General features: G+C 43.6%; 95 protein-coding genes, 2 tRNA genes, 1 pseudogene and 1 riboswitch (2 of these 99 only partly in view). Of the genes and pseudogenes, 46 read left to right on the forward strand and 52 right to left on the reverse strand.

Annotated elements, in window-relative coordinates:
• Together FCL46_RS07785 and FCL46_RS07790 are read right to left on the reverse strand one after the other, a co-directional pair.
• Positions 1 to 385 carry the 5' portion of an OadG family protein gene (locus FCL46_RS07785; RefSeq protein ID WP_136807104.1) on the reverse strand. It extends 26 nt beyond the left edge of the window, so 385 of the gene's 411 nt are visible here — the first part of the coding sequence; the start codon lies at positions 383 to 385; its stop codon lies off the left edge, out of view.
• Positions 386 to 400: 15 nt separating this feature from the next.
• The gene (locus tag FCL46_RS07790; protein ID WP_136807106.1) at positions 401 to 1,948 is read right to left on the reverse strand and encodes a carboxyl transferase domain-containing protein; all 1,548 of its coding nucleotides are present in this window, start codon (positions 1,946 to 1,948) and stop codon (positions 401 to 403) included.
• Between the two features lie 1,016 nt (positions 1,949 to 2,964).
• Here FCL46_RS07790 and FCL46_RS07795 point away from each other — a divergent pair.
• Positions 2,965 to 3,924: a histone deacetylase family protein gene (locus FCL46_RS07795; protein ID WP_136807108.1), complete on the forward strand. Its 960-nt coding sequence runs from the start codon at positions 2,965 to 2,967 to the stop codon at positions 3,922 to 3,924.
• A gap of 58 nt (positions 3,925 to 3,982) precedes the next feature.
• On the forward strand, positions 3,983 to 4,660 hold the full coding sequence (locus tag FCL46_RS07800; protein WP_136807110.1) for a CBS domain-containing protein: 678 nt from the start codon (positions 3,983 to 3,985) through the stop codon (positions 4,658 to 4,660).
• Between the two features lie 119 nt (positions 4,661 to 4,779).
• Here FCL46_RS07800 and FCL46_RS07805 read toward each other — a convergent pair whose 3' ends face one another.
• Complete coding sequence (locus tag FCL46_RS07805) at positions 4,780 to 5,451, reverse strand: rhomboid family intramembrane serine protease (protein ID WP_136807112.1); 672 nt, start codon at positions 5,449 to 5,451, stop codon at positions 4,780 to 4,782.
• Between the two features lie 36 nt (positions 5,452 to 5,487).
• Positions 5,488 to 7,524 carry a VIT and vWA domain-containing protein gene (locus FCL46_RS07810; protein WP_136807113.1) on the reverse strand — a complete coding sequence of 679 codons (2,037 nt, stop codon included), beginning with the start codon at positions 7,522 to 7,524 and terminating at the stop codon, positions 5,488 to 5,490.
• 375 nt (positions 7,525 to 7,899) lie between these two features.
• Here FCL46_RS07810 and FCL46_RS07815 point away from each other — a divergent pair, with 375 nt between their 5' ends.
• From FCL46_RS07815 to FCL46_RS07835, 5 genes are all read left to right on the forward strand, one after another.
• Complete coding sequence (locus tag FCL46_RS07815) at positions 7,900 to 9,420, forward strand: phospholipase D family protein (RefSeq protein WP_217909582.1); 1,521 nt, start codon at positions 7,900 to 7,902, stop codon at positions 9,418 to 9,420.
• A gap of 189 nt (positions 9,421 to 9,609) precedes the next feature.
• Positions 9,610 to 9,894 carry a hypothetical protein gene (locus FCL46_RS07820; protein ID WP_136807115.1) on the forward strand — a complete coding sequence of 95 codons (285 nt, stop codon included), beginning with the start codon at positions 9,610 to 9,612 and terminating at the stop codon, positions 9,892 to 9,894.
• A 285-nt stretch (positions 9,895 to 10,179) separates the two neighbouring features.
• Entirely contained in the window at positions 10,180 to 10,779 is a 600-nt protein-coding gene (locus tag FCL46_RS07825) for a flavodoxin family protein (RefSeq protein ID WP_228723349.1), read from the forward strand.
• 87 nt (positions 10,780 to 10,866) lie between these two features.
• Positions 10,867 to 12,558 (forward strand): hydantoinase/oxoprolinase family protein, encoded by a 1,692-nt coding sequence (locus FCL46_RS07830; protein WP_136807119.1) that lies wholly within the window; start codon positions 10,867 to 10,869, stop codon positions 12,556 to 12,558.
• A gap of 39 nt (positions 12,559 to 12,597) precedes the next feature.
• Positions 12,598 to 13,908, forward strand: coding sequence for a histone deacetylase family protein (locus FCL46_RS07835; RefSeq protein WP_136807121.1), 1,311 nt, complete (start codon positions 12,598 to 12,600; stop codon positions 13,906 to 13,908).
• A gap of 103 nt (positions 13,909 to 14,011) precedes the next feature.
• On the opposite strand, the gene FCL46_RS07840 is transcribed toward FCL46_RS07835, so the two are convergent.
• The 5 genes from FCL46_RS07840 to FCL46_RS07860 all read right to left on the reverse strand — a co-directional run bounded on the left by FCL46_RS07840 (position 14,012) and on the right by FCL46_RS07860 (position 19,883).
• Positions 14,012 to 15,073, reverse strand: a complete 1,062-nt coding sequence (locus FCL46_RS07840; RefSeq protein ID WP_136807123.1) for a BMP family ABC transporter substrate-binding protein — start codon at positions 15,071 to 15,073, stop codon at positions 14,012 to 14,014.
• Between the two features lie 233 nt (positions 15,074 to 15,306).
• Positions 15,307 to 16,227: an ABC transporter permease gene (locus tag FCL46_RS07845; RefSeq protein ID WP_136807124.1), complete on the reverse strand. Its 921-nt coding sequence runs from the start codon at positions 16,225 to 16,227 to the stop codon at positions 15,307 to 15,309.
• Positions 16,227 to 17,309, reverse strand: coding sequence for an ABC transporter permease (locus FCL46_RS07850; protein ID WP_217909583.1), 1,083 nt, complete (start codon positions 17,307 to 17,309; stop codon positions 16,227 to 16,229). Before FCL46_RS07850 ends, FCL46_RS07845 begins: the two co-directional genes overlap by 1 nt.
• Positions 17,299 to 18,801 (reverse strand): ABC transporter ATP-binding protein, encoded by a 1,503-nt coding sequence (locus FCL46_RS07855; RefSeq protein ID WP_217909584.1) that lies wholly within the window; start codon positions 18,799 to 18,801, stop codon positions 17,299 to 17,301. The genes FCL46_RS07850 and FCL46_RS07855 overlap by 11 nt, the downstream gene beginning before the upstream one ends.
• A 611-nt stretch (positions 18,802 to 19,412) precedes the next feature.
• The gene (locus FCL46_RS07860) at positions 19,413 to 19,883 is read right to left on the reverse strand and encodes a hypothetical protein (protein ID WP_136807127.1); all 471 of its coding nucleotides are present in this window, start codon (positions 19,881 to 19,883) and stop codon (positions 19,413 to 19,415) included.
• A 576-nt stretch (positions 19,884 to 20,459) separates the two neighbouring features.
• On the opposite strand from FCL46_RS07860, the gene FCL46_RS07865 reads away from it, so the two are divergent.
• Positions 20,460 to 20,999: a glycine cleavage system transcriptional repressor gene (locus FCL46_RS07865; RefSeq protein ID WP_167505854.1), complete on the forward strand. Its 540-nt coding sequence runs from the start codon at positions 20,460 to 20,462 to the stop codon at positions 20,997 to 20,999.
• A 75-nt stretch (positions 21,000 to 21,074) separates the two neighbouring features.
• Here the strand turns inward: FCL46_RS07865 and FCL46_RS07870 are convergent, their stop codons facing one another.
• Together FCL46_RS07870 and FCL46_RS07875 are read right to left on the reverse strand one after the other, a co-directional pair.
• A complete protein-coding gene (locus FCL46_RS07870) occupies positions 21,075 to 21,980 on the reverse strand; it encodes a HesA/MoeB/ThiF family protein (protein ID WP_136807131.1) in 906 nt (301 codons plus the stop codon).
• Positions 21,981 to 22,013: 33 nt separating this feature from the next.
• Entirely contained in the window at positions 22,014 to 22,580 is a 567-nt protein-coding gene (locus tag FCL46_RS07875; RefSeq protein ID WP_167505855.1) for a YajG family lipoprotein, read from the reverse strand.
• A 400-nt stretch (positions 22,581 to 22,980) separates the two neighbouring features.
• On the opposite strand from FCL46_RS07875, the gene FCL46_RS07880 reads away from it, so the two are divergent.
• The gene (locus FCL46_RS07880; protein ID WP_136807135.1) at positions 22,981 to 23,949 is read left to right on the forward strand and encodes a DnaJ C-terminal domain-containing protein; all 969 of its coding nucleotides are present in this window, start codon (positions 22,981 to 22,983) and stop codon (positions 23,947 to 23,949) included.
• Between the two features lie 2 nt (positions 23,950 to 23,951).
• Positions 23,952 to 24,254: a chaperone modulator CbpM gene (locus FCL46_RS07885; protein ID WP_136807137.1), complete on the forward strand. Its 303-nt coding sequence runs from the start codon at positions 23,952 to 23,954 to the stop codon at positions 24,252 to 24,254.
• A gap of 310 nt (positions 24,255 to 24,564) precedes the next feature.
• Here FCL46_RS07885 and FCL46_RS07890 read toward each other — a convergent pair whose 3' ends face one another.
• The 3 genes from FCL46_RS07890 to FCL46_RS07900 all read right to left on the reverse strand — a co-directional run bounded on the left by FCL46_RS07890 (position 24,565) and on the right by FCL46_RS07900 (position 28,133).
• Positions 24,565 to 25,926 carry a TIR domain-containing protein gene (locus tag FCL46_RS07890; protein ID WP_136807139.1) on the reverse strand — a complete coding sequence of 454 codons (1,362 nt, stop codon included), beginning with the start codon at positions 25,924 to 25,926 and terminating at the stop codon, positions 24,565 to 24,567.
• A gap of 310 nt (positions 25,927 to 26,236) precedes the next feature.
• Complete coding sequence (locus tag FCL46_RS07895) at positions 26,237 to 26,818, reverse strand: 5-formyltetrahydrofolate cyclo-ligase (RefSeq protein WP_136807141.1); 582 nt, start codon at positions 26,816 to 26,818, stop codon at positions 26,237 to 26,239.
• A gap of 40 nt (positions 26,819 to 26,858) precedes the next feature.
• Positions 26,859 to 28,133, reverse strand: a complete 1,275-nt coding sequence (locus tag FCL46_RS07900) for a radical SAM protein (protein WP_228723350.1) — start codon at positions 28,131 to 28,133, stop codon at positions 26,859 to 26,861.
• A 1,001-nt stretch (positions 28,134 to 29,134) separates the two neighbouring features.
• Here FCL46_RS07900 and FCL46_RS07905 point away from each other — a divergent pair.
• The 6 genes from FCL46_RS07905 (at position 29,135) to FCL46_RS28755 (ending at position 34,882) form a co-directional block, all read left to right on the forward strand.
• Positions 29,135 to 30,877, forward strand: coding sequence for an HD domain-containing phosphohydrolase (locus tag FCL46_RS07905; protein ID WP_136807147.1), 1,743 nt, complete (start codon positions 29,135 to 29,137; stop codon positions 30,875 to 30,877).
• A gap of 615 nt (positions 30,878 to 31,492) precedes the next feature.
• Positions 31,493 to 32,194 (forward strand): hypothetical protein, encoded by a 702-nt coding sequence (locus FCL46_RS07910; protein ID WP_136807149.1) that lies wholly within the window; start codon positions 31,493 to 31,495, stop codon positions 32,192 to 32,194.
• Between the two features lie 247 nt (positions 32,195 to 32,441).
• Positions 32,442 to 32,690 (forward strand): GlsB/YeaQ/YmgE family stress response membrane protein, encoded by a 249-nt coding sequence (locus tag FCL46_RS07915; protein ID WP_136807150.1) that lies wholly within the window; start codon positions 32,442 to 32,444, stop codon positions 32,688 to 32,690.
• 412 nt (positions 32,691 to 33,102) lie between these two features.
• A complete protein-coding gene (locus tag FCL46_RS07920) occupies positions 33,103 to 33,756 on the forward strand; it encodes a flavodoxin family protein (protein ID WP_136807152.1) in 654 nt (217 codons plus the stop codon).
• A 176-nt stretch (positions 33,757 to 33,932) separates the two neighbouring features.
• A complete protein-coding gene (locus FCL46_RS07925) occupies positions 33,933 to 34,580 on the forward strand; it encodes a Crp/Fnr family transcriptional regulator (protein ID WP_228723351.1) in 648 nt (215 codons plus the stop codon).
• 92 nt (positions 34,581 to 34,672) lie between these two features.
• On the forward strand, positions 34,673 to 34,882 hold the full coding sequence (locus FCL46_RS28755; RefSeq protein WP_136807156.1) for an FmdB family zinc ribbon protein: 210 nt from the start codon (positions 34,673 to 34,675) through the stop codon (positions 34,880 to 34,882).
• Between the two features lie 705 nt (positions 34,883 to 35,587).
• Here FCL46_RS28755 and FCL46_RS07935 read toward each other — a convergent pair.
• From FCL46_RS07935 to FCL46_RS07970, 8 genes are all read right to left on the reverse strand, one after another.
• Positions 35,588 to 36,649, reverse strand: a complete 1,062-nt coding sequence (locus FCL46_RS07935; RefSeq protein ID WP_136807158.1) for an alpha/beta hydrolase — start codon at positions 36,647 to 36,649, stop codon at positions 35,588 to 35,590.
• 32 nt (positions 36,650 to 36,681) lie between these two features.
• Entirely contained in the window at positions 36,682 to 37,752 is a 1,071-nt protein-coding gene (locus tag FCL46_RS07940; RefSeq protein WP_217909585.1) for an alpha/beta hydrolase, read from the reverse strand.
• Positions 37,753 to 37,912: 160 nt separating this feature from the next.
• Positions 37,913 to 39,097 carry an aldo/keto reductase gene (locus tag FCL46_RS07945; protein WP_136807160.1) on the reverse strand — a complete coding sequence of 395 codons (1,185 nt, stop codon included), beginning with the start codon at positions 39,095 to 39,097 and terminating at the stop codon, positions 37,913 to 37,915.
• An 84-nt stretch (positions 39,098 to 39,181) separates the two neighbouring features.
• The gene (locus FCL46_RS07950) at positions 39,182 to 39,436 is read right to left on the reverse strand and encodes a hypothetical protein (protein WP_136807162.1); all 255 of its coding nucleotides are present in this window, start codon (positions 39,434 to 39,436) and stop codon (positions 39,182 to 39,184) included.
• A 335-nt stretch (positions 39,437 to 39,771) separates the two neighbouring features.
• Positions 39,772 to 40,449, reverse strand: a complete 678-nt coding sequence (locus FCL46_RS07955) for a hypothetical protein (protein WP_136807164.1) — start codon at positions 40,447 to 40,449, stop codon at positions 39,772 to 39,774.
• 32 nt (positions 40,450 to 40,481) lie between these two features.
• Positions 40,482 to 41,150, reverse strand: coding sequence for a flavodoxin (locus tag FCL46_RS07960; RefSeq protein ID WP_136807166.1), 669 nt, complete (start codon positions 41,148 to 41,150; stop codon positions 40,482 to 40,484).
• Between the two features lie 231 nt (positions 41,151 to 41,381).
• Positions 41,382 to 42,233, reverse strand: a complete 852-nt coding sequence (locus FCL46_RS07965) for an aldo/keto reductase (RefSeq protein WP_136807427.1) — start codon at positions 42,231 to 42,233, stop codon at positions 41,382 to 41,384.
• Positions 42,234 to 42,258: 25 nt separating this feature from the next.
• Positions 42,259 to 43,242, reverse strand: a complete 984-nt coding sequence (locus FCL46_RS07970) for an aldo/keto reductase (protein ID WP_136807167.1) — start codon at positions 43,240 to 43,242, stop codon at positions 42,259 to 42,261.
• A 443-nt stretch (positions 43,243 to 43,685) separates the two neighbouring features.
• On the opposite strand from FCL46_RS07970, the gene FCL46_RS07975 reads away from it, so the two are divergent.
• The 5 genes from FCL46_RS07975 (at position 43,686) to FCL46_RS07995 (ending at position 49,922) form a co-directional block, all read left to right on the forward strand.
• The gene (locus tag FCL46_RS07975) at positions 43,686 to 45,305 is read left to right on the forward strand and encodes a PP2C family protein-serine/threonine phosphatase (protein ID WP_136807169.1); all 1,620 of its coding nucleotides are present in this window, start codon (positions 43,686 to 43,688) and stop codon (positions 45,303 to 45,305) included.
• Between the two features lie 64 nt (positions 45,306 to 45,369).
• Entirely contained in the window at positions 45,370 to 46,299 is a 930-nt protein-coding gene (locus FCL46_RS28170) for an AraC family transcriptional regulator (protein WP_136807171.1), read from the forward strand.
• 588 nt (positions 46,300 to 46,887) lie between these two features.
• Positions 46,888 to 47,739: an isochorismatase family protein gene (locus FCL46_RS07985; protein WP_136807173.1), complete on the forward strand. Its 852-nt coding sequence runs from the start codon at positions 46,888 to 46,890 to the stop codon at positions 47,737 to 47,739.
• A gap of 594 nt (positions 47,740 to 48,333) precedes the next feature.
• Positions 48,334 to 48,543, forward strand: coding sequence for an FmdB family zinc ribbon protein (locus tag FCL46_RS28760; RefSeq protein ID WP_136807175.1), 210 nt, complete (start codon positions 48,334 to 48,336; stop codon positions 48,541 to 48,543).
• A 695-nt stretch (positions 48,544 to 49,238) separates the two neighbouring features.
• Positions 49,239 to 49,922 carry a substrate-binding periplasmic protein gene (locus tag FCL46_RS07995; protein WP_167505856.1) on the forward strand — a complete coding sequence of 228 codons (684 nt, stop codon included), beginning with the start codon at positions 49,239 to 49,241 and terminating at the stop codon, positions 49,920 to 49,922.
• Between the two features lie 180 nt (positions 49,923 to 50,102).
• On the opposite strand, the gene FCL46_RS08000 is transcribed toward FCL46_RS07995, so the two are convergent.
• On the reverse strand, positions 50,103 to 50,879 hold the full coding sequence (locus FCL46_RS08000) for an ADP-ribosylglycohydrolase family protein (protein ID WP_136807179.1): 777 nt from the start codon (positions 50,877 to 50,879) through the stop codon (positions 50,103 to 50,105).
• A gap of 439 nt (positions 50,880 to 51,318) precedes the next feature.
• Here FCL46_RS08000 and FCL46_RS08005 point away from each other — a divergent pair, with 439 nt between their 5' ends.
• Complete coding sequence (locus FCL46_RS08005; RefSeq protein WP_136807181.1) at positions 51,319 to 51,639, forward strand: DUF6763 family protein; 321 nt, start codon at positions 51,319 to 51,321, stop codon at positions 51,637 to 51,639.
• 357 nt (positions 51,640 to 51,996) lie between these two features.
• Here FCL46_RS08005 and FCL46_RS08010 read toward each other — a convergent pair whose 3' ends face one another.
• Complete coding sequence (locus FCL46_RS08010; protein ID WP_136807183.1) at positions 51,997 to 52,470, reverse strand: universal stress protein; 474 nt, start codon at positions 52,468 to 52,470, stop codon at positions 51,997 to 51,999.
• A gap of 873 nt (positions 52,471 to 53,343) precedes the next feature.
• On the opposite strand from FCL46_RS08010, the gene FCL46_RS08015 reads away from it, so the two are divergent.
• A complete protein-coding gene (locus FCL46_RS08015) occupies positions 53,344 to 55,305 on the forward strand; it encodes a RecQ family ATP-dependent DNA helicase (RefSeq protein ID WP_136807185.1) in 1,962 nt (653 codons plus the stop codon).
• Between the two features lie 445 nt (positions 55,306 to 55,750).
• Positions 55,751 to 56,701 (forward strand): alpha/beta hydrolase, encoded by a 951-nt coding sequence (locus tag FCL46_RS08020; protein WP_136807187.1) that lies wholly within the window; start codon positions 55,751 to 55,753, stop codon positions 56,699 to 56,701.
• A 539-nt stretch (positions 56,702 to 57,240) separates the two neighbouring features.
• On the opposite strand, the gene FCL46_RS08025 is transcribed toward FCL46_RS08020, so the two are convergent.
• Complete coding sequence (locus tag FCL46_RS08025) at positions 57,241 to 57,720, reverse strand: Lcl domain-containing protein (protein WP_136807189.1); 480 nt, start codon at positions 57,718 to 57,720, stop codon at positions 57,241 to 57,243.
• A 599-nt stretch (positions 57,721 to 58,319) separates the two neighbouring features.
• Here FCL46_RS08025 and FCL46_RS08030 point away from each other — a divergent pair.
• Both FCL46_RS08030 and FCL46_RS08035 read left to right on the forward strand, forming a co-directional pair.
• Positions 58,320 to 58,404: transfer RNA gene (locus tag FCL46_RS08030), tRNA-Tyr, on the forward strand.
• Positions 58,405 to 58,435: 31 nt separating this feature from the next.
• A tRNA-Thr gene (locus tag FCL46_RS08035) sits at positions 58,436 to 58,511 on the forward strand.
• A 238-nt stretch (positions 58,512 to 58,749) separates the two neighbouring features.
• Here FCL46_RS08035 and FCL46_RS08040 read toward each other — a convergent pair.
• From FCL46_RS08040 to FCL46_RS08050, 3 genes are all read right to left on the reverse strand, one after another.
• On the reverse strand, positions 58,750 to 59,364 hold the full coding sequence (locus tag FCL46_RS08040) for a hypothetical protein (protein WP_136807191.1): 615 nt from the start codon (positions 59,362 to 59,364) through the stop codon (positions 58,750 to 58,752).
• An 89-nt stretch (positions 59,365 to 59,453) separates the two neighbouring features.
• A complete protein-coding gene (locus tag FCL46_RS08045) occupies positions 59,454 to 61,478 on the reverse strand; it encodes a CocE/NonD family hydrolase (RefSeq protein WP_136807193.1) in 2,025 nt (674 codons plus the stop codon).
• Positions 61,475 to 62,773: an ATP-grasp domain-containing protein gene (locus FCL46_RS08050; RefSeq protein ID WP_136807195.1), complete on the reverse strand. Its 1,299-nt coding sequence runs from the start codon at positions 62,771 to 62,773 to the stop codon at positions 61,475 to 61,477. The genes FCL46_RS08045 and FCL46_RS08050 overlap by 4 nt, the downstream gene beginning before the upstream one ends.
• A gap of 1,015 nt (positions 62,774 to 63,788) precedes the next feature.
• A riboswitch (cyclic di-GMP riboswitch) is annotated at positions 63,789 to 63,862 on the forward strand.
• 222 nt (positions 63,863 to 64,084) lie between these two features.
• On the opposite strand from FCL46_RS08050, the gene FCL46_RS08055 reads away from it, so the two are divergent.
• Both FCL46_RS08055 and FCL46_RS08060 read left to right on the forward strand, forming a co-directional pair.
• A complete protein-coding gene (locus FCL46_RS08055; RefSeq protein WP_136807197.1) occupies positions 64,085 to 65,677 on the forward strand; it encodes a hypothetical protein in 1,593 nt (530 codons plus the stop codon).
• 724 nt (positions 65,678 to 66,401) lie between these two features.
• Positions 66,402 to 68,105: a protein adenylyltransferase SelO gene (locus tag FCL46_RS08060; protein ID WP_136807198.1), complete on the forward strand. Its 1,704-nt coding sequence runs from the start codon at positions 66,402 to 66,404 to the stop codon at positions 68,103 to 68,105.
• 499 nt (positions 68,106 to 68,604) lie between these two features.
• Here the strand turns inward: FCL46_RS08060 and FCL46_RS08065 are convergent, their stop codons facing one another.
• On the reverse strand, positions 68,605 to 68,964 hold the full coding sequence (locus FCL46_RS08065; RefSeq protein WP_136807200.1) for a TusE/DsrC/DsvC family sulfur relay protein: 360 nt from the start codon (positions 68,962 to 68,964) through the stop codon (positions 68,605 to 68,607).
• 648 nt (positions 68,965 to 69,612) lie between these two features.
• Between FCL46_RS08065 and FCL46_RS08070 the strand changes: the two genes are divergently transcribed.
• Positions 69,613 to 69,972, forward strand: a complete 360-nt coding sequence (locus FCL46_RS08070) for a hemolysin III family protein (RefSeq protein ID WP_136807202.1) — start codon at positions 69,613 to 69,615, stop codon at positions 69,970 to 69,972.
• Between the two features lie 110 nt (positions 69,973 to 70,082).
• Here the strand turns inward: FCL46_RS08070 and FCL46_RS08075 are convergent, their stop codons facing one another.
• Positions 70,083 to 70,283: a hypothetical protein gene (locus FCL46_RS08075; protein WP_136807204.1), complete on the reverse strand. Its 201-nt coding sequence runs from the start codon at positions 70,281 to 70,283 to the stop codon at positions 70,083 to 70,085.
• A 241-nt stretch (positions 70,284 to 70,524) separates the two neighbouring features.
• Here FCL46_RS08075 and FCL46_RS08080 point away from each other — a divergent pair, with 241 nt between their 5' ends.
• Positions 70,525 to 70,995, forward strand: coding sequence for an Lrp/AsnC family transcriptional regulator (locus tag FCL46_RS08080; RefSeq protein ID WP_136807206.1), 471 nt, complete (start codon positions 70,525 to 70,527; stop codon positions 70,993 to 70,995).
• 217 nt (positions 70,996 to 71,212) lie between these two features.
• Here FCL46_RS08080 and FCL46_RS28435 read toward each other — a convergent pair whose 3' ends face one another.
• Together FCL46_RS28435 and FCL46_RS28765 are read right to left on the reverse strand one after the other, a co-directional pair.
• Positions 71,213 to 71,431, reverse strand: a complete 219-nt coding sequence (locus FCL46_RS28435) for a hypothetical protein (protein ID WP_267313719.1) — start codon at positions 71,429 to 71,431, stop codon at positions 71,213 to 71,215.
• 48 nt (positions 71,432 to 71,479) lie between these two features.
• Positions 71,480 to 71,764 (reverse strand): annotated as a pseudogene (locus FCL46_RS28765) (hypothetical protein); the annotation flags it as partial.
• Between the two features lie 121 nt (positions 71,765 to 71,885).
• Between FCL46_RS28765 and FCL46_RS08090 the strand changes: the two are divergent.
• A complete protein-coding gene (locus FCL46_RS08090) occupies positions 71,886 to 73,289 on the forward strand; it encodes an NfeD family protein (protein ID WP_136807209.1) in 1,404 nt (467 codons plus the stop codon).
• A gap of 1 nt (position 73,290) precedes the next feature.
• Positions 73,291 to 74,070: a slipin family protein gene (locus FCL46_RS08095; protein ID WP_228723354.1), complete on the forward strand. Its 780-nt coding sequence runs from the start codon at positions 73,291 to 73,293 to the stop codon at positions 74,068 to 74,070.
• Between the two features lie 322 nt (positions 74,071 to 74,392).
• Here FCL46_RS08095 and FCL46_RS08100 read toward each other — a convergent pair whose 3' ends face one another.
• Both FCL46_RS08100 and FCL46_RS08105 read right to left on the reverse strand, forming a co-directional pair.
• Positions 74,393 to 75,058, reverse strand: coding sequence for a DUF2459 domain-containing protein (locus tag FCL46_RS08100; RefSeq protein ID WP_136807211.1), 666 nt, complete (start codon positions 75,056 to 75,058; stop codon positions 74,393 to 74,395).
• Between the two features lie 367 nt (positions 75,059 to 75,425).
• Positions 75,426 to 76,187 (reverse strand): GNAT family N-acetyltransferase, encoded by a 762-nt coding sequence (locus FCL46_RS08105; RefSeq protein WP_136807213.1) that lies wholly within the window; start codon positions 76,185 to 76,187, stop codon positions 75,426 to 75,428.
• A 310-nt stretch (positions 76,188 to 76,497) separates the two neighbouring features.
• Here FCL46_RS08105 and FCL46_RS08110 point away from each other — a divergent pair, with 310 nt between their 5' ends.
• Entirely contained in the window at positions 76,498 to 76,656 is a 159-nt protein-coding gene (locus FCL46_RS08110) for a bacterioferritin-associated ferredoxin (protein ID WP_136807215.1), read from the forward strand.
• Between the two features lie 197 nt (positions 76,657 to 76,853).
• On the opposite strand, the gene FCL46_RS08115 is transcribed toward FCL46_RS08110, so the two are convergent.
• From FCL46_RS08115 to FCL46_RS08150, 8 genes are all read right to left on the reverse strand, one after another.
• Entirely contained in the window at positions 76,854 to 77,777 is a 924-nt protein-coding gene (locus tag FCL46_RS08115; RefSeq protein WP_136807217.1) for a DMT family transporter, read from the reverse strand.
• Positions 77,778 to 78,012: 235 nt separating this feature from the next.
• The gene (locus FCL46_RS08120) at positions 78,013 to 79,986 is read right to left on the reverse strand and encodes an NAD(P)(+) transhydrogenase (Re/Si-specific) subunit beta (RefSeq protein ID WP_136807219.1); all 1,974 of its coding nucleotides are present in this window, start codon (positions 79,984 to 79,986) and stop codon (positions 78,013 to 78,015) included.
• A 25-nt stretch (positions 79,987 to 80,011) separates the two neighbouring features.
• A complete protein-coding gene (locus tag FCL46_RS08125; protein ID WP_136807221.1) occupies positions 80,012 to 80,302 on the reverse strand; it encodes a proton-translocating transhydrogenase family protein in 291 nt (96 codons plus the stop codon).
• Positions 80,303 to 80,425: 123 nt separating this feature from the next.
• Positions 80,426 to 81,580 carry an NAD(P) transhydrogenase subunit alpha gene (locus FCL46_RS08130; RefSeq protein WP_136807223.1) on the reverse strand — a complete coding sequence of 385 codons (1,155 nt, stop codon included), beginning with the start codon at positions 81,578 to 81,580 and terminating at the stop codon, positions 80,426 to 80,428.
• Between the two features lie 97 nt (positions 81,581 to 81,677).
• Positions 81,678 to 82,109 carry a hypothetical protein gene (locus FCL46_RS08135; RefSeq protein WP_136807225.1) on the reverse strand — a complete coding sequence of 144 codons (432 nt, stop codon included), beginning with the start codon at positions 82,107 to 82,109 and terminating at the stop codon, positions 81,678 to 81,680.
• Positions 82,110 to 82,417: 308 nt separating this feature from the next.
• The gene (locus tag FCL46_RS08140) at positions 82,418 to 84,241 is read right to left on the reverse strand and encodes a sigma-54 interaction domain-containing protein (protein ID WP_136807227.1); all 1,824 of its coding nucleotides are present in this window, start codon (positions 84,239 to 84,241) and stop codon (positions 82,418 to 82,420) included.
• A gap of 693 nt (positions 84,242 to 84,934) precedes the next feature.
• Positions 84,935 to 85,654, reverse strand: coding sequence for an enoyl-CoA hydratase/isomerase family protein (locus FCL46_RS08145; RefSeq protein ID WP_136807229.1), 720 nt, complete (start codon positions 85,652 to 85,654; stop codon positions 84,935 to 84,937).
• Between the two features lie 455 nt (positions 85,655 to 86,109).
• Positions 86,110 to 86,583, reverse strand: coding sequence for a hypothetical protein (locus FCL46_RS08150; RefSeq protein WP_136807231.1), 474 nt, complete (start codon positions 86,581 to 86,583; stop codon positions 86,110 to 86,112).
• 912 nt (positions 86,584 to 87,495) lie between these two features.
• On the opposite strand from FCL46_RS08150, the gene FCL46_RS08155 reads away from it, so the two are divergent.
• Positions 87,496 to 88,581 carry an MASE3 domain-containing protein gene (locus FCL46_RS08155; RefSeq protein WP_136807233.1) on the forward strand — a complete coding sequence of 362 codons (1,086 nt, stop codon included), beginning with the start codon at positions 87,496 to 87,498 and terminating at the stop codon, positions 88,579 to 88,581.
• 68 nt (positions 88,582 to 88,649) lie between these two features.
• Here the strand turns inward: FCL46_RS08155 and FCL46_RS08160 are convergent, their stop codons facing one another.
• The gene (locus FCL46_RS08160) at positions 88,650 to 89,024 is read right to left on the reverse strand and encodes a response regulator (RefSeq protein ID WP_167505857.1); all 375 of its coding nucleotides are present in this window, start codon (positions 89,022 to 89,024) and stop codon (positions 88,650 to 88,652) included.
• A gap of 762 nt (positions 89,025 to 89,786) precedes the next feature.
• On the opposite strand from FCL46_RS08160, the gene FCL46_RS08165 reads away from it, so the two are divergent.
• Both FCL46_RS08165 and FCL46_RS08170 read left to right on the forward strand, forming a co-directional pair.
• Complete coding sequence (locus FCL46_RS08165) at positions 89,787 to 90,206, forward strand: MarR family winged helix-turn-helix transcriptional regulator (RefSeq protein WP_136807236.1); 420 nt, start codon at positions 89,787 to 89,789, stop codon at positions 90,204 to 90,206.
• 223 nt (positions 90,207 to 90,429) lie between these two features.
• Positions 90,430 to 92,229, forward strand: a complete 1,800-nt coding sequence (locus FCL46_RS08170; RefSeq protein WP_167505858.1) for an AMP-dependent synthetase/ligase — start codon at positions 90,430 to 90,432, stop codon at positions 92,227 to 92,229.
• Between the two features lie 421 nt (positions 92,230 to 92,650).
• On the opposite strand, the gene FCL46_RS08175 is transcribed toward FCL46_RS08170, so the two are convergent.
• Complete coding sequence (locus FCL46_RS08175) at positions 92,651 to 94,186, reverse strand: FIST N-terminal domain-containing protein (RefSeq protein ID WP_136807240.1); 1,536 nt, start codon at positions 94,184 to 94,186, stop codon at positions 92,651 to 92,653.
• Between the two features lie 807 nt (positions 94,187 to 94,993).
• On the opposite strand from FCL46_RS08175, the gene FCL46_RS08180 reads away from it, so the two are divergent.
• Positions 94,994 to 95,353, forward strand: a complete 360-nt coding sequence (locus tag FCL46_RS08180; RefSeq protein WP_136807242.1) for a hypothetical protein — start codon at positions 94,994 to 94,996, stop codon at positions 95,351 to 95,353.
• 385 nt (positions 95,354 to 95,738) lie between these two features.
• On the opposite strand, the gene FCL46_RS08185 is transcribed toward FCL46_RS08180, so the two are convergent.
• Together FCL46_RS08185 and FCL46_RS08190 are read right to left on the reverse strand one after the other, a co-directional pair.
• Complete coding sequence (locus FCL46_RS08185) at positions 95,739 to 96,227, reverse strand: lysophospholipid acyltransferase family protein (protein ID WP_217909586.1); 489 nt, start codon at positions 96,225 to 96,227, stop codon at positions 95,739 to 95,741.
• A 315-nt stretch (positions 96,228 to 96,542) separates the two neighbouring features.
• Complete coding sequence (locus FCL46_RS08190; protein WP_136807246.1) at positions 96,543 to 96,794, reverse strand: hypothetical protein; 252 nt, start codon at positions 96,792 to 96,794, stop codon at positions 96,543 to 96,545.
• Positions 96,795 to 97,049: 255 nt separating this feature from the next.
• On the opposite strand from FCL46_RS08190, the gene FCL46_RS08195 reads away from it, so the two are divergent.
• The 4 genes from FCL46_RS08195 (at position 97,050) to FCL46_RS08210 (ending at position 101,172) form a co-directional block, all read left to right on the forward strand.
• A complete protein-coding gene (locus FCL46_RS08195) occupies positions 97,050 to 97,769 on the forward strand; it encodes a methyltransferase family protein (protein WP_136807248.1) in 720 nt (239 codons plus the stop codon).
• A gap of 230 nt (positions 97,770 to 97,999) precedes the next feature.
• Complete coding sequence (locus FCL46_RS08200; protein WP_136807250.1) at positions 98,000 to 98,515, forward strand: SRPBCC family protein; 516 nt, start codon at positions 98,000 to 98,002, stop codon at positions 98,513 to 98,515.
• Between the two features lie 45 nt (positions 98,516 to 98,560).
• Positions 98,561 to 99,421 carry a class I SAM-dependent methyltransferase gene (locus FCL46_RS08205; protein ID WP_136807252.1) on the forward strand — a complete coding sequence of 287 codons (861 nt, stop codon included), beginning with the start codon at positions 98,561 to 98,563 and terminating at the stop codon, positions 99,419 to 99,421.
• A gap of 95 nt (positions 99,422 to 99,516) precedes the next feature.
• On the forward strand, positions 99,517 to 101,172 hold the full coding sequence (locus FCL46_RS08210) for a sulfatase-like hydrolase/transferase (protein WP_136807254.1): 1,656 nt from the start codon (positions 99,517 to 99,519) through the stop codon (positions 101,170 to 101,172).
• Positions 101,173 to 101,895: 723 nt separating this feature from the next.
• Here the strand turns inward: FCL46_RS08210 and FCL46_RS08215 are convergent.
• The gene (locus tag FCL46_RS08215; RefSeq protein ID WP_136807256.1) at positions 101,896 to 102,618 is read right to left on the reverse strand and encodes an SDR family NAD(P)-dependent oxidoreductase; all 723 of its coding nucleotides are present in this window, start codon (positions 102,616 to 102,618) and stop codon (positions 101,896 to 101,898) included.
• Between the two features lie 166 nt (positions 102,619 to 102,784).
• On the opposite strand from FCL46_RS08215, the gene FCL46_RS08220 reads away from it, so the two are divergent.
• Positions 102,785 to 103,372: a histidine phosphatase family protein gene (locus FCL46_RS08220; protein WP_136807258.1), complete on the forward strand. Its 588-nt coding sequence runs from the start codon at positions 102,785 to 102,787 to the stop codon at positions 103,370 to 103,372.
• Between the two features lie 212 nt (positions 103,373 to 103,584).
• On the opposite strand, the gene FCL46_RS08225 is transcribed toward FCL46_RS08220, so the two are convergent.
• The 4 genes from FCL46_RS08225 to FCL46_RS08240 all read right to left on the reverse strand — a co-directional run bounded on the left by FCL46_RS08225 (position 103,585) and on the right by FCL46_RS08240 (position 108,505).
• The gene (locus FCL46_RS08225) at positions 103,585 to 105,027 is read right to left on the reverse strand and encodes a trimethylamine methyltransferase family protein (protein WP_228723356.1); all 1,443 of its coding nucleotides are present in this window, start codon (positions 105,025 to 105,027) and stop codon (positions 103,585 to 103,587) included.
• Between the two features lie 223 nt (positions 105,028 to 105,250).
• Positions 105,251 to 106,054, reverse strand: a complete 804-nt coding sequence (locus FCL46_RS08230) for an enoyl-CoA hydratase (RefSeq protein ID WP_217909587.1) — start codon at positions 106,052 to 106,054, stop codon at positions 105,251 to 105,253.
• 617 nt (positions 106,055 to 106,671) lie between these two features.
• The gene (locus tag FCL46_RS08235; protein WP_136807264.1) at positions 106,672 to 107,052 is read right to left on the reverse strand and encodes a PH domain-containing protein; all 381 of its coding nucleotides are present in this window, start codon (positions 107,050 to 107,052) and stop codon (positions 106,672 to 106,674) included.
• A gap of 727 nt (positions 107,053 to 107,779) precedes the next feature.
• Positions 107,780 to 108,505: a hypothetical protein gene (locus FCL46_RS08240; protein WP_167505859.1), complete on the reverse strand. Its 726-nt coding sequence runs from the start codon at positions 108,503 to 108,505 to the stop codon at positions 107,780 to 107,782.
• Positions 108,506 to 109,592: 1,087 nt separating this feature from the next.
• Here FCL46_RS08240 and FCL46_RS08245 point away from each other — a divergent pair.
• The 3 genes from FCL46_RS08245 to FCL46_RS08255 all read left to right on the forward strand — a co-directional run bounded on the left by FCL46_RS08245 (position 109,593) and on the right by FCL46_RS08255 (position 113,331).
• A complete protein-coding gene (locus FCL46_RS08245) occupies positions 109,593 to 111,545 on the forward strand; it encodes an alpha-amylase family glycosyl hydrolase (protein ID WP_136807268.1) in 1,953 nt (650 codons plus the stop codon).
• Between the two features lie 632 nt (positions 111,546 to 112,177).
• Entirely contained in the window at positions 112,178 to 112,792 is a 615-nt protein-coding gene (locus tag FCL46_RS08250; RefSeq protein ID WP_167505860.1) for a CBS domain-containing protein, read from the forward strand.
• Between the two features lie 2 nt (positions 112,793 to 112,794).
• Positions 112,795 to 113,331 carry an HPP family protein gene (locus tag FCL46_RS08255; RefSeq protein WP_136807272.1) on the forward strand — a complete coding sequence of 179 codons (537 nt, stop codon included), beginning with the start codon at positions 112,795 to 112,797 and terminating at the stop codon, positions 113,329 to 113,331.
• Between the two features lie 216 nt (positions 113,332 to 113,547).
• Here FCL46_RS08255 and FCL46_RS08260 read toward each other — a convergent pair whose 3' ends face one another.
• The gene (locus FCL46_RS08260) at positions 113,548 to 114,744 is read right to left on the reverse strand and encodes an MFS transporter (RefSeq protein WP_136807273.1); all 1,197 of its coding nucleotides are present in this window, start codon (positions 114,742 to 114,744) and stop codon (positions 113,548 to 113,550) included.
• Between the two features lie 367 nt (positions 114,745 to 115,111).
• On the opposite strand from FCL46_RS08260, the gene guaD reads away from it, so the two are divergent.
• Positions 115,112 to 115,343, forward strand: the beginning of a protein-coding gene (guaD, locus tag FCL46_RS08265; RefSeq protein ID WP_136807275.1) for a guanine deaminase. It continues 1,100 nt past the right edge of the window; the window shows 232 of its 1,332 coding nt (coding positions 1–232); it begins with the start codon at positions 115,112 to 115,114; the stop codon falls past the right edge of the window.

Consider the following 115,343-nt stretch of genomic DNA (forward strand, 5'->3'; position numbering starts at 1 on the left):
TCAGACCAACCTTGTTCCAGACAGGGGAATGATCTTCGACTTTCCTGATATTTCTAATTACAACGTTGCTGGCTGCAGTTTTCAATTGCACGGCAAGCGCAACAGTGATTGCGGCGACGAGTTCTTCGTCTTTTTGTGTATTCGCAGCTGCAGTGACTGCAGCTGTTGGTGCAGGTTCTGGTCCAATCTGTTTTTTGGCGGGTGTCGCTTCTACAGTAAACTTTGCCAATAAAACCATGACGAATTGAAGAATTACCAACGAGACAAATGTGATTCCCATGCCAAGTATTGTGGTTATCAACCCAGCCGTGAGTCTCTGCATGGTGGTCAGATTCTTCAGTGTTTCCGGGTCGGCAAATTTTGCCATTAATTCTATGGTATCCATAATTGCCCCTCTCGGTTACAGCGGCATATTGCCATGTTTTTTAGGCGGACGTTTTTCACGTTTACCTTCGAGCATATTAAAGGCATCAATGATGCGCTGACGAGTAGTGCTAGGCTCAATGACATCATCTACAAAACCGCGTTCGGCTGCTTTATATGGTGTGGCAAATTCAGCTCGGTAATCTTCCAATAGCTTCTTGTGGGTTTCTGCTTTGTTTTCAGCTTTTGTGATTTCGTTACGAAAGATAATGTTAACCGCACCATCCGGCCCCATGACAGCGATCTCTGCAGAAGGCCATGCCAGAACCGTATCGGCACCAAGAGATTTAGAGCACATGGCAACATAAGCTCCGCCATACGCTTTTCTGGTGATAATGGTTACTTTGGGCACAGTTGCTTCACTGTATGCATAGAGAATCTTTGCTCCATGCCTGATTATTCCGCCGTGCTCCTGATTGGTTCCCGGCAGAAAGCCAGGTACATCAACGAATGTGAGCAGGGGGATGTTGTAGGCGTTACATGTGCGAATAAATCGTGCCGCTTTATCTCCTGCATTCATGTCCAGGCAACCAGCCATCATGTTTGGCTGATTTGCGACAATACCAACTGATTTGCCATTTATCCGTGCATAGCCAGTTACGATATTTTTTGCGAAATAGGGTTGGTATTCAAAAAAATCTCCATCATCGATGATCAAAGTAACAACATCCATGAAGTCATACGGCTTATTGGGATTTTCAGGAATGAGTGTATCCAGTTCATCAATCTGCCTGTTAATGTCATCATTAATTTCAAAAACAGGGGCCTTCTCCATATTATTAGAGGGAAGGTAGCTCAGCAGTTTACGAATGGAATCTATGCAGGACTGATCTGTATCAGATAGAAAATGCGCGTTTCCACTGATGCTATTGTGTGTCATGGCGCCGCCAAGTTCTTCGGGGCTTACTTCTTCACCTGTAACGGTTTTAATGACCTGGGGGCCTGTGATGAACATCTGGGCAGATTTGTCGACCATAAAGACAAAGTCTGTAAGCGCTGGCGAATAAACAGCACCACCTGCGCAGGGGCCCATGATTGCAGATATCTGCGGGATTACACCAGAGAATGTGGCATTTCTAAAGAACAGGTCACCGTAACCGGAGAGGGCATCAACCGCTTCCTGAATTCGTGCACCGCCTGAGTCGTTTAAGCCGACTATGGGGGCGCCGACTTTTATTGCGGCATCCATGGCTTTTACAACCTTCGTTGCGTGCATCTCTCCAAGGGCTCCTCCTGTTACCGTGAAATCCTGGGAGAAGGCATAGACCAGTCTACCATCAACCATTCCATATCCGGTGACAACAGACTCACCTTCGAACTCCATTTTGTCCATTCCAAAATTTGTACAACGGTTTCGGATGAACGCATCTAACTCTATAAATGACCCGGGATCGAAAAGGTATTCCAGTCGTTCCCTTGCTGTCATTTTACCTTTGGCATGCTGTTTCTCTATTCGAGCTTTACCGCCGCCAAGAGCGAGTTTTTCTTTCTTTTCCCGCAGCTGTACGATTTTCTCAAAAGACATGGCAGTTACTCCCTTGAATTTTGACAGTTGTTAACCCGGCTGTCGCGACTCGCACCATGCTGTCGCCTAACGGGATGGAAGTTCCATCGATGTCCAGTGGTGCTTCAAATCCGGAATCGGTTGGAAATTTATATTGAGTAACGTCATGAAAGTGCAATTGTGTCGAAGCTGCTGGAATGTAATTTTTAGCTGCTCCGAAAGTTCGAACGGGGTTCGTTTGACGAAGTGTTAATGTTGTCCACGGCATTGTAGAATTGCCGGGAGGTGGTGGCGTAAAATGTCTTGAAGCTATGTTTAACATTGTTACCATAATCGAGTTGCCTTGAAGTTGTGAAGCGAATCTCATTGTGGATTAGTATGCTAAAACAGTAATATGGGTAAAATGCAACCTGTCAAACTAAAGGTTTTGAAAAAACTTTATGAAGCAATGTTACGAGTGTTTAAAACTATTATATTCTCGAAAGTACGTGTTAAAATGCAAAGCTAATAGTTTGTACCTAGTCTGATTAAGAACAATGTTACTCTGACTAACTTTTGTTGTAAATCTTTTTTTCTTTCTTAATGAAAAAAATTTATATAAAAGAAGAAGGCAACATTGAATGCTTGAGTACATGTTGTGAAAAGAAGAGCATCATAATGGTGATTGATGTATACAAATTGATTAAGGTTACTATGCGGTGTTGGTTGGTTATAACGCTGATGGCGCCAGAGTGTGGAGGGAATAGCTTTCTTGCTTATTGGAAACATGGTTTCTGATGCTGGAATGAGTAACGGAGTTGAAGCACCGATTGTGTGGTTTTGATGTTGGTTGAATAATTACAACCAGTATGTAGTTTCCATCCGAAAACGGTGCTTTCCATCTAGCTCTTCGTTGCTCTCAAGATTGTATTCTCGCAGGTAAGCGTAGACTCCGATATCAAGTATGTGGCTGTGGTGAAATGTATCGAGCGCCTTGATTTAGAAGAAAATCCCTCGATTCGGGATGGAAACTATTTATACAAACAGGGAACAAACACATGAAAAAAACCGGGTTTGTATTTGACGAAAAGTATCTGCAGCACAATACCGGAGAGTGGCACCCTGAAACAGCAGACCGGCTCAGAGTGATAGTGGACCGACTTCAAGAATCAGGTTTGTTGGAAAAATTAATCAGGATAGAAGCCGAGCCGGCTAATCAACGATGGATTGAAGCCGTTCATCATGTCAATTACATCATGAGATTCAATGATGCCTGCGCGATGGGCATGCCTGACTTTGATCATCAGGAGAATGCGATTTGCAGGGAGTCGTATGATGCTGCGCTACTTGCAGTTGGAGGGGTGCTGAAAGCAATTGATTACATGATGCAGGGTGATGTCGATACCGCGTTTTGCGCTGTAAGGCCACCGGGACATCATGCTGAAGCGGACAAAGCTATGGGCTTTTGTTATTTTAACAATGTAGCCATCGGAGCACGTTATCTTCAGCGGAAGTGGGGGGTCGAACGGGTTGGCATTATAGATTTTGATGTGCATCACGGAAATGGAACCCAGCATATATTTGAAGCGGATCCTACAGTCTATTATTACTCTATTCATGAACACCCTTCATTTGCGTATCCAGGAACAGGTCGGGAGTTTGATTTAGGCATTGGTGAGGGGGCAGGCTATACTTTAAATACACCTATATTGCCGGGTCGCGGTGATCTTGATTATCGAAAAAAGCTCACTCAGGACCTTATTCCTGCCTTTAAACAGTTTAAGCCTGATGTGTTGCTGATTTCCGCAGGTTTTGATGCTCACGTTAACGATATGATGTCAGGCGTGAATCTGAGCACAGACGGTTATGATTTTGTATCAGAGTTGATTATGAACCTTGCAAATACACTTACAAATGGCAGGGTTGTTTCGGTACTTGAAGGTGGCTACAATTTAGAAATACTACCGCTACTTGTTGAAAATCACATTAAACACCTGGCTGGCATGCGGGGTGTATGACTGTTGTAGATTTGGCAGAAAAAAACGCGTACTAACCACTCATGATTGAGGAGGGATTATGTTCGTCAGTGAAAGGATGTCAACAGACCTGATTACAGCTTCGCCGGATTTACGAATTGCACAGGCGCGCAATATGATGCTTGAAAAACGCATTCGGCATTTACCGGTAATCGATGAAAAAGGCCTGCTGTTAGGCATGGTGTCAGATCGCGATATGAGAAGTGCTATGCCTTCGACACTTCTTGACAAGGCAGACCATGACAGGTCACTTGAGAAAATCATGAATTTTCCTATATCGAAAATCATGACAAAGGAGCCTGTTAAAATATATGGTTACTACACCATGCAGGATGTGCTGCTGATAATGCGGAAATATAAAGTCGGCGCAGTGCCTGTTGTTGATGAGGAAGGGTTTCTTAAGGGAATCCTCTCGACAAGGGATTTGCTATCAGCATTTGTTGATGTAATGGGTATAGACGAGCCTGGTACATTACTTTGCATTCTCTCCGATGAGAAGCAGGGACAGATGAAGAAAATTGTGGATATAATTACTGCGGAAAAAATTTCACTTGGAAGTGTACTTGTTTCTAAGTCACTGGAGCTGAACAGGAAGGCTGTATTTCCGTATCTGTTAACCAATAATGTTGTTCGGGTGAAAGAGCGGATTATTGAAGCCGGGTTTGAGTTAACTGATCCCATGCAATGGTATTTTAAACAGCTGCCTCAAAAGGAATAGCTGTTTAAATAATGCAGATCTGGGAGGTGTGAATTCTCGTGGGCTGCAATCGGTATTATTTGGGGCTGAGAGGGGGGAGGGGCAATCCCGATTGCAGTGATGCATTCGGGATTGTTTTTTTATAGGTGGTTTTGTGGGAATGCTTTTCTGCTGTCTCTGTTGAGTGAGCAGTAGAGAACAAAGGCGATCAATCCACCTAGAACTCCACCAAGATGGGCATGGACGATGGGAGTCCCGAGGTTGTGAGCATGTAGGTTCCCAAAAAGAATTGACCCGCTGAGAACTTCTGCAATGCTTTTAATGCTGCTCACTCCTGCAAGGGTGCATCCGAGTAGCAACGTTGTTCTTTTCAGTTTTTGTTTTCCTGAGTTTCCCGTATTCGCCAGGGCTTGATGAGTCCATAATGCTCCGAGCAGAAACATCAAACCGTGTGCCATGCCAGAGAGTCCGCAAAAACCAACCTCAGTTATACGCGGTGAAAACATGACAGCAACCAGAAGGCTGCACGCGGCGCAGATAGCTGCAGATCCGAATTTTAACACTAGAGACTGGATATTAAGCTCACGCCAGATAATTGCAACAGCTGTGGCGTCGAGCAGTAGGTGGTACCAGCTGACATGTACCAGGAGGTGGCTGAAAATCCGCCACCATTCACCTGATGCGACCGACTTTGTATCATAGATGAGTGCTGAAGGGGCTGTATCTGTAAACAGGTGCTGGTTGCTTAGCAATAACAGGCTGAGAAATGTTATTGGTATTACAAACTTTCTATGGATATGAAGTGGTCGCATGGTTTTCTCGTGTTTTGTGGTATTTCTTATCTGATATTACGATTTACGCCGTACTAACCACCCGCAACCAGCAAGCAGTATAAGCAGCCAAGGTCCAACAGGGCCTGAACCGATCCCGGGTGAAGGGGCACCTTTAAACATTCCACTTGAGTCGTTGTCGGTTCTATAGCTTTTTACTGGTGATGCTTCCCGTTTTTCCTGGGCTGTTCGTTCCTGGCTTACACGTTTACTGTTAGGCCGTTGAATGCCCAGTCGTTCCATTTCCTGTTCATCAAGTACGACCATTGATGTGTAGTCTGTTACCAGCGAGTATTCTGTACCAAGTTGAATCACCTCATTACGGTTCTTTTCGGTTTCTCCATGAAGGCGAATCTCTTCCATGATTTCATCAATTGCCGATAGCGCCCACAGTCGTTCAATTTCCGGGTTGTCGGTATCAGTCTCCGGCAAAATTGCCGTACTGGTCCACTCGTGTTCGGCACCGGAAATTTTTGCTTTCATGGAAATGGTTACAGGGCCGGGTTTTGTGTATTTTCCAAACATAACAAGCTGCTGTCCACGAAAAAGTGTTCCTGGTGATGCAGGTGTTAACTCGTCGATTTTTCCTCCAGAGAAAGTAACTTCAACATCATGAAAAGCCTCATGTAAAACTTTAGATTTTGCCTGGAGAATACGACCATAGATGTCGTCGCCAGGACTGATGTCCATGGCAAATCCGCCCGACGCTTTAGCAAGGTTATCGAGTAGTGGCCTGTTTGAACTGTTACCAATTACAAAGGTGAAGAGTCGAATATCCTGAGCATCAACAAGCTGTAGAAAATCTGCATGCCTTGTAGGGCCGATATTGGCAACACCGTCAGTTACGAGGACCATGGCAGTGGTACGTTCATCATCCATTTTTTTCAGGCCAAGCTTGAGGCCAGCATGAAGAGCAGTGCCTCCACCTGCAGTTATCCCATTAACTGTTGAAAGAGCGTTTTGTACATTCTCCGGTGTTGCTGTAATAAATCCGCGTGTGAGATCGTCGGCACTTTTATTGAAAGTGACTATACGAAATCTGTCTGCCGGGCTCATCTTACCTATTACTTTAGAGACACCTTCAATGAGCGTCTGAATTTTACCACCACCCATAGAGCCTGATTTATCAAGTACAAATACCCAGTCAACACCTTCGGTGATTCTGGCAAGCGAGGCACCGGGAGTTAGCGTCAGCATAAATGATCCTGTTGCTGAGCCTGTATCTTTGTAAGGGATAATTTCAACACGTGCCGGGGCGGTGTCGTCGAGACGATAGTAAAACACAACATCTTCAGAGAGGTTTGCGCCCTCTGTGAAGTCAAGGCGGGCATGGTAAATATCTGTGTTGCCAACTTCTTTTTGATCGATTGCAGAGAGTTGCTCGATCTGAGCTTGCTGAGTGTAGCCAGGCAGTCGCACATCTTTGATCGGCTGGGCGGATTTGAGTGTGAGGTCAAAGGTAAATGATTCTTTTACAGCTGAATCGACAGACCAGAAGGCAATTCGTTCATCGTCAACTCCACCTTCCTGTAGCGGGTACACATAGCGACCGATGTTCATGTCAATGTTAAGAGGTTGATAGTAAACAAGGCGAACACGGGTGTCGGCCTGAGCTTTTACAGGGTAGACGGAGACATTAAAAGTTTTGAAATCGTCTTTTTCAGCGAGTGCTGAACTATTTCCGTTTGCCTTTTGTTCTTCATAGACTGCTTTAGCATGTTGTTTTTCAAAGACTTCACCAATAACTTCCTGATTATTAATCCACAAGCTTACCTCGGAAAGACTTGCCTGGCGCGGCAGAGGAAAGGAGTATATAGCCTCTAGGTCATTGTCGCCGGAGTTAGTGAAAACCTGATCAACTTCGGTTTTTGAAAATCCATTGTTGATGACTACGGATACATCATGAGATTTAATTGCGATGGCTGAACTATCTCCATTTTTAGGTTTTAAGAGTCCTGCGGCTTGAGATTTGCCGAATACTGCCAGAATGAGAAAAAATGCTACCACGGTAATTATTGTGGTAACAAGTGAACTACTGTTTCTATCTGTTTTCATTGGTCATCCTCCATGTAGTAATGTTTTTCCTGCAGATGGGGATGTATTTACATGTTTCATGCCAGAAGATTTTTATAGTTGATAACTATCTATTAATAGGTGGATAAACGTGTTTGTGGTGTAAGGTTTCACAATCGCTTTGTTGGTATGGTGTACATTGATTGACTGTGCTGTGTACACAAAATGTCTGATGTGTGTGGGTGTAAATGTCGTCTTTACAGGAAAACAGAGGGAGAGGATTGGACAGCCAGGATAACTGCCTTGACAGCGAGGCAAGAGGAAAATATATCTGAAGGATGTAAAGCTATTACCTGATATCTATATACGACGAGAAATACATACTATTTGAATTTTTTAACAGAAAGCAGACTTTATATGAACCCATCTGTACAATTTTGCAGGCATAGTAGTCTTGTCGTGCGCGTTTTTATCATTTTGCTGCTATTTGCAGGTGTCGAACTCTCTCAGGTTGATCAGCACGCAGCAGCTATGACTCTTGAACAGGCAAAACTGGAAATAACAGGTAGTAATAATGGAAAAAGCGGAGCCTATATTTTTGAAAAGGGTGAGGAGGCGTTGCTTGCGCGTGCATGGCTGACAGACCACGCTGTTCGAGCTATTGATGTTCAATATTTTATCTGGAGTACAGATAATATCGGCATTCTGGCTGCTGAAGCTTTGCTCAGGGCAGCTGAGCGTGGAGTAAAGGTTCGGGTAATCGTTGATGATCTGTTAATTGATGCCCCTGACTCGTCGATGATTGCCCTTAATGCTCATCCGAATATAGATATACGGATTTATAACCCGAAACATTCTGTCGGGATCTCTACGTTGGATCGTCTTTGGAATCTTGTGTTCAATTTCCGTTCTTCCAATCAGCGTATGCATGATAAGACGTTTACGGTTGATAGCAGTGTTTCAATAACCGGTGGCAGAAATATGGCCGATGAGTATTTCGATTATAACAGGAAATACAATTTTCGGGATCGTGATGTATTGCTGATAGGCTCGGTGGTAGAAGATGTAGAGAACAATTTCACAGCATTCTGGAATTCTACATTTGTTGTACCGATAGATAAATTGCTGGGCAAAGGGATTGCGCCATTATCTGCAGAGGATCAATCGAAGATCTATGATGATTTGCATGCCTATTCCTTAAGCCCTGTAAATTTTGAGCCTGCGGTACGGGAAGCGTTACAACTGTTACCTGAGAAATTTCAGCTGCTTCAGCAGGTAATGACCTGGGGAGACATTGCCTTTACCCATGATATTCCAGGGAAGAACCGTACTGATACATTGGATGGCGGAAGTGATACTTTAGACGGATTGGTAAAGGCACTTTCGGAAGCAAAGAAAAGCGTTGTGATTCAATCTCCCTATCTTATCATGCCGGATGGAGGAATTGAGTTTTTTCGTGAGCTGATAAAACGTGGTGTTACGGTTACAATCAGCACAAATTCTTTGGCTTCAACTGATAATCTCCAGGCATTTAGCGGCTATTCAAAGCAACGGGACGATATTCTCGAAGCAGGAATTGATGTGTTTGAATTTAAACCAAATCCTGAGATTCAGCGGGATCTTATCGAGCGGTATGGAGCTCTGGAAAAGGCTGTTCCGACATTTGCCATACATGCAAAAACGATGGTTATTGATGGTGAAACACTTTTTGTCGGAACATTTAATCTTGATCCGCGTTCTGCACACCTGAATACTGAAGTTGGTGTACTCATAACCGACAAGATACTTGCGACGAAGGTCGGGCGGGCAATTGACAGGGATATGCGACCGGAAAACAGTTGGAACAGTTCTGAAGAAGATCCGGATAGCTATGCTACGTTCGGTAAAAAAATGAAAATGTATTTCTGGAGGTTGTGGCCAATTGATCCCATTTTGTAATGTCAATATCCTGTCGTCATTTTGTACTTACCAGCCAATAGTATATAAAAATATCCGTATCAGGTGAAACTTGACTTACATCATTTTATGCATCGATATAACCGGGTATTTTACTGGAATTACTACGTGCAATGGGTAATGATCCTTAAAGATTATTGTACCCGTAATTCTAAAATATCTGGAGGCTTTATGTCTGGTTGTGGATGTGGTTGTTCAAGTGGTGGTTCCGGTGGTCCTTATTCCCAAGGGAAAGAATTAGTAGAATTCGTGTATAATGCACATGGTGGCGGAGTTCGGGACCAACTCATCACAAGGGGACCTTTGAACGTTGTTTGTCAGGGGTGCAGCAAGCCTTTTGAAATGAAAACATATGTTGATTCATGCCCTGATTGCGGTGGTGTTCATGCCGTTGCTCCTATGAACCCAACCATAGAGAATGTACAATTTGCAGGAAAAGATTTTAAATTACCTTAATATACTATACTATTCGGCTTGATTTATGTTGTAGATGGATTGCTGCGGAATGGTGTGTTCCTTCCGCAGTAGTTGTATTGATTAGATAGTTTTGATCCGAGAACTACCCTTTGGCACAGACTCAGCATTACGCTTGAAGTTTTTATTATAGGAATATCAGTCAAATACCTTCGGTAATAATCTCAAGCGTGTGTCGATATTGAACCAAAAATATATTTTCAGGATGAAAACTATATAAGGAGAAGCATTTTATAAAAAAAATTGTAGTGGTCTGGAGAGTGCATTGTGCAAATTATCGCAATTTATGGCAGTCCCCGTCGTGATGGAAATAGTGCAACCCTCTTAAAGAGGGCTGTTGCAGGTGCCAGGCAGGAAGGGGTACATGTCGAAGAAGTGTTCCTGCGTGACTATAAAATTTCCCCCTGCCTGGAAATTTATAACTGTATCAAAACCGGAGAATGTGCCATTCGGGACGATTTTCCGCAAATTCTCGAAAAGCTTGAAGCCAGTGATGGCATCATGCTTGCCTCCCCGATTTTCTTTTATTCTGTAAGTGCTCACACAAAAATATTCATGGATCGCTGTCAGTCGCTCTGGGTACGGAAATACTGGATTGACAATGAAGTGTTTGGAGAAGCTCCAGAGACCCGTAAAGGTCTATTTATTTCAGTGGGTGCGACTGGCGGTAAAAAGTTATTTGATGGTGCAATTCTCACTGTAAAATATTTCTTTGATGTCCTCAGTGCCGGTTTATGGAAGTCTGTTCTTTGTAGAGATGTTGATCGTAAAGGCGAAATTGATAGTCGCCAGGATTATCTTGATGAAGCCTTCGAAGCAGGTCGTGGTCTGGCTATAGTATTGAAAGAAGAGAAAGGTAGTTCCTGATCCATGTATATGCCTGTAGCTGTCGCAAGTAAGCCTGGTTGAAAGACCTTAAGAACAGATAAAGCGGTACAGAAAAGGTAATGATCAATGATTATCGGACTTGATGTAGGTGGCACACATACGGATGCAGTACTGATCGGTGCAGAGGGCGTGGTTCGTGAGATCAAAGTTTCCACTGATACAGATCGTCTGTTTGAAACCCTTATGGCTACCCTGGAACAGCTGACGGAAAATCTGGATAAAAGCACTATCAAACGATTGGTGTTGAGTACAACGTTGGCCACGAATATGGTTGTCCAGCAGCAGTTACCACCTGTCGCTGTTCTTGTATCAGCCGGGCCAGGAATTGATCCTGAATATTTTCGGGTAGGTGATCATTATCATGTGGTGGATGGTGCACTGGATCATAGCGGCAGAGAGATTGCCTCGCTTGATGAACGACAGATAACGGCGATTGGTGAAGACCTCCAGCAGGAAGGAGTGTTGTACGCTGCGGTGATTTCAAAGTTTTCAGTTCGTAATCCAGCACACGAAAAGCGCATAGCAGAACTTCTCGCACCATATGTTGATCACGTGTTTATGGGACATACCCTGTCCGGTATTCTGAGCTTCCCGAGGCGCATCGCAACTGCGTACTTAAATGGTGCGGTTTGTCCTGTGCATAGCAAATTCTTTGAAGCCGTTCAGCAGTCCTTGAAGGCACATGGGCTCGATGTCCCCATCAGGATCTTAAAACCAGACGGGGGTAATATGAATGTCTCGGCATCGTTGTATTATCCTGCACAAACCATATTAAGCGGGCCTTCTGCGAGTGTCATGGGTGCTATTGCCACAGCGCCTAAAGATAAAACTTGTCTGGTGCTTGATATTGGCGGAACGACAACGGATATGGCTGTTATATTAAACGGTGCTCCGATAATTGCTTCTCAGGGAATAGAGATTGGTTCATATAAAACACTTATACGCGCCTTGTTGACCAAATCTATAGGTATAGGTGGCGATAGTGTGGTTCGTGCACAGGATGGTAAGATAACGATTGGGCCGGATCGTCAGGGGGTAGCTATGGTTTACGGTGGTCGTACGATTACACCAACCGATGCCCTGTGTGCTCTTGGGTTAATTGAAGGTGTCGATAGGTTGAAGGGCGTTGAGACACTGATGGCACTTTCGGAAGAACTGAATAGACCTGTGCCGGAAATTGCCGAAATGATTTTCACCACTGCGTGTCAGAATATACTTAGTGCAGCGCAGGATATGGTCGATCAAATCAACAGCAGACCGGTTTACACCGTCCATGAAATGTTTGAGGGCATGACTGTTACGCCTGATCACATTCAGGTACTTGGCGGGCCGGCAAAACAGTTTGCTGAAAAGCTGGCTACACTATTTGACGGTACTGTTTCAACTGTACCGCATTGGCACGTGGCTAACGCCATTGGCTGTGCTCTTTCACGCACTACCTGTGAAGTGACTGTTTATGTGGATACAGCACGAAATATCATCACCGCTCAGGGGGAAGAGTTGGACAAGGCTGTCAGTCGCGACATGGGGCTGAAAGAAGTGCGCCAGATTGCCTTTGATCTTGTCCGCCAGAAAGCTATCCAACGTGGGGCGATTCCCGAATATCTGCAAATGGAAGTCATAGAAGAGTCTCAGTTTAATATGATTCGCGGGTATAGTTCATCGGGTAAGAATATACGGGTTAGGGCACAGGTTAAGCCGGGATTGATATCCGGTTATGATCCTGAGACCGGAAAGCTGAGCAGAGATGATTTCTGATTATTTATAACTATTCAACAACTTACCTGAAAGAACATTATGCTTCGAGCCAAAAACAAAACCGGTCTAGTATTCTTTCCAGCCTTTGACTGGGCAATTTCTCCAACCCATCCTGAGCGGGAAGAGCGATTACTCTACACCCAGGATCAGGTGTTTGAGGAAGGCCTGCTGGATATAGAGGGAATTGTAGAACTTAAGCCTGACGTAGTTACCCCCGAAGATATTAAGCGGACGCATTTCTGCGTACCAGATCCCCATGGTGTGTGCACGGAGTCACATTTTATTAGTGCAGGAGGGGCCAAAACTATCGGTAAAGCGGTAATGGACAAAACTATCGACAGAGGTTTTGCTCTTGTTCGCCCGCCGGGCCATCATGCAAATCGTGTGGTTCATGGAGCCAGGGGATTTTGTAATATTAATATCGAAGCGATAATGATTGAGTACCTGCGATCTGCGTACGGTGTTGATCGAGTGGCTATCGTAGATACAGATTGCCATCACGGTGATGGTACCCAGGATATTTATTGGCATGACCCCGATACGCTTTTTATCTCAATTCATCAGGATGGTCGCACGCTTTATCCGGGAAGTGGTTTTCTAAAAGAATTCGGTGGACCGAATGCGGTCGGTAGTACCATAAATATACCCTTGCCGCCGGAAACCTCAGATGACGGATTTTTGTATGCAATTGAACATGCAGTCCTACCTATTCTGGATGATTTTAAGCCGGATTTGATTATCAACTCGGCAGGGCAGGATAATCACTATTCTGACCCGATCACCAATATGAATTTTTCAGCCAGAGGCTATGCTCAACTGACAGAAATGTTGAAGGCGGATATCGCTGTGCTTGAAGGCGGATACGCAATAGAAGGTGCGCTTCCATATGTTAACGCTGGGATTATCATGGCAATGGCAGGACTTGATTATGGGAACCTGCGTGAACCTGATTTTGATCCGGATTACCTGCAGCAAACGCCTGAAACTTCCAAAAAAATTACAAGGGTGTGCGAAGATGCCATAAAGCTCTGGCAAAATCGAAATGAACTTAAAGCGGCGTTGCGAAGTAACTCCGGATGTAATGTGCGCAACCGCCAGATCTTCTACGATACAGATAATATTCTTGAAAGGCAGAATGAAGAGATTTGTGTATGTGACGACTGTGCCGGAACATTACGTATAGAGAGCTCTTCAAATTACGGCAAGAGCGTTTTGGCAGTACATATTCCGCGAAAAGCCTGTGCTGCATGCATAAAAAAAGGTGAAGAGTGGTACGAAAAGGCAGATATAATGCAGTTTGATCAGGTTTTTCTGCAGGATCGCCCGAGCGATACGTATCGTGTGAAATAGAATTTTTTCCAATGTTATAGACAAAATATTTCAAACGAAAAAAGCCGCCGTGTCAGCTTGAGCGACACGGCGGCTTTCAATAAAATCTCTGGTCGGAAGGTAATTACTTAGGAATACTTCCCTCAACACCTTCAACATACCAGCTCAAACCAGACAGTTCTTTGTCAGAAACAACTTCACCTTCTTTAACAACCAGTTCGCCCTTCTGATTCTTGATAGGGCCCTGGAATGGGTGAAAAGTTCCATCAACAATAGATTGCTTAACTGCTTCAGCTAGTTCACGAACGTCTGCAGGTACGGCATCTCCGTAAGGTGCCATCTCTACCATTCCCGGCTTGATACCATCCCATGTGTCAGTAGACTTCCAGGTTCCATCCATTACAGCTTTAACGCGAGCAATATAGTAATTGTCCCAGTTATCAACGATAGAGGTCAACTGTGCTTTTGGTGCGAAAGATTTCATGTCAGAAGCCTGACCGAATGCAAATACACCACGCTTCTCGGCAACCTGAAGAGGAGCGGGGGAGTCGGTGTGCTGGGTGATGATGTCTGCACCCTGATCAATGAGGGTTTTAGCTGCATCACTTTCTTTGCCTGGATCAAACCAGGAGTTTACCCAGACAACTTTAACTACGACATCAGGATTAACTTTACGCGCTGCAATGGTGAATGCATCGATGCCGCGAATAACTTCAGGAATTGGGAAAGAACCAATGTATCCAACGATATTGGATTTGGTCATTTTACCAGCGATGGTACCGATAACTGCGCGACCCTCGTAGAATCGTGCAGAGTAGGTGCTGACGTTATCTGCACGCTTATAACCGGTTGCATGCTCAAACTTAACGTTCGGGAACTTTTTCGCTACTTTGAGAGTAGGGTTCATGTAACCGAAAGAAGTGGTGAAAATGATGTCATGTCCGGAGCTGGCAAGCTGACGGATAACACGCTCGGCATCTGCACCCTCTGGTACACTTTCTACATATGATGTTTTAACACCAAGTTCTTTCTCTACTGCAAGACGGCTCTGGTCATGCTGATAGCTCCAGCCATGATCTCCGATCGGTCCTACATATACAAAACCAACCTTGGTCTCTGCTGCTGCGTTTGAGCCGAAAGCAAGGCCCGCTGCCAGCATTAATGACAATAACGACTTTTTTAACATTTCTCTCTCCTCTTTGTATGAATCGTAGCGACTAAAAAACTTTAACGAAACGTGATACTGTCAGCCCATCAATATGGGGGCAGCACCAGAATAACATTTTGCTATAAATGATTATGCACAGATATGAAGGGCTTGCAAACTATCACATTCCTCTTATCGATCACAAGTATAATCAGAAAATCATTTTTTACTGATAAACTATTTAACTCAACTGTCAATCAAATGTTTTGAGTTTATCTGCTTGGATGAAATGGTCGGCCAAGACTTGCAGGGGAATTTAACCGAATTTTTGTCAGATCTCGTGAGATAATAACAAGTACAACGATTGTTGCAAGATAGGGGAGCATGGACATGACCTGGGAAGGTATGCCAATACCCATTGCCTGTGCGTGCAGTTGCAAAATGGAGATTCCACCAAACAGATATGCTCCAAGCAATACGCGCCATGGTCGCCAGGTGGCAAACACGACAAGTGCAAGAGCTATCCATCCTCGGCCTGCGGTCATCTGTTCAACCCAGAGCGGCGAGTATGAAAGCGAAAGATATGCACCACCAAGACCGGCCATTCCGCCGCCAAATAATGTTGCCATGAATCTGATTCTAATAACAGAATATCCCATTGCATGAGCAGCGTCATGTGAGTCGCCGACAGCTCGAAGTATTAGGCCTGCTCGTGTCTTACTGAGAAACAGGTAGACAAGCAGTACCATTACGATGGAGAGATAAACCAGAAAATCATGCTGAAACAAAAGCTTCCCAACAACCGGAATGGATGAGAGTAGTGGTATCGATATTTTAGGTATACCGTTATACGCAATACCGATCATTGACTGCCCGATAAGCGCACTCAGGCCTATACCGAAAATCGTCAGCGCAAGACCTGTCGGAACCTGGCTGGCATGAAATGTAAGGATAAGCAGAGCAAAAAGTGCTGCCATAAGGGCTCCGGCTATTACGCTTGCCAAAACAGCAAGTGTGGCACTACCGGTATAGTGGACGACAACAAAGCCGGTTATGGCTCCCATGACCATCATTCCCTCTACGCCGAGGTTGAGTACGCCGGATTTCTCGGTTATCATCTCGCCGATTGCAGCAAACAAGAGTGGAGTTGCCGCAGTAATAATAGTGAGCAATGCAGGTAAAAGTAACTCCATCAGCTTTTCTCCACAGCCAATGCAGGCTTGCCAAATTGGATACGATAATGAATTAATACATCACAGGCGAGCAGGAAAAACAGCAGTAATCCCTGAAAAACACCTGTTACAGCTACCGGTAGGTTGAGCTGAATCTGGGCAGTTTCACCACCAAGATAGGTTAAGGCCAGCAGTAAACCGGCAAACAGTGAACCTACAGGATGAAGACGTCCCACATAGGCGACGATAATTGCGGTGAATCCATAACCGGGTGAAATATTCGGCAGGAGTTGTCCAATAGGGCCGGAAACCTCAATAATGCCGGCAAGGCCTGCAATAGCCCCACCAGTAAGCAGAGTGATCCAGATAATCCTGGCTCCGCTAAAACCTGCATGAGCACTGGCTGCAGGAGCTGACCCCGCGACTTTTATCTGATATCCGAGTAGCGTCCGTGATAATATGATCCAGCCGATGCCGACAAAAACAAGCGCCATTATCGCGCCAATATGCAACCGTGTACCTTCAATCAGAACTGGCAAGAGAGCTGAGTCGCTGAATAACCGGGACTCCGGAAAGTTGAAACCTTCAGGGTCTTTGAGTGGTCCATGCACCATCAAATTAAGAAACAGGCCTGCAACATAGCTGAGCATGAGGCTGGTCAGAATCTCGTTGGCGTTGAATCGTACCCTTAAGAAGGCGACAATTGCAGCCCAGGCCATACCGCCAAGTACACCTGCCATCAGCATCAGCGGGATAATATGCATCCCTTCCTGATCATAAAAATAGAGTGCAACTGCACCACCGCATAATCCACCCATGGTTAACTGGCCTTCAGCGCCGATATTCCATACCCCGGCTTTAAAGCCGAGAGAAAGAGCAACACCGATGAGGATAAGGGGGGTAGCCTTTACGCCTAACTCAGAGAGGTTGTAGCCATTTGATAGTGGCTCAACAAAAAAGGCATGCAGCGCAGCAAGTGGAGAAACTCCCATCATTATAAACAGGAAAACACCGGCAAGAAGCGAGAGAATAAAAGCAAGGACTGGCGAGAGGTACACCATCTTTTTGGATATCGACTGGCGCTTAACTAAATTAGGCAACATTGTTGTTACCTCCATCTTCAAGCGAAACGCCAGCCATAAGCAAACCGACTTTTTCAATCGTCATCTCTTCTGTGGGGTAAAACTTTGAGAGTTTTCCGCCACAAATAGCACCAATTCGATCTGATATTTCCATTAATTCATCAAGGTCCTGCGAGATTATCAGTAGTGCAGCACCCTTTTCGGCAAGTTCACGCAGGGATCTGTGAATGGTCTGCGCTGCGCCGGCATCAACACCCCAGGTCGGCTGAGATACAATGAGGATGTCGGGTCGTTGAGTAAGTTCTCTGCCAATAATGAATTTCTGTAAATTTCCTCCGGAAAGACTCTCGGCCTGCACGTTAGCGCCAGGAGTTTTTACAGCGAAATCATTAATGACCTGATTAGCAAAGTTACGGGTTTTGGAGTAGTTGATTATTCCTTTAATGAGTAATCCCATCCGATTGAAACCGGTCATAAAGGCATTGTCTATAAGGCTCATGTCAGGTACTGCGCCATGACCAAGTCGTTTTTCAGGAACGCTGGCAAGCCCGGCTTTTCTTCTGGCGTTAGGGCTGAGTTTTCCTGAATGTTTGTCGTCAATGACTACACACTCAGACATTCTGCAGGTTTCTTCACCGTTCAGCGCTTTGAGCAACTCGTCCTGACCGTTTCCTGCGACACCGGCGATCCCGACAATTTCACCCGCGCGTACCTCAAGATTGATGTCTTTAAGAGATATCCCGGTTGCGTCGGCTGCCTCCATGGTGAGATTGTCAACCTTTAGTCGCACTTCGCCAACATTTATGGATCTTCTCGGTTGGTTTTCCTGAAGTTCTTCTCCCATCATCATTGTTGCAAGTGATGATGCGGATTCTCTTGCAACGTCAGCTGTTGCTACAAGTTTGCCTAATCGTAAAATGGTGGCTTTGTGGCAGAGTTCTTTTATTTCATCAAGCTTGTGGCTGATGTATAAAATTGCCAGACCTTCATCTGCAAGACGATTCAGGGTGACGAAGAGTTTGTTAACCTCCTGAGGGGTCAATACCGAGGTTGGTTCATCCATAACGAGCAACTGCGGTTTTTGCAGTAGGCAGCGAATAATTTCAATACGCTGGCGCTCGCCGACAGACAAGGTGTATACATGCCTGTGAGGATCAAGGGGTAAACCGTATTTTTCAGAAAGATCAAGAATTTCAGCAGCCAACGCATTCATATCGACTTTCTCGTCCATGCCAAGTGAGATGTTCTCTACAACAGACAAGGAGTCAAAGAGGGAAAAATGCTGAAAAACCATGGCGATGCCAAGTTCTCGTGCACGGGCCGGGGAGTGAATTTCTACCTGTTCTCCATTATAAAGAATGGTACCTGAATCCGGTTTAAGGATTCCATATATCATCTTTACAAGAGTGGATTTTCCGGCACCATTTTCACCGAGTAGTGCATGCACTTCACCCGGCTTTATTCGAAGGTCGACTGAATCATTTGCCAATACACCGGGAAATGTTTTGGTCATACCCTGAAGCTCAATTAAGTATTTCGTGTTGCTGTTCATCTATCAAGGGCTTAAGTATTCAAACTTTTTTAGGAAATCACGCAAAAAAAACAACGGATTTCCGATGTTAAACATGAGTATTTTTTTAAGCAACCTAGCCTATACACTGTTTTCTCATTTTTTTCACTATACGCATGTGGGTTTGATTTTTCTTGTCGGTGGTAAAAAATATTTCTATTAACTTCGAAATCAGTGTTAACGAAAAGCAATGTAGGGATGGAAGATGTTGACGGGAGGCAAGGCGAATGATCTCTGCTTAACTCATCTTATCTAAATAATAAGAAACCAATTATATAATTCGGCACATAAAGATGATGGTTTTGGTAGAGCACTGTTTTTTTGCCAAAGTGGTAAAAGATTCAACGGAAGTAGCATCCTATGAATATCACCTAAAGGATCTCAGAGGTTCTTAATTGCGATTGCCTCGAAAAAAGTGACGAACTTCGCTATGAACGGTGCCAGTCGTTCATAGCGAGTCTTTGAGAGCTCTTTTGAAATCCTTGTCAGGATATTTTTAATACAGGGGAGGGAGAATCAGAAGATTATCAGATTGTTCAGTAATAGTGTTGATGCTAATTGCACGCAGAGGTGTTCCTGCAATCGTAATCAGCACAATCCTTAAATCCATCTCTATCGTTATCGACATTATCTGAACATGTTCCTGTCGTATTTTCGTAGAAGAGGCAGACCGGGACATTTGTGCAGTTATAATCAGCGCAGTCTTTTTGGCCGTCTTTGTCGTTATCTACTCCGTCTAGGCACGTTTCGTTTGTGTTTTCATAAGTTGCACAAACAGATGCTTCGGCGCAATCGGAATCGTTACAGTCTGAACGCCCATCACCATCATTGTCAATACGATCATTGCAGGTTGCATTAGAATTTTCGTTCAATTCTCCCGATGCGACCCTTAATGCATGGATGGCTTCCGCCAATCCTTCCTGACCATCGCCATCTATATCATGAGCATGAGCTCTGGTAGCAGATAAAGATAGCAGAAAACAAAGAGTCATCGTGCATAAGAGCGTGTTTACTATTTCTTTCATTGTGTCCTCTTTTAATCTCTGGATGAGTTGGTTTGCGAAATATTTACTACCATTTAGATGATATTCAAACAATACAAATAATTGAAATGTGTCAACGTTTTTGATGTTAGGCAAGTGGGGATTTTGTAGGCTTTTGAGTATCGAAATCGGGTTTTGTTCTAGTATTATTGGGAGTGATATTGGATTTTGCGATTTGAGATACACATTTTACGCGGAGTATGGAATTTGATATGTCCATTGAGGAATTACATTGGAAGGTTTTAGCAAATATCCAGTATTTGCAGATAACAGAGAAGTTTGATTTAGCGCATTAGAGGGCGGTTCAAAAAAACTCACAAACCTGCACCTCAATATCTTCTCACTACTGCTTGCAAGAAAGTGTGGCCGTTATAGGGAAGTAAAAAAAGCATTCATAAGCTATTGGATTAAAGATGTATTAGCGAGAAAAGAAAAATTTGCACCATCCGTATATGGCAGAATTGTCAGGCACAGGGTAAATTACTAGCCTTTTAAGAATAGCCCGATTCGGGAATGAGGTTTTGGGCGAACCGTAAATCGTTATTCGGAGATTACCTGATGAACAAGCGTTATATAATGACAGCATTCGGCGTCGATAGAGTAGGTATTGTTGCAGATGTTACCCGTTTGCTTTACGAAAATAGTTGCAATCTGGAAGATACCACGATGAATCTGCTGGTTGATGAGTTTACCCTAAGTATGCTTTTTTCTTCAGCAGATGAAGATGTTATAGATAACCTGTCTCGTGACTGTCGCAGGCTGGAGATGGAAAAGGGGATCTCTGCATTTATTCGCCCTTTATCTGACCGAAATGGGGAAGTAGCACCTAAATATAACAAATGTACCTTACAGATTGAAGGGCTCGATCAGGCTGGAATAGTCTATAAGACCAGCCAATTTCTCACTGACAACAAGCTGAATATTCTCAATCTCAATTCAACATCGAAACCATCACCGCAGAGTGGTTCGACAATTTATAATATGGATATAGAGGTGGAGATGCCTGCCGGGTTATCGATTGCTCAACTGGAAGAGGATCTTGTAACTGTAGCGGATGATTTGCAACTCGATATTCATCTGACAAATCAGGGGCACTAACTATACCGGTATGTCAAACCTCTGAAGTATTGCAGCTTAAGAACCGGCAAGAATGTTTAAAGCAGGATTCTACAGTTATTCGAATGATACCGTTTCTACGCTGTGATACGTAAAGTCCGCTAATAGTAACCGTTTACGTAATTGAGCGGGTTTACCAATGGCAAGAGCCACAACCTCGGCGCATTCCATTGCGGCTATAGCAATTGCCGCATAAGGGAGTGTGCCAAGAGTTGCCTCGATCCCTTTTGTGCGCGCTTTTTCCGGTATTCCATATATGAGCTGGAGGCCGGGGTCCCCTGGGAAGATAACCGTAACTTGTCCTGAGGTTCCGCCAATGGCAGCAGAAACAAGCGGAATGTCCTCAATTCTACAGCCGGTTTCAAGTATAAATCTATGGGATATTGTGTCGAGGCAATCTACAACAATATCAGCATCAGCAAGAATCTCTGCGCTGTTCTCATGATTGAAATATTTCCTGACCGGGATCACTTCTACTGCAGGGTTTAAGGCAGCAACACGGTTTTCTGCTACCTCCGCTTTCATTTTTCCAAGAACGTCTGTGCTACTCAGAAGCTGCCTGTTGAGGTTGCTGTCTTCGAAAAAGTCACCATCAACCAGTGTGAGTTTACCTATACCAATCCTGGAAAGAATTTCTGTAACCGTCCCGCCCAGACCACCAAGACCAATCACTACTACGTGTGAATTAAGAAGTTTTATCTGGTCTTCATTAGAGAGACTGCGCTGATTACGGGCATAGCGTTCGGGTAGTATATTGTTTTGTAAAGCAGTTATCTGGACTACTTTGTGTGATACTCCTGATGATTTTGAAATGATATCTTCATCTTTAAACATGAGCGAGCGATACGTGGTGTCATCCGGCCGTTTTTTTTCGATAGCGACTTGCTGTATTTTCTCAATCAGCGCTGATTGTGCTTTTGATGGAGAAGCAATAGAGACGTGATTATTTACCTGCTCACTCATGAGTTATGTCCGGTTGTTGTTCGTTTATTGTAATTACTTGCTAAGGATAGCAGAACGAATGTCTTCGTCTTCAAGAATCTGCTCTATGATGTCTTTGAGCTGATTGTTAAGCATGTTTTCGAGAGTAGGAATCTTAGGTCGTGTAGCAGATTCTTTACTTGTTTCCCTGTCATATTTTTTTGTAAGTGTTGCACTGCCATTGGTAATTTGCAGGGTTATACGGCTTTTGGCGTCTGCCTGGTAGAGCATTTTGGGTTTTGTAACAGTAACAAGTAATTCCTTAATATTAAGCAGTATGCGAGCTTCAGATGCCGTTGTGAATGTCATACCCTGATCGAGAAATCCATCAGCAAGCTGCTTGGTAATGAGGGCATGGGGAGGAGTAAGGCTCGGGACACGTAAAATCGGATCATCCCCTATCTTGAATTCAACAATCTCCGGGTGCATCCTTGAGTCTTCACCTCTGATTGTCGCTGATGAGCCGGCATAAATTGTTGATGGATTTCTGGCAATGTTAAGGCTGAGTTTCGCCGTTGCCGGGCGTTTGGATTCACAGCCGGCCAGAAGGAGGATACATATGAGCAGGGCTAGTTTTTTCATCGTCATCTCCAGAGATAGTGAAAATTTATCTGACATAAAGATCTTAACCTGACCTCGCACCAGAATAGTATGATTGTGAAAGAAGGCAAGTCTGTATACGTAGGATGTCATCTGGTTAAAATCGTAGTAACAGTTTGAAATATACCATAATACTGGTGTGGGAAGAAAGGTTAATGCGATAGTTTCGGTCTGGAGGGATATGGATTCATTCATTTACATGATGTGTGGAGTAGCATCATGGTCAATTTTCTTACCAGCCTGCACCTTGAGAGAGATGGTGAGATGAACTATAATTAGTTTTAGGGTCTTAGAGAAGGGAGACCTTTTGGGCTAAAAATACAGTTTGGTTTTAATAACAGTATTCTAACACAAAATCCTGTTTCTGTAGTCTGGTGAGCAAATGAATTACAAAGACTATTATAGTATTTTAGGCTTAAAACGAGATGCGACACAGGATGAGGTTAAGCGTGCATATCGCAAGTTAGCACGAAAATATCATCCTGATGTCAACAAAGAAGCTGAGGCTGAAGTACGTTTTAAGGAAGTTGCTGAGGCGTATGAGGTTTTGAAAGATACCGATAAGCGCGCAGCATACGATCAGTTTGGTGAAAACTGGAAGTCTGGTCAAAATTTCAAGTCACCTCCGGGCTGGGAATTCCGGGATTTTACAGGAAGTCATCGCTCTGCTGAAGCATCCGGGCAGGGGTTCAGTGATTTTTTTGAGGCACTTTTTGGTGGTAGCAGAGGTCGTGCTGAGCAGTATTCGAATCGCAATTTCTCCATGTTCGACGGTGGATTTGCTGATCAGGGACTTGATCTGCGGGCGAAAATTGAGATAACCCTTGAAGAAAGTTTTCATGGTAGCAAAAAATCGATTTCACTGAGTAGAAATCAGGCGAATCCGACAGCCGGCTCCTCAGACTCAACATCGTTACAGGTTACAATTCCCAAAGGGATACTTGAAGGCCAGCAGATACGACTGGAAGGGCAGGGCGAGCGAACGTCATCAAACGGTCCGAGAGGCAACCTCTTCCTTGAAGTTGTCTTTGCCAAACATGACACGTTCAAGGTAAAAAAACGAGATGTTACGATGACGCTGCCAGTCACACCCTGGGAGGCAGCACTTGGTGCAACAATAAAGGTGCCGACTCTGGGAGGAGTTGTGGATCTGAAGCTTCCTCCTGGATCGCAATCGGGTAAAAAATTGCGGTTGAAAGGTAAGGGGTTATCCACGTCTTCGATGTCTGGAGATCAGTATATTATACTTTCTGTTTACACCCCGAAAGCGGAGACAAAACAACAAAAAGATCTGTATAAGAAAATGGCAGAAATTATGCCATTTAACCCGAGACGCATGTTTGGAGTGTAGTGATGACATTTAAGAAAACCTGCACAGTCGTTGATGACTCGGTCACCTTTAACCTTGTAGAGTTGTGTAGAGAGTGCAAGGTGAAGGATGAATTGGTTTACGATATGATTAACGAGGGGATTCTGACTCCAACAGGGGAATCGCCAAAAAGCTGGATATTTACCGGGTCATCAATAAAGAAAGTACAGATAACAGTTCGATTGCAGGAGGATCTGCGGGTTAACCTGCCAGGTGCTGCTCTGGCCATTGAATTGCTCGAAAAAATTGAAGTCCTGAGGGCAAAGGTTGAAGATCCAGAGAGCTGAGACAGCAGGAACATCTACTCTTTGATTTGTAAGGTGATGATACTTAGACCCGGAAAAAAGCATGCGCCGTATGGAAGCTTGGGGGCAGCCATACGACGCATCGGGTATGGAAAAGCGTTTCTCACGATTGCGAATATAAGAAGACTCTAAGAAGACTCGCAAGAAGAAGTTACTATCTATATAATTCCTCCCGATACCTGCTCAAAGAATTTTCTCTATTGCTACCAAGAATGACCTTAGCTTACTCATTTTGTCTGATTACGTTTGTTAATCCCTCAGAATGGGTGGCCTAACAGTTGTCAGGTTGTTTTCAGGACTTTTGGGTTGAACCGCTTTTTATGGCAATGCTGTTAAGAATCACAGGGATTTCATGAAACTCATCCACCCAGATCACACTTAAGCCAAGTTCATTGGCGTCCTGTTCCTCCAAAAGCAGAGCGAGCTTATCCATTGTTGCTTCCGATTGTGTATTTGAAGGAGTTTTTTTGATAATAAAATGGTTAAGCGTCTTTTCAGGATTTTTACGTATTGCCACGTCGAGCAGCCTTCGAAGGTTAGGGTCGGTGAGGCTCAGTCCGATAAACAGACAGGTGTTCTGGCCGAGCTTGTTCAGCTGAATGAGGTTTGACCAACTAAATGGATCAATGAACTGGTTGTGATAGGCATCCTCACTAAACACCACTTCCATGTTTTCAGGTATCGGCCCCTTCCTCGGGAGGAAGCCGTGAACATGGTAGACCGGTAATTCATTCGGCGAATTACGAACACCTTCACCATATATAGCCCTGTGGGCAATATTTTGTTTTTCAAGATTTTCTTCAAGTAGGGCATCAAAATTAAAGGTAATGATCGAATCAAGCGGCTTACCGTCGCGTTGCGGCCTGGAGAGGTCAACAATGGCATCGAGCAGGTCGCTTGATTGCGGGTTAGAGCAATAGAGTGCATCACGTAATTCTTTAAGGAAATCATTTCCAAGGTTGATTTTGAGATAGGTGCCAACAACAAGTGAGGAAGGAGAATATCTGGAATGAAACTTGTTGGCATCAGCCCCGCTCATGGGTAGTGCGTGATCGGTAGACATTCTGGTTATCATGGTGCCGAGAAGCTGCAGTAGCAGATCATTCCAGGATGGTACACCCGCATCAACAGTAACACCTGACCCGCTCACCAGGGTAAGCCGACCATCATGCAGGGCTTTAGCCAGTTCAATAATCTTGTTTTCTCGTGTTTTCGCTTGCTGTTCTCTGTGAATTTCTTTGGAGGATTGCTGGGTTACTTCATTGCGATCCTTTTCGAAAAACTCGATGAGTTTTCTGATTCCATGCTCATGATCTGAGTAGAGATCAATATACATGTATTGCGAGAGGTAGCTGGGGATCGCAACTTTGTCGATTAGTACAGGGATAATCCGTTGTTCCTGGCTTGATAAATCATTGAAGGCAATTGCCGAAAATTCGTGCATGACCCACTTGGATTGCTCTGAATTTCTGCTCAGCAGCAATATCAGTGCGTCCGCTGATTTAATTGTCCTTGAGATTTTCTTTATAAGATTATCGCCATGTTTGATGTTCCATGAATCGAATGTTACATCATGACCAGCTTCTTTGAGCTTGTCGGCGATAAGAGCTGCCTGTTCTTTATCAAGATGAGTGTAACTGATATAGATTTTCATCCAAACATCCCATTAATTATATGTGATATTTTAGCTGTATACAGTTATGGCTGGAATTCGGCGCAAAGCTTTGCTATTGGTAAAAATAATCAATGCATGTGTTCGCTATCAGGGAGAGTCTGCCTGAATTACCGTAATGTTCAATGAACATTACCGATAGTAATAGGTTAGCATGAAATGGTAGGAAAAATACACCTGTCAGAGAGTTAAATGTGCCGCGAAGAAATGCGACACATTTAATCCTAAAGAGTGTGTGTGGTCATGGAGATGCAGGCATGCTTATGCGGGATCAACATGTAATGGTATAAAGTTATCGTTTACCGCGAATGATCCTGGTTTCGGTTATTACATAATCAAGTAATTCATCATGATCCTGCAGGGGCGCGAGTTTAACAATCTGCAAATCAAAAGCAAGGCCTATGCGACAGGCTTTAGGGATTTTCGAAACAAATCTGTCATAAAAACCTCCGCCATAGCCGAATCTACCGCAACGCTCGTCAAAGACTGATCCTGGAAGAATTACAGAATCAATTGTCTCGGGCTCAACAATGTTACTGACACGTATACTCTTATCAGGTTCAGGAATATCGCAATAGCCGGGCACCAGTTGATTTTCCGGGTCGGTGATATGGATGGCATCAAGTCGTCTTTCCTTTACATAGGTAATTGGGACAGAGACTGTTTTGCCGGATTCGATGAGCGTTTTGAGTAAACTCATTGTCTCTACTTCGCTTCTAAAGCTTACATAGAGAAAAATCGATTTACTCTTCACTATTTCCGGCAGTTCAAGTAGCCGGTTTCCTATCGCTTTACTTTTTTCCTGAAGCTCTTCCGGGCTGAGGTTGTTGCGTGTTGCAAGAATGTCTTTACGTAACTGATTTGAGTCGCTCATTGTAATTCTCCAGTGTATAAAGTGCTGATATAATAACCATCTATAACCGCTGGATGATATATAAAAACGTGGGAACCCGACTCAATACCTTGAGTCGGTTGAATCCAAATGTTTTAGAACGTGAAGGCTGGCCGAACTTAAGAGGGGAGAGGTAGACGCAGCCTTTGGGCTTAACCCGTGGCAGGCTTTCACGAACCAGTTCTAAAAAAGCTGGCAGGTGAGTTGCCGGCAGATCGTCATCGATAACAAAATTTGCTGTAATCTCGGTTTTGCTGAATCTGTCGTTAATGTCCTGGATTCGCATGAATGCATCTGTAACCATTTGGGTGGTGATTGGTTTTCCGAGCAAATCCAGGGTTGCCTGGTCGGCGGATTCAAGACCGATATTTATATACACCTCAAAAGGCAGCTGTTGAAGATCTTTAAAAAATGTATCAGGAGTGTTCATTAATGAAGTAACTGAACCAAAGAGAAATGCCTTGCAACCGCTGACAAACGACTGGTTGAAATGAAATTGCTCATAAGCTAATGAGAGCGTGTCTACGATGATTTGAGGCCCTGTCTGCAGCGCATCATGTTCACCAAGAAAGACCGCGTTGTAATTGAGCAGATCCTTATCATATATATTTTTTAAACTGCTTATCTGCGATGTGATTTCCTTGTTCGACTTCGCAGCAAAAGGCAGTTTGTTTTTGACCTCGCAGAATCGACATTTATACAGACAACCGGTAGATATCGTAATAGGGATAACGTTGTAATCAACATGACGGGCATCGGGTGGCAGCACAGTAGATCTGCCCCCGCAAATAGAGAAGAGTCTGTCTGCTTTTTGAGAAAGATCCTGTGAAGTGTGGGTAAGAGCGTTAGTGAGAAAGTCTGAGACATGTATCGGCAAATCAGGTGTGTTGTTGAGGATCGCGCTGAGTGTTTCGGGCCAGGACTGAATGAGATTATCTACTGGCTCATTACTGAATGGGTTTCCCCCAAGCATGCCATTAGTTTTATAGGGCAGGTTGGGGAGATAATATTCTCCTGTGGCTTCGAACACCCCGGTATAGCCGCCAGTGGAGTAGTATATCCAGTCGTTACCCATATTACGTTTAAGCCACTCGTGGGGATGCGGCCAGTCTTTGCCTTTACCTTTGGCCCGTATAATCTCGTTATTTAGATTAAAATGAAGAATGTGATTCTTCGTTTCAACTTCAGTAAAGATACCACTGTGGAGCGGGTAGCTCATTCGCGTATACTGTCTGGCCCCATGTTTGTTGATAGTGACACGAACGTCATCAGAGCTGTAACTTGCAGTAGCGTTCATGAGGGGCATTGAGCGGTGGACAGAGGGCCGATGTGAATGTTTACGGCCAGGTGATATTGGATAGCACAACTACAGGTCATTGCTTGAACTCCTTATGCTGTGTGGTATAAATGAATATTGCGGAACTATAGCAAATTATATTCAAAAGCGCAGGGGAATTGTTTATGCCAAAATGTGTTAAACACCCGGATCGGGAAACGCCGTTCTATTGTTCAAAACATGCTGTGGCGCTTTGCGAGGAGTGCCTTCATTGCCAGGATCCGGAGTTGTATTGTAAATTCAGATCAGCATGCACCATTTGGTTTATATACAAGGAAGAACTACGTAAAAAGAGGCGGGATGAAGAGTAGTAAATTCATAGCAAGCAGGAAATAGAATACGTTAGTCATACTATTTGCCATAACGTAAAGTGTAAATGACCAGAAATGTAGGGGCGGTAGTGATGTTGCCTGTGGTGCAAATACAGTTAGCTTCCGTCCTGAAATGACCCTTATGCTCAATGTCAGCGTTGCGGCTCGAATTAATATCCGCAGAATATCAGCTATATGCATGCGGTGAAAATCTGATCCGCACCTCGATCTTGAACAAAATGCTGAGTTATAGGATTAGAACTAGTTAAGTAAAATTTTCCAATTTCAAAATCTTCAATCAGAAAAAATTCTATTCCTCTTTCCCTCTGTTTTTTTCAATAAAATATTAAATGTCATCTGGCAAGGGACTCAGCTTTATGTTGAGGGAAATTTTCCCAAATACGCCACAAGATTGTGCTACGATATATTATAGATTTGGATCTCCTTGGAATTTTACCAGGAGGCTGCTCAAGAATAGACATTTCTTCTCAAATCAAGGGTTTTTGACAATGACAAGCGAGTCATGTAGTTGATATTTCAACATGTATTGTTGTTGTGATGACGGGGATTTGGGAAAGAAGAGCATTCTTTGACAGCCTTCCAGGCAGTAGTACCCCAGGATGAATAACCTGCCAACGTCGTGAGTAAAACATGCAAAAAAGAATCATTTTTCTCTTCTACATACTTGCTCTGCTTCTAATTCTGCCAGTTGCCAGGGGGGATGCGTATGGGCCATCATACAGGATATTTATTTTACACTCCTATTCCATGGACTTCCGATGGACGGAGGGGCTGCATCAGGGGATAACAGAGACCCTTAAAAATACTTATCCATCTTCACAGTTCCGCGTTGAATTTATGGATACAAAAAATTTTTTTGATGAAGCCTTTCTTAAGACCCTTGCCCAGACATATGCCCTTAAATACAAAAAGGTACAATTCGATGGCATTGTTGTGACAGACAACAATGCCCTGGCTTTTATGACAAGCTATGGAAAAGAAGTTTTTCCTGGAGTTCCCGTAGTGGCCTGCGGGATCAACGACGCGAAGTCACCGGAAGAGGGAAGCAACATCAAAAGTATTATTGCGGAGGAATCGGACCATGGAGGAACCATAAGGCAGGCGTTGAAGTACTGGCCGGATGCAAAAAAACTGTTTGTCCTTTACGATGCGACCCCCACAGGTCGATTCATAGCCAGTGAGGTAAAACAGTCTCTCTCCTCAATAAAAGCCTCTCTCAAAGCCGAATTCATCTCCGACAAAAACCTTGAAGAACTGAAACGATTTGTTTCTACCCGCAAGGCAACGGATCTAGCATATATACTTCCTTTTTTCCGCGACATTACCGGGAATGTATTCGCGGAAGGTCAGGTGGCCAGGGAACTTTCTTCCGTTTCAGCAGTCCCTATCCTGGCTTCCTGGTCCTTTCAGTTGGGCACAGGCGTTATTGGTGGACGAGTCATCTCCCCGAATCATCTGGGAGAGTTGGCGATGCGCACCCTCATGGCGATTCTTGACGGACATACTGTGTCGCCTTTGCAGTCGGACATTTCCGTGTTCGAAAACCGCTATGATTATGAAGTGGTTAAACAGTTTGGTATTCACGAAAAACTTCTTCCTGAAGATGCTACATTCATCAATAGGCCATTATCATTCTATGAAAAGCATCGCGACGTACTGCTGCCGGCAGGTATTGTGATTGTCATCCTTTCTGTCATTACAACGCTTCTATTCCTGAATCTGCAGAAACAACGAACAATCAATGTTACCAATGCCCGTCTGACAGCTCTGGACAAAGAGTTAATCACAACCCAACGGGAGTTGGTGAGCACTCTGGGCGAAGTGATTGAAGTCAGATCACAAGAAACGGGTAATCATGTGAAGCGTGTTGCCAAGATATCACGACTGCTTGGAGAAAAAATTGGATTGAGTAATCATGAGCTTGAAATCCTGGAAGCCGCCTCACCAATGCATGACGTTGGAAAGATTGGTGTTCCCGATAGTATCCTACAGAAAGCGGGAAAGCTGACAGATTCCGAATTTGATGTTATCAAGATGCATACAATTATAGGCAAGGACATTCTGGACTCTTCGGGCCGGGAGCTTTTGAGCATCGCTTGTATCATAGCGCACCAACACCATGAACGTTGGGATGGAACCGGATACCCGGCCGGTCTCAGAGGTGAAGAGATCAGCATTTATGCCAGAATTACAATGCTGGCTGATATCTATGACGCCCTTTCGTCAGATCGGTCATATAAAAAGGCATGGTCGGAAAAACGAATCCACGATTATATTATCTCCGAGCGTGAGAAATTCTTTGACCCCTATCTTGTTGACGTTTTCTTTGAGCATATAGACGAGGTAAGGGCAATACGAACTCGATATCTATAATGAGAATTCGCTCGTGCCTTGCAGTGTGAGACTTGGCCTGTGATTATCCTGCTTTTCTTTTCGATAGGATCTTAACACGAGAAAAAATAATATATTGGAGAGTTGGAAGATGTTGAAATAGGCAAAGCGAAGCCAGAAAATAACCAGTAAATATGATTGACTATGGTACGTTCTTCATGAGTTGTTCTCATCAGAAAACTCGTCATGTGGTTCAAGATTGAGGCGTGTATTAGATTGACCCTAGGATAGCAACGCTGAGATTGAGCAAAAGGGCAGTTTTAGGATGAAAAAACACTAAAAAAGTCTCTTGTAGATCTTGACCTGTCTGTTTCTTGATGCTTCTGAGAATCAAGAAAAATCAATGTTCAGGAATAGGATTAATGTGTAGTTTGTTTAAAATTGGCAGGTTTGCCAGAGGACATTTGCTTTGGTTGTGGACAGAACCGATACCATCTCCAATATGCAGTAGAAAACACGTTATTTTCCAGGTGAGATCGATCTATGGATGACATCCATGATATTTATTTGTGTCAGTTGAGTGAAACAGTATCTTGTGGGGCCTGTTGTGGTTTGTATAATTTACCGAATCTATCACGTGAAAAACTTGAGATTTTGTTGTCAAACCGAACTAAGGATTTCGAGTCTGTCCCCAGAACTGAAGACGGGATTTTTGAATTTCAAAGAAGAAACAAAGCACCACATAGGCTGTCACGACCCTTTCCCCAATTTCACCATTGCCCTTTTTTGGGGTTGATCGGTGGTGAAAAATGGTGCGTTGGTTGCCTGCTCCACCCGGCAATGCCGGGTAACAATGGCGTAGATTATCGCTCTCTGAGCTGGTACGGAGAAATGGCATGCCGCACCTATTTTTGCCCCACAACCAAAAAACTCCCTGGCGTTTACCAATCGATACTTATAGTGGTTATTGATAATTGGTATGATTTCGGACTGATTGTGACAGAGCATTCTTTGCTGACAGCCTATTTCAAGGAAGTTGAATCTCGTCTTGGACGGCGTATCGCAGCAAGTGATTATACGCAGAATTTCCTGGCAAAGAGTGCTTTTAAGGAATTTGCCGAACTGAAGTCCAAATGGCCTTATCGACGGCACGATGCCCCCGGTCCCTGTAACTTTTTCTTTGAAAACGGCCTATATCCCAGGCCAGATGTCTTTCGTGCAACTCCGGATATCCGTCTATCCCCGTATGAAAATATCCTGAGAGAGCTAGATTCCGGCTTTTCATCTGCAAAAGAGATTGAGGCAGCAGACCAGTTATTGGACGATCTGTTTCTTAAAGCCGAGAGGGCATTAATGTAATTACACATCCCTGTGAAAAGAAGGGAAGCGTATGCAAGGGGGCATGTGATTAGATAATCTTCTTAAGATTATAGCATGAGTGACTAACGAGGATCAGGAATGACCTCAAATTGCAGTTTTGCATAAGCTGTAGAGATTGCGAAAGGTGATTTCTTGTTATCGGTTAGTTCAGACGGTATTAAAGTCAACCTCTAGTGGAAATATGTTGACTTTCGAATTACCAAAAATCTAACAAAGGAACATGAAAATGGGCATTCTATCTTGGATCGTAATGGGGCTAATCGTAGGTGTGCTTGCAAAATTTATCATGCCAGGCAAAGACCCCGGAGGATTTATCGTTACCACCTTGATCGGAATAGCGGGTGCTTTTGTGGGTGGGTATATTGGGTCCTTTTTAGGACTAGGGGCAGTTACAGGGTTAAATCTTGGGAGTCTCTTGCTTGCTATTGGTGGTGCTATCATCCTTTTGATTCTATATCGTGTAATAAAGAGATAGTTTCCTTTTTAAAACCAGCAAACACACATCGAATAGCAGCAAGAAAAGTTCACAGGTTTCAAAATCCTGTGAACTTTTACTGTTCTTTGGGTCTATATTTCTCATATAGATATCAAGCTTGTGGTTAAAAGGTAGTTTCTGAGCATCGAGAAAAATCTATGCTCAGGAAGTATCTCTTAGGACAGTAAATTTAAATGTATTAGGTATTTGGCCTCTAGAAAACAAGAGATTCACAGTAGTCACCTTGACCTGAGGTATAACGCATTTAACCAGATGTTCGATTTTGCAAAATCAGTTATTTTTCAGAGATTGTAGCAACTGTTACAACATAGATATCACTCCTTCAGTATATTCACAGAAGTTCAGTATACAGACACAAGCATCAAAGGTCACTTTTTCCAAGGAGTAGAAAATGAAACCACAGGTAATTGGAATTTCCGGCAGCCCTATCAATAACTCAAACACAGACCGAGCTGTCCAGGCAGTACTGAAAAGCACAGGTCTTGAAACAGAATTTATCAAGTTGTCTAAATGCAAGGTGCAACCGTGTATTGCCTGCCTCGGCTGTACCAAAGATAATGTGTGTAAAGTAAAAGACGATTTCCCGGAGATTGCTGACAAGGTGAAACATGCAGGTGCGATTGTGGTTGGAGGATATCCCCCCTATGCGACAATTGATGCTTTTACAAAAGCTTTTCTAGAAAGACTCTTTTCTCTTAGACATCAAAATGGCTTTAATCGTGGAAAACTAGCGGTGACTGTAGTTACTGGTATCGGCCGGGGTGCGCCTGGAATAGATGAGGCAAGTAGTCAAGTTGCTCAGGCGCTCACCATGGAAGGAATGGAAATATTGGGTCAGCTTAAAGTAACTGGCAATGCGGAATGTATGGTTTGCGGCTATGGCCAGAGCTGCCCTATGAGCGCTTTACCGTGGGTCTTTGGTGACGACACAGAAGTTACTCCGGAAAAATTCTGTAAGGTAGAAGATCAGAAAGAAACTTGGCAGCAGGCAGAAAACCTTGGTAAGGAAATAGCTAAGAGGCTAAAAAAACTTCAAATGATGTAATCAGTGGTAGGTATTCATTGTGCTAGAGACATTTTCTTCATTTGTATCAATCTTTACGTACACCTTTCGTGCAATACTAAACAGTTACGCAGCAACATCAAGAAGGATAGTGTGTTAACATGACCTGCCTTTGTGAACAGATCGCCGGTGAAGACATAGAGTTATCTCAGGTTTGCTTGGGGAATCTCTGGATTTTCCAAGACCTTAACCCTAGTGATATCGCAGCTCTGAATCAAAAAGCTCTTCGAAAGAAAATGGCCAAAGGTTCGATTTTGTTTCGGCAAGGCGATACGGCTGATGAAATGTTTCTCATAAAAGGTGGTCGTATGAAGTTATCCAAAATTCTTGAGGATGGTAGTGAACTTACACTCGATATTCGTAAAGCTGGTGATTTTGTCGGTGAAAACATGTTCTCCGATGAAGGAAAATACCCGGTAAGTGCTATATGTCTTCAAGACACATTAACTTGCGGCTTCACTCGTAGTCAATTTGAACAACTCATCACGGATAACCCAAAAGTTAGTCTTCAGATAATTAGAAACTTAAGCAATAGAATTTCATGGCTTACAAGTCGGGTGGGTAACCTGGCTATTACAAATATTGAAGACCGACTTTACGGTGTGCTCTGTAGTGTTGCTCAAGAACACGGAACCAAAAGTTCTCAAGGTATTGCAATCCAATTCCCTCTGACTCATGAGGATTTAAGTTTTTTGACTGGCGCTCATAGGGTTAGCATCACTCGTGCGATGAAAACCCTTAAAAATGCTGGAAAAATCATTCATGACGGCAGAAAACTCATCCTGCCAACATTTAAAGTTGCATGAAATATATTCTTGTGTCTATAGGGATTATAACTCATGAAGATTGAAGAGATTCGACGGGTGACGCCGAAAAAGACTTATTAAAGGAAAGCAGGATGCCCATTTATAAAATTATTTGCAAATCATGTGGAAAGGTCTTTGACAAGATCCTTCCTTCTTCAGACTTGTCCTCTGTCACCTGTAGTGCGTGTGGTAGCCCAGAAATAAAAAGAGTCTTTTCTGAGGTCAGCAGTACGAGTAAAGGCGCAACCACTATTCCCGCGGGTGCACTTTCTGGTAGTTCCTGCAAGTCTGGCTTTTCCTGAAGATGACAATATGAGCCCAGGTTGGGTTCACAGGCTAAGTTTTAATAATCTTCAATCCATAAGGCTGAAATCATGAAATCTACTGGCATGCAATTGCAGCCATGGGGAAAAGAGTTGATCTCAGTTGGTCGGCTTATGGATATGGACAAGGAAGAGTAGGAGCAGCTGTTGAAGATGATGATTGATTTGAGGTTTTAATAATTTTACATAATAAGTGCATGCCAACGTTTTTTTTGGAAAACATTCTCATTGAGACCCTTAACTCCGCGTAATAATTTTTAGTAAACCCTACAGAATATAAAGCGCGAATCTCTAATATGTAGAGATGATGCTCAGGAAGAACTGAACCGCTACGCGAAATGGTGCTAGACTGGTCACTCTAGATTTTTAAGAAGTATCTTCTTGTTGAAGGTATACAGGAAAAACCTTCTATCGGAGGAGGTGATCAGACTAGTCATATTCGTACTGGAAATGTTAAGTTCACTGCTCAGTTACTTCACTGCTCAGTTACCGAGTTTAACTGGTCTTTGGTAATCCCTACTTAGCAGTTACTCCATTTCTATAAGATCTCAGAAAACTTGGTGTTTCTAACCTCTTAGGAAGTATAATCGATTAGTTTCACTGGTAATGGCATGATATTACCAGTGAAAATTCAATACTATGTTGAAGCTGTCCAATAGAGCAAAACAACCTCGCTATTTTCCATTAATCAAGATTTTTGCCAAAAAAGTGTTCAAGCTTTCTTATCGCTTCATTGACATATTTGGTTTTCCAATAGGTCTGGATATGGGTTGCACCGTCAAGCAGAAACAATTCTTTATCTTTGGCATTAGTAGCTAGGTTATATGCTTTTTCGGTCATATACAAAGAGTCAGCTTTGCTTCCCGCCATCATTAACAACGGCTGATTAATCAGATCCATGTTGCTTGCAGCATCAAAGCTCATCAGGTCAAGTAGGCTGCTCATAGTGTATCTGAATGTCGAATTCGGATGTACGTGTGTCTTTCCGTAATAAATAAACCCCTCTCGATAGAGTTCGAAAGGCAGTTTGGCTATTTGTTCATCGGTAAGCTTTGCATCTGCAGCATAGATGATCTCGCCACCTGCGGCCTCCTGCGCCCTTGCATCGGAAGCCGCTTTCAACCTTTCCTGTATGGTTGATACCTGGGAATCCACATACCCGTTGCGTCGCACCAGTCCAGAATCGAACATGCTCAACGTGGCAACTGCTATAAAGCGTTTGTCGGTTTGAGCCGCTTTCAATGAATACCCGCCACCACCGCAGATACCAAGCAAGCCTAATCTGTTTGCGTTAACTCCCTGATACTGTGTAAGGTAGTCTGCCATACCACGAATATCTTCAATTCGATTGGCAGGTTTATCAATATTACGGGGTGTTCCACCGCTGGCTCCCTGGTAGGCAGCGTCAGCGGTGATAGTGATATATCCGTTTTCCGCAAGTTTTTGAGCGTATAATCCAGCGACTTGCTCTTTCACTCCACCGTTCGGGTGGGCAACGACAACCGCAGGGTATGTATTGCCAGGATTATAGCCGGCAGGTGTATAGACATTGGCGGCAATTTCAAGGTCATGGAGTTTATAAGTGACAGGGTGGATATTTACTTTACCCTCAAAATTTTCAGTGATAGCATCCTGATACGTCAACGTATATGGGTTCTGTTTATAATCTGCTGCCAGAGCAGCGGTTCCTACTGAATTGATTGTTACAGCAGCCATTAGTGCTGCACCTAAAACACTCTTTTTCATCTTTAAACTTCTCCAAAAGTAATTTATTGATTTTATTTTAAATTGGAATTGTTTATCCAAAACCCGATCGCATCATTCACCCAACCCGCGGCATCAGTACCAACTCCAGTCCCGAAACCATGCCCAGCATGCTTGAACCTGTGATATTCAACTGTGACCCCTGCACGCTTCAGGTTATGAACACGTCTGTCTACGACTGATGCACTGGCGATGGGGTCATCAGCACTCACCGTAATAAATGTCGGTGGAAAGCCTGGAGAATAAATTGAGTGCCCGGTGTAGGCAATGATCGCAGCACCAGGTTTTGGAATATCAAGACCGCCATAATAGGCTGTACCGTTTAATGCGATATCGCCTACCATCCGTGCTCCGGCAGAGCTTCCCCACAGTGAATACCCTTCTGTTGATACGCCTAGCGTGTCTGCATTATCGACAATAAATGAAATCGCTGCAGCCAGGTCTTCAGAAGCTTTCAGCCCACTTCCTGCTCTGTATTTCAGGACAAATGCGTTAAGTCCATTTTTACTGATTTCGACCGCATGTGGAAACCCCTCATGCAATGATCCGACATAGGAGAAACCGCCTCCCGGGCAAATCACCGCAAAAGGTGCCCCCGGATCACCCCTAAAGAAAAAGAGACCGGCGGAATGTTTGGCAGGATCTTGTCTCTTTTGCTGGCCAGTGTAGAAATCGTAAAAGATTTTACGGCCGGAGGCAGCTTCGTCGATCATGTGATTGAGTGCTCTGACGACCACATCGGGATTCACATGGCTATGATACGGGAGAAGTGACCCGACATTGCTCAAGCTTGTATTAAGCTGCTGTGGCCTGTTATCCCAGGGGAGAAGGTATTCACCAAACCCTTTAAACGCAGGATGTTCCACAACAGATCGAACAGAATCTCCGGTGGTGACATGCTGATAGGACGAATGTGTATTCACGCTCGTTGCTCTACTGTTATGTTGATCCTGCACATTCTGGTCTCCGGTTGCATAACTGGAAAAGAATCCAATCGTAAAGGCAGCCGTTAAGAGCAGTGCTATTGCATGACATCCAGTCATTCTCTCTTTTTTCATAGGTTGATTATTTGCAATATTGCTCATTGGTGACATATTCCATCAGGTAACTGTTGAGCTTCTATGCAGCTCGGAAATTGCGACATGAGACATCATGCTGTCAGGTGCAGCACCTTCACGGTGACATTCATTTGCTGAAATCCGTTGGTGATCCTCTATCCACAAATTGAGTGTGCCCTTGGATCTTTCACCTTTTCGGGGGCGCCTCCACACCAGAAAAGGCCAGCACCCTATCGGGCAGACGTTGGCCGCGCACTTCGATGGCCTTCACCGCCGCATTCAGTTCGGCGATCTCACCACGTGTGAATTGAACCTCAGCCGCGCCGATATTTTCGATCATGTGCGCCATCACCGTCGTTCCAGGAATAGGCACTATCCAGTTTTTTTGCGCGATCAGCCAGGCAAGTGCGATCTGAACAGGAGCTGCATGCTTGCGAACTGCCCAGGTCTTTATCAGATCAACTAATTGCATGTTGTGAGCAAGATTTTCCGGCGTGAATCTTGGCGTGATAGCACGGAAATCGCCAGTTGCGAACCTAGTGTTCGCATCGATCCAGCCAGTGAGTAATTGGCAGTCCAGGGGCCACCAGGGCACAAAGCCGATTCCCAACTCTTCGCAGAGTGGTATCACTTCCTTTTCCGGGTCTCGGGTCGCCATCGAATACTCGTTTTGGATCGCGGTCAGCGGCAACACTGCATGAGCGCGACGAATAGTCTGTATGCCCGGCTCGGAAAGCCCCAAATGCAGAACCTTACCTTCATCCATAAGCTCCTTGACCGCTCCGGCGACATCTTCAATTGGCACCTGTGGGTCAACACGGTGTTGATAGAGGAGGTCAATGCGGTCGGTCCGCAACCGTTGGAGCGACCCTTCCACTGCACGCTTGATACTTTCTGGGCGGCTATTGAGTCCGGGGCCGCGCTCGCCTGTCTCCGGGTCGATGTTCCAGCCGAACTTGGATGTGATCCTCACCTTGTCTCGAAACGGCTCGATTGCCTCACCGAGAATCCGCTCGTTTTCGAAAGGCCCATATGCCTCTGCACAGTCGTAGAAGGTGACGCCGCGATCGTAAGCTTCGCGGATGATGTTTATCATTTCCGGACGGTACGGCACCGTGGTCGTGTACTTGCGGTGCATGTTCTGGACGCCGAGACCAATGCTTGACACCTCAAGTGAACCAAGCATACGTTTCCCCGGTTTTGCATAACCCGTGGAGCTCTGTTCTTCGCGTTTTGGTGAAGCGGTAGCAAGACCGGGCAACATTGAGGCTGCTATCACACCTGCCACACTTGCCCCTGCTGCGATAAATGTGCGTCGATCCAGTGCTGTAATGTTGTTCTCTTTAACGGGGTCATTTTGTTTGTTACTCATATCAGTATTCCTTCTTGTTTTAACTAATTTATCGCCTGTCAATGTTCAGGGTGCTAGGAGGCTGTCCGAGAATTAGGGTTTTTGTCAAAATCGAGATATTTTCAAAAAATAAGCACTGCCATGTAGTTGATATTGCGAGCAATGCCTCTTTGTAAGAGGCAGTTGGCGGGCATTTTCCGGGATCTGGTAAAACGTGTAGAGGTAGTCGCCATGGAGGGTTAGCGCTCCTGTTGCAGAGAGATCTTTTGGGTCAAATTGACCTGGACAGGTGATGACCGTTCCACCTGCTGCAAAACTTCCCTGCTCCTTAATTGTAAGTGTTCCATTCTGTGTGCTCACACCGTTCATAGCGCATGAGGACGCAAGCAGATGAGAATCAGGACTTGAGCATAAAGCAACTTGGGTTTGTTTAGTTTCATATCTGCACTCCTGTTAATTCAATGGTTAATTTCATTGTTAATTAGCTGGGAATTGCAGTATTCAGCCAAGTTAGAAATCTCTTTATAATGAACTAATATAGTGCCTGTAGTGCTGACAGCGGTAGATTGATACTATGGAATAATTGCCCAATAATGCGAGCAACGTCACTTTTTTCCTTCTCAAGACTCAATGTCATCATAGTTTTTCGGTATAGATCAAGTTTTCTCTCACTAAGCCATTTGGCTATTGCTGAATCACGATAATCGAAAGAACTGCTCTTTAACCAAACGCATCAGCCAATAGGTCAAAATGGCATAAAGGGAAAAAATCGACAGATTCAGTAGGCAAAAGGTTACCACTGTCTGGTCCGGCAGATAGTAGTTCTCACTTGGCAGCATAAAGAGCTTGGAAGCCATTTCTCGCGAAAAAGATGCATATACCCCACCTCCGACAGGCAATGTTAGCGAAATAGCTATTGTTTTTATATACTTGTCACAGGATATCGTTGGTATCAGGCGACAGAGCCAGTTATGGATACGCTTCCATAACAGGCCAACATGCATGCCTGCCACCACTAGGAGCCAGCAGGAGAGGGTGGCATGGATGAACAATATGCGCTTACTTCCCTCTATGCTGTCAAAGGTAATTACGGTCCGGGAGATAAAAAATGCACACCATAGAACGGCTATAAAGATTCCAGCTAAAGTAAGATTTATAAGAAGATTAAGCCAACGTCTGAAAGAGTAATGCCCTTTAAAAACCGCTAAAAACCAGTGTCGATTAATGCCAATGTGAATGGCAATAAAAAGCAGCATGATGGTTCCATTCCACTCATGAAAACGATTGCCTGTATACAGATTGGCCTGGGAGAGTACAAAAGTGGTAAGCAAAATCAGATCAACAATCAGGCGGGGTACTATTTTATTCCTCATTACAATCTCTAGAGAAGAATTTGATTGACCATCTATGCTTTCTCTTTAACCCAGCGGGTGACTTCTGGAGCAGCCTCAGCCACCACATCCCGGCTGACAGTATACCCATTTCGCACTACCTCTGCCTTTGGCTGTAGATCGGCAATGGTGCGAATGGTGCCGGAGAACCCGCTGCCACCATGAGTGCTGAACGGAATTATTCGCTTGCCAGAGAAATCATATGTTTCCAGAAAGGTATAGAGAATCATTGGCAGATCAGCCCACCAGTTAGGATAGCCGAGGAAAATGGTGTCAAAATCCTGAAAATTTTCCAACGGTTTTGCGATGGCAGGGCGATAATCCCGCATCTGCTCGATTTTGGCCTGGGCTATGAGTAGCTTATGATTCAGGGGCCATGGATTCACTGGTTCGATGCGGAAGAGCTCGGCACCAGTTGCCTTGGCAATCACCATGGCCACATACTGGGTATTCCCCAGCACTTTGCCGTTAATGACTACCGTACTGTTTGCCTCGTCATCGCTCATGTTATGTGGATTCAGGGTCTCAGGCCAGGAGAAGTAGACTACCAGGGTTTTCCCACTGCCGGACATTGCGGCCAATGCATGACTTGCGCTCTCGGGAACAGCACAGGCGGCAATGCCCAGTGCCAGGGTTTTTAGAAAAGTACGACGTGATGGTTGGATGATATGTGTTTCTCTCATAGTATTTGTTTTGCAGGTATTTTAACGATAGAAAGTGAACATGGAGAGCATGTTAAAGGGCGTTCCTGAGGTTCAATCTGTATTATTCAGCTAAGTTAGAAAGCTCTTTATAATGAACTATAATAGTGCCTGTAGTGCTGACAGCGGTAGATTGATACTATGGAATAATTGCCCAATAATGCGAGCAACGTGACTTTTTGCCTTCTCAAGATTCTATGTCATTATAGGTTTTTATAGATCAAGCTTTCTTTCCCCAAGCCATTTGACTATTGCTGGGTCACGGTGATCGAAAAAACTGCTCGTTGCCTGATCAAGTGTTGAAATACGCTCCATATCTTCATCACTCAATTTGAAGTCAAAGACGGAGGCATTTTCGAACATTCGCTCCTTACGAACCGATTTAAAAATAATGACGACACCTCTCTGAATAAGCCAGCGCAGAACAACCTGAGCTATGGATTTTTCATATTTATTGCCGATCGACTGCAACATTTCGTTGGTGAAAAGATTATTCCTGCCCTCGGCAAAAGGCCCCCATGATTCAATCTGGATATTATTTTCTGCCAAGAACTTATGTGCTTTGACCTGCTGGCAGAATGGGTGGGTTTCAATCTGGTTGACAGCAGGAACCACTTCATTGTGAATCATTAAATCCATAACCCTGTCTGGGTGAAAATTGCTAACACCGATTGCTTTAACCCTGCCTTCTCGATAGAGGTCCTCCATTGCCCGCCATGCTCCATACACATCTCCGTATGGTTGATGGATGAGATATAAATCCAGGTAATCCAGTTGCAGTTTGCTTAAGGATTTTTCAAAAGCAATTTTCGTGCTCTCATAGCCTGTATCCTCAAGCCACAACTTAGTGGTAATAAATATTTCTTCTCTGGGAATACCACTCTGTTTAATGCCATTTCCTACAGCGCTCTCATTAAGATAGGATGCCGCTGTGTCAATCATACGATATCCCGTCTCCAGAGCGTCTAAAACAGTTCTTTCACATTCTTTTTTGTCGGTAATCTGAAAAACTCCAAAGCCAAGCATGGGCATTTCAAAACCGTTATTTAAAAGTACTTTTTCCATCATTATCCCTTCATTTACTCCCGTGTTATTTTCCTACTCTTTTTGCATATTCAGCAGGATATCGGTCACCTGCTATATCAATATCGTTAAGTGCTGTATTGATATCACTCAGCTCATCTACTGTCAGTGCAGTGTTCGCCGCACCAAGATTATCCATAAGACGATCGAGCTTCCGGGTTCCAGGAATGGGTACGATCCAAGGTTTTTGAGCCAGTACCCATGCAAGGGCTATTTGAGCTGGGGTTGCGTTTCTGGTGAAGGCGATCTGTTTCACCAGGTCAACCAACACCTGATTGGCGTCAAGATTCTCTGCCGAAAAACGCGGAACAATGCTACGGAAATCAGAGCTGTCAAAAGTCGAATTCCCGTCAAATCTTCCGGTCAGAAATCCCTTGCCAAGGGGGCTGAACGGCACAAAGCCAATGCCCAGTTCTTCAAGAGTCGGTAACAGCTCTTCTTCAGGCTGACGCCACATCATCGAGTATTCGCTTTGAACTGCAGCAACTGGTTGCACCGCGTGACCACGCCTGATGGTTTGTACCCCAGCCTCGGAAAGGCCCCAATGGGTGACCTTACCTTCCCTGATTAAGTCCTGAACTGTTCCTGCCACTTCTTCTATCTCCACATTCGGATCGACACGATGTAGGTAATAAAGATCAATAACATCTAGTTGCAACCTTTTGAGCGATCCCTCAACTGCTTGCCTGATGGTAGCAGGCTTACTGTCTAGAATCTGTTTGCCGTTCTCTATCTGTATTCCGAATTTTGTGGCAATGGTTACTTTGCCTTTGAATGGAGCTAGTGCTTTACCGACCAGATCTTCGTTGGTGTACGGGCCATATACTTCGGCGGTATCAAAAAAAGTGACTCCGTTATCAACAGCTTTAGTGATCAGCTCAATCATTTCTTTTTCATTTGCCGCTGGACCATAACCGTAGCTCATCCCCATGCAACCCAGACCGATGGCTGAGATCTCCAAGGCACTGTTTCCAAGTTTACGCTTCTGCATTTTGTTCTCCTTTTATTTGTCGAGGATTACATCACCAAGGAAATATCCCGTCGATCTGCAACCCTTCCGGCTGATTTCAAGTTGTATACCTGGAGGACTGATGCTGGATACCCTAATGCTTTGCGAACAGGAACCGGTAGATCAATCCTGTTCAATTATTGCCTGATAATATGAAGGAGGCTAAATTTGCCGGTGCACTTAGGAAAACAGGAATGAAAATCTTTGGGGAGCAATGGGGAAACAGCCTGGACAGATAGACGGACAGAAGGGACACTTTAATTTCCACCCTTCGGAGAATCAGGCAATAATGCAAGAGTAATGGTCTATCACTGATTTACGACAAGCCATATATTGGAATAGTAAGAAAAACCGATACCCAGGCTTTTTGTCTGTTGTACGGATTTGAGTAGATACCACTAGAGAGGAAGGACCGTTTAAATTCTATGAAAAGAATACACTTCATACTGGAGATCTTTCGCTTCAGCAAGCTCTCGCTGTCAAGCAGGATTACACTCTATTTCGCAGTTTTCGGCCTGCTGATTTTTTATTTTACTTCTATTGCATGGATTTTCTTATCACAAAAAAACCTTGCGGATTCAATTACCCGTATTGTTCGAACGGAGATTTCGGAAATAAATATCCAAGAATCTGGTGATGTGTGGTGGAATTTGATCGACAAAAAACATCATGAACTGAGAGCCCTGTCACGGACATTGGCAAATCTCACCTCGGGTGCTCACACTATTCTGGATACCTCGATCTATGGACGTGCTGCCAATAATGCGCCCTGGCAGAGATTACATCTCGACAGTGATGATATTGTGCGAGTGATTCCTATCGACCAGGCAAAGGTTAAGGATCTTTCCTCCCATTATGAGAAACGACTTGTTGGCTCGGATTCGAATTTGTTCTTGAGCTCCCACAAAATCGCCTTGTTTATCAACATAACTTCTCCGTCAGACAGGGGAGAATACTTCTATAAAGTGACTATAGATAAGCAGGGCATCTCATGTCTCTTGAGGAATGGGGTTCTAGATTTCATTTTAATCTCGTTGGGAGCATTGACCGTTTTCCGAATAGTCGCACATATTTTTGCCGGCAGGCTTGTCAAGCCTGTAGAGCAACTTTCCCGGGCTGCCACCAGAGTGGCAGAAGGTGATTTCAACTTCCAGGTTCCTCCGGTAGGTGATTCTGAAGTAGGAGAACTCAGGAAAAATTTCAATAAAATGATCATCGGCCTAAGAGATATACAACGAATGAGGCAATTAGAGGTTGATGTTGAAAGGGCCCGGGAGTTTCAACAGAATTTCTTACCCAGGGAAATTCCAAACCTTGCGAACTGGGATATTGCTACCTGTTTTGATCCTGCCAAGAAAGTGTCCGGAGATTTCTACGATCTATTTGAGCTGCCGGGGAAAAGGTTGGGACTTGTCATAGCAGATGTGGCAGACAAAGGTGTTGGACCGGGGCTCTATATGGCTCTTATTCGCAGTCTGATACGGGTGTATTCCGAACAATCCTTTGAAGCTGAGGCAGGAGATGTTCTTCCCTTCGAGTATCGTGCCTCTGGAAACAAATCTTTAGAAAGGCAAAGCACAGAGCAAAGGGTTGTGCAAATGACAAACGAGTATTTTGCACGTCACCACGGACAAGAGGGAATGTTTGCTACACTGTTTTTCGGCGTACTGGAAGTAGAAAGCGGCAATCTCGTCTATATAAATGGAGGGCATGAGCCACTTTACATAATCGGCAAGAACGGTATTAAGCAGGAACTTGCTCCAACAGGGCCTGCCGTGGGAGTGATGCCCGATATTAACTATAAAGCCGGTAAACTCCAACTAGCCCCTGGTGACACACTTCTCGGCTTTACAGATGGAGTTACAGAAGCCATGAATTCAAAAAATGAGCTGTTTAGCCGATCACGCGTGCAAGAAATCCTTGGTCAGCCCATTAACTCCTCAAGAGAGTTGCTTGATAAAATCAGGCAGCAGGTATTCTCTTTTGAAGGAAACACCACACGTTCGGATGATTTGACCATGTTAGCGATTCAGCGTTTGATATGACAATGGTTTGAAAATGTTTATGCTATCAAATATTATCAGCCCAATTGCAAAATAGGTGAAGCCAATGAAAGAAACAATTGAAAACAAGAGTATAAAAAAGACATTGGTCTCATTGGGAAAAAGTATCGCTAAGTGGACCAATGGAGTCGAACGCATTGAAACTCAGGTTCCTGGTCTGGCTCTGTTTAAAAGATATGAACCAACCGAGCCCATGGCCGGCATGTATGAACCAGGAATTTGTATAATAGCCCAGGGCGAAAAGCGTGTATTACTGGGTAATGAGACATACGTGTATAATGCGAATCATTATCTGATTACTGCCGTCCATTTGCCAACACTTGCGGAAGTTACTTCGGCCAGTCGGGATAAACCGTATATCGGACTTCGGTTGAAATTCAACCTCCATGAGCTTTCACAACTGATGTCGGACAGCCAGCTACCTCCGCCACGTGTTCAACAGTCACCACGGGGAATAGCAACCGGTAAGATCACTTTGCCGCTGCTTTCATGCTTTAAACGGCTGCTCGACCTCCTGGAAGAAGAAGAGGATATCCCAATCCTTTTCCCTGTTATCATGCGCGAGATTTGCTATCGTCTTCTCACGGGGGAACAAGGGAGACGTTTGCGCCAGATATCTGCCATATTCGGTCAGGGGCGTCAGATAGCACAGGTTATTGATTGGTTGAAAGACAATTATACTGAACCGATTAAGATCGATGATCTCGCAAAGCAGGTCAATATGAGCACTTCGACCTTTCACCATCACTTTAAATCGCTTACAGCGATGACCCCATTGCAGTTTCAGAAAAATCTGAGATTAAATGAGGCGCGAAGGCTGATGCTTTCAGAACCGACAGATGCGGCTACTGCTGCCTTCCTGGTCGGCTATGAAAGTCCATCTCAATTCAATCGTGAATATAGCCGGTTGTTTGGTGCCCCACCATTACGTGATATCAAAAAATTGAGGGAGATACCTATTGAAGGAAGTAGATGATGTGCTTTGACGACCTGATACGGTCTGAAAACACCGAAAATTAACCTGGCACTTCGAATCTCAATATTTCTTCAGTATAATCTGCACTAACCTTGTTACCGTTCAGGGAAATCCGTTTTCTTTCGAAAACCTAACACAAAACTAACGACCTTCGGCTTGACCTTATCCATGAGAGTTTACTAAGGCACACAAGATCAATTTGGCTGTAACTACCATTGGCAACGTTAATCATTTAAGTAAATTGGCATCCTGTAAATCTTCAGTCTAAGATACTTCCTGAACAAATTTGCCTGTAATGCTCAGTGCCTATACATAACAGAGTCTTTTCAGCATGAAACCACAATTCAACCTGACATTAACCCCTAATTAGAGCAGTACAAAGGCTAGATGAAGGTGTTTTTAGTTGATTCTTTTCATAATATTACAAGTGGTTACAAATATCCCTCTTTAGTTAAATTCTTGACAGCGTGTCCACCACCAGATAGCGTAAAGAAGCTTTTGAAGTGGTAAAATGCCACCCTAACATTCTGTTTGATTGCCGAGATGGCGATTATCTATGGAATTACTTTACTTGAGAGGGACTAGATCATGAATAACATTGACGATAAGATTCGGACACTTGAAGAAGCACTTCTGGAACCACGTAAGCATCGCGACATGGATCTGGCACTAAAGCCGATGGACAACTACAAATGCACTCCCGGTGGTCCGAATAAACAACCACTGAGTTTTTCGGCCTCCTGGAATCTTAAAGATCGACCGCGCAGAATTGCACTGCTCCTTGATGATTGTCAGGAAGAGTATCGACCGTATGCAGTAGGTATTCTTCCGAACCTCACAAAACTGGTGGATACCTTTCGAACAGTTCAATCAGAAAGTGACGGAGTTTGCATTATGTGGAGTGCCTGGTCCCGCACTTTTGATGACGGTATCAGTAACGCGATGGATCGATGGTATGGACCCAAAGGCTTGCGTCCGGAAGATCCTGAAAATGCAGTGTATATTTTCAACGGCTTGCCAGGTCTAAAGCCCCTGTCGGATATTGCTCCAACAGAAAAGGAAGTTGCTGACGGCTGGTTCTACCATGGAAAGCATCTGGATATGTTCTGGAATTTCGATGAAAACGGCAACTCTTATCTTGATGAAAAACTGAAAGCAAACGGCATCGATACTATCGTAATTATAGGTCTTTGGACAGATGAATGTATTCTCAGCACGGCCTACGCAGGTAATTCACGCGGTTATGATGTCGTGGTGGTTAGTGACGCAGTCGCAACGGCGACAGCAAATCACGAGATCGCGTTAAAGGTCGCGGGTAGTACTGTCGCCAATGTCTTGCAATCTAAAGAAGTTATTCAATATATGAAGAACGATTTTGTCACAGGGGAGCAGGGAGCAGTAAAAGGCACAAGCCATCCCGATGGTCGAAAAGAAGGCTGACGCGAGCTTTTCACCTATAAGAGAATTCAGGAGGGACATGAGGGGGCAAGAAATTAAGAGGGCATGTCTACTTTATTCTTATTGCAAGATGTTTCCTGAGCATCGAAAAAAAATAATGTTCAGGGAAGTATATCGTATATGAGTCAAGCAAAGATCTTACCCCATTACTTCTGCTCATGCATCTCATCTCAAGGTGGTGAAAATCTGCGAAAGAGGGTGACACAGGTGCAGCTATAGTTGTATCTGTGCTATGGCTTGGAACTGCTGAACCCGAATGACGTACTTTCTCTTCGAGAAGCATTGAGCATGGAGATAGATAATCGTCAACTAGTGCTCTGTAAATCTTTAAATGTCGCAAAGACTGTTCCGCAATTTTAGTGCACTGCGAGGCACGAATGAAGGAGCATAGCAGCGATATGTGACTGAGTGAGAAACGAAGTCAGTGTGCTAAAAGGGCGAACAGGATCCGATAGGTAAAGGTTTACAGAGCACTAGGTTTTGATTGATATTCTTGTGTCTATAGGGATTATAACTCATGAAGATTGAAGAGATTCGACGGGTGACGCCGAAAGTGACTTATTAAAGGAAAGCAGGATGCCCATTTACAAAATTATTTGCAAATCATGTGGAAAGGTCTTTGACAAGATCCTTCCTTCTTCAGACTTGTCCTCTATCACCTGTAGTGCGTGTGGTAGCCCAGAAATAAAAAGAGTCTTTTCTGAGGTCAGCAGTACGAGTAAAGGAGCAACCACTATTCCCGCGGGTGCACTTTCTGGTAGTTCCTGCAAGTCTGGCTTTTCCTGAAGATGACAATATGAGCCCAGGTTGGGTTCACAGGCTAAGTTTTAATAATCTTCAATCCATAAGGCTGAAATCATGCAATCTACTGGCATGCAATTGCAGCCATGAGGAAAAGAGTTGATCTCAGTTGGTCGGCTTATGGATATGGACAAGGAAGAGTAGGAGCAGCTGTTGAAGATGATGATTGATTTGAGGTTTTAATAATTTTGCATAATAAGTGCATGCCAACGTTTTTTTGGGAAAACACTCTCATTGAGACCCTTAACTCCGCGTAGTAATTTTTAGTAAACCCTACAGAATATAAAGCGCGAATCTCAGATATATAGAGATGATGCTCAGGAAGAACTGAACCGCTACGCGAAATGGTAACAGACATCCCACCTAACATTCCATTTGCGCTTTCGTTGCTGACTAGCTAAAATTTTTTATAGATCGGATGTAGTTAAGTTCAGGGAAAAAAGCGACTTCATTGTCAATAAAGCGGGTTATCCAACAGATCAACCCGATAACACAACTGGATCTTTTTCCAAATAATCCGAAAAATTTACACCGATAATCGAGAAAACTCGTTATCAATGAAAATTTGTCCGTTAGCTCGGTCATTAGAAGGAAAGGCAATGCCAAGGTCAAAGTCATCTAAGAATATTTTATTTCGGGCTTTAGTGTTCTTTTTTCTTGTTGGCAACTCTTTGGGAGTTATGGCTGAAGAGTTTATCATTGGAACAGACCCCTGGCCCCCGTTTACTATAGTGGATAGCGGTACGTTCTCAGGTATTGATATTGACATAGCGAAGGAGATTGAGAAACGACTTCCGGATGTTACATTTACATTTAGGGAGATTCCCTGGATCAGGGCGCTTCACTATATGGAGACTGGCGAAATCGATATAATTACAGGCTTAGCGAAACGGGAAGACAGAGAAAAGTATATTCTTTACACATCTCCCCCCTACTACTCGAAATGCTCTACCCGGTTTTATGTAAAAAAAGGTAGCAGTATTACTATTCGTAAATATGACGATTTGTATCGTTTTAAAGTTGGGTATGTTGCAAATTCGGCGTATTTCAACAAGTTTGACACTGATGAAAAGCTCAAAAAACACAGTGTAACGCATGAAAAACAACTTCTTGATATGTTAATATCAGACCGATTCGATGTAATTATAGGTACAAACTGTCAGGTTGATTACCACATTAGCCTACAGGGATTACAAGGAGAAATTGAAGAAGTCGAATATGGACCGAACAATAGTGTTGATTTATATTTTGGCTTATCCAAAAAATCCCGTATTACAGAACTGCTGCCAGAATTAAATAAAATAATTCATGAGCTTAAGGAGAAAGGGATAATACAGCAAATAGCAGATAAATATTTTAACTGATGGTTTCTTGCAAAATTAACCGCTTAAAGCTGGTTCATAACTAAAGAAACCCCGAAATTTTGTCAAAATCTATTTAAATACGCTTATTGGATACTAAATCGATTCAAATATTTCACACATAGAGAAATCATTTTTTCAATTGGCAGGCAGATATAACTGTGTCAGGTGAACCCGCACTTCTCAGTTTTGCACAATGTACTTCTTACAGAATGCATCGGTTATATTCAGCAGATCAGGAGGCAAAATAACTCTCACTCTGGTAAGAATACTTTTGGGAATGTTACGGTAAAACGCCTGGGCAATCCCGCCTGTTATGCACCCCAGGGTGTCGCTGTCCCCGCCAAGTGAGATTGCATTTCGCACCGCATCCTCATACGAGTTAGAATCAAGGAATGCTATTATCGCCTCCGGCACGGTCCCCTGGCAGGAGATATCAAACCGGTAATGAGGTCGGATTTTCTCCACGGTACGGTTAAGATCGTAGCCGAAGCGGTTAGCAATTTCCTTTTTCAGCTCTCCCTTGCTGGCTCCTGTTTTGGCAAGATATATAGCCAGCGCGGTAGCCTGAGCGCCTTTGATACCTTCCGGGTGATTATGGGTGATGCATGCACTTCTTTCTGCTTCTGCCAGCACTTCATCTATAGTATTGAAACTAAACCCTACAGGGCTGACTCGCATGGCCGCCCCATTACCCCAGCTGTTATAGGGGTGCGGCTGCTCCGAGTAGAGCCATCTATAAAATGATCCGCCGTAGCCGGCATCAGGATAACGTCTACCTATTTCGCGCAAAGAGTGCAGGTAGGAAGAACCGGTCAAAATTGCATCTGCCACAGCAACTGTCAAAACCGAGTCGTCGGTAAATCTGCAAAGCTGATGGAACAGCGGAAAGTCCTTGGTCTTGATGGGGCTGTGTTCATAAACTGAGCCGATAATGTCTCCGGCAATTGCACCAATCATCTCATTTGATCCTTAAAAAAATTAGTTCCCCTTTAAGCATTGTATCAATTTTGATGATCTCGCAAAAAGTATATTCCTCTTGTGAGATGAATTTTGAAAATGCTTGATATACGAGGCGTAGTGTTTGAAGCAGCGATTTGGTGATATATTGTATAGCTAATCACTGTTTCAGATCTCTAACGAAAAAGATCTGGTTTTTTGCGAGTCCATCAACTTTTGAAGCAAATATTTCCTGTGGAGATAGTTTCTGGATAAAAGTCATTGGTTCAACTATGCTTGTATTATACTCCTCATTATTATTGAATGACTCTTTCGGAGCAAGTTGCTACACCGTCAACTACCGGAATGGCTGACTTTCTGCCTGATTCGGTGACGGGCTGTTTCCACACTTGCAGGTTGCACCATCATTAGATCTTTACCATCAAAATGAGGTATGACTATGGATACAAAAGCGGATCCAATCATTGACAACTGGTATTGTCATCTCGACAAAGGGCAGCGTTTCTTTGTGGTTGCAATAGACGAAGATACCCAGACAATTGAAGTGCAGCACTTTGACGGTAATATCGAGGAATTTGACCTTGCGACCTGGTACAAACTAGATATCGACCGATGCGAACCACCTGAAAACTGGTCGGGAGCATTGGATATAGATGATGTGGATGATTTCGGTACTGAAATAACCGATACCAAGCCGGCAGATTGGGACGCACCTTTCAATGAATTTGAGACATGGAAGGATAAGCCACCGGAAGAGTGAGCGCACCTGAATCGGTTACGTGAACATGTAGTCCAGATGATGATACTGTATTGTAAGAAAAAAAATCTTCACTCAGGATCTGAAAGATTGTGAGTGCCATGATCTAAATGAAATTTCACGGAATCGGGCATAAGTCCTAATATCAATCTCTCTGCAAGGAACGATGAGTCAAAGCCGTTGAGAAGGTTCTGTCCACGTTTTGATGAACAGTAGTTATGTTGCGGGATTATTATCTAATGGGTTTATCCCGGCAATCTCAACCTATGCCTTCAGGACCGATATAAAAGTACTCCACATAACAAAATCCAGATCAACGAGGTAATATTAAGTCGGTCCATAATATTAGCATAATGGTCGCTAGGCCTTGCTCGCTCTCACCATTAATACAGGTACAGTGCCTCCTCGCATTACTTTGTCAGCAATACTTCCAAGAGCAAAACGGCTAATGCCACCTCTTCCATGCGTTGACATGGCAACCAAGTCGGCATTTACTTCTTCTTCGATCCTAATAATTTCATCAGCCGGATTTGTACTTACTGAAACTTTACATATGACGTTAAGGTTTTCATTCCGCAGATCGTCACTCACTTTTTTGAGATAGTCTGTTGCGCTATCTTTCATTTTGGCGAGTTCTTCCTCAGTATATGGAATCGAGACCACCTCTCCCCTTCCTTGTAAATTGAGACTGTGGCTGACTTCTGTAATGATATGGAGCAGGGTGATTGTAACCTTTTTCCCTGGGGCCATCCTGGAGATTAGTCCATCAACGTAGGAAAGAGCGCTTTCGCCTAATTTAGAGCCATCCAATGGTATAAGTATTCTCTCAGACATCTTTTGCCTCTTTTTTGTGTTAGGTTGTTTGGGGGGAGCAATCTGCACACATGATAGTTACTACACTTATCATGCGACAATATTTCAGCCAACCGGCAACATGAAACACGCCGTGAACCTATTAATCCGGTGACAATACAGAACGTGATCGCAACATCGTAAAAGATCTCTTTTTGTACTTTTTCAGGCAACCTGTCAGTTTGGTTTTATATCTATTAGTTCGTCGGTTCAATAGTGACAATCCGAGTGTCGATTATGAGTTCACTATGTCATATTATAACACTCAGATGGTGTGGGCTGCAAGGCGACCAACCAAGTAAGCTATGTTGCCAATATTAGATAGGGTTTTAAAATAAATTCGTTAAATAGAAATAGTGCATATTATTCCCAGAATGAAGCTTTCCATTCTTCTACTCCTCGCCAACGTAAACTTTCTTCTGATACGAAGTCAGGGGGCCGTCCATCTGCCACCTTTATAAGGTCAAAGACAATACCTGACAATCTTTTAAAGGAGGGTGGGTTTTGCCTTTTCTGAAGAGGGCGCTGATATCCATGATCTCAAAGTCAAGATATCTACATTGGAGTTTGGCCAAATTAATAGCCAACATATCTCTTATAAATCAGCACCACTCTTTAACCAAAAAATCATATGATTTAACAAAAAAAGGGGACAATCTCTTGACGCCCTTTCGATCTATTTATGGGTATATAAAAAAGAGCGCTAAGGAGATCTGTTTGGCTTCTGTTTTGAAAATATGATAATAATTTAATATCTTATCATGATTAATGTGATATGCTTTGTTGATTTCTGGAATGTTTCAATCAAGAATATGCTGGACCAATACAAAAAGAAAAAATAGAAATAATTACGTCATGGATATTCAACAAACTAAAGATCAAATAGACAAAACCGATATTTACCAAACGCTAAAAGATTATTTTGGATTTGATGCTTTTCGTTCTGGGCAGGAAGAAGTCATAACCACACTGCTAAATGGTGAGAGTTCCGCTGCCATCTTTCCCACTGGCTCTGGCAAAAGTCTTTGCTATCAATTGCCCGCCTTACTGTTGCCAGGGTTGACGCTTGTGGTTTCGCCATTAATTGCGCTTATGAAAGATCAAATTGACAGCTTAAAGAAACAGGGTATAGCTGCTGAGCGTCTTGACTCCAGCCTGGATGCTGAGAGCTACCGCAACGCAATTAACAACATTCGTACCGGGCAACTTAAAATTCTGTTTGTTGCTCCCGAGCGCATGTCTAACGAACGGTTCTTAAGTGTCATTAAAGGCCAACAACTCAGTTTGATGGCGGTGGATGAAGCGCATTGCATCTCTGCATGGGGACATAATTTTCGGCCTGATTACTTAAAACTTGCTCGTGCAGCAAAAGAACTTTGCGTGGAGCGAGTGCTTGCTCTAACAGCAACGGCGACTCCTAAAGTTTCGGCTGATATGGCTGAAGCATTTGATATAAAAAATCAAAATGTTATCAATACAGGATTCTATAGGCCGAACCTGGAAATGCGTGTTATTGCATGCAGCAATAGTGAAAGACCATCGCTGCTTATAAAAAGGTTGCGTAAAAGGCCACCTGGTTCAACAATTATATATGTAAGCTTGCAACGGGATGCAGAAACGACAGCTAAGAATCTTAAAGATAATGGATTTAATGCTCGAGCCTATCATGCTGGAATGTCTGCTGAAAAGCGTGCATCCGTACAAGATGGGTTCATGGATGGTTCGATAGAAATTATTTGTGCAACAATTGCATTTGGCATGGGGATAGATAAAGCCAACATACGCTATATTTACCACTATCATTTGCCGAAAGGATTTGAGAGCTATATGCAGGAAATCGGCAGGGCAGGGCGTGATGGAAAACCTGCTGTTTGCGAACTTTTCGCCTGTGCCGACGATTGCACAACACTTGAAAATTTTGTCTATGGTGACACACCTGATGCTGAAAGTATTGTTGACATCGTGAATGCCATATTAGATCAGGGTGGAGAAATTGACGTTTCTACTTACGAACTTTCACGTAAGCACGATATGCGCACACTTGTTGTTAACACCTTGCTGACTCGCTTGGAGCTTATGGAAATTATTCGCTCGGAAGGTTTTTATTATAGCAATATCCGCTTGGCCCCGGCTTTTAGCAATGATGAAATATTGTCACATTACAACGAAAACCAAGCTTCCTTTTTGCGTAAGATGTTTACCTGTTGCACCATGGCAAAAAAATGGGCCACACTGGATATTGATCAAGCAGTCATCACAACTGGCCATGACCGCCCAGTGATTCTCCGAGCTTTGGAGGATCTTGAAAATAAGGGTTTTGTTGAACTTCAACTGGGTGGGTACAGGCAGCGATTTAGAAGACTTATTGAAAATGTAAATCGTCAGGAAGTCTGTACTCATTTACAGACGACTTTTCTGGAGCATGAGCAGATGGAGATTCGCAGGATTCAAAACATGCTCGACTACGCACAACATGATGGTTGCTTAACGGGCTATCTTCTCAATTATTTTGGTGAAAAATTGGACAAATGCGGACATTGTGGCATATGCCTTGGCGACTCTCCTGCCAGAGTGAAGAAAAGAGTAAGTGAAGAGATTAAAAATCACAATATCGAAAAGTTGGCTGCATTGGTCAAAGAATATCCAAATGCTTTATCACAGCCCCGACAGCAGGCGCGTTTTCTATGTGGTCTGAACTCACCAGCAGTTTCAGCGACCAAATTTTTACGGGGCAATCCACTCTTTGGTAGCCTTGCACAAGTACCTTTTGCAAATGTTTTGCAATATTGCAAATCTACACTCAAACCTGTTGATTGAATTAGAACGAGATTAGCCATCAATACACTGTCCTTCGCAAATATTCGGAGAAAAGAAGGTTCAGGTTTTGAAATGAAACATTTTATTTCATCATTCTAGAGTAAAGATGGAGCCTGACAATCTGTATCTGTCGGCAAAGGAGTGCTTCCTGACCATCCCAGAGGTTGCTGGAGGAATCTTTAATCTGTTAGGTTGATTGTGGCTTGGTTCTGCCAGTGCCAATCTTACATCTGTGACCCACGGGTAATGCCCTGATATTTTGCAGGTTGCCTAACGTGTTGTAGTTGTATGTGACCTGGCGAAAATCATACTACCCAGTTTCTACGTAATCACTTGTCCATGTCATGTTTGTGGGGCAGAAGGGGCATTACGAAATAGGCAACGCAACCAGCATCATTCAATCACATACCGGACATTGATATGTGAGTAATTCAAAGGAGTCAAAATGAATACAAGAATGCTTGTGGTAACAAATCGTCGTCTGGAGGATAAAAATGCAAAAGATGAATCGATGTTTGGGGAAAAGACTAATAGAGAAGGTCCTGCAGAAGTAAGGCTTGCCTGGGCAGAGAAAAAAAATAGGAAATGGTATTTGTCCTTAATTGATGAGCCAAAGGACCTAACTGTTGATAGTGCCCCAAGTAGGTCTGCATTTAAGGAATTCAAAGCAATTTTACTTGAGTTTAAGAAGAATTGCGTGTTTTACGTTCATGGGTACAATAAGAATTTTAAAGAAAGTATTGATCAGGGATGGGAATTACAAAAACGTTATGGTGTTGGTGTGTTGGCATTTTCATGGGCGTCAAACCCTGGTGGAATTCCCCCTGTAGAATATAATAAAGCTAGGGCAATCGCAGGTGCCTCATCGCCTGCGCTTGATATGAGCTTTGAAAAACTTGCCAGATATATGAAAGAAGATCCGGATGAGGATTGTAGTATTTCTTTGAATCTCTTAACACACAGCCTTGGAAACTATGTGTTTCAACGCTTTGTGGAAAAACCCCTGTTTTCTGGTGAAACTCGAATATTTGATAATTTAATTTTGCACCAAGCTGATGTTGATAGTGAACGACATGAACTTTGGGTTAACAAACTTAGGTATGCTAGGCGTGTCTATGTAACAGTTAACGAAAATGACAAGATCCTTGATATATCCGATGTTGTAAACCCGGATCGTCTAGGAAACACCTCTACTGGACTTGAGTCCGACAGAGCAATATATTTTGATTTTACAGGTGGTCATAAAGTTAAGAAAACTCACCAACTCTTTGGAAAGTTGGCAGATAAGAACCCTGTAGTGAAGGACTTTTTTAGTAATGTGTTCAATGGTGAGGCGGGAGAATCAATATCAGGTATTCGATTCAATCCAAGCAAGAATGCTTACGATGTAAGTTAATACTATCAATAACATACATTTGAAAAGTAGAAAGCGTAACTCCTCCGTCGCAGTACTTTATGCTGCCAGTGATGTGAAGCGTTGCTCTCTGTTACTTCAACTCAGTGGCAGAGAGTATTGTCTTATCTTGAAGAGTTTATGTCATTGTTTCCCTTGGTAATCAAGAGCAAAGGACGATCTATACCATTGACAGAATTGGCGAAGGTAGGCACTCCTTACAGGAGAAAATAATCTCAAGGCCAAGATGTTTCCTGAGTATATGTAACAAATCAAACACCACCTGCGCAAACCCCGATGCTTTCTGCGGGGCCGACAGCAACTGCATCATCTGCTTCTAGTGAACTTCATTACTTTCCAGAATGGCATCGTCAACCGCTTTCGGGAAATCGCCGGGCATGGCCTGTTCTTGTGTTATTGGCGACCTGCGGAAAGGAAAGGGGGCAGGCAAGGCCCCGTTTTTACTTTATGGGGGCCATGCCTGTCTGTGTTCCTGGAAAGAGCAAGAAGTATATGATGATCGAAATGGTTTATACCTTCACTTACGGCCGAACAGCCCTTACAGATCCTTCACCAGATGAAGTCCAACGTAATTCGGGGCCATCACAAAGAACATTACTTTCCCAATGTCCAGGTTTATTTTTATTACTCTCTCTTACCCAATGAGCTCCACTGATAGCAATTGGACAATCCCCTTTATGCATTTGAACTAAATCAGTAAGACTAAGGCATTCTTCCCGAGTAGGTAAACGCCAATCATTGAAGCCTCCAAGGCTGAGTGATTCTGCGTACATATTGGCTTCTTTCCAGGTTGAGAATTTATCACTCTTGTCTACCTGCCAAATTAAACCAGATGGTAGTTGACGACATGTTCCGTCCATCATATTTTCAAGCGTGGCTTCTGGGTGATAATCACTGGTAGCTTGTGTTGATGTCGTTTGAGTACAGGATACTACGCTTGTGACTAAACCAACTCCTGCGAGGAAAAGAATAGAATAACGAAACATTGAGTCTCTATACATGGTAGACCTCCTAAAATTATAAATTCACATTTGTAAAAATGGTCAATATAATTAGCCGGATAGTACTCACACAGTACCCGATGAACGTAACTGTTAGTGGCTCTCCTCATTGTCTTAATATAGATTCAATTCAAGCGTATTTCAGTGTTTTTCCCCAACTACTAAAAACAAAATAGACACCCCAAAAGACCATTGCAATACCACTCAGTAGGACTGTGGTGAGATAAGCAAAAAATAGAATTACAGGAGTAGCTAACGTGGTTCAGATAACTGTTATTACAATATCAAATAGAGAAAATTTCTATTGTTCTATATTTTGCGACCAACTATAGATATCCTTTTCTGAAAATGCTTTAATATGTTGTTATTCTATATGTTATGAGTGAGCGGGGGCGTGTTTTGCTTTGATCATGCTGAAGGTGGTTCCTGACAATCACAAGCTCAGAGATACGCCTTCCTGCCCGACCTCCATTAGCCGGAACAAGAAAGGGGCAGATAACGGAATCTGTCTCTTTTTTATTTTTTGAAAGCTAAAAGCTTTACAAGGTAAATGAAAAAGAGTAGATAATGCCCTCTTTTTGATCAGCTATTCACATGAAGGAGGGGTTCCCGAGTGGCCAAAGGGAACAGACTGTAAATCTGTCGGCAACGCCTTCGGAGGTTCGAATCCTCCCCCCTCCACCATATCAATGCTGTCAGGATAAAGTCTTTTGGTGCCCACGTAGCTCAGTTGGTAGAGCGCATCCTTGGTAAGGATGAGGTCACCGGTTCAAATCCGGTCGTGGGCTCCATCGTTATCTGTGAAAAAATCCGACAAATCACTCGTTACCTTTCCCCGTCTGTCGTGAAGCCGCACTTCCCTCAATGTCTAACGATGCTTGGGAGTTATCTTTTCTATATATTCAGGATGAACTTCTAACCTGTAGTCTCATCTCGAGGAGTTCTTTTGGCCTATGCCAAAGCTAAGCTCCAGTATAGATGTATTCACCTGTGGAACTGTTGATGATGACCAAGAATACATGTCTCAGGCTATTTTTTCTTGCTCCATTTCAGCATTGGGTCGATCCATTCCCTATAAGGCCTGTAAATCAAGCCGTGCCCGACATCAAGACTGAGGACGATTTCTTCAAATTCTCCAAGGCCTTCAGATCGCTGAAAGTATAATGGAGGAGTAATTGACAGTTTATCGGACCGATCGTGGATCGAGAGAACATTCCCATACAACTTCAAGTTTTCATCTGTTAAACATTTTTCGAACAGGCCGGCCAGAAAGACGTAGTTTATCTTTCTTTCCTGCAGCATAGTGGAGACGTAAGCACTAATAATACCACCTTTTGAAGCACCAAGTATGGTGATGTTCTCCGGTAATACCTTGTTTGCCAAGAGCTTTTTAACCTGGGATGCAACCTTCTCGGCATATGGCTTAATTTGAGTCCCTTTTTCTCGTGCCTCACTTATCACAATAAAACCTTCCCGGGCCAACTCTTCAAGGATGAGTTGGTATTCATAAAATCCGTGTTCTTCACTCTGAGGACGGATTCCGGCCTCTTCGACGATAAGACCATGAAGATAAAAGAGATAGTGTTTTGTACTCTCTGGGTTGTCTGGTATGTGCTGAAAGATATTGTGAATCATTGCTTTCATCTACCACTCCTGTTCGGAAATGTTGATATTTTCTTCAAGCCTCCTGGCAAATATGAAGGTTTATATGAGATGCTGTGATATCCGGTAGGCTACACTAAATCTCGTTGGATCGTATAATCCCAGTTCTGGGAATATATTCTCTTATCGCCTTCATACGCATCGAGTTCTGCCCGAAGAAAAAAGTCACTGCTTGAAGATGTCAGGACTGTACGGGTGACTGTACGCACCGACCAGTTTCCCCTGCTGAACTCCCGCTCCCAAAGTGTTTCACCTTTTACAGAATCAAAATCGTCTCCCTGATAGGTGTACCACTCTTTTGCCAGGCGACTAATGGTGAGATCTATCTCCTTAATATATTGGCATCCAGCGTCACTTATCACTTCCAGTCGGGATATATCCGCAGCAAGATCACGGGTAACCTGCCAGTTATGATACTCAGGACGAACAATGTTCACCCTGACTGGCGGTGCTGCCTCAGCATGTTCGAATTTTCTTAAAGGTCCGTCGTTGACATGCGGATCACGCACCGGCAACAACAGACGGCTCTTACCGGTATACAGCATAACCGCGGTGGATTCGGGGGCAGGCCAGGCCATGGGCCAATACGATGTCGATATAGCAACCCGTATACGGTTGCCTGCAGGTATAACCTGAGCAACATAATTCAGTTTTATTTTGACTGTATACCTTTTTCCGGGCACGAGCGGTTCGGGATGTTCATGACTGTCACGATGGGTCAAATTCAGTAAACCGTATGTGAATCGAGTAGCTTTGTTATCCAGCCCGATGTCAGAGAGCCTTACGGCCAGCATCGCAACTGGCTTATCTGCATCTATTTCCAATTCAACTTCAGGTGCCCCAAAAATCTCCAGTGGTTCGGTTAGGGGCATACTGTCGTAAAATCTTGCACCACCATCTTCCAACCGCTGATCGTACGGCATATCGGGTGCTGAAGAATATGAGCACCACTTGCCGGCAAAGAGCCCAAGGCCTAAGGGAGATTGCAGTCGGCAGCATTCAGTTCCTGTCTCCTCACCGGGTTGTATGAGCAGCCGGCCTTCGCCTAGTAAATATTCTTTCTGCCGGATCCGCTCAGAGGGCCATGATAGTTCAGTAACCCAGCGTCCAGGACGACTGTCATATCTCGTTGTCGGTGGAACACTATCCTGCATCCAGACACGAAACATGGGCTCATCCATCACCCCTGTGTCGATATCTTTCAACCAGGTATCCCACCAGCGCACAGCTTCCTGCAAAAAGCCAATGGCTGGCCCCGGTTTGCCCAAATGCGGATACTTATGTCCCCAGGGGCCTATCAGCCCCTTGCGGGGAACATTAAGACCGGCTAGCAAGCGAAAAACAGCGTTTGAATACCCATCCGCCCAACCGCTAACTGCCATTACAGGGCACTGTATAGCATCAAAATCTTCGCAAACAGAACCGTGTTTCCAATAATCGTCCCGTCGTTGGTGTCGAAGCCATTTTTCAAGCCACAAACCGCTTTCTCGCAATCGTGCAAACCACATTTCCTTCCATTTTTTACCGACTATTTGGGGGTCAGGTGGGCAGGAATTATAGCCGAACATAGTGGATGCCCAGGAGAGATTATCCCCCAACAGACAACCACCCATATGGTGCACGTCATCAGCAAAGCGGTCATCCGTTGAGGACGCCGTAATGATAGCTCCCAGTTGCGGTGGCTGCATTGCTGCCAGCTGTAAACCGTTAAAGCCTCCCCAGGATATCCCCATGATACCGACTTTTCCATTACACCAGGGTTGCAGTTCAAGCCACTGGAGTACAGCAATACCGTCATCAAGTTCCTGCTGGAGATATTCATCTAACAAAACCCCTTCGGAATCACCGCTCCCCCGCAGATCGACACGTATTCCTGCATACCCGTGCCCAGCAAAATAGGTGTATATCTGAGTGTCGCGACTGCGCATGGAATCTCTTTTCCGATACGGGATATATTCAAAAATAACCGGCACAGGTTCGAAAATCGCACTTTCTGGCAACCACAGTCGAGCTGCCAGCCGCACACCATCCGGCATCGGAATCCAGACATTCTCCTGCTGTACTACCTTATGTGCAAACTCCCTAACTATTTTCATTCGCTACTCTCTATGCATTCAATGTTAAATGGAAGCATGGACAAGGCAATCTGGTAATTGAGCAATAATTCATTCTCACTTGCTGCTCCCATAAAGATGTCTGCGATTTCATAGCTGTAGCTGTCCTGATCGCGGAGGTCAGACAAGTGCATATCCTCCCTGACACTGATCACTACCTCCGTACCCGGAAAGGTCTGTTTCACCTTGGCAATGGCCTCCTGATTCGGTACACTTTTTACGTACCCATCCTCATAACGGCGCAGCATGAATTTAGCGGCTACCTCAAAGGGCCCCATTTTAAATGGGAAATCCGGTCTTCTTCCCAGGGCAATATCTATCATGACGGCGTGGTGATATTCCCCATCCACCATCTTAAACAGAGGGCAGTGTGACTTTGATATGCGGGTATTAATTTCGAGCAGGGATATAGTGTCTGCCTCCTCATCCCAGTAAAACTCAATATTGAATGGAGCATTATCATAACCGGTACAAATCAGCGTCTTTTGCGTTGCTTCTGTCATACGATCAATAACGTGCTGAGGTAAAGTCGAGGGATATTGATAACGTGTAAAACTGGTCTGCAACCGTCCCCCGCGGATGGAATCGATTGTGCCATAGACATGAACTTCACCAGCATAGACATATCCTTCAAGGGTACATTGACGCCCTTTTGATATTATCCCTTCGGCTATACAGTGGTATCCGTCAACTTCTCTGATTTCAGGAGGGAGATCGGCTCTGTTGAGGATAACATTAAATGGATCTGCATAGCGCTCGATATTCTCACGTATTACAGCAAGGCTGGCTTTGAACGCATCACGATTTTCGATGAGAAAACCTAAGTGAGAAAGAACTGATTTTACTGGCTTGAGCCAGAAAGGATAGGGTAGGTCACACTGTTCAATCACATTATCATCAAATGGATCGATCTTGGCGAATCGGGGAATATGCTCTGGAACAACCTGTGCCTGCAGTAGGCGGCTCCAGTATTTGTGCTCACATTTCAACACTGATTCAAGGGTCGGTCCTTCAAGACCTACATCCTTTCTGATGATAGGCAACACCGTACTTACCGGAAAATCCCAGAAACCAACGACGGCATCTACTTTTCCTTCAAAAGATATCAGTGCCTGATGAGCAAATTCGAGGAACTCACGAATCGGAAGGGTTTCGCCACATTTAATTTCTTCATAAGACATAAGTGGGTGGAACTGATATCTCTCGGAATGCCGTAATGACGTGAGCTGCCGCAGATGAAACTCATCCAGACCCGCAACAAAGATGTTTTTTGCCATGATATTCCCCCTCGTGAAGCGAACCGCTTAGGACAAACTGTTCTTGTGAGAATTCTGCAGACAATAAAGAATCATTATAGACTTGAAAAGTATTACCAAAAAACGGCTTGGAGTATTTGTAGTTAATACTCCTTCAGAAATGAAATTTTTCCTTCTAAATCGGGACACTCACCGCTAATTCTGCAACAGACATATATTTGCTATCAGAGTCTGGATTTACCTCTGAGGATATACTTAATCGAACGACGAAAAGTTAAGGTAAAAAGGCCGTTTCTGTATAGGCACCAGAAACGTATTCGAAAGGTCATTCACGAATAGACTCCACGTAAAAGAATATCAAAATAGGCCTAGAGAAACAAGGGGTCGTGAAAACGAGATGTTGTGGCTGATGAGATACAAATTTTTCTTCGTCCAAATTCAACGTATATCGACTACATCTGAACCTTTGTTATTCATCAATTATTAAATATGTACCAAACAATAGATGACGTTCATGTAATAATAGTGTGGCATTTAGATGCTTGCAGTTGTGCAGTTGGTGCCTGTTGTTTGTTATTGCAATTGGGTCTGGATTGAAGAAGTTTCATGAATTTGGCTGCCACGGTGATTGTGAATTGTTTTACTTTAGATGGTCGCCGAGAAAGTAAATTGCTCTAAAAGAATCCATCAGCTCAGGGGGGGGACACGTAAGAGATAATTCCTGAGCATCCATTTTTTCGATGTTCAGGACAATCTTTACCATAGGAAAGACCGACGTCAGCTTGATCCGGATGATTGATTCGAAAGTAGTATCAGTAATTCCGCTGGCCGGGAATGGAGCAACTTTTCAGCAGAGTTTATAGTTGCAGGAACGGTGTGGCACCGTCAGAGGGGCTGTAAGAATGTCAACTTGCAGCTTTCCTCGACCAGTTAAAACTTCCAATGGACTCCTTTCGGGTACTCCACCCATATGCCAACAATGTCGTATTGACAGGATGTGTTCTCCTAACATATAATTTATGCATGTATTGAGAAAATAAGATAAAGCCAAACCTGCCGCAAGCCAGGGTCGGAAAACCACGGGTCAAGAAAGATAGCCGGGTTGCCTTTTTGATAGGCAACCCGGCTATTTTTGTAAGGGGAAGCTGTAATGTGTTGAGTGCCATAGGATTTCTAACAGCAAGAGAACATGGGGGGCACTTAGAACAAGGGAGGGGCTATGGTCAAAAAATAATTAGGGATGTGCGATATTATGTTTCTTTATAATAGAGTGCAGAGGTCAAATTGAAGAACCGTCGTCATCACTTTTTTTGATGAAGCAAGGAGGCTGACATGAGTCCAATAAAAATTTACGTAACCTATGTTCTTCTTTTGCTCGGCGCCTTTACCAGCGGCGTTTGTGCGGCCACAGATCCGCTAAGCAACGCCAATCGGCTCCCGCTGTCTTTGGAGCTGAAGGTCCAGGATTTCAGCAACGCTCTCGAAGCGAGCGGGTACGAGCTGATGCGGGGATATTGGTCTTTGTGGTCGGCAGAAGACTGCAAATATCCTCTACAGACGCTTGGGTTCTGTTACGGTAACAACCCAACCGCGCCGTATGTGATGGCCTTTGTGCCTCACTGGAAAGACGAATTCGTCGATCAAAGCATGCATCATGTACTCGCCGCTGGGCAACGCAACATGACCCCCAACTACCGCCTCGGTGAACGAGAAGCCCTAGTGGTTCTGGTCGAGCTTCCCCCGCCGGCGCGCTACTTTGGGATGCAGACGAATGTCTTCACAGGGATAGATACCCTCAATACATCTGATCCGGTTTATCAACTGTTGAGCAGCTCCCCCGCATTGGCTGATCTTCGACGTATCATATTCAGTGCCTCGCCGAATCCCGATCGAATGATGTTTGTTGCAAGCATCGGCAACAGCATTAACAACGTCCTCATTGAGGAGCAGAGCAAAGAGAGTTGGGGACAACAGCGTTTTTTCGTCATCACGCCGGACCAAGAAATGGCAGAGGCGATGACTGACAAGCTCGCGGCCCTGGAGGGGGGCGATATTAGACAGGTTTTCACGGAACCTGTCTCCCCTAGTTTGGCCATTTTAGGATATGGGGCTGAAGCGGACGATTTCATCACCTATATTCGCTACTCAATGCCGAACGATATCGTACTAGGTGAACAGTGGCGCGAGCAGCTTCCGCTTACTATTCTTCGAGTCCGTGACCCCAATGACACCACTGCGAACAAACCATTCGAAATCCCAGAATACGAACCAAAGGAGGCAAACTTTGACGAGCACGCGCTAGAGACCGATCTTTCGAACCTTGTGGCAGCGGTCAAGGAATACTGGGGTGATCAGAGCGTCGTTCCAGTGGAGTTCAGGAGCCTATCTCATTGGGTCGACCTCATCGGCCAGCACTGCTTGGGAAGCGACGGCCCCCCTGATCCGATAGAAGGTATCACACTGCCTCGAGGCCCGATGAATTGTCTCGGAGACAGTCAAGATGCCGACTACCAGATTAGTGGCGATGTATTCTATCTCGACGACGACGAGGTCATCGCAGTGGTAGGGACTCTAGGGACAGAAACGGGGAACGCCACATACACGAGTATCTCAGTTAATTGGTTCCCGGAGCTAGTCGGTGTCCTGAATCGTGACGATGTTGTCCTCCAAGGGAGCGCGGTAAAGTTCAAGGATGCACTGGCAATCCCATCCACCTACAAAAACTTTTACGTTTACTATTTTGCAAGGGATTGTAGCGGATTGTATCCGTGGTGCCAGGAGGTGTCCAGAACGATGGTTCCCCGTGGAGATACGGTCAAGATTATACAACGGAACTATATCAACCCAGGCTCAATGCGCGGTCCAGACCCGTCAAAGGTCCTCAACCCATTCTCAATCACGTTTTACGGGCGCCCTAAGATGTAGGATACTTCAGCCAGGAGTGTCGACTTTAGTAACATCCGAACATACACATCATAAAAGGAGAATAAAAGGGGTTTTCTGATGGACCCACGCCCAATTGACGCGACGCACTACTCCTGGCCGGGATTGTGAAGAAAATTTGGGGGCATTTCGTCCTGAGCTAACTTGTCCAGTGGTTAGGGATCTGTCGGTTCAAGATTATAGAACAAAATGCGGCATGATTTGAATGGCAGGATCCACCTTCATCATGCCGCATTTTACCTTTCCTGTTTGTCATTTTCAGCTTCCACCTTGTTGGTGATTGCCACTGGTAACTTGGAAAAAGACAGGGATTGGCTAAAGTTGATAGGTCTAATATATATACGAACCTGAAATCCAATATAGAAAATGACTTGTCAAGGTAAGGGAGGATTGTTAGGCAACCTGCAATATTCCACGACAATATAGTGCATTAGGAGAGTTGTTGTAGCGATGTTTTTAGTCATGCCCAGATCCAAGATAATTCCTGAGCATCAATTTTTCGCAATGTTCAGGAAGTATCTTGGATTCAAATTAATTGTGTCCCCGATTTTTTTTTAGCTCGAGCCGAAGATAATCCATTAAAATCTGTATGTTGAGGTTGCTACACCCAATATTCATGAGAGTGATTATTGTTTCAAAGAGTATGTTTCACGGATCCTTTTGAGAAAACAAAAAATGCGTTCTTATACGTGAGGTGTTTATAGCAATGTCATATATATCTAAACCATCTGCTGGGCCGTGCTTAACGACTTTCGATGAGTTTGTGCAATTGGCCGATTATTCTCTGTTGAATACCTTGAATGCCGATCCTGATGCCACTGGTGATGGTGATGATCGCCATGCTCGTCAGGTTTTTTCTGGTCATTATGTACCTGTGGCACCCACGCCGCTTGCAGAACCGGAATATGTAACCCATAGCAGCACTTTTTTTAATGAACTTGGGTTGAGCGATGAGCTGGCGCTTGATGCAAAATTTCGTCAGGTATTCTCTGGTGATCTCTCTGCCGTGCATGAGCCTATGCGTCAGGTTGGCTGGGCGACTGGCTATGCATTGTCGATTTATGGCACCGAATATACCCAACAGTGTCCATTTGGCACTGGTAATGGTTATGGCGATGGCCGGGCGATATCAGTATTTGAAGGAGTACTCAATGGTAAGCGCTGGGAAATGCAATTGAAAGGTGGTGGCTCGACGCCTTATTGCCGTGGTGCCGACGGTCGTGCAGTACTACGTTCAAGTGTGCGTGAGTTTCTAGCGCAAGAATATATGCACTCTTCAGGTGTTCCAACATCGCGCTCATTAACGCTGTATGTTTCTAAATCTGAAACCGTTACCAGGCCTTGGTACTCTCAAGACTCTCATGCCACCGATCCTGATATTATGGTGGACAATCCTGTGGCTGTTTCAACTCGAGTTGCACCATCCTTTCTGCGTGTTGGTCAGCTAGAGTTATTTGCTCGTCGCGCTTGCATAAATGCCCACCCAAAAGCATCAGAAGAGTTGCGTATGATTGTGTCGCATTTAATTGACCGAGAATACAAAAGCGAAATAGATCAAGACCTTGCTTTTGCCGATCAACTGATTGAGCTGGCCATGCTGTTTCGCCAGCGCCTTACTTCATTGGTGGCCAATTGGCAGCGTGTTGGTTATTGCCAGGGTAATTTCAATAGTGACAACTGCGCCGCTGGTGGCTTTACCCTAGACTATGGACCATTTGGATTCTGTGAAATTTTTGACCCTGGGTTTCAACCTTGGACTGGCGGCGGCGAACACTTTTCATTCTTCAATCAGCCAATAGCCGCGGAAGCGAATTACCATATGTTTTGGAAAGCTCTGAGAATACTGCTTGCAGGAGAGCCTGAAGCTTTAGAATATATCGACCAAGTGCGCCATGGCTTTGCCGAATCAATGCAAAAAGAAATGCGAAAAATGTGGACGGCCAAGCTTGGTCTGCCTGAATATAACCCGAAGCTATTTAATACGTTAATGCAGTTAATGACCGCCTCAGATGTGGATTACACCATTTTTTTCAGAGAACTATCCCACATACCGGAGGATGTTTCTTCATTGAAAAAGAGCTTCTACGTAAAAACTTCACAACAACTCGATGAGCAATGGCAAGCTTGGCTAAAAGACTGGCGCGATCTCGTCATTAAAGATCGCAATTTGGCTGAGATATCAGCAAGTATGAAACAGACTAACCCCAAATACGCATGGCGAGAGTGGTTGATTGTCCCCGCCTACCAAAAAGCCATACTGGGTGACTACGCCTTAATTAGAGAGCTGCAAGAAGTACTTAGCGCCCCATATGAAGAGCAATCACAGGATGTAGAAGATAAATACTATCGGCTAAGACCCAGGGCGTTTTTTAATGTTGGTGGCGTGTCGCACTATAGCTGTTCATCTTGACTTTGCAGAACAACTGAATAGCTGGAAACAGGTTTGCCGAGCTGGTCACGGCTAACAGATCAATGCTGCAGGAATCGCCAGGACAGGGTCAGTTCTATGCTTGACTCATCCAAGAGATACTTCCGGACCATCACAGGGAAATGATTTTCAGGAATTATCTCCAACTTTAAATTTAAAGGAATAACCTCAAGTTGGAGTAAAAATACAGAATTGTTACCTTCGGCTTGGCAATGTTAACCTCCTAGACCAGTTGCCGAAATTATCTGATCTTTGGTAAGGTAAAGTCAACAGTTGCTCCATTTTATTGCAGTTTCAGAAAAGTAGGAGTTACTACCCTCTCAGGAAACATCTTATCCAATCTGCAATTAACTCTATAAAGGTTTGGCATTACCAATCTCTCATCCAGTCTCAGGCATGAGAGATTGGTTTTCAGCTATAGATTGATAACTTGGCTAAAAAAGCTCAAGGAATCTTTACGGCTTTTTCTGTACCTTTTAAACTAGCAATAATCTTCCATAATGAAATGATTACCGCCATCGTGAGATACAAAGTGAACTCCATCGATCTTAGGTAATCCTGCTATCTTCCATGCTTTTTCGGGGTTGGTAAATTGCAGGTCAACGCACTTTCCTCGTTGTTTGATGTTCTTGCAAACACTGCCTAAAATCGGAAAATTTTCATGTTTACGGTAATAAGATCGTAGATATTCAATAATTTCTTTCTGTTTTTTACTTAAATGCTCAACTCCTTCTCGTTTTGCTATTACCTCAGCAACTGAATCATCCCAAGCCTCAAAATTTATCATGAAACCGTCTTTGTCGAGCATAATTTTTTTTCCTGAACACAGTAGCTCTGCCATAGCACACCTCCTAATAAATTCTCTCCCATATGATAATCATAGGAAAGAGCAACACCGATCGATTCGGAGATCCGCGTTGCTATATGAAACATAAGCATGCTTTCAGGACATTACTATCATGGAGAGCTAACGAGGACTTCCCGTTGAATGTAGAACCACTTAATCAGCATATTTGAGGAGTGTCCTGCCTAAATTGCAACGTGGGATAGTATTGCCACATCGAAGATACTGTTTTCTTGCCAATCCACAAGTTAAATATATTCAATATGTTCGGAAGGTTACATCCTCTTCCACGCTTAAAAATAAAGAAATTTGAAACCAAACCTTTTCCATGAGAGGTTACAGGGGCGCACGATATCACAATGGCAGAGGCTACTATTGGCAATGTTACCCATTTAAGCAATTCTGCAAGTTTACACTGTTCCTGTAAATATTCAGTCCAAGATAATTCCTGAGTATACGTAACAACCCTGTATTTGGTGTTAAAATAGTTTGTTACCTGACTATATTTTCCTCTATTACTACCTTATAAGTCAAGTTTTTACCCTAAAGGAGCGTCGCTCTGGGCCGGTTGTGAGAATGGGCCCTTTCATAAACGCTCGTCGGAGCAATCGGCACCAGGCAGAGCGGTTTAGCACCTAACTTAACTTGAGATTGCACACGGCAACAGAATCTATCATTTTAAAAAATATCTTCTTCACCTCATTTCTGGACTGGCTTGGACTCGTGGTGTTCTTAAGTTTAGGATGGAGTGGAGCTGTAACTGCAGGACTGCTCTGGTATCAAAGAGATCTGAAGTTCATCAGTCTGCTTATTTGGGGTGGTCTGGCATATACGGCAGGTGCTGTTTTAGAGTTTATGCAACAACCTGTAATTATTCAAGGAGTCCTGGGCCCACATCAATTATTTCATGTGGCTGTTCTGGTCGGGTTGAGTCTGCACTGGCAATATATTTATGGTTTCAAACCGTTACAGCTTATTTTGAAAAGTGGTGATAGTGATGCATAGCTGTAAATACCCATGGGTACCCATTTTACGCGTGTTCATGGTTGCCCGCACAAGTAAGAGATATCCAATAAACCTCTATGACTCAAACACAGCAGTTAATGAGACACCGCTCAATCACGTTTGAACAGCTTATTGAAAAACGTACACTGTGACTCTGATCGTAAAGCTCGGGCTCTTTTGGCATAATAACGATAATCAATTGAGCCTTGTTCGTCTCGGATCACTTTAACTGCTTCATTTTTACCCCGCTCAACAGATACTACATTCTCCGATTCCAGCCATGTAAACTGCGTGACGCATTGAACAGTCATAGTTTGCTCCTGCTGTTAAGGTTGATCACAAGACAGATAACCAGAATTTTTCACCTTCTCTTTCCCTAACGTTTATTTAGTAGAATCAGGTCAGGTGGTATTGACAGTGCGTTTCTGCATATCTTCATTAATAGTACGACACAGCCTTCATCAGAGCAAACACTTTGCTCAATTCCGATATATAGTCAAAATGCTTGCATGAAATCAGTCATAATGTACACTTTATGCAGCAAACCCCATAATGACGTATGTAGATGAAAATTTTTTGCAGGGAGCAGCAATGGATGATTTCGACAAAAAGATCGTAGCTGTCCTACAGATTAACGGACGCTTTACAAACCAGGAAGTTGCCCAACAGGTTGGTCTATCGCACTCTTCCTGCTCAAGACGTATTTCCCGATTGGAAAAAGAAGGAGTTATCGTTGGTTATAGGGCACTTACTGACCGCCATAAACTTGGTCTTTCTGTCCGTGCCTTTTGCGGGGTCAGCCGACATTCAGACATTGGCTGGGATGGGCTGGCAGAAAAACTCTCCACCCTTGAAGGAGTGGTGAGCGTCTTTGCTCTTTCAGGGGACGTGGATGTAATGCTTGAGATAGTGGCATCTGATATGCAAGCTTACTCGCAGATTGTTCAGAAAATTAATAAAATGAGTGAGGTAAATGCCACGAGCAGCTCTTTTGTACTTGAAGAGGTAAAAACAATCTTCTGATAACTGCAAGCACGTAGATAAAGCTGAATATCCGTGGATTGAGGTTGCCACTCCTAGCCTGGAATGAAAGTGATTACATCATAATTATAGTTTTCCCGTTACTAAAAAATTCCAATATTCCCTAAGATTCCACCAATCAAGAGGGCAAGTCCGGTGTTGACTCTTCTCTCTCGTCAAGCGTTCACCACTCAATGGGGTGCTGAGCATAGGTCATTACTTACTTTTCTTCGAATGGAACAGGAACTCCTTTTTCGTCACAGTTTGCAATATGTTTTTCAACGTGGATTATAAAATTATTTTCAAGCTTTTCGAAGGTTTCTCCTTCGTACTTAAAATCTGATTCTATGAATAAAATACTTCCTGAAAGGGTAAAATTGTCGGTATTCACTTCGATTGAGCCGTGATAACCCCGATGAACGAGTGTCTTTTTGGCCATTTGCTCTTTCCATTTGTAGAGATAATTTTGCTGTATGCCAATTTGCATGGCAATTTTACTAGTGGGACGGTCTGACTCCTCCAGTATACGTAGGGCTTCTAACTTAAACTCTTTAGGGTCAGTTGGTAGGGCTTTCTCCCCATGGTAACAAGAGGAGGGAAGGGGGTACCAATTAGAAGATACTTCCTGAGCATAGAGTAGAATTAATGCTCCGGAAGTATCCTTGGTATGCTCTGCACAAAGCCGAAGGGAAATACATTTTTTCTTTAATGGGTGGCCTTTCTCTGCCCCCTCTACTGTATAAATGACACAACAGGTTACAGTGGTTATTATCTAAGTAAAGTGTTCGTCTGACGAAATGGTTCAGTACATATGTATAGTATCCTCACTTGTCTTTGCACGGATCTGGCTGGTTTATACTGGTGAATTCTGCAAATATCGTTGGAGGTATCAGATGTCTGGCTATATCCTCGAAATATCCAACAGATCTGCACGGTTTCTTCCTGCATGTATTGTATTCTTCTTCATTGCCACTCTCACCCTCTCCTTAATCTTTACTCCTTTATCACTGGCAAATGATTCCTCTCAGGCTGTGGTACTCGAGATACAGGGTGCTATCAGTCCTGCGGTAAGTGATTACATAAGAGAGGGAATGGAAGAAGCAGTCGCTGGTAATGCTGATCTTGTGATTTTGCAAATGGACACTCCGGGGGGGCTTGACAGTTCAATGCGGGATATCATTCAGATGATTCTTGCTTCTCCAGTTCCGGTTGTCACCTACGTTGCACCGGAAGGAGCCAGAGCAGCCAGTGCCGGGACCTATATTTTATACGCCAGTCATGTTGCGGCAATGTCACCGGCCACAAATCTCGGTGCCGCCACCCCCATTAGTATCGGCGGGCTTCCCGGTTCGCGGAAGCCAGCAGAAGAAGAGGGCAAGAAAGAAAACGATGAGCTGGCAACCGATGATGCGTCCACCCTGAAACGCAAAGTGATTAACGACGCCTCAGCCTATATAAAGGCCCTTGCGGAGCGACATGGACGCAACCCCGACTGGGCTGTGAGAGCTGTACGAGAAGCTGTCAGCCTGTCCGCCGAAGAAGCACTTGAATTGAAGGTTATTAATTTTTTGGCGACCGACATGCCTGACCTCCTCCAGCAGCTGGATGGTCAGCAAATACTACTCGATTCCAAGACCCATACCATCTCCTCCAGGAACATGACTATCACCAGGATAGAGCCCACCTGGCGATACAGACTCCTGAGCGTCATCAGCGATCCAAATGTAGCCTACTTCCTCCTGCTCTTCGGGTTCTATGGTCTCATTTACGAACTTGCCAATCCCGGCGTATTCCTGCCGGGTGTTGCCGGGGGCATATCTCTGCTACTAGCCCTTTATGCCTTTCAGATTTTACCGATCAATTACAGCGGGCTGGCTCTTATTATCCTCGGCATTACCTTTTTGATCAGTGAGGCCTTTATCCCAAGTTTCGGATCTCTGGGAATCGGCGGCATTGTGGCCTTTGCCGTTGGCTCGCTCATCTTGATAGATGATGAAAGTTTAAGGATTTCCATCCCTCTGATAATCAGCACAACAGCTGTCTCGGCAGCTCTCATCCTTTTGCTGGTGGCTCGTATACTTACAATCAGAAACACAAAGATCAGGACCGGCCAAGAGGCACTTATTGGGATGACAGGCGAAGCCGCGGAAGATTTTGACGGAGAAGGCAGAATCTGGATTCTCGGAGAATCATGGCTGGCCAAAAGCTCTGACATAATAAGAAAAGGGGAGAAGGTACGAATTACTTCTCAAAATGGACTGGAATTGACGGTGGAAAGCCTAAGAAAGGAGAGGTGACATGGATATGCTAATTTATACATACATGGAGTACATCGTACCAGTAGCACTCATTATCGGCTTGCTTGCACTTTCGTTTAAAATAGTAAATGAATACGAAAGGCTCGTAGTCCTTTTTCTAGGCCGCTTCCAGACTGTAAAAAAGCCGGGCCTTAGAATTGTTGTCCCTGGTATACAGAAAGCCTTTCGTGTAGATCTTCGTGTTATCACCATGGATGTCCCGCCACAGGATGTTATTTCAAAAGACAATGTAACCGTAAGGGTAAATGCGGTCCTCTACTTCAGGGTAGTAGACCCGGAAAAAGCTATCATTCAGGTGGAACATTTCCTGGTAGCCATAAATCAGCTGGCTCAGACAACATTGCGATCGGTACTCGGTCAGCATGATCTGGACGAGATGCTCTCTGAACGAGAAAAATTGAACGAAAACATCCAGGAGATAATAGACAAACGGGCTGATGCCTGGGGAATTAAGGTGATAAATGTCGAAATTAAACACATAGACCTCAATGATTCAATGATCAGAGCCATTGCAAAACAGGCAGAGGCGGAACGGGAAAGGCGTGCGAAAGTCATCCATGCAGAGGGGGAGTATCAGGCTTCGGAGAAACTGCTTGCAGCCGCTGAAGTTATTTCCCAAAACCCACAGGCACTGCAGCTTCGCTATCTGCAGACATTAAGTGATATTTCAACTAAAGAGAAGACAAACACTATTGTTTTCCCTTTCCCGGTGGAAATGATGCAGTCTATTTTTAAGGACAACCAGCCCAAACAGAAGTAGAAAAGAAGGGCTGGCTTGATGAGTGAGTTGGGTTATGTCCAACATCAGCAACTGGCGCCACAATTTCAGGAGGGATTTCTCAAAGGGTTGACTCCCGGAAAGAGGGGCATAAAGAAAAGATTATTTTTGGCAAGCCTATGTCTGAGAGAAAAAAACATGATCAATCGTGTTCCTGATAGCCTCAATATTTTGCCCCTGACGAGTAAACGCATCCTCGCAGTTAGTGTTACTTGGCCTAATGAGTAGTCCTCTTATTGGTATCATTCTTACCACGGATATCTCATTACCGTGACAGGAGTTGATTGTGATTTGTCTATTGCCTTTACTGCGGTTCTGATTTTTCCAGTATTACCTTTCCGAAGCGGCGTGCCTGGGACATTAGGCTGTTCACCGTAAAAGCATGGGTGATTGGGCAACCTGCAGTCTGGAGGATAGTTGCTGACCAAGTATTACATGTCTTGCAAAGGTGATATGTTTCCTCAGATGCATAGAACCAACTGTAACCGTAATTTCCCGGGCTCAAAGGGATTGCAGTGCCGGACTCGTCACGCGAGAAACTTTTTGAGATATGGTGAACCATTTGCTCGAATCCTGGAATGGAAAGTTCTATCCGGATGATCTCGCTGTATGGGAAATAGCTCTCTGGTGGTCCGCGAAAACCGACCAGGTGTAATACACTTGATGTGGGCAATAGCAGGGCCTTGGCGGCAAGTCCCGGCCCAGGGTCTAGAGATGTGTAATAGTCTTTATCTCCCCAGCCAATTTCCAGGTAATCCATATGAGCGAATGCATGGAGCCTTGGCCATTCTGCTTGGCGGATATCGATACGTTTTATAACTATCCCTGCGTGCCAGCCGTGGTTTACCAGAAATATTGACGTAGTTTGCTCATCTTTTGAGGGAGGAAACAGTGTGCTAGGCTGAGTGGTGCAGCCGCTTGACAGTGTCACCATGAAAAGCAATAACGCCTTGGTTATAAGCCACCTCATAGCTTTCCTCTGAAATGGTGAGAATAACAGCCTTCACAATATTATAAGCACGGGAATTACAATGAAGTATAAAATAGTGCCAAAGGCACCAATCGGTAAGGGATAGATCCTGAATGTTTTTGATGGCAACGTTTTCAAGAAACATTTTTGCAAGTGGGTCGTATTGATGCAGATGTTGCAGCATGAATTTTGTGTATCTATTTCCCCGCCGGTTTAATAACGTACGAGGAATAAAGATAGAACGAATGCATCTTGGCATTGGGCACGATCTTATCCAGGAATGGAGTATCTTTTGACCTTCTAACAGTTGAAGATTCTACACTGTGGTCAACTCTTTTTATGACACCGTTTTCTTTCTGGTGGATAGTCATCCATTTCCATACGTAACGGCTGCTAATATCGGATTTTTATGTACACGGCTCATTTCTGTAGCCCTAAATTGACTAACCTGAGCAAAGTATGAGTCATATTCTGCTAATACTGAAGGTCGCATCATGACCTTGCCATCTGGCATTTCAGTCAAAATTTCCTTCTGGATGAGACTTCCAATCACCGGGTCGGCAAGATCAACCTTTATTCCAGCAATTGCATAGTCGATAATAACATCGGCAATTGCATCTTTTTCAATTATTGATAGCTGTTTGAATGCCTGATGGAACTCAACTGTCCCATTTGGTACCCTCTCAACAAGCGACTTTGCCACAAAGACTTCTTGTGGTGTTCCCTCATGGATTAGCTGTGGGTAGCTCCAAAAACCAAACCTATTGAAATATGTCGGTAATCCCAAGAGCACAATGCCATTACTGTTACTGGACTTCAGCAGGGCTAACCCACTATTAACTAATGCTGTGCCTATTCGGTGTCCTTGATATTCCGGCAGTACAGATACCGGACCAAGGCCATACCAATTGGTTGTTCCGTCGGAAATCGTAACTGGTGATAAAGCAATGTGCCCAACTACCTGCCCACCAATCTCACTCACAAGAGATATGGTCAATGCGCCAGCGACTCGAAGATCATGAATGGTCAAATGCTCAGTTTGTTGACTGTAAGAATAATCCTTAAAAGCTGCCTTTGTGACTTCGGCGATAGTATCAATGTCTGATGGTTCTTCGTTTCGTATAATCAATTAATAGTCCTTCCACATAATAACAGCATGTATTGCCGACAGGTTTCCATTCTGCAACTGTAATTGTTTGCAAACATTTATCTTTTATACTGGAAAAAATTAACCATGAAAATGGTGCCCGGCTAACATCTTTCGCCACCAGGCTCGGTTTTGATGTCAAGATCGAGTTATATTCCAATAAAAATGATTCATCGAACAGTTGCAACAATGGTTCTGAGGCAATACATAAATAGCAACATTCACCTGCATATGCTAAATTCTTAGGATCACGCAGCTATCACAATATCAATTATTCGAAAGGTGCATTAGCATGTCGAAAGACCTCATCTGTTATTGTTTTAACTACACTAAGTCAGACATTAAAATAGATATTCTTAAAAATAATAAATCCATCATTGAAGAACGCATTAAGGCGGAGAAAAAGGCAGGAGCCTGTGATTGTGCAACTAAAAACCCATCAGGAAAATGATGTTTAGGTGATGTTCACCGTGTAGTGAACCAGATTTACAAAAAAGAAGGGATTGCCCCAACTATAAATATTCCCGCAATATAATATTCACAATTTGATCTGCGAGAGACAGCACAGTAAGGCAAATTTTATTCGTGTTTTCCTCGTTTTTATCCTTTGCAGTCAAGGCCTTTATCTGAGTTGAGCTTTGTCATGAACTATCCGATCCTTTCCTTTTTCAACTGATGTACCGCTCTTTTCGACCGAACGATTCGCGCCAGTTCATTCAACACCAAAGCGTTTAATACGAGAAACCCACCTGTTAGTGTATTGGCAGTAAGGTGCTCACCAGCCCATAACCATGCCCATGTTACTCCGAATACAAGCTCAAGCAATGCGAGCAGAGAAATCTCAGGAGCAGTAAGCTCGCGGGTAAGTCTGACTAGAAGTAGGCACGGTAATGCCAACTGAAAAACACCAAGCATAGAGAGCAGCACGAGGTCGTGACCTGTTGCCTGAAATGGAAAGGCAAGGGGTAAGGTAACAAGAACGGAGATTATCGCCCCAAGCAAAACAGCCTGCAGCATATCCGGTCTATCATCTACACCTACCTCAGGTTTTCCGCTGCTGCCAACATATTGCATGGTAGTGAAGTTAATGGCGTAAGCAAATGGCACGGCAAGTGCCACCAAAGTACCAAGCAAAGTGACTGACGCATTATCACCTGCAAACATCCAAACAATACCAAACCCGGCTGTAGCAATTGCCAGCCAGGTTGTCCAGGGCAAGCGATGACTGAGAAATAACCGGCTAAAAAGAGCGGTGATCAAAGGGCAAAGTGACATAACGATCAAAACATTCGCCACAGTGGTGATTGTAATTGCCACCATAAAAGCAGTGAACATCACAGACCAGCAAATACCGGAAATCCAGATCGCTTTGGGTTGCCTGTGCAGAGTAACCCAAAGTTCACGTCCACGGAGAATAGTCAGCGCAATACCAATCGGTATTGCAGTAAAAAGGCTACGCCAGAAGGTAACCTCAAAGCTTGCGGCTGAGTCGAGATGGCGGGTCACTACTCCGGCTATGCTCCAGAGAAGGGTGACGAAAATCATCAAAAGTATGGCGAGTGAACGTGGCATTGTTGTGTGTGATGTTGAAGAAGAATGTTAATAGTGACACAACCGAAGTTGGAATCTAAAAAAAAGGTACTTTACGTGGAGGTGGGAATTACAGCAAGACATTTGAGGTCGGCTATTAGGGAAAAGAAGTGGTCCCGCTTTTAGGACCACTTCTGATTTCATAATATATTTTATGCGGCTGTTTATTTAGGAACTGACAATACTAACGTTCACTGCTGTTATGTTTTTGGTAAAATCAAACATCAATATTTTGCAATACTGCATACAGATTGTTTATGGTTTCCCTGGCATCACCAGTAAGTAGTATTGTCTTACTGGTGTTATACAGTGGATTAGGGACACCAGAGTAACCAGGATTCGTATCGAAGTTGCAGATAATAATATGTTTGGCATCCTGGGGTAGCAGGATCGGCATACCGGAAATGGGGGTTCCTTCACTTTCAATGGCTGCAGGATTTACGACATCACAGGCCCCGACAACTATTGCAACATCGGTTTCTCTAAACATCGGATTAACATCGTCCATCTCAAGTAGGTTTTCGTATTCAACATCTGCTTCGGCCAGCAGCACGTTCATGTGTCCGGGCATCCGACCGGCCACTGGGTGAATGGCGTACTTGACACTTACACCGCGCTGTTCGAGCAGGGAAACCATCTCCACCAGTTTGAACTGGGCCTTAGCCAGGGCCATACCATAGCCGGGAATGACGACCACGCTTTTTGCCGCCGCTAGAGCTTCAGCTGATTCCGAAAAGGCATCAGCCGCAGCCATATCAGTGGAAGGTGTATTTTTCTGTGGTTTTGTTTTCGAAATAAGCAATTTTTGAAGCTCTTGGATTGACTTTTTCGCATCCCCCTCAAGCAGCACAGTATTGTCCTGCTCATAGAGCGAGTTCTCCACGCCCGAGTATCCGGGGTTACGGTCAAAGTTGCAGCAGATAACATTTTTAGCCTTGTACGCCATGAGAATAGGCATGCCTGATATCGGTGTTCCTTCAACCTCAACCGCTGACGGATTGACAACATCGCAGGCACCGACGACCAGCACCAGATCAGTGACCTCAAACTCTTGATTAATAGCTTCCATCTCCACGAGCATGTCATAATCAACCCCCGCCTCGGCCAGTAACACGTTCATGTGACCGGGCATGCGGCCGGCTACGGGGTGAATGGCATATTTTACATCTTTACCCATGGCAATCAGTTCATCTGCTAGGGTTGCAACCTCGGTTTGGGCTTTGGCGAGTGCCATGCCGTAACCGGGCACAATAATGATTCTTTTAGCATCTGTTAAGACACATGTAGCAGCGGCTTGGTCGTTTTCCCCTGCAAGTGCAGCAGCTGGTACAGGTTGTTGTTCAGGGGCCACAGTATCTATTACGGGAATCTGTAGCCCAGCTTTTTTCGGTTTATAATCTGGGAAAATTACCTTGCCAAGTTTGCGGTTCATGGCTTTACACATGACATAGGTGAGAATCGAACCGGATGCAGCAACGGTTGCGCCAAAGGCAATCAGTAGTTGGTTTTCAATGATCATGCCACACAGTGCCGCAGCCACACCAGCTGTAGCATTCAGTGATGAAATGAGCACGGGCATATCAGCACCACCGATACGCATCGCCACAAGTGTACCCAAGCAGGTGCCCAGAAGAATCTCGACAGTAAACAGAAAAAGAGCAAAGCCATGTGCTACCACAAGTGAGAGTGCACCAACCACAACGATGGCAACAAGGTTGATGATCACGTAAAGATTGTGATTGTCAAGAAACTGGGGAGCCTGTCGCATCTTGTTGGCAAGCTTGGCACTAGCGATCATACTGCCGCTAAACGTCAGTGAGCCAATGGCAAGGCCAAGGACTCCAGAGATTTCACTTACCAGACTTAAGCCATGGCTTGTCCGGCTTAACTCTACCAGGGCAACCAGAAAGGCGGCGACACCACCACATCCGTGTTGAAAAGCGACCATGGCCGGGACCTGGATCATAGTGACGACCCTGGCGAGGGCATAACCAGCCAGTGAACCAACTACGAGCGATATGACAACGGTGCCAACATCCACAATGCCGTTACGATACAGTATGAGGACAAAGGCCAGAAAAAGGGCAAAGGCAGCTGTCAGGTTTCCATTTTTTGCAGTGTGTGGAAAACGAAACTGCCAGATGCCGGCGATGAGAATAGCGATTACAGTAAAGTCAATGAACAGATTCATTTCAGTAGGTTCCTCAATTATTTCTTCAGGCTTTTTTCTTCTTGCCCTTGAAGAGCTTCAGCATCTTGTCAGTGATTACAAAACCGCCGACCACATTAAAGGTCGCGGTGATAATAGCAATGGAGCCAAAAATTTTTTCAACAGGTGTTGTTGGCAGGGAGAACAGGATGAGTGCCGCCAGGATCGTAATGGCAGAGATAGCATTGGTCATGGACATCAATGGCGTGTGCAGTAAGGGTGGCACCCGTGAAATCAGCAGGTAGCCGATGGCAAAAGAACCAAAAAACACAACGACCATCAGGATCAGATTAAACATGGTACTCGCTCCGGATTGGAAAACATTGGGTGAGGGTGGCAGTAGATACAGCCAGCCGTCCGGGGGGACCCGGCAAGGCTGGCTTTGCTGCCCATCTTCTTATATTTAGGAGGTGAAGATCTACTATTTCATCGCTTTCAAGGTACCCTCATGAACGATTTTTGAATCATGAGTAACGAGTGAACTCTTGACGATCTCGTCTTCGAAATCCATTCTGCCCTGACCATTTTTGAATAGGTTCTCTACATAGTAGAAGAGATTGTTAGCATATAGCCAGCTGGCGTGAACTGCCATTCGGCCGGGGATATTCTGGATACCGCAAATGTGTACTCCGTGTCTTTCAGCCCAGACTCCAGGCTCAGTCATTTCGCAGTTACCACCCTGGTCGATGGATACATCGATGATGATCGAACCGGGCTTCATCACAGCAAGCATTTCATCGGTAATAACCATCGGCGCCACTTCGCCCGGTACCAGTGCACTGAGGACAACCACGTCGGTATCTTTCAGGTGCTCTGTAATAAGAGTGCGCTCTTTTTTCAGCCATTCTTCATCGAGTGATTTTGCATAGCCGCCTGGACCGGTTGTCAATTCCTGAGGAATATCAAATTCGATGATCTTGCCACCAAGGCTGTCTCCCTCAACGGAGGCATTTTTACGAATATCTAATGTCTTAACAACGCCACCAAGGCGTTTGGCAGTGGCGATTGCCTGGAGGCCAACCACGCCGATACCGATGATCAGAAAATTTGCAGGCTTGATTGTACCGATGGCTGTACCGATCATTGGAATGAACTTTGGCATTTGGTTGGCGGCCAGGATTACTGATTTATACCCGGTGAGAGCACTCATCGATGACAGCGCGTCCATTCTTTGAGCACGAGAAATTCGTGGGATACCATCCATGGTCAAAGAGGTGATGTTTTTGCTTTGCAGGTCTCTTACCATCTGATGACAGCCTGGGGCGGCAGGATGGAGGAAGGTGATCAGTATACTGCCGTTACGCAGCATTTCCACTTCGTGCTTCTTTTTTTCCTCGTTGAAGATGGGTTGTTTAACCTTCAGGACTATATCCGCTTCTCCCAGCATTTTTTCGACATCAGCGCCAATAGTTGCCCCGGCATCTTTGTAGTCTTCATCAGAGATATAAACACCTTCACCGGCTCCGGCTTCGACCGCAACCGTGAAACCCAGGCCAATATATTTTTTAACGGTTTCCGGAGTTGCTGCCACCCGTTTTTCTTCAGGCAGAATTTCTCGGGGGATTACAATCAACATTATTTACCTCACTGCAAAAGTATTATTTACCTTTTGAGATTTTGTTTGTTATCGGTCCTTTGCACTTTCCATAAACCTGGTCAATCAAGGAACAGTATTAAACGATACGAAATTTTTCTCGTGCTACGGAGTATAGTTTATTCAGCGCTTCCTCGAAAATAGGGGGCTGCGTGGTAGAAGACAAAACTTCCACCTTGTTTAATATATCCGTCTCTGTTGCAGCATTGAACCTTGCGGAGCTATTCTTCATTAATTCCGCCATGGTTTGACAACCAAGAATTCTCACGTCATAGTAGAGTTTTTCATCATCGATAATTTTTAACACTTGGCGAACCATCGCATCGTCAGGAGTTTTGATCTTACCGATTCTAAGCAGTGTTTCCTCGCGAAGCCTCCAATTGTCACGGTAACGAAGTATCCGTGTCAAACCTGATTGACATTCACTCAAGTTGCCTTCGTCTGCTAATTGATAAATTTGTTCCAGAACTGGTCCCCATTCTCTTAGGTTTCCAAAAGGGTCAGGTTGCATTTTTTTCTCCTTGCTATTGGACGAATTTTCGTCGCTCTATTTGTGTCAATGAAGTGGACCATACGGGAATCCACATCCTTCTTGTCACTGATAAAGCAAGGACAATGCCAAAACAGACATTTTCTTTATGGTCTTGATATTGTTAGATATATTTCTGGTGAGGGAGTGCTGGGGACGGGAGGTGTGGGCGATTTCGCCCAAGAAAAATTTACAGAAGCTGGTCTAATTATCTAGAATCTTAAAGTTTAACTCAAGCGGGCGATAAGGCCCACCAAGGGCAATTTCGCCCGTATGGTCAATATTGGCATCTAGGACAGGTAGTGTTTTCTGGAGAGGGCTCTTCGGGAAATACCGAGCAAGTCGGCAGCCTTGGTTCGGTTGCCATTTGTGAGTTGCAATGCCTGGGTGACAAGGGATTTTTCAAGTTGTTGCACAGCCTGAGGAAGGTTCAGCTGTGCCTCCATCGAGGTAGTACCAGTTGCCCTGTCCGGTGAGATAAACTCAAGTCGCCCAAGGGCAAGGTAACGCTGCAGGACATTGCGTAATTCGCGTACATTGCCAGGCCAATCGTACTCCATGAAGATATCCATAACATGTCCTGGAATCTTAGTTAAACTCGATGAAGGGGACATCTGCTGGACAAAATGGTCAACCAACAAAGAAATATCTTGCTTTCGCTGCCGCAGAGGTGGCAATCGTATCTGTATAATCTGCAGCCGATAGAAGAAGTCGTTACGCATCTGCCCGTTGCTGACTTTTTCACTTAAGGAAACATTGGATGCCGATATGATTCGAAAATTTGACTCGATTGTTTCAGTACCGCCGACAGGGCGATATTCTCCACCTTCAATAGCTCTGAGCAGTTTGGCCTGCATGTTGACGGTAAGTTCGCTCACTTCATCAAGGAAAAGAGTACCTTTATTTGCTATATCTAAATAGCCAACTGAGTCTGCATGGGCACCTGAAAAAGAGCCTTTGCGGTGGCCGAAAAACTCTCGTTCAAAGAGGGATTCTTGAATCGCACCGCAGTTAACCGCGACAAAGCTGTTGTTTTTTCTTGGGCTGTATTCATGGATGGCTTGAGCAACTAACTCTTTACCAGAGCCAGATTCACCGAAAATGGCCACACTGGCATCGGTTACAGCTGCTTTCATTATCAGTTCGTATACTTCTTGCATAATCGGAGATCGGCCGAGAATATTGCCGAACCGATAGCGTTCATTCAAGGAAGCGCGCAAGACCTGATTTTCGTCGTGGAGCTGGTCAGCCATACTTTGCGCTGCAACCTGCTGCTCTTTGATTTCCGTGACATCTTTAAAAGTAGACAGAAGCGCCGGTTGCCCCCTGAAGGTGATCGGGCTGTGGCAGACTTGTATCCAAAAAGATTTTCCAGGACGAGAAAAACAATGTACATTGTCGACCTTCTCTTTGGTGAAGTTGTCGGTATATCCCTGGTACATTTGCTTGATTTCGTCGACTTCACCTGCGGTGGGATTGAGTAGCTGACTGTCGATCACAGCCTTTGTTGATGATATATTGAACATTTCACAAAATGCAGGGTTCACATAGCAAAATCGTGCATTTTGGGCCAACACCACGCCGTCGGTAACCTGCTCTGTCAGGATGCGGTATCGTTCTTCACTCTCTTTCAATGCTTCTTCAGAAAGTTTTCGCCACAAAACCTTACTTAAATGTTCGCTGATGGCCTGCAGGAGGTGTGATTCTTCCTCAAGAAACAAACCTCTGTTACCGGCTGAGGGTGACTGGGTATAGAAAACATCCAGATCCCCTACATGCCGGTCATTGAGCATGATCTTGGTGTTTCGGCACCATTCGGTCCGTTTAAATTTAGCAGAGACATATTCATGACCATCCAGCTTGATACATGAGCAGGCAAGTTCTGGATACTGCAAAGCGGCAGGGATGAGTTCAACTGCACGAGATAGAATCCAGTCCAGAGTTACGTCCTGATTTTCAAGAAGGCTAGAGATACTGTATAGACAATTAAGTTCTTTAATTCTTTCGTTTAGTGCATTAGGGACAGCATAGATGGGCGGAAGTTTGCAGAATTCCCCGGAGATTATTTTATCTTCGCTCGTGTTTGCCGGTTTTGCGGCACCTGTAGGCTTCATGTATTTCCCCCCCACCCGGAGATAAACTCTTTACCGAAAAAATCATATTAGATCGTTACTGTCACTACACTTTATAAGATAAACAACCTATGATTCTACAGTGTTTAGTAATAAATTGCAGCCCATTAGCCGCTGGAAGTCGAGTAGATCTTGCCACTTTGAATCTTTAAATGCTCAACCAACGCTAGAAGTTGAGCTTTCTACTGTGAAGTTTTGGTTTCTATGAATCCTAAGACCTAACATCGTTTGCACGTGTTGCTGGTCGGAGAAGTTTCCTGAACACCACTATCTCATTATATTCAGGAAGCACTTTAAACTAGCCAATTTGGCTTTCGTTGGCATCGAAAAGGAGGCATTTTTTGCTTGACTCATGTCCAAGATAATTCTTGAGCATCGAGAAAAAATAATGTTCAGGAATTATCTTGAGCGACCAGCACAGGCAGCCAGTTTCCACTGTTCACCTTCAAGAGTTCTTTGCCGCCCTCAAAAAGAGATGGTCAACCAAGTGGACAATTGCACGAAAGAGGATATTGAGCAAGCTGGCCGTGAACCCAATAAACAACTTATAATGGCGTTTAGGTATTATCGACGGGTAGCAATATTTGAAATTGGTGGTTCCTTTTTTTCGTTAAAACCTTCCAACTCAATTGTATAAACAAGCTTGAGCTTATAGCTGATTCTGAATGCGAAGCTCTATTTCATCATTAAATTAAGCGGTTCGATATATTCAGGGTCTTCTTCTTCAATGACTCGAATGATTTCTTTATGCTTCCGTTTTTTCAATTCACCAAATATTGGGCGCTGTTTGTTAAAGGTTCCGGCATAGTCTATTGCTTGTGTCAATAGTTCTGCCCGATTCTCACTGGCACTGACAATCACATTATGGTATTCAAGTTCTGTTGCGGTTACACGCTTTCCGGATAACAGCATTTCGTTAAAAAGATGCTCAGGAATTGATTTTTTAACAAAGGCAATCATGCCTGGCAGGAAAGGAATATTTACATCCACTTCCGGAAAGCAAAAGAAACCTTTATCTTTTGTCATGAATCTAAAATCACAGGCGCAGGACAAAATTGCTCCATTTCCGAAAGCGTGGCCATTAATGGCTGCTATAACGGGTATTGGCATAAGAAGAAGGCGTTTAAAAACGGTGTTCATCTCATACATGAACGTTTTGATGGTATTGAAATCCTGTTGTGCAAATCTTTGAGTCAACCATTCTACATCAATCCCCTGGGAAAAGTTCTTCTCATCAGAAGACGTCAACACAATAGATTGAAGAGATTCTTCCTCTAAGATCTGGTCAAAACATCGGTTCATCTGTTCAGCAAATTCTAAATTATGGCGGTTAGTTGCGTTGCACATAGTAATCACAGCTATATTTTCTTGTGTTTCCCATTGAACGATTTCCATTTAGAGCTCCCTGTTGATATTGCTATCATGATTGATCTTACGTTTACGTATGCGTAATGTGTATTTATTACCATAATAACTCAGGGACAACTACGAGTTTTTGTGCTTACGAATATGGTGTTAATCGCTTGCCCAAGTATTGGCAGGCATCGTGACCGATACCACGACAGTATGAGGTATCAGGGAGGGCGTGTGTTATTTTCAGCCAGAACTACATCCAAGATAATTCCATCGATAGGGTTGATGGTCAGGAAGTATCTTTGGCTACAAACTGCTCCATTTCGGGAGAGATCTAAGGCTGGAGTATTTATGAACTTAACAGGAAACACCTTAACCTGTTAAATACAGTAAGAACTTTTAACTATCGACTCGGCAATGTTTAGTTAAGTGCTAAATCGTATATATTAGTCTCTCCTAGACCTTATTGAATTGGTAAGTGGTTGCTTAGACTCCTGTTATTCATCATAGTCTTTGGCGAATGAACCATATACTTTTTGGTTTACTTTCTTTGGAAAAGAAACATCAGGATTTGCAATTTTTACAGATTCACACATCTCCTTGATATTGTTCCCATAATTCATACTTATTTCAAAAAACCTACCATCATGAAGTAGAACACCGCTTTTCCCTATTCCATCACCTGCATGTGAAAGAGTATTTCTATGCTCAAATCTCTTTATATCTGCAACCTTAATATCAAAAGACCACATCTTCGAACCAGGGTAATTCACAATAAACCTATCTGCTGTGATTACTGCTTCGTAGACTGCCGGATTTTTTCTATGCCACCAAGCCACACAGAACAAAATGACACATGAGATTGAGAATACAGTTACATAAGTATATTTAAAATTCTCAGAAACAGATTTATTAAAAAAATACTCATAACCGTAGAGTCCAGCTATATACACCAAGCAAGCAATACTCATATTTATGAATATCCATGATCGTTGCTTCCTGTTTTTTTTGTAATAATATAATGCGTTTTGATTCATGCGAATTTTTGTCGTAACCATAGTCGTGTAAAAAGCAATAATGTCAGAACCTTATGTCAATCGATGCAATCTTGAAGAAATCTGGAAGCCCTAGTTAGAAAAAAAGAAGTTGCCTATTTATTGTTAAAACGTAATGCCAATTCACTCTATTCTAGATGGGCCACAAAGCATCATCAAGATCAAAAATAAAATAGACTCGTTCTGCCAAGATTTACTTTAAAAATGTAGGACGGACCGAAGGTTGTTCCTGTATCCCTTCAAAACCGTCTCCACCTCGGCAAACTCCGTCTATCGGTCTGCAGAAAGCGGCCTTAACAGGAAACATTTTCACTCAAGAAGACTGGCATAAGGAGTGATATTGCCCTTGCAATCCTCAAAAATGGGATTGCACAATACTCTTGTGGTAGCGAGCATTTAGCCTAACAAAATTGCAAATACAAAGTGCCCTTGGTTAAAGTGAGAGAGGTTCGATTTTAAACAACACTGCAAGCATAAAGTTACGAAATACCTTGAAATATATAAGCCAATGCCCCCTTGACGTTTGAGCTACTACTGGACAAAATGAAAAAGTCGTTTATTTGCTATGCTGATAGTGCCAAAAAAAGCGTGCCGATAAAGAGGCACTATGTTGTAATATACAAATATAGTTGGTCTATTTTAGTAAGACGCTGGCTTCTGTTCATTGCTTATCATGTCACAAATGCCTCACCTTATGCGTGGTGACGGGGAGAGCAATGACTGAGTAACCAGCAATTTTGAAATGTTGTGATAATTGGGCGTATCAGTCTACCTGTAAATAAACCTAAAGCGATAATAATCTTAGCTGTTGTAATTCGAGGCAACATCATGCAGCAAATTTCGCAGGAAAGGGAAGGAGAGGGAATAGGCAATACTCGACAGGCATTACTGAATTACACATTTATTCTTGGCACTCTGATAAGTCTCTATTTCACAATAAGAATTAATTATCTCGTTTTTCACACTCTGGCAGAAGGTTTCAGCATCATCATTGCATCTTCTATCTTCGTGATAGCCTGGAACTCCAAAAAGTATATTTACAATCCATATCTGTTGTTTATTGGAATTGCGTATTTTTTCATCGCCCTGATTGATTTGCTGCATACCATGGCATATAAGGGTATGCCGCTGTTCACTGATTACGACTATTACGCAAATCAACTCTGGATTGTGGCAAGGTACATGGAGTCCATTACACTCCTTGTTGCCTTTGCTTATATGCGCATGAACCGTATGCCTCGAGTAAATCTTGTATTCATTGTCTATACGATTGTGACAGCTCTGTTCATAGCCAGTATTTTCTACTGGAAGCTCTTCCCCGCATGCTTTGTTGAGGGGCACGGACAGACAATGTTTAAGATAATAAGTGAATATGTTATCTGTGCCATTTTGGTCACCTCGGTCTATCTTCTGGTGAAAAATAGATCGAGATTCTCTCCGAAGATATTTTACATCCTCCTGGCGTCGATTTTTTTCACCATCAGCTCAGAGTTGTCATTTACGCTGTACATTGACAATTATGGAATGATGAACCTGGTTGGTCACTATTTCAAAATCTTCTCATTTGCCCTGATCTATCTGGCACTCATTAAGACAGGCATCGAAGAACCTTTCAAATTGTTTTTTCTTGACCTGAATCAAGCAAATAATGATTTGAAAGAAGAGATTCGGATCCGCAAGGAAACCGAAGCGGAAAAGGAGTACCTAATCAAAAATCTTACTCATGCTCTGGATGAGATAAAAACTTTGCAGGGTTTGCTTCCTATCTGCTCATTCTGCAAGAACATCAGGGATGATAAAGGGTACTGGAATAATATAGAGTCCTATCTTTCAGTTCATGCCGATGTTGAGTTCAGCCATGGCCTATGCCCAGATTGTGCCAAAAAACATTATCCTGAATTCTATGAACAATAGGAAAAAGTCTGCAGCTTCTCAAGCTGGCCTATCCCTACCTTTCTCATGATGTGAGTCATCACAGACGGTTAACCAGGAGAAGTTGAGCTCAATACACCTGAGAGAGCATCAAAACTGATAGGCTTGTCGATATAGGCGGTGGGACTAAGAGGAGAGAGTTGTTCACGCTTCGTATCGTTCAAGCATCCAGAAACGATTACTACCTTCACCTCTTGGCAGAGTGTTCTGATATGCTGAAAGGCGTCAACGCCGTTCATTTCTGGCATATTGATGTCGAGCAGGACCATGCCGATATTTTTTTTATTTGTTGTAAATAATTCTACGGCATCAACACCATTAAGAGCAGTGATGACAGGATACCCCATATTTCTAATCATAGCCGCTGCTATGCCGAGAAAGATGGCATCGTCATCAGCAATCAGTATTGTCGGCAGGTCTTTCAAAAATATCACCGCCCGGAAACTATTGATTTAAAAGACTAGTAATGTGTATAAAGTACTATGCTCACGAAATTCTATCCCAAAGTAGCATTCATGAGTGTAGTAAACAATGATAAAATGTGTGTTATTAATCAGGTGGACAATTATGTCCACTTAGGTTTTGGTGAACCAACGTAACTGCAGAGAGTTACAAGGCAGGCCGATAGTTACTTTTACACTTCAATGCTCACCGGTTTAATATAAGGGAAGGAGCTCATTTGAAGTAACATTTTTTGCTGCTTAAAATCTATCCAGATCCATGTTTAGTGTTATTTTATTATAGAGGGTCTAACCTTGCTGGGGCTCTTGCCCTTGCCCTTGCCAAATCGAAGATTAAGGCTATCCTGCCTCGATGCAAAGTACATTGAGATATAAACCTGGTTCATACAGGTCTCCGGTAGGACATTACCACTGCCAACCTAAAGATACAGGTGGATTGATCTGGTTAAGATGTTTCCTGTACACTTTCAAAAAAAGATACTCCCTGACAATCGTCACCCTGAAGTACCTGCTCTTGATATAAAGTTCCAGACAGAAAACTTCTGTCAAAACGTACTACAATTTTAGAGTGGTCAAAGAGCGTTACGGAAAATGCTTCATTTGTCTGATGTGATCCATACTCATATTACTGGAAAAACGGCATCATCTGCGAAAGAAGGGCTAATATCAAATTGACAAAAATGAATTGTTCGATCATATTGTTCGTATGCGAAGGAAAATGAGATCATGAAAAATTCACAGAATATACCCGATTGTACGATATTTCTTCTGGCCAAGGCGTATCAAAAGGCTCATGGCCAGTTTAAGGCAAAGTTACGGCCATATAATTTAACAAATCTTCAGCATCTGGTGTTGGAAGGGCTGTGGATTGAAGAAGGTATCACCGCGGCGGATCTTGGCAAGCTCCTGGTTATGGATAAAGCAACACTTTCCGGTGTATTGGATCGGATGATTGATTCAGGATGGATCAGGAAAGAGAACGACCCGGATGATGGTCGGGTTTTTCTCCTTTACACCACTGGAAAAGCTGCGGAATTAAAAGATGAGCTTATCGCTCTCCGAATAGCAGCCAACGAGGAAATGCTGGCTGGCTTTAACACAGAAGAAGAAGTGTTGTTCAAGCGGTTGTTACGAGATCTCACCTGATCTCTCAAATGAAGGGAGATGTTGTGTTGGCCTGGGGTATTACGCCGGGTGACGCTCAATCCCCTCGATGTACATAAATACAACCGTGTCATTATGGTTAGTATGCAAACATGTTTGCTGAGTAGTTGATTTTCAGATGTGCGTTGTCGCTACAAATTTGGAAGTAGTTTACTGATGTATGCAGTTCTTTCGGTCATCCTTGCCCAATGAATGGAGATGCTTCATGTACACTTATGACAAACCTGACAATCTCGTTGAAATGTTCGCACTCAGTCTTGCTGGAAATGCTGAGCGTCCGTTGTTTGGTACTGCAGATGAAAATGGTACATACTCCTGGATAAGCTATCGGGAGGTTGGCTTGAGGATAGATGATCTCAGGGCAGGGTTGGCTCAGAAAGGTGTCTCGGCGGGTGATGCAGTAGGTGTTATTGCAAATAACTGCACAGAGTGGGCAATTGCTGCATTTGCTACCATGGGACTTGGAGGCAGGTTTATTCCCATGTATGAAAAGGAGCTTCCCAAGATATGGAAACATATCATCAATGATGGTGGTATTAAGATCCTGTTTGTCTCTAATGAAGATATTTATAGACAAATCGAGCAAATGCGTGATGAACTGGGCAATCTTGAACATGTTTACCTCATTCATGGCAGCGCTACTGCGACAATGACGGATCTGGAACGGCAGGGGAGAAAAATACCACTCAGGGCTATTGTGCCAAAACCGACAGATACTGCTGTTCTTATATACACATCCGGCACCACTGGTGACCCCAAGGGAGTGCTCCTTTCTCATGGAAATTTTACCAGCAATGTCCTGGGCGGTGCCAAGATGTTTCCCGAACTCGATAATCAGAGCCGAAGCCTCTCCATACTGCCCTGGGCCCATTCCTATGGACAGACCGCTGAGTTATATAATTTCATTCACATGGGTGGCTCGATGGGTTTTATCCGGGACGTAACCACCATTGTTCAGGATATGCAGAACGTCGCACCCACGTTTCTCATTGCCGTACCACGCGTCTTTAATAAGATTTATGATGGGATCTGGAGCAAGATGAAAGAAAAGAAAGGTCTTGCGCTGGCACTGTTCACCATGGGAATTGAAAGTGCAGCCGAAATCCGGACCCTTACCAGTCAGGGCGGAAGTACATTGTTACCGAGGTTGAAATATGCTGTTGCGGATCGAATTGTTTTCAGCAAGATTCGACAGGGTTTTGGCGGCAGCCTACAATCAGCGCTGACGGCAAGTGCAATGATGAACCTTGAAGTTGCACAGTTTTTTACCGATATCGGCATACCTGTATATGATGCCTATGGCCTTAGTGAAACAAGTCCGGCTGTAACCATGAATTGCAGTACAGCCAACAAGCCAGGCAGCGTCGGCCGCCCAATTGATAAGGTTCGGGTTGTTATAGATAATGAGTTTTTTGGAGATGATGGAAACAGCTCTGGCGAAATAGTAGTATATGGTCCTAACGTCATGCAGGGCTATCACAATAAACCGGAGGCAACGAGAGAGGTCATAACCGAAGACGGTGGTTTCTGCACTGGAGATCTTGGATTCCTGGATGAGGATGGTTTTCTTTTTATTACCGGTCGAATAAAAGAACAGTACAAACTGGAAAACGGCAAATATGTCTTTCCAGCATCCCTGGAAGAGGAAATTCAGCTCTCTCCCTGGGTTGAAAACGTTTTCATCTATGGTGAGGGGCGAAGCCACAACATCTGCATCATTGTTCCGGATTTTATTAAGTTATCAGCATGGGCTAAACAAAATGGGATCAATGCTGAAACGCATGGGGAACTGATAATTAGTCCTGTAGTCGAGACTATGATAAAGGAATCGATCGCAACTCAACTTAAAGGGAAATTCGGAGGATATGAAATCCCAAGACAATTTATTCTGGTTGACGAACCGTTCAGTGTAGATAATGGCATGTTGACCCATACCATGAAGCTCAAACGCAGGAAGGTCCTGGATCGCTACAAGGATCAGGTCGATCTGGCTTATGAGTCATGATAACACATGTTGAGGGGCGATAGGAAAAGTGGGGGGGACGCACCACGTTTTTTCCTGAAGGAGAGAGTTCACTGCTAACCTGTTTATTGTGTTAGACGTCGTGATTAATTACATGACAGTATCGAGCATCAAGGAAAGTTTGTGTTATTTTTAACCATAACCACATCCAAGATACTTCCATCGATAGGGTTGATGGTCAGGAAGTATCTTTGGTTGTAGGTGTACAGGAAGAAGGTATGCATCAAGTGAAAATGGGATTTTAAGAGATTCACACAATTAATATCCACGTTTGATGTGAAAGCACTATCAGTCGCAAGTTCCAACGGTTATTACAGTGGAATGTTAGCCATTGTAATACCGTAAGTTAAACTGACAATCATAGGATTGTAAAAGCACTACAGGAAAGTGAATTGCTATGATTTTATTTGAATTTTTTAGAACGATTTTTAAGATCACTTAGGTGCTCAATCACTCTGTTTCTGCTTATTGCGTAAGGTGGATCTATTCCGTTCTTTTCATAGTAAGCTTTCAAAAAGCTACTAATACGCTCTGCATGTCCAGACAATGATTTGTGAGAGAGGCAAAGCAGTATTCCAAGACAGTCCTCAGTTAATCTTTTCATCTTATTGTTTTTACTTCCTTCAAAAAAACGAAGCTGTTTCTGTAGCGATTTTATCTCATCCCCTTGCTCGCTGATAATTTCATTAAGGAAATTAGTGAGAGGCTCGTTTTTTTCATTGCTGTCGATATTTTCTTCTTGAAAGCAACACATAATGCTGGAGGTACTATGCAGCATACTCTGCCTGCTTGTAATCGAGGGACCAAACTCACCAAAAACGTAACCGCAAATGAATGGTGTCTCGTGAAATATCTTGACCATTTCTGTATATTCTCGGTTTATATCTTGTTCCAGCACCACTTGATGGGTGCAGCATGTGGTAGTGATGACAAGGCTGCTGTGTCCTTCTATTCTGCTAAGGCAGTTTTTGAATTCATCTAATATTTTTTCTTTTGTGGGAAAGGAAAAACTTATGTGACAATTAGAAGGAAGCGTAGAATTTTGAATGTAGTAATTTTCAGTAGCTTCATCATAGAAGATGTCTCTAATATACGGGTCTTTTCCAGGAACATGAAACCATAATGAGTATTCGGTATGATCATATTCTTTTAAAGAAAGCGGGTGCTTAATCTCGCTGAGGAACATGTGTGGCTTTTTGCCGTCAATCTCTATAAGAATTGAACCGTCACTGCGACAGGGATAGAGTGTTCCTAGATCTGACCATCCATAAGAGACTGCATACTTGATCGTAATATTGCCTCTAAAAAAGAGACAAACCAAGGTGTCATCTTCAACATGAATGATGCCGTTTTTTGCGAAGAAGACAAGAGTACCATTTATAGCTGGTACCTTTTGAGAAAAGTTAGCAATATCCTGTTCGTTCCAGTAAGGAGTTGCGACTCCACCAAAGACTAGACATTTTTCGGGCAACATTTCCTGAATGGCATCAACCAATTTATCTCCATCAACATTGCTATAAGCCGAGTAGATGAAACAGGCAACAGGGTCTTCGCCTAAAGAATTCTCTTTGAGTAATTTCCGAAAATTCTGAGCAAAACTATTAGATTCAATGAGGGTTGAGAGGTTTTTTATACGACCCGTAATAAAGGTTACTGAATCGCTTACTAATAAACAGAGGAAATACCCATCTTTGGTATATTTGCTATCATCTGTGAATCCGCCAATAACAGTTCCCCCAATAATTTCTATATTTGGGAAGGCTTCACTTATGCCTTTGAGGATATCCTTTAGTTTTTTATTGTCGTGAAGACATGACGCATAAAGAATACCAACAGATGGTCTGTAATGTCTTAATTTCACATTTGATTTGCCTACTAGGTCAAGAACGATGTCTTTGCTGCAGGTTCTTGTGCTGCACGCAGTAATAGCTTTGAACATGATCCCCCCACCTTGAATGAAACTTCGGTACAAACATATTGTGAAAATGACGTAAAGTCAATCAATTAACAGGGGTGGTTGTACTTGATAAATTTTGTCCTTAATAGCCAAAGATGACTGAGTCTAATGTGTTAAGTAGTTTAACTAATACTAGACATACAGGTTGTTGATTTATTTCAGTGTCATTGCTTGCGTGATGAACTGCAGATTGATTCAATTACTAATGCCGTGACCACTCGAGCTTTAAATCGAAACTAGGCAAAAGCTGAACTGATGAATGAAGATTAAAACATGCGGAGATTGCAGTTGACTACTAATTGATTGTTGTTCAAAGCAAGGGACAGCCAGGATCGTCTTTGTTTATCTCAATTAAATATGGGTTGAAAAATTCATAAAGGTGGAGACAAATGTTAGAAACAAGCACAATAATTGTCGGCTTGTGGCTCTTGCCAGTTACCATTCAAATTGTAGTACCGCTTGTCATTTTGCTTTCTTACAGTGTGATGAGGCTGGCAAAAGTGGTGTGTTCTAACAAGTAGATCCAAGCGTTATTGCCGCTCTTGAATTTAGAGAACCTAAAGAATGATATGCCAAATCAACCTCATGTTCTCCTAGGAGGAAGGGGATCACTGAGATTTTCCTTTTTTTTATCCTATTACTGGCAAATGAGCATAACCGAAAAAATACGATTCAAAAAGCAGGATATTTTAATGTGACTTCATCTGACAAGACCACTGGACTACTTATTATAAGTCAGAGTATTAGCGTGAATAAATATATTTTTTGCAAAAACTGGTGGTGTCAATCATGAAAAAAGTCATTTTCTTTTCTACTAGTTCCCTTGTCAGAGAAAAACTCGGGGACCAACCATTGGCAGGAATCATCTTGCGTCAGCTCCAACCTCCATCCTCAGAAAGCGCTTCGTTTGACTTTTCCTGCATTAAATTTGTGGCAAACGTTGATCTAAAAAAGATCTCAATGAGGTCAGCGATTAACTATCTTATGTCTGAATGCTTTGCAACTAAAGGTAAACACTATATCGAGATGGATGGCAGGAGATTCCCTGTTCACGGGACAAGTACCATTTACGCTGAAGCAGACAAAATTGATCAGCGCTATATGCTTTATAAACATCCAGGAAATTCAAATTGGATCAATAAGTCTTAGTAGGGTATCACTTCGATTCGTGCGCTCATGTACGCTAAGGGAATAAAATTAATTTCCGAATAGCAAGGTTGTTGCTGAAGTAATACAATAAGTGCAACAATAATGACTTTAATTTAGCATCGTGCATTCTCATATTTATAGATTCGCATTGCCAACTATAAACAGTATCCAGAGTGGTCAGGTTAATGCTATTCCTGTGTACCTTCAAAAAGAAGATAATTCCTGAACATTAACTTTTCTGATGTTCAGGAAAATATCATGAAACTTCAAACCATAGTTTGAGGTGATGATTCCATTGGTTAATAGTGACTTATGAAAGTAATTCTGAAGATTTTGTAGGTAAATTCCCGCCCAACCCTTAGTAGATATCAGTAATGTGAAAATACTATTCCACAGAGCATTGACTAGTATATTTACCAGAAATTCCGGAATAGCTCGCTCGCATTTTGCTTATGTCCTTTTCGACATCACCGGTAGGTGTAAAGGTTGATAAAAAACCTCCTGTTTTGTGTTCATAATCCAGAAATGCTAAGGCTATAGGTATTTTTGCGCCAAGGGCTATATAGTAGAACCCTGTCTTCCAGGTATCGACTTTTGAGCGTGTGCCTTCTGGGGGAATTGCAATAACGAGGCGATCACTAGCATTAAATACCTCTATGGTTTGGGCCACCACATTGTTGGATGACGATCGTGTGATTGGTATACCACCCATCCATCTCATAATAGGGCCACGCCAGCCTTTGAAAAGGGAATCTTTGCCCATCCAGTGCATATCAAATCGATAAACAAAAGCCATTGCCAATGATAATGGAAAATCCCAATTGCTTGTATGGGGTACAGCGATCAAGACATATTTAGGCGCTATCGGTGGCAAACCTTGCAGTTTCCAGCCTCTCAACTTGAGACAAACCTGACACAATATTCTCATGATATGAGGTAATATCGGTGTGTTGTACATAGTTATTTTCACGGAATGCACCTAGTAATAAATTCTGGTTCTTTTTAGTAACAGACTACTCGGATGTATCGTCCCTCCCTAAACACCACGATATCCGTTACTTGATTGTAGGCAGAAAGTAACATAACGATGGAAGACTGACCACGGATTTGGACGGAGGTGATAGATAATTCCTAAACATGAACTTTTCTAGATGCTCAGGAAATATCATTTATATTCGTTTATCCGCACTTATTCGTGGTCTATCCCGAATGCCGCAACTGGTGTATGACTATAAGGTTGACGGAGAATAGTGCCGAATGGAAATCGCATTTTGAAACCGAAAAAGATGTTTGTCCAATCTACATGCCGGGCCTGGTTTCGTTGACTTCTCGATTGGTTCTTTTCTGTCAGCGTATCAAGAAATTTGCCAAGATTTTCTGCATGTTCCGGTTTGCCACCATATTTATGACAAAAATCCCAATAAAATCTGAGCCATTTCAAATACTATCTTTACTTGGATTACCGAATACCATAACCTTTTAAGAAAGGTCTCGTACTGACTAAAAACATGCGCTGGAATCGAGAACGCTTGAATGAAAAATAGGGGCATTTTTAACCCGTTTGAAATGAAGGTTATGGAGCTATTCGGTATTGAGCCTCCCTAATTTTTTTCTCAAATTTTCGCGCTTGGTGTAGAGTGGAGATTCAATAAGGTGTCAGGTTTGCGCTCGAATCAGTTTTAATTTGGGGAATGACATGTCAGCGAAGGCGTCTGGTGAAGAGGCAGTTCAAAAAGTATCTCATCGCCAGTGGATCAGATTAGTTGTGGTGTATCTCCTTATCCCGTTGATTTTATTGATATGCGGTGGGGACCTCGGATGGTGGCAGGCGTGGCTCTATTTCCTACTGATCTTTGCTGCTGGTATAGGGGGGCGCATGTGGGCAGAACAGCGACATCCTGGATTGATGGCCGAACGACAAAATATTAAAAATATCAAAAATGCAAAAACCTGGGACAAAGTGCTTGCTCCATTGATGGCGGTGAGTATCGGGTTCCCTATGGTCATTGTAGCAGGGCTGGACCACCGCTATAACTGGTCACCCGAATTTCCGCTATGGCTTATCGTGATTGGCTTCATTTTGATCTCGCTCGGATACGCTTTCGCTGCATGGGCATTGGTAGAGAACCGCTTTTTCTCAAGCGTGGTGCGCATTCAGACGGATCGAGGGCATGTGGTGTGTGACAGTGGTCCGTACCGGTTTGTGCGGCATCCGGGTTATGCTGGAAATATTCCTCCACTGTTCGGTATTGTTCTGGCCCTTGGCTCGCTATGGACACTGATTCCTGCGGCGGTGGCATTACTCATCACGGTGATTAGAACCGTACTTGAAGACCAGACTTTACAGGAAGAGTTGCCAGGCTATCGAGACTATGCACGACGAGTGCGCTTTCGGTTGATTCCTGGGATATACTGAGAGACCTGAGTGGTGGGTGTCCCAGATCAGAAGATTGAGGTCCAACCGAGAGAGTCGCACGCCGCCTAACTAGGGGTGGGCGTGGACCAATACCGTGTCGCTTGCGCTCCTTCCATTGGTCTACTTACCGCCAACGTTGCAGAAGCGAGATTCCGGAATGTAAAGGCGGACGGAGGTTTAATCAGGGCGGGACGAATGATAAAACGTTCTTAGTTATGTAACAGCTAATAATGAAACTACTTGAAGAAATTGTACTCACCAACTCAATTGAGATTAACACGACTCCTGAGAAGATCTTCGGCTTCTTCCTTCAGATTATCGATGATGCAAGCTACCAAGCGTGGCATCCAGATGACCATGTAGCGTTTCGCCTGATCAGAGGTGAGTTCTGCCAGCAGGGCTCTATTGTGTATGCCGAAGAGTACATCCACGGAAAACTGCACAAGCTCAAGTTCCTAGTCAAGGAGGTCGTGCCGAACAGGAAAATCGAATTCGTGCCCGTGTCCCGTCTCCTTCGAATCTATTTCCCCCGAAATACTTTCTTGATCGAGACGCGAGATGGTTCATGCGTGTTCACTGCGTCATGCGTGCTTCGCGTAGGACGCTTGGTCAAGCTGTTAGCGGGAAACAGGCTTGAGCAAGGGCTTTTAAGCATAAGGAAGCATATGAAGGAAGAGGGGGAGAACATGAAGCGGATTCTTGAGAAGAGGGACTTATATAATCACGCAGGCGAGGCGACGTCCTAAGAACTGCGATTCACTGCTGTTTTTAGCTTCCGAAAGGGCAGTACGATGGGTGATAAAACAGAAATTGATACATTCGCATCTACCAGCGAAACCGAAGAATACCGCTTTGGTTATACTCATGAGGAGATGGAGCGGCTAAGGTATCAGCATCACGTCTGGGCGCAAGAAAATCAACGCTTCATCTCCCGAGCTGGATTTAGCACGGGTGCAACTCTGGTTGATCTCGGTTGCGGCCCTGGATATACAACTATCGATCTGGCACAAATTGTCGGGTTGGCAGGGAAAGTTATTGCCGTAGATCGAGATGGAGAAAATTCACTCCCGCTATTGAAGGAGCGAGCAGAGACCGCAGGTCTTTTTAATATTGAGACAAGGGCGGCTAATCTGGAGACATTTGATCTTCAAGAGGGAAGCGTGGATGGCGTTTACGGTCGGTGGGTGCTCATGTATCTTCCCGAGGCAAAGGTGAAGTCGCTGATTGGCCGTATAGCAAAGTGGCTTAGGCCCGGAGGCGTTTGTGCCCTCATCGAGTTCTGTAATTACCGTCATATTCATATTCACCCCCAAAGCAAGTATCTACCTGAAATAGCAGAGGCTCTTATCCAAGCTGTTACTGGCGAACGTGGATGCAATCCTGAAATTGGAAACGATCTTCCCGGCTTACTCTGCTCTGCCGGGCTAGACGTCGAGATTAATGTGACCACTAAGGCCGTTCGGGCCACCACTCAAGAATGGCTCTGGCCGGATGCCCTATTCCGAAATCATTTACCCGCTCTCGTGAAAGAAGGTTTCCTTGATCACAGTATATATGACGATTTCCTCGCAGAGTGGGAGGTACGTTCAAAAGAACCTGATTCAATTTTTTTCGGTTCGCCAATGATGGAGGTCATAGGGAAGCGCTTATAATCGTAATTGATTTTAAACAGTGATTCTCGGACAGCCTCCAAGGGCAATCACACGCTGAGGATGGTTTTCTGCTAGCGGTTTGATGAGAAACTTCTATGGCAAATTTGACATTGAGAAAATCTATCGCTCTTGGGTCAGTTGCTATTCTTTTGCTAATAGAATTTAGTTTTTTCTTCGACTTTATTTATCCGTTTCGGTTTCTTTGGAATCAAGGCAAGCTAATCGAGCTTTCCCTGTCATTGATTGTGTTCTTCTGGAGTCTGCTGAGCGCATTCTTACTGTTCTTTAGCGGCCGCAGTATTATTCGAAAAATAACATTACCTTTCTTTCTGTTTTTCTTTCTTTGTAATATTGGTTTTTTCAATATCGCAAACTCGCCTTTAGATTTCCAGCAGGCAGTCATTATCGTGGAGAATTTTCAATGGTGGTTTGGGGCAGTGGTTGAGAATTTTGGCTTTGCTGCACTGCCTTTTTTAATACTTCTTCTTCCATTGAGTATTTTCATCGAACGGTTACCGGAACTTTTACAATTCAATATCCCCCCAAAGGCCTATTTCGTTCCTGTAAGCGCAGTTATACTTACTACTTTTGGTCTGCAATATAGTCATGGATTTTTTGATCGATATCCCTCGTATTTCAGGGTTCCGTCAATGCTGGCATTTGCCGGTCTAAGTCACATTTACGATGGCGAAAGAGATGCGGTCATTTACTCAGGTTTTTTAGATCCACAGGTTGAGAAGATTGTCCTGATTGTGGATGAAAGTATTCGTGCGGACATTCTGGGAATCAATACATTCGAAAAAGACACCACACCCTATCTTCGCTCTCTGGAAAGTGGAATCGTGAATTTTGGGATAGCTGCTTCAGCTTCAAACTGCAGTGATTATTCTAACCTCATTCTTAGAACGGGGTTAAGAAAAGAGGAGATTCCAGACCACAATCAAATGACCTTAAAGAAACCTTCGATTTGGCAATTCACCAGGGAGGCTGGATTTTACAATGTCTACCTGGATGCCCAGAGTGCTGAGGAATGGGTAAACTATCAAAACTTCATGAATGAACATGAGGCTTCTTTCGTAGACGAAATCATTAGAGTTCGACAGAAAACTGCCTATGAAAGCGATGGAGTTGCTCGTGACAAATTAATCAATCTTCTCAAGCAACCTGGTAAAACCTTTATCATGTTTAATAAATACGGAATTCATTTTCCCTACTTCAGGAGCTATCCCGAAGAGTATAATTTGTTCACCCCGGCGCTTAAGCAAGGTGAGCCAATGAACGACAGGGTAAAAGCTCTAAATTCGTATATGAATGGAATACGTTGGAGTGTTGATGACTGGTTTAAAAACGTGTTTTCTGAAAGCGGATCCTTTAAGAGTTTCGTTATTATATACACAAGTGATCATGGGCAAAATATCGTTGACGATGGAACACTTGCTACTCACTGTAGGCCGGGAGCGAATCGATTCGAAGGTATTGTACCTATGATAATTTTCTCCAATGAGGAGTCAATCTTGGAAGAGTTCAAGGTGGTTCAGGTCACCAGTTACAACAAGACAAATCATTTTCAGATATTTTCGTCGATCCTTGGATTTGCTGGTTATAATGAGTCGTGGGGCCGAACCCATTACGGAGCATCTTTAAACGATTCGCCAGGAACCTTGCCGGAATTTTTTGTAGGAGATCTCCATGGTCGTGGTTCAGTGAGGCGATGGGTCTCAATATACCCAACAGAGGCTGAAAGCGATTAGGGACTTTTGGGGAAAATTGCCCAACAAAATATTCTGGGGACAAGCCGCAGATGTTATCGTTAACATTGCCATATCGAAGGTCTGATTATCCCAGCCAGCACCTTTTTACCTTCTTCCTGTTAAGGTTCATAACAAAATGTAGTTCCTTAACATCAGTTTTCGCGATGTTAGAAAACTCTCCTGAAACTTCATGCCATTGTTTGAGGTGAGGGTTTCATTGGTTAATAGTGACTTATGAAAGTAATTCTGTCGATTTTGAACAAAACCCTTATTCTCGGACAGCACTCCTGGCGCTCTGAAAACCTTTACTTATCTGATTTTGTTCGCCCTTTTAGCACATTGACTTCGTTTCTCATTCAGTTACATATCGCTGCGATGCTCCTTCATTTGTGCCACGCAGTGCACTAAAGTTGCAGGTCAGCGGAGCATCGCGAAGACTCCAGACAATCTTTGCGACATTTAAAAATTTATAGAGAATTAGTAATAAATTATGGTTCTTTTAGAAAAAGACTACTCAGACGTCTCGCCTTCTATAAACATCACGATATTTACTGCCTGGTTGTAAGCAGAAAGGAACATAACGATGGGAGACTGACCCCGGATTTGGAGGGAGGTGAAAGATAGATCCTGAATATTGTGAAAATTGAGTTTCAGGAAGTACTCCGGGGCTTGATCTAAATCGACCTTGGAGATGATATCCATAGTCCTCTATTCTCTTGGCTACTAACCGCTGGTACGAAGGGAAGAGCGTCCGCCGTCAATGCTAAAAACCTGCCCGGTGATCCAGCCTGCCTCATCACTCAATAGATGTGTTGCAAGACCTACTATATCTTCCGGCGATCCTAGGCGTTTCAAAGCGTGCATGGAGCTAATCTGGTCCGCGATCTGCTCGTTGGACAATATCGTTTCAGACAGTTTCGTGCGGGTGAGTGAAGGCGCAATAGCATTCACCCTGATTTTTGGCGCTAACTCGGCGGCCAAAGATAGAGTTAGGCCGTTAATTCCTCCTTTGGCCATGCCAATAGAGGAGTGCAGGGGAAAGCCCTGTAGCGCGGCAACACTGGAGAAAAGGATGATGGAACCTTTTCCATTCTTTTTCAATGGCTTAACCGCTGCCTGCACTGCAAGGACTGCTCCCAAACAGTTGATTTTGAAATCGTATAAAAAATCGTCAGATTTAAGTCGCTGAAGGCTACCAAGGTTTAGCGTACCGACACTGTAGACAAGACCATCTAAAAGTTCACCTGCCGCCGCTGTGGATTTTTTGAATATTGACTCGTCTGTAACGTCCCCCACTGTAAAGCTGCAGTTCAGCTCATTTGCAAGAGCGTTCAGGACGTGTTCATTACGACCTACGAGATGGACCATATTGCCCTGTTCAACGCATCTGCGCGCAAGAGCGCTGCCTATCCCACCACTACCACCGTAGATGAGTATGGTACCCATGAATTCCCCTTGGATGAATTATGTCGATGCCTAAAAAAAACATACAACAACTCGACAAGCGTTGTCCAGCCACTAAAGTGTCAGGCAAATGAAAGTCGGTTGATGAGTGAGATAGAAACGTCTGTATATACTTATCCAGCCTGTATTTAAGGCAGAGGTAGAGCGTATGATAATACGAAAAAAACTGCGTCCAGCTGCTGTTCTGACGATAATCCTACTATTTCTAAGTGCTTCCTGGTCGTTGGCAGAGATGGAGGAAGCGCAGTTGTGGGAAAAATTGCGATCTGGGAATCACTTTGCCATGGTACGTCACGCTTTAGCACCGGGTTTTGGAGATCCGGATACCTTTATAATCGGAAAATGTGAAACCCAGCGAAATCTTTCTCCCAAGGGTAGGGAGCAGGCGCGACATATAGGCGATATTTTTCGGAAGAATGGTATTAGTCAGGCAAAGATCTATTCCAGTCAATGGTGTCGATGCCTGGATACTGCGAAACTCATGAGTTTAGGAGATGTGAAGGAATTACCGGTTCTGAATTCATTCTTTGAGAATTATGCAAATGAAACACCTCAGACAAAAGCACTCACGGAATGGCTTAACAGGCAAGATCTTCGTCCGATAACCATCCTGGTAAGTCATCAAGTAAACATTACAGCCTTCACCAATGTCTACCCTGATTCTGGTGAAATTGTGATTGTCAGTAAAGGCAAAGATGGGAATTTTATCACGGTAGGTACAATATTCTACCCATAGGGGTCAGACCTTTGCTTGACTCATTGGGTAAAACAGAAGATTGCACCACGTTTTCGTTCAAGAAGATAATCCTGATTATCGTGAAAAATTGATTTTCAGGAAATGTCTTGGGCAAAAGAATTACAGTCTATCTACGTAATGAAATAGAAACCTGCGAATCATCGGCAATACCGCTGGCACTTCATTGACATTGCATAGAAATAGCGTATATCTCAATGGGCCCTTTTTCCACTGCTAATTGCCTCTATAACTGTATCGTTGAGCTGCGGGAAGTAAAGCTTTTTTTCAGCAGCATCGTTGATGATTTTCTCCCACTGACGGAACGAATCTACATTTTTTAACGTATGCTCAGCACTTTTGGGATTACCTTTCTCAGCGATCTCGCGAATTCCCTCCAATGCATGGTCGTCGCTTGGAAAGTACAGAGGTATAACCCCGACATTCTTCGCGCACGTTTCAAAGATCTTTCTAGAATGACGTTCACGCTCGCAATCTTCCAAAAATTTTTCCACGCTGAAGAAGTTAAGGCTGCCTAGAGCGCCCATGGCATGTCGTACAATATGTACCCCATACTTGCGCAACAAGTTGCGGCTCAATTCTGACTCGGAAACAGCCTGAGGATTTAGCTCTGTCAGGCTGGTACTCCCTCCGGTTTGAGCCGAAGGGAACCCTGTAATCCAGATGTTAACGCGCGCCAAGGCTGCATTGATAAACGTTTGAGATGGCGAACTGTAGGAAATATTTCCGCCTGTCTCGGTAACGCTTGGGATACCACCGTGCATACACAGAATCCCAGGGTTGACAGTCTGGGCGATAATCATCATGAACATCACCTGGGCATGGCTTTGCGTCAAGAATGACTCTGGGCTGCCGGCTCCAGAAACGCCAGCAATCGTCTGGTCAATCAGCAGAAGATTGTTACCGGTACGTGCGCTTCGTAAAAACGGCTCCACCATGTTACTCATGGGAGCCAAGGAGGCAATCAGGCTGGTACCATCAAGCCACTGCTCTTTGTCCTTCAAAAAAGTCACTTCGTCAGCTGACATGGTATTTGTGGTGATCATCTTGAGCCCTGAATAGGCTCTTTCCATTAGCTGAGCAACCTCGAAGAGAGATATACTTTTATCGCAGCCCACCGGCAGGCTGAAAATGTTTACAACATCTTGTTGTTCAGCCACCAAGCTAATGATATGCTCATACTCTTTACGATTGGCGGGACGCAGTTCTTCTTCGCCAGCCCGTTTAAGAAAAGGCGACGTTGCACCGGTGCCAAAAGTATTCATTCCAGGATCTCCTGGTATTTCCCGGGGCACCTGCTCCAGACAATGATCGACATAACTCATTTTCAGGGGAATAAACAAAGCTGTTTGATTGTCGAAATCAATTGCATCAGCTTCCAGGAGGATATCCATGAGAATTTCGTTCCCGGCAATGTTGATACCAATTTCCGTCAGCACTCGTTTTGCGTTTTCGTCAATGCGCTGGTAAACTGCTTTTTCAGCGATAAGGTCATCCATGTCCTCTATCCGCAATCGAACTTTATCATGGATAGTTTCATCAGTGACATGCAGCAGGATATCCTCATATAAGGTTTTGGCTTTTTTGAAATGCGTCTCCTGTTCCAGAAGAATGCCTTTCTCTAAGATCGATTCCATATGTGAGCACATAGCAATTTCCCTTATTCTAAAGCGCTGAATAACCGTATGAAAGGTCTACCTACCTTTGTCTTTTAACATACTAGACTCGAAAAACTACTTTACAGGTCAGGCTTTATGGGATCAACAACAAAAAACATGCTGGGTAGTTAGAAGTGGTCCCGCTTTTGGACCACTTCTAACTGGTCTTGGAAATCAGAAAGTGAGACACAAAAGAACCATGTTATTTGATACCATGGTTCCAGACGGGGCTGCGTTTTTCAATAAAGGCTGAAAAACCCTCTTGAGCATCTTTTGCCATCATATTGGATGCCATCATCTCTGCAGCATATCCATAAGCGTCTTCCAGCTCCATTTCCAGCTGTTTATAAAACATTTCCTTACCAACTGACACAGCAACTGCGGATTTTTCAATTATGGATTGGGCAAGGCCGTGTACTTTGTCAGTCAAATCGCCTTCTGGAACGGCAGAGTTAATAAGACCCTGCCTGACAGCATCATCAGCGCTAATAAAATCACCTGTTAACAAGAGTTCCATAGCATGCTTACGTTGCATATTTCGACTTACCGGTACGGCCGGAGTTGAACAGAATAAGCCATACCTGATACCTGAAGTGGCAAATTTTGCAGAATCAACAGCTACAGCGAGGTCACTTGCAGCAACCAACTGACACCCGGCTGCGGTTGCAATTCCTTGCACTTTTGCAATAACAGGTTGGGGAATACGATTGATTGTTAACATCATCTGACTACATTTCTGAAATAGCCCGGTGAAATAATCTTTTTCACTGTGCCCAGCCATTTCCTTTAAATCGTGACCGGCACAAAAGGCTTTTCCTTTTGCAGCTATTACGACAACACGCACACTATGGTCTTTGGCAATACTATCCAGTTCATTTTGAAGTGCAGAAATCATCTCAAAGGATAGTGGATTAAATTTATCAGGTCGATTGAGGGTTAAAGTTGTTATGCCTTGTTCATCTTCACGAAGTAAACAATTCGACTTCTCTGCCTTTGATTTAGTCACAATAATTCCTCTTTTGATGTTTTTCTGAAATGATTGTTGTTTATCCTGAACTCTTCAATTACATCCTTCCTTTAATGATCAGTAAAATTGCTAACGGACGATTACTCCATACCTGGTGCTTGTCACACATTTAGCATATCTAAAACAATTGTCTGTATCTGTTTTTTATTCCTGCTGGATTCGTAAAACAAGTGCAACAGAATGGTCCAAGCTGAATCCTGTGATTCGCAGGGCAGCGGTAGATCTCTCTCCCACATCATCGCTTTTTTGATACAGCCTTACGGGGCAGCAGGAGCAGATCCGGTCTGCGTCAGTCGACCCCGAGAAAGATTTGCTATAAAAATCATTGCTGGTAATAACTTTGGTCAAGCAAAATGCTATCAAAAAAGGAGTAATGGTTGCTGTAGCGGTAGTGTCAGATTGTCATAGTCGTTAGTGTCCAGGAATACGGTCAAAAAAAAATTTCCCCGGCCTTGCATAGGCTGCAATAGCAGAGATACTAATCAGTATTGCTAGTTCTACTTTGTATGCCTTATATGATTAAATGATAGGGCCAGTCGCACTCTCTATTTACCAGTTTTCCCATTTACAACTATAGCAAATCAGCATTAATACAGCTATTTAAGCATGAACTCAGCCAGTGCTTGTTGGATGCCAACAATATCAGTACCTTTTTTAAACTCCTTAATAATTGCAGGGGTCGAATTACTTGATATCCATATTTTCAGCTCAGCATCGGAGTCAAAAGTCCCTGCCGTTTCTACTGCAAATTGACTTATCGATTTATACGGAATCGAGTGATACGCTACTTTTTTGCCAGTCAACCCCTGCCTATCAACAAGAACTAAGCGTTTATCAGTAAAAACAAACAAATCTCTTATGACTTTATATGCCTTTTGAATAGCTTCTCCAGAAGCCAGAATGTTTTCAAACTCGTTTTCCAGCTTTTCAATATCAACTTCTGAGGCGTTGCCAAGTAATCCGCTTAATATACCCATTGTTTTGTCAGTCCTTTTTTGTCTCTTACACATATATAAACAAGTAGAGTTATCACCGACACTTTGCCTGGTGACTCCCCCATAGAATACATATATGCCAATACAATATAAACGGGTGCACGTCGAGATATTATCCACAATCGATTAACGTGAACTGACGAAAAAACCTCGTATGTAACTCGCCTTGAAGAGTAGACATTTGATTGAAGGCACTGTTCGACGATGCCGAAGTATTATGTATGTTACCTGGAGGTTGTCCAACAATGCCCTATGTTCCAAAACTCTTAGTTGTTATCAAAAAGCAATGTGTTGATTTACAGAAATATGGGCACTGATTTCAAACTGGAAAAAGGTTTGGGAACTTCGATAGACGTAATCCTGTTATCTGATCGAAGTATGAATTATTTTATTAGTCACTTCACAAAGGTGTTAAAAAACAGTCAGCTCAATAAGGTTTAAATTATTTTGGGAATTTTTTTTAGACAGGACATTGTAGATTTCGCCCCTTCAGATTGCACAGGGCCAGCTATAACCCTTTTGGGGAAAAGGGTGTACCCATTAAAAAGGAAGAAAGGGGGGGGCTTTGCTTGACTCATACTGAAGATAATTCTCATACGTCAGGATTTCACGATGCTCAAGAAGAATATGAGAAAAACACTCATCTGTGTCCTTGAATGGTAATTCTTGGAAAACCGTTAGTATATCTATCCTTTTACATGCGTAACAATTAAATAAAACGAATAAAGTTGAACGGTTTTGCATAGCCAATCATCAGTATTGCATGCCCACTATTGATGATACGTCCACCCCTTTCCTCAAAAGCACTGTTCAGCATTAACTTTTCATATTTGTCTTTTCGACGATGATAATACTGATCCCACTTATCCGTGTAATCCAAACCTCTGAATCTTTCGAGAGCTCCAATAATCTTAAGATTGTCATCGATCGATTTATCACCGAGAAGTGGTAATAGACTTGCAGCAAATTCTCTGACATCTCTAGGTGTTGGTTGATTATATTGTGGATATACTTCATTAAACATGCTCATGAATTTAGCCACTACTGGATTTTGTGTACGGCAAAAAGTAACTACTCTTTTGAGCGGCCATAACCTCCCTAAAAGATCCCTCATAGTTATCGAAAGGAGTTGTAATCCAATGCCACTGTATAGAAAATCAGGATCGAGAAAGAGCATGCGCTGACAAACTACATTAACTGGCCGATGATAAAAAGGTGTCATTCTTTTATGATTTGATGCAACTGAGAAACCGACAATCCTATCCTCGTTTAAGGCAAGACGTATAGTTTTTGCCTGTTTCATATGATTGCGTATAATCTCTTCCACTAGTTCTGTGTTAGGGAGGTAGTTGACAACAATCTCAACCATATTTTGGATCTGGTTGTCAGGTAAGCTTTTTAAATGATTAGAAAGTCGTATTCTTTGGGTCTGCATCGGCAATTTTTCTCAGCATCAACTTTATTTCAGATTATGAATATGGACCTATATACCACAGAAGACATATCACCATCCATTATAATGCATAGTTGCTTCACCGCCTGCCAATGTCTGCGTAATTCTCGTAAAATATTGGATTTAATGATTATTATTGAGGTGGGCTCGGTAGGTAGTATAGGTGGAAATTGACAGTCCGTAAGGCGTTCATAGTACAGCTCATGTTGCTCGGGGGGCGAAAATGCCTTGATTAATTGTATACCATGGGGTGAATCGTCATGGACGATAAGCGCCTACATGCACAGGGAAGGTTTTCGTCAACCCAGAGAACAGTGATAGGTTGATATTGCCAGTACACACCTTAATAATCTCCCACCTCTGTCTAGCAAAATGGATCCACTGCCGTCTAAGTTTCTTGGTAATGCTTAAGCCTTACATTTCTACTGTAAAATTTATTGACAGGACCAGTGCCTGGTTTTGCTGTTCTTAAAAGGGTAGAACGGGATGATTACTCGATAGTAACAGTAGCTTTTGGAGTAAAGTATTTGACATGCAATACAATAGTAACAGTAAATTATCTGGCCAATGGCCTGAAATGATGTCTGTCGGTACCAGTGCTATGGAATCAGCAGCCCAGTTAAGGATACCTGCTGGAATGCAACTGTTTGTTATAGTGTTTTGATGCCTGGAGCATTTATTGTACTATTTCAGTAGTAGTTTAAGTTTGTTTACTGGCTAGGAAAAGTTGTTTACACTGATTGTTTGCAGCATACGAGGCGGCACTGTCGGGCCGGGTACTTAAGCGGTTTAGATTGATGCCGAACAACCTGATCTCAAGGATTGAAGTGGCGATTAGTAACCCAGGGCCAAGTTACAATATCTGGAGCAGATAGCGCATAGTTGATACAGTTATTTATAACGGAACTCTTTGTCGATAGCATGTTAAGTTGTCAGCAGATAACGTTTTGGGTTTTCGTGACTCTACAACGACAAACCTGCCTTTTATTAACGGTTTATTGCATATTTTGTTACAGAAGCTGTTGATCTAGACAGACCATCAAAGTAAAACTCCTTTTATAGGTAAATCATGTACGAACAGATTTCTCATACGCTTCTCAATGACATACTAAACCGCATTAAACCTGAGATCTCTGAACAGGATCTGCGGCATTTCTATACCCGGTTAGGAGCAAATTTTTACGCCATTCACTCGTTGTTTGAAAGACTCTATGGTGATCGGGAGGATTTTGAAGAACAGGCGCAGAATATGGTCGAAACCATGGCAAGGCAATATATTAAGCGCTCGGAAAAACTGCGTCAGCTCGATCTTGAGAGAGAAAAGGATTACAACTGGTTTCTCCATCAGCAATGGGTCGGAATGGCGCTTTACTGCAAGGGTTTTGCAGGAACCCTTAATGGGCTCCAGGAGCGGTTGCACTATTTTCAGGAGCTCGGTGTTAACCTGGTTCATGTGATGCCAATTATGCGCTGCCCGGAGGGGAGTAGTGATGGCGGCTATGCTGTGAGCGATTTTCGTGAGATTAACCCAGAAGTCGGCACATTGGAGGATGTTCGGGAACTTGCAGAAGAGATGAAAAAACGTGACATCCTGCTTGTGCTTGATGTTGTCGTAAACCACACATCAAACAAGCATTATTGGGCAACCTGTGCCAGAGCAGGAGAGAAGAAGTATCAGGATTATTACTACACCTTTGAAAACCGTAATGTCCCGGATATGTTTGAGCAGAGCATGCCGGAGATCTTTCCTGAAACTTCGCCCGGTAATTTTACCTGGGACGAGGAGATGGGCCGTTGGGTGATGACAGTTTTCAATGACTTCCAGTGGGATCTTAACTATAGCAATCCATCGGTTTTTGTCGAGATGCTCAACATTATCCTTTTCTGGGCGAACCAGGGGGCCGATATTCTACGGCTTGATGCTGTGGCGTTTTTATGGAAAAAAATTGGCAGTACCTGTCAGAATGAGCGCGAAGCACATTTGATTTTGCAGTTATTAAAAGATTGTTGTCAGGTCACTGCTCCTGGCGTGGTTTTTATTGCTGAGGCGATTGTCGCGCCGGTAGAGGTGATAAAATATTTTGGTGAGGACGCTGTCATCGCCAAGGAATGTGAGATCGCCTATAACGCAACTTTTATGGCGTTATTGTGGGATGCAGTGGCAACGAAAAATGCTCGTCTCCTCAATCAGGGGATTAAAAGTCTGCCGGTAAAACTGGAACGCGCTACGTGGCTCAACTATGTGCGTTGTCACGATGATATTGGCCTGGGGTTTGATGATCGTGATATCCTGCTTTGCGACTACGAGCCCGCCCGGCATCGAAGGTTCCTTATCGATTATTTCACTGGCAAATATGAAAAATCTCACGCCCGCGGTCTGCCTTTTGGGCAGAATAGCAAGACGGGTGACGCGCGTATCTCAGGTTCTCTTGCTTCATTGGCTGGACTGGAACATGCACTCGAAACCGGTGACGATAAGGCGATTGATGATTCGATAAAGTTGATTCTTTTGCTGCATGGCATGATTCTGTCTTTCGGCGGTATCCCGCTGCTTTACTACGGAGATGAGATTGGTGCCCTAAATGACGATTCTTACCGTGATGATCCCCATAAAAAGGGGGATACACGCTGGGTACACCGGCCCTCGATTGACTGGGACAAAGCCGATAAGAGGAACACGGTAGGAACTGTTGAATATAAAATCTTCAGCGCTTTAAAGCGGATGGTTGCAGTTAGAAAAGAGATTGAGGTCTTCGCTGATTTTAATAATCGCGAGTTGATTGAAGTCGAGAATCCGCATCTGTTCGTGTTTGGCCGATATCATCTGCAAAAACCCAACGAGCGTGTTCTGGTGGTTTCGAACTTCAGCAATAAACCTCAACACCTCAACCTTGATGACTTAGGAGGGTGGGGAGCCCAATACCGATTGATGACTGATTTGTATCGAGGAGAAACTCCAGATATTTTCAAAAACAGTCTGGTGATTCCGCCATTCAGTTTTTACTGGTTGTGTGAGAGGTAGTCATAATATTGAAACTGTAACGATATCCAACCTGCTCTATACTTGGTTAAAGGCCAATGTAGAACATATTGGATATTCTTGACGTTCTTGAGAAAAATCAACGATCCTCAACAGTAAACGGCCTGAAATGAATCATCCCCGTATTTGCGATATTTGCCTCCTGCTGAATGTAACCAGTGCCTGAATGAAAACCTGCAAATTTTTTCAAGTTCAAGGCGGGCGATAATTTTAACCGGAGGAATACACGAAGTATTTTGAGGATTAAAATTTGCGACCAACGAAGAAATTGTGAAATTTGCGGTTTTCGGTCAGGTACTAACTATTTAATACCTGCTAATGGTCATACACATGTCAACGTTTTCGGTGTTGGCAGGTAAACTCTATGTGACCGGTGACATTAAGGCCTGAGCAAATTTCGAAAAAACTTATTCTGCAATCTATACAAAACGTTTTAAATCCCTTGAGTAGCATCCGAGTTCTACACGAAATATTCCGCCACAAATTGATGTGAGTCAATTCCTTTTAAGATCATTGTGCGTAAATACAGACTAAACATTTTTCATTGAGTGGGTCAGTAAGAGGCATTTTAGCAACTGATGGCCTCAGGTGAAGACCTATATCGGAGAGGTCCAATGCTAAAAAATTATAAAAACACTATCACCCCACCCGATATTTCGGAGCAGGATATCATTGATGCCATGAAAGATCTTCAAGGCTATGTCGATATTACGCCAGGGGACTTCAAGCAGATTTACCAGGTTGCTTATGCAACTGCTGTCAACCGACTGCTCAAGAGTGTGACGGCTGCTCAAATAATGACCAGAACCGTACTGCTTCTTGAGCAGACTATGACACTGGTTGAGGCGGCAGGGTTACTTGCAGACAGCCAGGTGTCAGGAGCTCCTGTTGTTGATAATGAAAATAAAATTGTTGGTATTGTCTCGGAAAAGGATTTTTTAAGGGAAATGGGGTTCGGTTTTAATCCTTCCTTTATGCAAATCGCCACTCATTGCTTACACGATAAGAGCTGTATGATCAAAAATTTGCACGACAGAACTGTTGCCGAAATAATGACGAGACCAGCTCTTTCCGGATTTCCTGAGATGACCATTGGTTCGATCTCAACCACTTTTACAGATCGACAGATTAATCGCCTGCCAATTATTGACAAAGAAGGATTAATCGTCGGGATCGTTACCCGTACTGATTTGGCACAGGCATATCATCTTTTCACTGAGGGGCTGTAACAATGAACTTTCTGCAAAAGATGAAGGGCAATGGGCAAAGCCCACCCGCAGTTGGTATGATCGAGATTTTATGGTCCTGGATAGGGAGCTTTTTAGGAATTGCCGCTGTTTCTCTCATACACTATAAGATCCTCAACCAGACAGATCTGGCTATGATCATCGGCTCATTTGGTGCTTCTGCCGTGCTCATTTACGGTGCTATCCGCAGTCCTCTTGCACAGCCAAGAAACTTGATTGGCGGACATATACTCTCAGCAATTGTGGGTGTAACAGCTTTTCAATTGTTTAGTGGGGAGCCGTGGCTTGCTGCATCAATAGCTGTTTCGACATCAATAGCCCTTATGCATCTTACAAAAACACTCCATCCACCTGGTGGTGCGACGGCATTGATTGCTGTCATCGGAAGTGATGGAATACACAACCTCGGTTATTTGTATGTATTGATTCCCGTAGCTCTAGGAGCCAGCATAATGTTGTTGATAGCTCTCATCGTCAATAATATTCCTAAAACGCGGCGTTATCCGGAATTCTGGATATAGGTTAGAATTTGAAGCTCTTTTTTCAGAGAGGGGGGCATGACTGCACTTCCCTCTCGTATTTTCTTATCTTTTTATGAGAGTAAGATCTGTAAGACTCCTCCCGGTCAATAGTGCATTATCATTATCGTTTGTGATTTTTCCCTCGCCTTTTCAAAGCTTTATTCTGCAATATTTGTGATCAGTTCGAAATAGTAGCAACGTAAACCGAAGCCGTTGCTATTTGCGATCCGCTGTTTCAACAATGTTCTTTTTTGCCTGGTTAATTGTAAAAACAAAAGGAATGCCCGTTAAACCGATCATGCCGCACATTATGAAGGTCTTCTCAAGACCTACCATGTCTGCAACAAATCCTACAAGTACGACAACCGCAGATCTTGCGAGAAAGCTGATCATCATAAATACACCATTGGCGGCTGATGATCCTTCTGCAGAATATTCCTGAACCATTGCCAGCATAACAGGGGTAGTTGAGAGCAGAGAAAAGCCTGTAATTAACAGCACTGCGAGTTGAAGATAGCCGGTGGTATATGAAAAAAGTAAAAGTGAAACAGGTGCAACTATTAAGCAAAATGAAAGGAGCTGTTTTCGACCGAAACGATCACTCAGGCTACCAACCGCAAGTATACCAACAACTCCTGCCGCTTCAAAAAGAGACAGAGCAATTCCTGCAAGCCAGACGTCACCACTTTGCTGCAATATATAGAGAGGAAGAAAGGCGGTAAGGCAGGCGTGCATAAAGCCGCGGACGATAACGATAGCAGAAAGAGGAAGCAATATACTTTTCATTTCTCTGCAGATCTTGCGGATGGAGGGTTTGTCCTGATGCTTGTTTACTGTGACAGGCATGTCTTTAAACTTAAAAAACATGATAACAGAGGCCAGAATACCAATAATCATAATTGGGTAGTAGCCTTCAAAACCAAGTAGGGATACTGCTCCGATAATAACAATGGGTCCTAATGTTCTGGCAAATTCGCCACCAGTCATATAAAAACTCATCCCTCTACCTGTCTTTTCTCCGGAAACTCTATAGACCATAACCGGAGCAGGTACATGAAAAAGAGAAACACTTATACCTGTGAAAAACAGTAGAATGAGCAATACTCCATAGCTTGGTGCAACACCTAAAAGCGACATGGGAATGGCTGTGAGTGCTGGTGCCAGTATGATGAAATACCTGACACTTATCCTATCTGCAAGCTTACCTATATATGGATTGATAAGTGCCGGAATCTGCATGACGGTAGATAGAAAGCCCGCCTGTGTGAGTGAGAGGGAAAATTTCTCAATGAGAAAGGGCAGAAGTGGTGCCAGAAAACTTGAATAGATATCATGAATAAAATGACACATCGAGAGCAGGAGAACTTTGCTTGTGTCAAATTTTGGTTGTATTTGCTTGTTAGATGTTTCCATGTGGTGCTCGCGGTGATGAAGTGATAATCTTAAATCCGGAAACGAGTAGTGTTACTGCGGGTTGAAGTAAAAGTCACACTTTTTAGACAAATACACATAAAACACAAAGACAAACCATCTCCAGGTATCGTTACGATTAATCGTTATCCAGCTTGATCTTTTGAGGCCGGTAAACTACTGTGAGCCCCGGTTTTTGATCTGAGGTATCCAGTAGTATTCGGCAGTAACCTGCGATTGTCCCTTTCTTCACTACCTCATAGTTCCTGTGAGTCAGGATCATGTACAGCACGTATGTATTTTTTGGTCTGTTGCGACGTTTTACATGCGGGCAAAATAGATTAGCCATGAAAAAGAAGAGATTGTTAATATGACGAAGTCCATCAAGCCAACCCTATATCTTGCATCACTTTTACATTTTCTTTCTGACCCTGATATTGACGGTGAGAATGCCTATCAATATTTCGAAAACGGGGCAATGCTTGTTGAAGGCGGAAAAGTTGTTGAAATAGGTACGGCTGAAGCTGTTTTAGCTAATTATCATGGACAATACGGTTGTGCTGATCATCAGATAATTGATTATCAAGGTCATCTGATTATTC

The organism is Desulfosediminicola flagellatus (assembly GCF_005116655.2).
Lineage (GTDB): Bacteria > Desulfobacterota > Desulfobulbia > Desulfobulbales > Desulfocapsaceae > Desulfopila > Desulfopila flagellata.

Coding starts and splice junctions, on each gene's coding strand:
- FCL46_RS08210 (WP_136807254.1), top strand. CDS start 99,517: ATGGCAAATTTGACATTGAGAAAATCTATCGCTCTTGGGTCAGTTGCT.
- FCL46_RS08255 (WP_136807272.1), top strand. CDS start 112,795: ATGAACTTTCTGCAAAAGATGAAGGGCAATGGGCAAAGCCCACCCGCA.
- FCL46_RS07885 (WP_136807137.1), top strand. CDS start 23,952: ATGACATTTAAGAAAACCTGCACAGTCGTTGATGACTCGGTCACCTTT.
- FCL46_RS07970 (WP_136807167.1), bottom strand. CDS start 43,242: ATGCAGAAGCGTAAACTTGGAAACAGTGCCTTGGAGATCTCAGCCATC.
- FCL46_RS07790 (WP_136807106.1), bottom strand. CDS start 1,948: ATGTCTTTTGAGAAAATCGTACAGCTGCGGGAAAAGAAAGAAAAACTC.
- FCL46_RS08115 (WP_136807217.1), bottom strand. CDS start 77,777: ATGCCACGTTCACTCGCCATACTTTTGATGATTTTCGTCACCCTTCTC.
- FCL46_RS07920 (WP_136807152.1), top strand. CDS start 33,103: ATGAAACCACAGGTAATTGGAATTTCCGGCAGCCCTATCAATAACTCA.
- FCL46_RS07865 (WP_167505854.1), top strand. CDS start 20,460: ATGAACAAGCGTTATATAATGACAGCATTCGGCGTCGATAGAGTAGGT.
- FCL46_RS28170 (WP_136807171.1), top strand. CDS start 45,370: ATGAAAGAAACAATTGAAAACAAGAGTATAAAAAAGACATTGGTCTCA.
- FCL46_RS08065 (WP_136807200.1), bottom strand. CDS start 68,964: ATGGCAGAGCTACTGTGTTCAGGAAAAAAAATTATGCTCGACAAAGAC.
- FCL46_RS07845 (WP_136807124.1), bottom strand. CDS start 16,227: ATGGAGTTACTTTTACCTGCATTGCTCACTATTATTACTGCGGCAACT.
- FCL46_RS08140 (WP_136807227.1), bottom strand. CDS start 84,241: ATGAAGCCTACAGGTGCCGCAAAACCGGCAAACACGAGCGAAGATAAA.
- FCL46_RS08020 (WP_136807187.1), top strand. CDS start 55,751: ATGAATACAAGAATGCTTGTGGTAACAAATCGTCGTCTGGAGGATAAA.
- FCL46_RS07820 (WP_136807115.1), top strand. CDS start 9,610: ATGTCTGGTTGTGGATGTGGTTGTTCAAGTGGTGGTTCCGGTGGTCCT.
- FCL46_RS08245 (WP_136807268.1), top strand. CDS start 109,593: ATGTACGAACAGATTTCTCATACGCTTCTCAATGACATACTAAACCGC.
- FCL46_RS07945 (WP_136807160.1), bottom strand. CDS start 39,097: ATGAGTAACAAACAAAATGACCCCGTTAAAGAGAACAACATTACAGCA.
- FCL46_RS07960 (WP_136807166.1), bottom strand. CDS start 41,150: ATGAGAGAAACACATATCATCCAACCATCACGTCGTACTTTTCTAAAA.
- FCL46_RS08055 (WP_136807197.1), top strand. CDS start 64,085: ATGAGTCCAATAAAAATTTACGTAACCTATGTTCTTCTTTTGCTCGGC.
- FCL46_RS07850 (WP_217909583.1), bottom strand. CDS start 17,309: ATGTTGCCTAATTTAGTTAAGCGCCAGTCGATATCCAAAAAGATGGTG.
- FCL46_RS07815 (WP_217909582.1), top strand. CDS start 7,900: ATGAACCCATCTGTACAATTTTGCAGGCATAGTAGTCTTGTCGTGCGC.
- FCL46_RS07855 (WP_217909584.1), bottom strand. CDS start 18,801: ATGACCAAAACATTTCCCGGTGTATTGGCAAATGATTCAGTCGACCTT.
- FCL46_RS08130 (WP_136807223.1), bottom strand. CDS start 81,580: ATGTTGATTGTAATCCCCCGAGAAATTCTGCCTGAAGAAAAACGGGTG.
- FCL46_RS08225 (WP_228723356.1), bottom strand. CDS start 105,027: ATGGAATCGATCTTAGAGAAAGGCATTCTTCTGGAACAGGAGACGCAT.
- FCL46_RS07800 (WP_136807110.1), top strand. CDS start 3,983: ATGTTCGTCAGTGAAAGGATGTCAACAGACCTGATTACAGCTTCGCCG.
- FCL46_RS07965 (WP_136807427.1), bottom strand. CDS start 42,233: ATGGAAAAAGTACTTTTAAATAACGGTTTTGAAATGCCCATGCTTGGC.
- FCL46_RS08235 (WP_136807264.1), bottom strand. CDS start 107,052: ATGGGTATATTAAGCGGATTACTTGGCAACGCCTCAGAAGTTGATATT.
- FCL46_RS07810 (WP_136807113.1), bottom strand. CDS start 7,524: ATGAAAACAGATAGAAACAGTAGTTCACTTGTTACCACAATAATTACC.
- FCL46_RS07840 (WP_136807123.1), bottom strand. CDS start 15,073: ATGTTAAAAAAGTCGTTATTGTCATTAATGCTGGCAGCGGGCCTTGCT.
- FCL46_RS08005 (WP_136807181.1), top strand. CDS start 51,319: ATGGATACAAAAGCGGATCCAATCATTGACAACTGGTATTGTCATCTC.
- FCL46_RS08135 (WP_136807225.1), bottom strand. CDS start 82,109: ATGCAACCTGACCCTTTTGGAAACCTAAGAGAATGGGGACCAGTTCTG.
- FCL46_RS07890 (WP_136807139.1), bottom strand. CDS start 25,926: ATGAAAATCTATATCAGTTACACTCATCTTGATAAAGAACAGGCAGCT.
- FCL46_RS07870 (WP_136807131.1), bottom strand. CDS start 21,980: ATGAGTGAGCAGGTAAATAATCACGTCTCTATTGCTTCTCCATCAAAA.
- FCL46_RS07935 (WP_136807158.1), bottom strand. CDS start 36,649: ATGAAAAAGAGTGTTTTAGGTGCAGCACTAATGGCTGCTGTAACAATC.
- FCL46_RS07875 (WP_167505855.1), bottom strand. CDS start 22,580: ATGAAAAAACTAGCCCTGCTCATATGTATCCTCCTTCTGGCCGGCTGT.
- FCL46_RS08250 (WP_167505860.1), top strand. CDS start 112,178: ATGCTAAAAAATTATAAAAACACTATCACCCCACCCGATATTTCGGAG.
- FCL46_RS08000 (WP_136807179.1), bottom strand. CDS start 50,879: ATGATTGGTGCAATTGCCGGAGACATTATCGGCTCAGTTTATGAACAC.
- FCL46_RS07995 (WP_167505856.1), top strand. CDS start 49,239: ATGGCTGAAGAGTTTATCATTGGAACAGACCCCTGGCCCCCGTTTACT.
- FCL46_RS08155 (WP_136807233.1), top strand. CDS start 87,496: ATGCAGCAAATTTCGCAGGAAAGGGAAGGAGAGGGAATAGGCAATACT.
- FCL46_RS07835 (WP_136807121.1), top strand. CDS start 12,598: ATGCTTCGAGCCAAAAACAAAACCGGTCTAGTATTCTTTCCAGCCTTT.
- FCL46_RS07900 (WP_228723350.1), bottom strand. CDS start 28,133: ATGAACGCTACTGCAAGTTACAGCTCTGATGACGTTCGTGTCACTATC.
- FCL46_RS08200 (WP_136807250.1), top strand. CDS start 98,000: ATGAAACTACTTGAAGAAATTGTACTCACCAACTCAATTGAGATTAAC.
- FCL46_RS08110 (WP_136807215.1), top strand. CDS start 76,498: ATGTCGAAAGACCTCATCTGTTATTGTTTTAACTACACTAAGTCAGAC.
- FCL46_RS28435 (WP_267313719.1), bottom strand. CDS start 71,431: ATGGCCAAAAAGACACTCGTTCATCGGGGTTATCACGGCTCAATCGAA.
- FCL46_RS07895 (WP_136807141.1), bottom strand. CDS start 26,818: ATGAGCGACTCAAATCAGTTACGTAAAGACATTCTTGCAACACGCAAC.
- FCL46_RS08215 (WP_136807256.1), bottom strand. CDS start 102,618: ATGGGTACCATACTCATCTACGGTGGTAGTGGTGGGATAGGCAGCGCT.
- FCL46_RS07860 (WP_136807127.1), bottom strand. CDS start 19,883: ATGAAAGAAATAGTAAACACGCTCTTATGCACGATGACTCTTTGTTTT.
- FCL46_RS08175 (WP_136807240.1), bottom strand. CDS start 94,186: ATGTTCAAAGCTATTACTGCGTGCAGCACAAGAACCTGCAGCAAAGAC.
- FCL46_RS08180 (WP_136807242.1), top strand. CDS start 94,994: ATGAAAAAAGTCATTTTCTTTTCTACTAGTTCCCTTGTCAGAGAAAAA.
- FCL46_RS08075 (WP_136807204.1), bottom strand. CDS start 70,283: ATGACTGTTCAATGCGTCACGCAGTTTACATGGCTGGAATCGGAGAAT.
- FCL46_RS08150 (WP_136807231.1), bottom strand. CDS start 86,583: ATGAGTATTGCTTGCTTGGTGTATATAGCTGGACTCTACGGTTATGAG.
- FCL46_RS07940 (WP_217909585.1), bottom strand. CDS start 37,752: ATGAGCAATATTGCAAATAATCAACCTATGAAAAAAGAGAGAATGACT.
- FCL46_RS08040 (WP_136807191.1), bottom strand. CDS start 59,364: ATGAAAGCAATGATTCACAATATCTTTCAGCACATACCAGACAACCCA.
- FCL46_RS07985 (WP_136807173.1), top strand. CDS start 46,888: ATGAATAACATTGACGATAAGATTCGGACACTTGAAGAAGCACTTCTG.
- FCL46_RS07975 (WP_136807169.1), top strand. CDS start 43,686: ATGAAAAGAATACACTTCATACTGGAGATCTTTCGCTTCAGCAAGCTC.
- FCL46_RS08090 (WP_136807209.1), top strand. CDS start 71,886: ATGTCTGGCTATATCCTCGAAATATCCAACAGATCTGCACGGTTTCTT.
- FCL46_RS08015 (WP_136807185.1), top strand. CDS start 53,344: ATGGATATTCAACAAACTAAAGATCAAATAGACAAAACCGATATTTAC.
- FCL46_RS08120 (WP_136807219.1), bottom strand. CDS start 79,986: ATGAATCTGTTCATTGACTTTACTGTAATCGCTATTCTCATCGCCGGC.
- FCL46_RS08060 (WP_136807198.1), top strand. CDS start 66,402: ATGTCATATATATCTAAACCATCTGCTGGGCCGTGCTTAACGACTTTC.
- FCL46_RS07805 (WP_136807112.1), bottom strand. CDS start 5,451: ATGCGACCACTTCATATCCATAGAAAGTTTGTAATACCAATAACATTT.
- FCL46_RS08240 (WP_167505859.1), bottom strand. CDS start 108,505: ATGCAGACCCAAAGAATACGACTTTCTAATCATTTAAAAAGCTTACCT.
- FCL46_RS28760 (WP_136807175.1), top strand. CDS start 48,334: ATGCCCATTTACAAAATTATTTGCAAATCATGTGGAAAGGTCTTTGAC.
- FCL46_RS08050 (WP_136807195.1), bottom strand. CDS start 62,773: ATGGCAAAAAACATCTTTGTTGCGGGTCTGGATGAGTTTCATCTGCGG.
- FCL46_RS08145 (WP_136807229.1), bottom strand. CDS start 85,654: ATGGAAATCGTTCAATGGGAAACACAAGAAAATATAGCTGTGATTACT.
- FCL46_RS07880 (WP_136807135.1), top strand. CDS start 22,981: ATGAATTACAAAGACTATTATAGTATTTTAGGCTTAAAACGAGATGCG.
- FCL46_RS28755 (WP_136807156.1), top strand. CDS start 34,673: ATGCCCATTTATAAAATTATTTGCAAATCATGTGGAAAGGTCTTTGAC.
- FCL46_RS07795 (WP_136807108.1), top strand. CDS start 2,965: ATGAAAAAAACCGGGTTTGTATTTGACGAAAAGTATCTGCAGCACAAT.
- FCL46_RS08010 (WP_136807183.1), bottom strand. CDS start 52,470: ATGTCTGAGAGAATACTTATACCATTGGATGGCTCTAAATTAGGCGAA.
- FCL46_RS08205 (WP_136807252.1), top strand. CDS start 98,561: ATGGGTGATAAAACAGAAATTGATACATTCGCATCTACCAGCGAAACC.
- FCL46_RS08260 (WP_136807273.1), bottom strand. CDS start 114,744: ATGGAAACATCTAACAAGCAAATACAACCAAAATTTGACACAAGCAAA.
- FCL46_RS08080 (WP_136807206.1), top strand. CDS start 70,525: ATGACGTATGTAGATGAAAATTTTTTGCAGGGAGCAGCAATGGATGAT.
- FCL46_RS08100 (WP_136807211.1), bottom strand. CDS start 75,058: ATGAGGTGGCTTATAACCAAGGCGTTATTGCTTTTCATGGTGACACTG.
- FCL46_RS07830 (WP_136807119.1), top strand. CDS start 10,867: ATGATTATCGGACTTGATGTAGGTGGCACACATACGGATGCAGTACTG.
- FCL46_RS08165 (WP_136807236.1), top strand. CDS start 89,787: ATGAAAAATTCACAGAATATACCCGATTGTACGATATTTCTTCTGGCC.
- FCL46_RS08025 (WP_136807189.1), bottom strand. CDS start 57,720: ATGTATAGAGACTCAATGTTTCGTTATTCTATTCTTTTCCTCGCAGGA.
- FCL46_RS08195 (WP_136807248.1), top strand. CDS start 97,050: ATGTCAGCGAAGGCGTCTGGTGAAGAGGCAGTTCAAAAAGTATCTCAT.
- FCL46_RS07915 (WP_136807150.1), top strand. CDS start 32,442: ATGGGCATTCTATCTTGGATCGTAATGGGGCTAATCGTAGGTGTGCTT.
- FCL46_RS08170 (WP_167505858.1), top strand. CDS start 90,430: ATGTACACTTATGACAAACCTGACAATCTCGTTGAAATGTTCGCACTC.
- FCL46_RS08220 (WP_136807258.1), top strand. CDS start 102,785: ATGATAATACGAAAAAAACTGCGTCCAGCTGCTGTTCTGACGATAATC.
- FCL46_RS08095 (WP_228723354.1), top strand. CDS start 73,291: ATGGATATGCTAATTTATACATACATGGAGTACATCGTACCAGTAGCA.
- FCL46_RS07955 (WP_136807164.1), bottom strand. CDS start 40,449: ATGAGGAATAAAATAGTACCCCGCCTGATTGTTGATCTGATTTTGCTT.
- FCL46_RS08125 (WP_136807221.1), bottom strand. CDS start 80,302: ATGTTTAATCTGATCCTGATGGTCGTTGTGTTTTTTGGTTCTTTTGCC.
- FCL46_RS07905 (WP_136807147.1), top strand. CDS start 29,135: ATGCAAAAAAGAATCATTTTTCTCTTCTACATACTTGCTCTGCTTCTA.
- FCL46_RS08045 (WP_136807193.1), bottom strand. CDS start 61,478: ATGAAAATAGTTAGGGAGTTTGCACATAAGGTAGTACAGCAGGAGAAT.